At 65.1% G+C, this 110,710-nt stretch carries 108 protein-coding genes and 5 tRNA genes (1 of these 113 only partly in view); 47 read left to right on the top strand and 66 right to left on the bottom strand.

Features of this window, described 5'->3' with window-relative positions:
- Both ACXYMR_RS04200 and ACXYMR_RS04195 read right to left on the bottom strand, forming a co-directional pair.
- Positions 1–1,345, bottom strand: partial view of an SLC13 family permease gene (locus tag ACXYMR_RS04200; RefSeq protein WP_458941499.1) — the 5' portion only. 170 nt of this gene lie to the left of the window's left edge; the window shows 1,345 of its 1,515 coding nt (coding positions 1–1,345); it begins with the start codon at positions 1,343–1,345; the stop codon falls past the left edge of the window.
- A gap of 48 nt (positions 1,346–1,393) precedes the next feature.
- Positions 1,394–1,597, bottom strand: coding sequence for a zinc-finger domain-containing protein (locus ACXYMR_RS04195; RefSeq protein ID WP_458941498.1), 204 nt, complete (start codon positions 1,595–1,597; stop codon positions 1,394–1,396).
- Positions 1,598–1,687: 90 nt separating this feature from the next.
- Between ACXYMR_RS04195 and ACXYMR_RS04190 the strand changes: the two genes are divergently transcribed.
- The 4 genes from ACXYMR_RS04190 (at position 1,688) to ACXYMR_RS04175 (ending at position 6,703) form a co-directional block, all read left to right on the top strand.
- Complete coding sequence (locus ACXYMR_RS04190) at positions 1,688–2,659, top strand: ABC transporter ATP-binding protein (protein ID WP_458941497.1); 972 nt, start codon at positions 1,688–1,690, stop codon at positions 2,657–2,659.
- Between the two features lie 98 nt (positions 2,660–2,757).
- Entirely contained in the window at positions 2,758–3,126 is a 369-nt protein-coding gene (locus tag ACXYMR_RS04185; protein WP_458941496.1) for a hypothetical protein, read from the top strand.
- Positions 3,127–3,167: 41 nt separating this feature from the next.
- Positions 3,168–3,244 (top strand) — tRNA-Arg (locus ACXYMR_RS04180).
- A gap of 189 nt (positions 3,245–3,433) precedes the next feature.
- Positions 3,434–6,703 (top strand): TonB-dependent receptor domain-containing protein, encoded by a 3,270-nt coding sequence (locus tag ACXYMR_RS04175; protein WP_458941495.1) that lies wholly within the window; start codon positions 3,434–3,436, stop codon positions 6,701–6,703.
- Positions 6,704–6,718: 15 nt separating this feature from the next.
- Here ACXYMR_RS04175 and ACXYMR_RS04170 read toward each other — a convergent pair whose 3' ends face one another.
- Entirely contained in the window at positions 6,719–6,904 is a 186-nt protein-coding gene (locus ACXYMR_RS04170) for a hypothetical protein (RefSeq protein WP_458941494.1), read from the bottom strand.
- 61 nt (positions 6,905–6,965) lie between these two features.
- Between ACXYMR_RS04170 and ACXYMR_RS04165 the strand changes: the two genes are divergently transcribed.
- The 3 genes from ACXYMR_RS04165 (at position 6,966) to ACXYMR_RS04155 (ending at position 10,043) form a co-directional block, all read left to right on the top strand.
- Positions 6,966–7,874, top strand: coding sequence for a lipid II:glycine glycyltransferase FemX (locus ACXYMR_RS04165; RefSeq protein ID WP_458941493.1), 909 nt, complete (start codon positions 6,966–6,968; stop codon positions 7,872–7,874).
- A 46-nt stretch (positions 7,875–7,920) separates the two neighbouring features.
- Positions 7,921–8,478, top strand: a complete 558-nt coding sequence (locus tag ACXYMR_RS04160) for a molybdopterin-dependent oxidoreductase (RefSeq protein ID WP_458941492.1) — start codon at positions 7,921–7,923, stop codon at positions 8,476–8,478.
- Between the two features lie 89 nt (positions 8,479–8,567).
- Positions 8,568–10,043, top strand: coding sequence for an alanine/glycine:cation symporter family protein (locus ACXYMR_RS04155; RefSeq protein WP_458941921.1), 1,476 nt, complete (start codon positions 8,568–8,570; stop codon positions 10,041–10,043).
- A 48-nt stretch (positions 10,044–10,091) separates the two neighbouring features.
- Here ACXYMR_RS04155 and ACXYMR_RS04150 read toward each other — a convergent pair whose 3' ends face one another.
- Complete coding sequence (locus ACXYMR_RS04150; protein ID WP_458941491.1) at positions 10,092–10,415, bottom strand: VanZ family protein; 324 nt, start codon at positions 10,413–10,415, stop codon at positions 10,092–10,094.
- A gap of 86 nt (positions 10,416–10,501) precedes the next feature.
- On the opposite strand from ACXYMR_RS04150, the gene bioB reads away from it, so the two are divergent.
- Entirely contained in the window at positions 10,502–11,506 is a 1,005-nt protein-coding gene (gene bioB, locus ACXYMR_RS04145; RefSeq protein ID WP_458941490.1) for a biotin synthase BioB, read from the top strand.
- A 10-nt stretch (positions 11,507–11,516) separates the two neighbouring features.
- Positions 11,517–11,792 carry a 4a-hydroxytetrahydrobiopterin dehydratase gene (locus ACXYMR_RS04140; protein ID WP_458941489.1) on the top strand — a complete coding sequence of 92 codons (276 nt, stop codon included), beginning with the start codon at positions 11,517–11,519 and terminating at the stop codon, positions 11,790–11,792.
- A gap of 5 nt (positions 11,793–11,797) precedes the next feature.
- Here the strand turns inward: ACXYMR_RS04140 and ACXYMR_RS04135 are convergent, their stop codons facing one another.
- Positions 11,798–12,244, bottom strand: coding sequence for a flagellar basal body-associated FliL family protein (locus ACXYMR_RS04135; RefSeq protein ID WP_458941488.1), 447 nt, complete (start codon positions 12,242–12,244; stop codon positions 11,798–11,800).
- Between the two features lie 93 nt (positions 12,245–12,337).
- Positions 12,338–12,413, bottom strand: a tRNA-Ala gene (locus ACXYMR_RS04130).
- 262 nt (positions 12,414–12,675) lie between these two features.
- Between ACXYMR_RS04130 and ACXYMR_RS04125 the strand changes: the two genes are divergently transcribed.
- The 5 genes from ACXYMR_RS04125 to bfr all read left to right on the top strand — a co-directional run bounded on the left by ACXYMR_RS04125 (position 12,676) and on the right by bfr (position 15,281).
- Positions 12,676–13,005, top strand: coding sequence for a YggT family protein (locus ACXYMR_RS04125; protein WP_458941487.1), 330 nt, complete (start codon positions 12,676–12,678; stop codon positions 13,003–13,005).
- 61 nt (positions 13,006–13,066) lie between these two features.
- Complete coding sequence (folD, locus tag ACXYMR_RS04120; protein ID WP_458941486.1) at positions 13,067–13,963, top strand: bifunctional methylenetetrahydrofolate dehydrogenase/methenyltetrahydrofolate cyclohydrolase FolD; 897 nt, start codon at positions 13,067–13,069, stop codon at positions 13,961–13,963.
- A gap of 63 nt (positions 13,964–14,026) precedes the next feature.
- A complete protein-coding gene (locus tag ACXYMR_RS04115) occupies positions 14,027–14,440 on the top strand; it encodes a response regulator (RefSeq protein WP_458941485.1) in 414 nt (137 codons plus the stop codon).
- A 6-nt stretch (positions 14,441–14,446) separates the two neighbouring features.
- On the top strand, positions 14,447–14,716 hold the full coding sequence (locus ACXYMR_RS04110; protein WP_458941484.1) for a (2Fe-2S)-binding protein: 270 nt from the start codon (positions 14,447–14,449) through the stop codon (positions 14,714–14,716).
- 82 nt (positions 14,717–14,798) lie between these two features.
- Positions 14,799–15,281, top strand: a complete 483-nt coding sequence (bfr, locus tag ACXYMR_RS04105) for a bacterioferritin (RefSeq protein ID WP_458941483.1) — start codon at positions 14,799–14,801, stop codon at positions 15,279–15,281.
- 80 nt (positions 15,282–15,361) lie between these two features.
- Here the strand turns inward: bfr and ACXYMR_RS04100 are convergent.
- From ACXYMR_RS04100 to hemC, 6 genes are all read right to left on the bottom strand, one after another.
- A tRNA-Thr gene (locus tag ACXYMR_RS04100) sits at positions 15,362–15,437 on the bottom strand.
- Positions 15,438–15,558: 121 nt separating this feature from the next.
- Positions 15,559–16,200, bottom strand: a complete 642-nt coding sequence (gene udk / locus ACXYMR_RS04095; RefSeq protein WP_458941482.1) for a uridine kinase — start codon at positions 16,198–16,200, stop codon at positions 15,559–15,561.
- Positions 16,197–17,663 carry a heme biosynthesis HemY N-terminal domain-containing protein gene (locus tag ACXYMR_RS04090; protein ID WP_458941481.1) on the bottom strand — a complete coding sequence of 489 codons (1,467 nt, stop codon included), beginning with the start codon at positions 17,661–17,663 and terminating at the stop codon, positions 16,197–16,199. Before ACXYMR_RS04090 ends, udk begins: the two co-directional genes overlap by 4 nt.
- A complete protein-coding gene (locus ACXYMR_RS04085; RefSeq protein WP_458941480.1) occupies positions 17,660–18,922 on the bottom strand; it encodes a COG4223 family protein in 1,263 nt (420 codons plus the stop codon). Before ACXYMR_RS04085 ends, ACXYMR_RS04090 begins: the two co-directional genes overlap by 4 nt.
- A 32-nt stretch (positions 18,923–18,954) precedes the next feature.
- Positions 18,955–19,692, bottom strand: a complete 738-nt coding sequence (locus tag ACXYMR_RS04080) for a uroporphyrinogen-III synthase (RefSeq protein ID WP_458941479.1) — start codon at positions 19,690–19,692, stop codon at positions 18,955–18,957.
- The gene (gene hemC / locus ACXYMR_RS04075) at positions 19,689–20,633 is read right to left on the bottom strand and encodes a hydroxymethylbilane synthase (protein WP_458941478.1); all 945 of its coding nucleotides are present in this window, start codon (positions 20,631–20,633) and stop codon (positions 19,689–19,691) included. Before hemC ends, ACXYMR_RS04080 begins: the two co-directional genes overlap by 4 nt.
- A 58-nt stretch (positions 20,634–20,691) precedes the next feature.
- Here hemC and tsaD point away from each other — a divergent pair, with 58 nt between their 5' ends.
- From tsaD to ACXYMR_RS04045, 6 genes are all read left to right on the top strand, one after another.
- A complete protein-coding gene (tsaD, locus tag ACXYMR_RS04070; protein ID WP_458941920.1) occupies positions 20,692–21,825 on the top strand; it encodes a tRNA (adenosine(37)-N6)-threonylcarbamoyltransferase complex transferase subunit TsaD in 1,134 nt (377 codons plus the stop codon).
- The gene (locus ACXYMR_RS04065; RefSeq protein WP_458941477.1) at positions 21,822–22,823 is read left to right on the top strand and encodes an NAD(P)H-dependent glycerol-3-phosphate dehydrogenase; all 1,002 of its coding nucleotides are present in this window, start codon (positions 21,822–21,824) and stop codon (positions 22,821–22,823) included. Before tsaD ends, ACXYMR_RS04065 begins: the two co-directional genes overlap by 4 nt.
- On the top strand, positions 22,823–23,119 hold the full coding sequence (locus ACXYMR_RS04060; RefSeq protein ID WP_458941476.1) for a YciI family protein: 297 nt from the start codon (positions 22,823–22,825) through the stop codon (positions 23,117–23,119). Before ACXYMR_RS04065 ends, ACXYMR_RS04060 begins: the two co-directional genes overlap by 1 nt.
- Positions 23,120–23,139: 20 nt before the next feature.
- A complete protein-coding gene (locus ACXYMR_RS04055; protein ID WP_458941475.1) occupies positions 23,140–23,442 on the top strand; it encodes a Rieske (2Fe-2S) protein in 303 nt (100 codons plus the stop codon).
- A 111-nt stretch (positions 23,443–23,553) separates the two neighbouring features.
- A complete protein-coding gene (locus tag ACXYMR_RS04050) occupies positions 23,554–24,006 on the top strand; it encodes a host attachment family protein (protein ID WP_458941474.1) in 453 nt (150 codons plus the stop codon).
- Between the two features lie 316 nt (positions 24,007–24,322).
- Positions 24,323–25,078, top strand: coding sequence for a class I SAM-dependent methyltransferase (locus tag ACXYMR_RS04045; protein ID WP_458941473.1), 756 nt, complete (start codon positions 24,323–24,325; stop codon positions 25,076–25,078).
- A gap of 18 nt (positions 25,079–25,096) precedes the next feature.
- Here the strand turns inward: ACXYMR_RS04045 and ACXYMR_RS04040 are convergent, their stop codons facing one another.
- From ACXYMR_RS04040 to ACXYMR_RS04010, 7 genes are all read right to left on the bottom strand, one after another.
- Positions 25,097–26,554 carry a methyl-accepting chemotaxis protein gene (locus ACXYMR_RS04040; RefSeq protein ID WP_458941472.1) on the bottom strand — a complete coding sequence of 486 codons (1,458 nt, stop codon included), beginning with the start codon at positions 26,552–26,554 and terminating at the stop codon, positions 25,097–25,099.
- A gap of 33 nt (positions 26,555–26,587) precedes the next feature.
- Positions 26,588–26,902, bottom strand: coding sequence for a hypothetical protein (locus ACXYMR_RS04035; RefSeq protein ID WP_458941471.1), 315 nt, complete (start codon positions 26,900–26,902; stop codon positions 26,588–26,590).
- Positions 26,903–26,988: 86 nt separating this feature from the next.
- The gene (locus ACXYMR_RS04030) at positions 26,989–27,852 is read right to left on the bottom strand and encodes a GNAT family N-acetyltransferase (RefSeq protein WP_458941470.1); all 864 of its coding nucleotides are present in this window, start codon (positions 27,850–27,852) and stop codon (positions 26,989–26,991) included.
- 75 nt (positions 27,853–27,927) lie between these two features.
- On the bottom strand, positions 27,928–29,124 hold the full coding sequence (rlmN, locus tag ACXYMR_RS04025; protein WP_458941919.1) for a 23S rRNA (adenine(2503)-C(2))-methyltransferase RlmN: 1,197 nt from the start codon (positions 29,122–29,124) through the stop codon (positions 27,928–27,930).
- An 89-nt stretch (positions 29,125–29,213) separates the two neighbouring features.
- Complete coding sequence (locus ACXYMR_RS04020; protein WP_458941469.1) at positions 29,214–29,723, bottom strand: invasion associated locus B family protein; 510 nt, start codon at positions 29,721–29,723, stop codon at positions 29,214–29,216.
- 106 nt (positions 29,724–29,829) lie between these two features.
- On the bottom strand, positions 29,830–30,351 hold the full coding sequence (locus tag ACXYMR_RS04015) for an RNA methyltransferase (RefSeq protein WP_458941468.1): 522 nt from the start codon (positions 30,349–30,351) through the stop codon (positions 29,830–29,832).
- Between the two features lie 9 nt (positions 30,352–30,360).
- Positions 30,361–31,224, bottom strand: a complete 864-nt coding sequence (locus tag ACXYMR_RS04010; RefSeq protein ID WP_458941467.1) for an isoaspartyl peptidase/L-asparaginase family protein — start codon at positions 31,222–31,224, stop codon at positions 30,361–30,363.
- Between the two features lie 163 nt (positions 31,225–31,387).
- Between ACXYMR_RS04010 and ACXYMR_RS04005 the strand changes: the two genes are divergently transcribed.
- Positions 31,388–32,170, top strand: a complete 783-nt coding sequence (locus ACXYMR_RS04005; RefSeq protein WP_458941466.1) for an SDR family NAD(P)-dependent oxidoreductase — start codon at positions 31,388–31,390, stop codon at positions 32,168–32,170.
- Between the two features lie 71 nt (positions 32,171–32,241).
- Here the strand turns inward: ACXYMR_RS04005 and ACXYMR_RS04000 are convergent, their stop codons facing one another.
- From ACXYMR_RS04000 to dapF, 4 genes are all read right to left on the bottom strand, one after another.
- A complete protein-coding gene (locus ACXYMR_RS04000) occupies positions 32,242–32,760 on the bottom strand; it encodes a CC0125/CC1285 family lipoprotein (RefSeq protein ID WP_458941465.1) in 519 nt (172 codons plus the stop codon).
- A 97-nt stretch (positions 32,761–32,857) separates the two neighbouring features.
- Positions 32,858–33,136 (bottom strand): usg protein, encoded by a 279-nt coding sequence (locus ACXYMR_RS03995; protein WP_458941464.1) that lies wholly within the window; start codon positions 33,134–33,136, stop codon positions 32,858–32,860.
- A gap of 85 nt (positions 33,137–33,221) precedes the next feature.
- Positions 33,222–34,517, bottom strand: coding sequence for a hypothetical protein (locus ACXYMR_RS03990; protein WP_458941463.1), 1,296 nt, complete (start codon positions 34,515–34,517; stop codon positions 33,222–33,224).
- A gap of 87 nt (positions 34,518–34,604) precedes the next feature.
- Positions 34,605–35,411 (bottom strand): diaminopimelate epimerase, encoded by an 807-nt coding sequence (dapF, locus tag ACXYMR_RS03985; RefSeq protein WP_458941918.1) that lies wholly within the window; start codon positions 35,409–35,411, stop codon positions 34,605–34,607.
- On the opposite strand from dapF, the gene ACXYMR_RS03980 reads away from it, so the two are divergent.
- On the top strand, positions 35,367–37,727 hold the full coding sequence (locus ACXYMR_RS03980) for a prolyl oligopeptidase family serine peptidase (protein ID WP_458941461.1): 2,361 nt from the start codon (positions 35,367–35,369) through the stop codon (positions 37,725–37,727). The two genes, dapF and ACXYMR_RS03980, sit on opposite strands and share 45 nt — an antisense overlap.
- Before the next feature lie 69 nt (positions 37,728–37,796).
- On the opposite strand, the gene ACXYMR_RS03975 is transcribed toward ACXYMR_RS03980, so the two are convergent.
- A complete protein-coding gene (locus ACXYMR_RS03975) occupies positions 37,797–39,497 on the bottom strand; it encodes a hypothetical protein (RefSeq protein ID WP_458941460.1) in 1,701 nt (566 codons plus the stop codon).
- A gap of 167 nt (positions 39,498–39,664) precedes the next feature.
- Between ACXYMR_RS03975 and ACXYMR_RS03970 the strand changes: the two genes are divergently transcribed.
- The 4 genes from ACXYMR_RS03970 (at position 39,665) to ACXYMR_RS03955 (ending at position 42,757) form a co-directional block, all read left to right on the top strand.
- On the top strand, positions 39,665–40,378 hold the full coding sequence (locus ACXYMR_RS03970) for a response regulator transcription factor (RefSeq protein ID WP_458941459.1): 714 nt from the start codon (positions 39,665–39,667) through the stop codon (positions 40,376–40,378).
- Positions 40,350–42,011, top strand: a complete 1,662-nt coding sequence (locus ACXYMR_RS03965) for a sensor histidine kinase (protein ID WP_458941458.1) — start codon at positions 40,350–40,352, stop codon at positions 42,009–42,011. Before ACXYMR_RS03970 ends, ACXYMR_RS03965 begins: the two co-directional genes overlap by 29 nt.
- 66 nt (positions 42,012–42,077) lie before the next feature.
- A complete protein-coding gene (locus ACXYMR_RS03960; RefSeq protein WP_458941457.1) occupies positions 42,078–42,485 on the top strand; it encodes a PTS sugar transporter subunit IIA in 408 nt (135 codons plus the stop codon).
- On the top strand, positions 42,482–42,757 hold the full coding sequence (locus ACXYMR_RS03955; protein WP_458941456.1) for an HPr family phosphocarrier protein: 276 nt from the start codon (positions 42,482–42,484) through the stop codon (positions 42,755–42,757). Before ACXYMR_RS03960 ends, ACXYMR_RS03955 begins: the two co-directional genes overlap by 4 nt.
- A gap of 21 nt (positions 42,758–42,778) precedes the next feature.
- Here the strand turns inward: ACXYMR_RS03955 and ACXYMR_RS03950 are convergent, their stop codons facing one another.
- The gene (locus ACXYMR_RS03950) at positions 42,779–44,437 is read right to left on the bottom strand and encodes a hypothetical protein (protein WP_458941455.1); all 1,659 of its coding nucleotides are present in this window, start codon (positions 44,435–44,437) and stop codon (positions 42,779–42,781) included.
- 264 nt (positions 44,438–44,701) lie between these two features.
- On the opposite strand from ACXYMR_RS03950, the gene ACXYMR_RS03945 reads away from it, so the two are divergent.
- The 3 genes from ACXYMR_RS03945 (at position 44,702) to ACXYMR_RS03935 (ending at position 49,364) form a co-directional block, all read left to right on the top strand.
- Positions 44,702–45,133 (top strand): energy transducer TonB, encoded by a 432-nt coding sequence (locus ACXYMR_RS03945; protein ID WP_458941454.1) that lies wholly within the window; start codon positions 44,702–44,704, stop codon positions 45,131–45,133.
- Between the two features lie 13 nt (positions 45,134–45,146).
- A complete protein-coding gene (locus tag ACXYMR_RS03940) occupies positions 45,147–45,815 on the top strand; it encodes a pseudouridine synthase (RefSeq protein ID WP_458941453.1) in 669 nt (222 codons plus the stop codon).
- A 1,080-nt stretch (positions 45,816–46,895) separates the two neighbouring features.
- A complete protein-coding gene (locus ACXYMR_RS03935) occupies positions 46,896–49,364 on the top strand; it encodes a sensor histidine kinase (protein WP_458941452.1) in 2,469 nt (822 codons plus the stop codon).
- An 18-nt stretch (positions 49,365–49,382) separates the two neighbouring features.
- Here the strand turns inward: ACXYMR_RS03935 and ACXYMR_RS03930 are convergent, their stop codons facing one another.
- Positions 49,383–49,703 carry a 2Fe-2S iron-sulfur cluster-binding protein gene (locus tag ACXYMR_RS03930; RefSeq protein WP_458941451.1) on the bottom strand — a complete coding sequence of 107 codons (321 nt, stop codon included), beginning with the start codon at positions 49,701–49,703 and terminating at the stop codon, positions 49,383–49,385.
- A 103-nt stretch (positions 49,704–49,806) separates the two neighbouring features.
- Between ACXYMR_RS03930 and tsaE the strand changes: the two genes are divergently transcribed.
- The 6 genes from tsaE to trxA all read left to right on the top strand — a co-directional run bounded on the left by tsaE (position 49,807) and on the right by trxA (position 59,053).
- Complete coding sequence (tsaE, locus tag ACXYMR_RS03925; RefSeq protein ID WP_458941450.1) at positions 49,807–50,274, top strand: tRNA (adenosine(37)-N6)-threonylcarbamoyltransferase complex ATPase subunit type 1 TsaE; 468 nt, start codon at positions 49,807–49,809, stop codon at positions 50,272–50,274.
- On the top strand, positions 50,267–51,361 hold the full coding sequence (locus ACXYMR_RS03920) for an aminoglycoside phosphotransferase family protein (protein ID WP_458941917.1): 1,095 nt from the start codon (positions 50,267–50,269) through the stop codon (positions 51,359–51,361). The genes tsaE and ACXYMR_RS03920 overlap by 8 nt, the downstream gene beginning before the upstream one ends.
- Positions 51,358–52,071 (top strand): nucleotidyltransferase family protein, encoded by a 714-nt coding sequence (locus tag ACXYMR_RS03915; RefSeq protein ID WP_458941449.1) that lies wholly within the window; start codon positions 51,358–51,360, stop codon positions 52,069–52,071. The genes ACXYMR_RS03920 and ACXYMR_RS03915 overlap by 4 nt, the downstream gene beginning before the upstream one ends.
- Positions 52,068–55,106 (top strand): double-strand break repair protein AddB, encoded by a 3,039-nt coding sequence (gene addB, locus ACXYMR_RS03910; protein ID WP_458941448.1) that lies wholly within the window; start codon positions 52,068–52,070, stop codon positions 55,104–55,106. The genes ACXYMR_RS03915 and addB overlap by 4 nt, the downstream gene beginning before the upstream one ends.
- Positions 55,103–58,651 (top strand): double-strand break repair helicase AddA, encoded by a 3,549-nt coding sequence (addA, locus tag ACXYMR_RS03905; protein ID WP_458941447.1) that lies wholly within the window; start codon positions 55,103–55,105, stop codon positions 58,649–58,651. Before addB ends, addA begins: the two co-directional genes overlap by 4 nt.
- An 81-nt stretch (positions 58,652–58,732) precedes the next feature.
- A complete protein-coding gene (trxA, locus tag ACXYMR_RS03900; protein WP_458941446.1) occupies positions 58,733–59,053 on the top strand; it encodes a thioredoxin TrxA in 321 nt (106 codons plus the stop codon).
- Positions 59,054–59,128: 75 nt separating this feature from the next.
- Here trxA and ACXYMR_RS03895 read toward each other — a convergent pair whose 3' ends face one another.
- From ACXYMR_RS03895 to aroA, 10 genes are all read right to left on the bottom strand, one after another.
- Entirely contained in the window at positions 59,129–60,124 is a 996-nt protein-coding gene (locus ACXYMR_RS03895; protein WP_458941445.1) for a sensor histidine kinase, read from the bottom strand.
- A gap of 147 nt (positions 60,125–60,271) precedes the next feature.
- Positions 60,272–61,618: a bifunctional folylpolyglutamate synthase/dihydrofolate synthase gene (locus ACXYMR_RS03890; protein WP_458941444.1), complete on the bottom strand. Its 1,347-nt coding sequence runs from the start codon at positions 61,616–61,618 to the stop codon at positions 60,272–60,274.
- Positions 61,590–62,501 carry an acetyl-CoA carboxylase, carboxyltransferase subunit beta gene (gene accD, locus ACXYMR_RS03885; RefSeq protein ID WP_458941443.1) on the bottom strand — a complete coding sequence of 304 codons (912 nt, stop codon included), beginning with the start codon at positions 62,499–62,501 and terminating at the stop codon, positions 61,590–61,592. Before accD ends, ACXYMR_RS03890 begins: the two co-directional genes overlap by 29 nt.
- Positions 62,502–62,523: 22 nt before the next feature.
- Positions 62,524–63,321, bottom strand: a complete 798-nt coding sequence (gene trpA / locus ACXYMR_RS03880) for a tryptophan synthase subunit alpha (RefSeq protein WP_458941441.1) — start codon at positions 63,319–63,321, stop codon at positions 62,524–62,526.
- A complete protein-coding gene (gene trpB, locus ACXYMR_RS03875) occupies positions 63,322–64,554 on the bottom strand; it encodes a tryptophan synthase subunit beta (RefSeq protein ID WP_458941440.1) in 1,233 nt (410 codons plus the stop codon).
- Positions 64,551–65,207, bottom strand: a complete 657-nt coding sequence (locus ACXYMR_RS03870) for a phosphoribosylanthranilate isomerase (RefSeq protein ID WP_458941439.1) — start codon at positions 65,205–65,207, stop codon at positions 64,551–64,553. The genes trpB and ACXYMR_RS03870 overlap by 4 nt, the downstream gene beginning before the upstream one ends.
- A 920-nt stretch (positions 65,208–66,127) precedes the next feature.
- Entirely contained in the window at positions 66,128–66,433 is a 306-nt protein-coding gene (locus ACXYMR_RS03865; RefSeq protein WP_458941438.1) for an integration host factor subunit beta, read from the bottom strand.
- A gap of 141 nt (positions 66,434–66,574) precedes the next feature.
- Entirely contained in the window at positions 66,575–68,281 is a 1,707-nt protein-coding gene (rpsA, locus tag ACXYMR_RS03860) for a 30S ribosomal protein S1 (RefSeq protein WP_458941437.1), read from the bottom strand.
- A gap of 165 nt (positions 68,282–68,446) precedes the next feature.
- Positions 68,447–69,073 (bottom strand): (d)CMP kinase, encoded by a 627-nt coding sequence (gene cmk / locus ACXYMR_RS03855; RefSeq protein WP_458941436.1) that lies wholly within the window; start codon positions 69,071–69,073, stop codon positions 68,447–68,449.
- Positions 69,070–70,413, bottom strand: coding sequence for a 3-phosphoshikimate 1-carboxyvinyltransferase (gene aroA / locus ACXYMR_RS03850; protein ID WP_458941435.1), 1,344 nt, complete (start codon positions 70,411–70,413; stop codon positions 69,070–69,072). The genes cmk and aroA overlap by 4 nt, the downstream gene beginning before the upstream one ends.
- A 112-nt stretch (positions 70,414–70,525) precedes the next feature.
- Here aroA and ACXYMR_RS03845 point away from each other — a divergent pair, with 112 nt between their 5' ends.
- On the top strand, positions 70,526–70,993 hold the full coding sequence (locus tag ACXYMR_RS03845) for a TIGR02300 family protein (RefSeq protein WP_458941434.1): 468 nt from the start codon (positions 70,526–70,528) through the stop codon (positions 70,991–70,993).
- A 120-nt stretch (positions 70,994–71,113) separates the two neighbouring features.
- Positions 71,114–71,189: transfer RNA gene (locus ACXYMR_RS03840), tRNA-Ala, on the top strand.
- Between the two features lie 36 nt (positions 71,190–71,225).
- Here the strand turns inward: ACXYMR_RS03840 and ACXYMR_RS03835 are convergent.
- The 11 genes from ACXYMR_RS03835 to ACXYMR_RS03785 all read right to left on the bottom strand — a co-directional run bounded on the left by ACXYMR_RS03835 (position 71,226) and on the right by ACXYMR_RS03785 (position 81,547).
- A complete protein-coding gene (locus ACXYMR_RS03835; protein ID WP_458941433.1) occupies positions 71,226–71,831 on the bottom strand; it encodes a hypothetical protein in 606 nt (201 codons plus the stop codon).
- Positions 71,832–71,903: 72 nt separating this feature from the next.
- Entirely contained in the window at positions 71,904–72,731 is an 828-nt protein-coding gene (locus tag ACXYMR_RS03830) for a tetratricopeptide repeat protein (RefSeq protein WP_458941431.1), read from the bottom strand.
- Between the two features lie 417 nt (positions 72,732–73,148).
- A complete protein-coding gene (gene ptsN, locus ACXYMR_RS03825) occupies positions 73,149–73,613 on the bottom strand; it encodes a PTS IIA-like nitrogen regulatory protein PtsN (RefSeq protein ID WP_458941430.1) in 465 nt (154 codons plus the stop codon).
- A gap of 17 nt (positions 73,614–73,630) precedes the next feature.
- Positions 73,631–74,260, bottom strand: a complete 630-nt coding sequence (hpf, locus tag ACXYMR_RS03820; RefSeq protein WP_458941429.1) for a ribosome hibernation-promoting factor, HPF/YfiA family — start codon at positions 74,258–74,260, stop codon at positions 73,631–73,633.
- A 185-nt stretch (positions 74,261–74,445) separates the two neighbouring features.
- On the bottom strand, positions 74,446–75,960 hold the full coding sequence (gene rpoN / locus ACXYMR_RS03815; protein ID WP_458941428.1) for an RNA polymerase factor sigma-54: 1,515 nt from the start codon (positions 75,958–75,960) through the stop codon (positions 74,446–74,448).
- Between the two features lie 37 nt (positions 75,961–75,997).
- A complete protein-coding gene (gene lptB / locus ACXYMR_RS03810; RefSeq protein ID WP_458941427.1) occupies positions 75,998–76,762 on the bottom strand; it encodes an LPS export ABC transporter ATP-binding protein in 765 nt (254 codons plus the stop codon).
- Positions 76,763–76,780: 18 nt separating this feature from the next.
- Entirely contained in the window at positions 76,781–77,377 is a 597-nt protein-coding gene (locus ACXYMR_RS03805) for an LptA/OstA family protein (RefSeq protein ID WP_458941426.1), read from the bottom strand.
- Positions 77,374–78,072, bottom strand: coding sequence for an LPS export ABC transporter periplasmic protein LptC (gene lptC, locus ACXYMR_RS03800; RefSeq protein WP_458941916.1), 699 nt, complete (start codon positions 78,070–78,072; stop codon positions 77,374–77,376). The genes ACXYMR_RS03805 and lptC overlap by 4 nt, the downstream gene beginning before the upstream one ends.
- A 91-nt stretch (positions 78,073–78,163) precedes the next feature.
- Positions 78,164–78,778 (bottom strand): ribonuclease D, encoded by a 615-nt coding sequence (locus ACXYMR_RS03795; RefSeq protein ID WP_458941425.1) that lies wholly within the window; start codon positions 78,776–78,778, stop codon positions 78,164–78,166.
- A gap of 32 nt (positions 78,779–78,810) precedes the next feature.
- Positions 78,811–80,082, bottom strand: coding sequence for a hypothetical protein (locus ACXYMR_RS03790; RefSeq protein WP_458941424.1), 1,272 nt, complete (start codon positions 80,080–80,082; stop codon positions 78,811–78,813).
- A gap of 13 nt (positions 80,083–80,095) precedes the next feature.
- Positions 80,096–81,547: an MBOAT family O-acyltransferase gene (locus ACXYMR_RS03785; protein ID WP_458941423.1), complete on the bottom strand. Its 1,452-nt coding sequence runs from the start codon at positions 81,545–81,547 to the stop codon at positions 80,096–80,098.
- A 192-nt stretch (positions 81,548–81,739) separates the two neighbouring features.
- Here ACXYMR_RS03785 and ACXYMR_RS03780 point away from each other — a divergent pair, with 192 nt between their 5' ends.
- Genes ACXYMR_RS03780 through ACXYMR_RS03770 form a run of 3 tightly spaced genes read left to right on the top strand, consistent with a single transcriptional unit; the run spans position 81,740 to position 84,322 of the window.
- Positions 81,740–83,143 carry a cytochrome ubiquinol oxidase subunit I gene (locus ACXYMR_RS03780; RefSeq protein WP_458941422.1) on the top strand — a complete coding sequence of 468 codons (1,404 nt, stop codon included), beginning with the start codon at positions 81,740–81,742 and terminating at the stop codon, positions 83,141–83,143.
- Entirely contained in the window at positions 83,140–84,195 is a 1,056-nt protein-coding gene (gene cydB / locus ACXYMR_RS03775) for a cytochrome d ubiquinol oxidase subunit II (RefSeq protein WP_458941421.1), read from the top strand. Before ACXYMR_RS03780 ends, cydB begins: the two co-directional genes overlap by 4 nt.
- Positions 84,188–84,322: a hypothetical protein gene (locus tag ACXYMR_RS03770; RefSeq protein WP_458941420.1), complete on the top strand. Its 135-nt coding sequence runs from the start codon at positions 84,188–84,190 to the stop codon at positions 84,320–84,322. Before cydB ends, ACXYMR_RS03770 begins: the two co-directional genes overlap by 8 nt.
- A gap of 195 nt (positions 84,323–84,517) precedes the next feature.
- Here ACXYMR_RS03770 and ACXYMR_RS03765 read toward each other — a convergent pair whose 3' ends face one another.
- From ACXYMR_RS03765 to ACXYMR_RS03755, 3 genes are all read right to left on the bottom strand, one after another.
- Positions 84,518–84,916 (bottom strand): hypothetical protein, encoded by a 399-nt coding sequence (locus tag ACXYMR_RS03765; RefSeq protein ID WP_458941419.1) that lies wholly within the window; start codon positions 84,914–84,916, stop codon positions 84,518–84,520.
- Positions 84,917–85,044: 128 nt separating this feature from the next.
- Positions 85,045–87,030, bottom strand: a complete 1,986-nt coding sequence (locus ACXYMR_RS03760; RefSeq protein ID WP_458941418.1) for an acyltransferase family protein — start codon at positions 87,028–87,030, stop codon at positions 85,045–85,047.
- A 147-nt stretch (positions 87,031–87,177) separates the two neighbouring features.
- Positions 87,178–87,264, bottom strand: a tRNA-Leu gene (locus ACXYMR_RS03755).
- A gap of 213 nt (positions 87,265–87,477) precedes the next feature.
- Between ACXYMR_RS03755 and ACXYMR_RS03750 the strand changes: the two genes are divergently transcribed.
- Together ACXYMR_RS03750 and ACXYMR_RS03745 are read left to right on the top strand one after the other, a co-directional pair.
- Positions 87,478–88,446: a complex I NDUFA9 subunit family protein gene (locus tag ACXYMR_RS03750; protein WP_458941417.1), complete on the top strand. Its 969-nt coding sequence runs from the start codon at positions 87,478–87,480 to the stop codon at positions 88,444–88,446.
- Positions 88,447–88,492: 46 nt separating this feature from the next.
- Entirely contained in the window at positions 88,493–89,623 is a 1,131-nt protein-coding gene (locus ACXYMR_RS03745) for a THUMP domain-containing class I SAM-dependent RNA methyltransferase (protein ID WP_458941416.1), read from the top strand.
- Here the strand turns inward: ACXYMR_RS03745 and ACXYMR_RS03740 are convergent.
- The 5 genes from ACXYMR_RS03740 to ACXYMR_RS03720 all read right to left on the bottom strand — a co-directional run bounded on the left by ACXYMR_RS03740 (position 89,620) and on the right by ACXYMR_RS03720 (position 97,289).
- On the bottom strand, positions 89,620–92,010 hold the full coding sequence (locus ACXYMR_RS03740; protein WP_458941415.1) for a heavy metal translocating P-type ATPase: 2,391 nt from the start codon (positions 92,008–92,010) through the stop codon (positions 89,620–89,622). The genes ACXYMR_RS03745 and ACXYMR_RS03740 overlap by 4 nt on opposite strands.
- Before the next feature lie 65 nt (positions 92,011–92,075).
- A complete protein-coding gene (cueR, locus tag ACXYMR_RS03735; protein WP_458941414.1) occupies positions 92,076–92,477 on the bottom strand; it encodes a Cu(I)-responsive transcriptional regulator in 402 nt (133 codons plus the stop codon).
- A 65-nt stretch (positions 92,478–92,542) separates the two neighbouring features.
- On the bottom strand, positions 92,543–93,880 hold the full coding sequence (locus ACXYMR_RS03730) for an HlyD family type I secretion periplasmic adaptor subunit (RefSeq protein ID WP_458941413.1): 1,338 nt from the start codon (positions 93,878–93,880) through the stop codon (positions 92,543–92,545).
- A 2-nt stretch (positions 93,881–93,882) separates the two neighbouring features.
- Positions 93,883–95,679, bottom strand: a complete 1,797-nt coding sequence (locus tag ACXYMR_RS03725; RefSeq protein WP_458941412.1) for a type I secretion system permease/ATPase — start codon at positions 95,677–95,679, stop codon at positions 93,883–93,885.
- A 245-nt stretch (positions 95,680–95,924) separates the two neighbouring features.
- Positions 95,925–97,289, bottom strand: a complete 1,365-nt coding sequence (locus ACXYMR_RS03720) for an NAD-dependent succinate-semialdehyde dehydrogenase (RefSeq protein WP_458941411.1) — start codon at positions 97,287–97,289, stop codon at positions 95,925–95,927.
- 237 nt (positions 97,290–97,526) lie between these two features.
- Between ACXYMR_RS03720 and ACXYMR_RS03715 the strand changes: the two genes are divergently transcribed.
- A complete protein-coding gene (locus tag ACXYMR_RS03715; RefSeq protein ID WP_458941410.1) occupies positions 97,527–100,109 on the top strand; it encodes a putative bifunctional diguanylate cyclase/phosphodiesterase in 2,583 nt (860 codons plus the stop codon).
- 6 nt (positions 100,110–100,115) lie between these two features.
- Here the strand turns inward: ACXYMR_RS03715 and ACXYMR_RS03710 are convergent, their stop codons facing one another.
- Both ACXYMR_RS03710 and ACXYMR_RS03705 read right to left on the bottom strand, forming a co-directional pair.
- Positions 100,116–100,880: an SDR family NAD(P)-dependent oxidoreductase gene (locus ACXYMR_RS03710; protein ID WP_458941409.1), complete on the bottom strand. Its 765-nt coding sequence runs from the start codon at positions 100,878–100,880 to the stop codon at positions 100,116–100,118.
- 99 nt (positions 100,881–100,979) lie between these two features.
- Positions 100,980–101,330, bottom strand: a complete 351-nt coding sequence (locus ACXYMR_RS03705; protein ID WP_458941408.1) for a PRC-barrel domain-containing protein — start codon at positions 101,328–101,330, stop codon at positions 100,980–100,982.
- 153 nt (positions 101,331–101,483) lie between these two features.
- Between ACXYMR_RS03705 and ACXYMR_RS03700 the strand changes: the two genes are divergently transcribed.
- Positions 101,484–101,681 (top strand): CsbD family protein, encoded by a 198-nt coding sequence (locus ACXYMR_RS03700; RefSeq protein ID WP_458941407.1) that lies wholly within the window; start codon positions 101,484–101,486, stop codon positions 101,679–101,681.
- Positions 101,682–101,703: 22 nt separating this feature from the next.
- Here the strand turns inward: ACXYMR_RS03700 and ACXYMR_RS03695 are convergent, their stop codons facing one another.
- Positions 101,704–102,276 (bottom strand): MgtC/SapB family protein, encoded by a 573-nt coding sequence (locus tag ACXYMR_RS03695; RefSeq protein ID WP_458941406.1) that lies wholly within the window; start codon positions 102,274–102,276, stop codon positions 101,704–101,706.
- Positions 102,277–102,330: 54 nt separating this feature from the next.
- Positions 102,331–103,041: a hypothetical protein gene (locus ACXYMR_RS03690; RefSeq protein WP_458941404.1), complete on the bottom strand. Its 711-nt coding sequence runs from the start codon at positions 103,039–103,041 to the stop codon at positions 102,331–102,333.
- A 115-nt stretch (positions 103,042–103,156) separates the two neighbouring features.
- Here ACXYMR_RS03690 and ACXYMR_RS03685 point away from each other — a divergent pair, with 115 nt between their 5' ends.
- On the top strand, positions 103,157–103,552 hold the full coding sequence (locus ACXYMR_RS03685; protein ID WP_458941403.1) for a YidH family protein: 396 nt from the start codon (positions 103,157–103,159) through the stop codon (positions 103,550–103,552).
- On the opposite strand, the gene ACXYMR_RS03680 is transcribed toward ACXYMR_RS03685, so the two are convergent.
- The 5 genes from ACXYMR_RS03680 to ACXYMR_RS03660 form a co-directional block, all read right to left on the bottom strand.
- On the bottom strand, positions 103,547–103,948 hold the full coding sequence (locus tag ACXYMR_RS03680; RefSeq protein WP_458941402.1) for a hypothetical protein: 402 nt from the start codon (positions 103,946–103,948) through the stop codon (positions 103,547–103,549). The two genes, ACXYMR_RS03685 and ACXYMR_RS03680, sit on opposite strands and share 6 nt — an antisense overlap.
- A 9-nt stretch (positions 103,949–103,957) precedes the next feature.
- A complete protein-coding gene (locus ACXYMR_RS03675) occupies positions 103,958–104,242 on the bottom strand; it encodes a hypothetical protein (RefSeq protein WP_458941401.1) in 285 nt (94 codons plus the stop codon).
- Between the two features lie 51 nt (positions 104,243–104,293).
- The gene (locus ACXYMR_RS03670) at positions 104,294–104,458 is read right to left on the bottom strand and encodes a hypothetical protein (RefSeq protein ID WP_458941400.1); all 165 of its coding nucleotides are present in this window, start codon (positions 104,456–104,458) and stop codon (positions 104,294–104,296) included.
- Positions 104,459–104,492: 34 nt separating this feature from the next.
- Positions 104,493–104,816 carry a hypothetical protein gene (locus ACXYMR_RS03665; RefSeq protein ID WP_458941399.1) on the bottom strand — a complete coding sequence of 108 codons (324 nt, stop codon included), beginning with the start codon at positions 104,814–104,816 and terminating at the stop codon, positions 104,493–104,495.
- A 218-nt stretch (positions 104,817–105,034) separates the two neighbouring features.
- The gene (locus ACXYMR_RS03660) at positions 105,035–106,114 is read right to left on the bottom strand and encodes an OmpA family protein (protein WP_458941398.1); all 1,080 of its coding nucleotides are present in this window, start codon (positions 106,112–106,114) and stop codon (positions 105,035–105,037) included.
- A gap of 186 nt (positions 106,115–106,300) precedes the next feature.
- Between ACXYMR_RS03660 and ACXYMR_RS03655 the strand changes: the two genes are divergently transcribed.
- A complete protein-coding gene (locus tag ACXYMR_RS03655; RefSeq protein WP_458941397.1) occupies positions 106,301–107,407 on the top strand; it encodes an S-(hydroxymethyl)glutathione dehydrogenase/class III alcohol dehydrogenase in 1,107 nt (368 codons plus the stop codon).
- A 56-nt stretch (positions 107,408–107,463) separates the two neighbouring features.
- Here the strand turns inward: ACXYMR_RS03655 and ACXYMR_RS03650 are convergent, their stop codons facing one another.
- On the bottom strand, positions 107,464–108,630 hold the full coding sequence (locus tag ACXYMR_RS03650) for a DUF5694 domain-containing protein (protein ID WP_458941396.1): 1,167 nt from the start codon (positions 108,628–108,630) through the stop codon (positions 107,464–107,466).
- Positions 108,631–108,763: 133 nt separating this feature from the next.
- Between ACXYMR_RS03650 and fghA the strand changes: the two genes are divergently transcribed.
- The gene (gene fghA, locus ACXYMR_RS03645; protein WP_458941395.1) at positions 108,764–109,603 is read left to right on the top strand and encodes an S-formylglutathione hydrolase; all 840 of its coding nucleotides are present in this window, start codon (positions 108,764–108,766) and stop codon (positions 109,601–109,603) included.
- A 12-nt stretch (positions 109,604–109,615) separates the two neighbouring features.
- Here the strand turns inward: fghA and ACXYMR_RS03640 are convergent.
- Positions 109,616–110,710: putative bifunctional diguanylate cyclase/phosphodiesterase (locus ACXYMR_RS03640; protein WP_458941394.1), on the bottom strand; the 1,095-nt coding region annotated here is incomplete at its 5' end.

The following is a 110,710-nucleotide window of genomic DNA, read 5'->3' as shown; positions in this document are numbered from 1 at the left end:
AGGCGGCCACGGCGACCGGCACCACGAGCTGCTCCGGAGGCACCCCGGCTTCCAGCGCAATCACGCCGAGCACGGGCAGGAAGGCGGTGGTGGTGGCGACATTGGAGGTCAGCTCGGTCAGGAAGACCACGAAGCCGACCAGGGCCAGCAGCAATAGCGGGGTTGGCCAGCCGGCGAGGAATTGCATCTGCCCGCCCAGCCAGTCGGCCAGTCCCGTCGCCGACAGCGCCGCCGCCAGCGACAGCCCGCCCCCGAACAGGATCACCACATTCCACGGCAGCCGGGCCAGGTCCTCCCAGCGCATCAGCGCCTGGCGCTCGGCGGAGTCCCCGCCTGCGGGGACCAGGAAGGTCGCAAGCGCGCCAGCGACGGCGATCTGGGTATTGCCCAGCTGTAGCGTGACGGGCAGGTCCAGCGCGCCGCCGATCCATGCCAGCAGCGGGTTCCAGCCCCATTCGGTGCCCGGTTGGCCGATCAGCTCGCCCGGCAGGATGCGTCCCATCCACAACAGGGCGACGGTGCCGAACAGCGCTGCGACCCGCTTTTCCGGCGTCGTCATGCGGCCGAGGGCGGCCAGCTCGTCGATCACCAATTGCCGCGCCGCATCGCTTTCCGCCTTGGCGTCGAGCCGGAAGGCGAGACGGGTCAGCACGAACCAGGCTGCCGGGATCATCAGCAGCACGACCGGCAGGCCGAACATCATCCAGCTGGCAAAGTCGACGGAGAGACCGAACTGGTTGTCCAGATAGCCGATGCCGATGAGATTGGTCGGGGTGCCGACCGGGGTGGCCATGCCGCCGATGGAGGCCGCATAGGCGACGCCCAGCGCCAGTGCCGGGGCGAAGTATTTCGAGCTCACGCCCTCGCGCTCGACTTCCTCGGCCACCTTGAGCGCGATCGGGATCATCATCAGCGTGGTTGCGGTGTTGGAAATCCACATCGACAGCAGGGCGGAGGCCAGCATGAAGCCGAGCACCAGTCCGGCCGGCTTGCCGCCGAAGCGCAGCACTACATTGAGGGCGATGCGGCTGTGCAGGTTCCAGCGCTCGATCGACAGGGCGACGATGAAGCCGCCGAGCAGCAGCATGACGATGGGGCTGGCATAGGGCGCCGTGGCCGCCCCGGTCGAGGTGATCCCCAGGAAGGGGAAGAGCGCGATCGGGATGAGCGCCGTGGCGGCGATCGGGATGGCTTCGCTGGCCCACCAGCTGGCCATCAGCAGGGTCAGCGAGGCCAGCAGCCAGGCTTCGCGCGACAGGCCGTCCGGGACCGGCAGCAGCTGCAGGCCGGCAGCCAGGACGAGTCCGGTGACAAGACCGATGCGTTGGATACTTGCCTGTCGCAAAGATGCCTCCCCAGCCATCCCGGCGCGCCCGTCGGGCCGTGCGCCTGTCTAGGTCGGGGTGTGCGGGTCTTCCGGCGAGCCCTTGCGCACGAAGCGGCGGTCGCAATAGCCGCACTCGACGAAATCATCCTCGCCCATCTCCAGGTAGACCTTGGGATGGCCGAGTGCACCGCCACCGCCGTCACAGGCGGCGCGGTGGCCTTCGATGACGATGATTTCGGGCGGCGGAAGCGGAGTGCCGGTTACGGCCATGGATCAACCCTCATGGACACAGGACAAGACGATGCCTAGGTATGCGTCTAGTTATTGCGCTTGACCCATCCCCGTCAATTCCGAGGCGACATGTCTGACACGTCCACCCTGCCCGAATTCGCCCTCGAGGCCGCCGATCTGCGCAAGACCTATGCCGGCTCGAAGGGCTCGCCGCCGAAGGAGGCGCTGAAGGGCGTCGACCTGAAAGTCCGCCGCGGCTCGATCTTCGGCCTGCTCGGTCCCAACGGCGCCGGCAAGTCGACTTTCATCAATACCTTCGCCGGCCTGGTCAACAAGACCTCGGGCACGGCGAAGACCTGGGGCATCGATATCGACCGCGACAGCCGGGCCGCCCGCGCGGCCATCGGCGTCGTGCCGCAGGAAATCAACATGGACGTGTTCTTCACGCCCTACGAGACGCTGGAATTGATGGCCGGTTTCTACGGCGTGCCCAAGGCGGAACGCCGCACCGACGAGCTGCTCGAGGCGGTCGGCCTGTCCGACAAGCGCAATGCCTATGTGCGGCAATTGTCCGGCGGCATGAAGCGCCGCCTGCTGGTGGCCAAGGCGATGGTCCACTCGCCGCCCGTCCTGGTGCTCGACGAGCCGACCGCCGGCGTCGACATCGAACTGCGCCGCCAGCTCTGGAAATATGTCCGCGAGCTGCACGCCAACGGCACCACCATCGTGCTGACCACGCACTATCTCGAAGAGGCCCAGGAGCTCTGCGACGAGATTGCCATCATCGACCAGGGCCGGGTGATCGCCTGCGAGCCGAAGGACACCCTGCTCAAGCGGATGAACCGCAAGACTCTGGTCATCGAGCCGACCGCGCCGCTGAGCGCCGTGCCTGACACCTTCGGTGGTCTCGACAGCGAGCTGCGCGAGGACGGCTCGCTCGCCATTTCCTACAAGTTCGGCGAACAGTCCGTGGCCGACCTGATCGAGCGCTTCCACGCCACCGGCGCGCGCATCGAGGACCTGCGCACCGAGGAGGCCGATCTGGAGGACGTTTTCCTCGCCCTGACCTATCACCGCGACGGCCCGCGCGACCCGTCCTGACGGTCGGGGGAGCCGACGGCGCAGCGTCCCGCTCCGCCCGTCATGTTTCCGGCATGATTGCCGTACAGGCTGGGGGTGAAACAGTCAGGGAGGACATCATGCTCCGCTTGGGCCTGCGCAATCTCTTCGCCATCGCCGTGGTGGTGCCGCCCTTTGTTTTCCTGGCCTGGCTGTTCGGTATCTATTTCCAGCCCCAGGGCAGCGCCGGCATGACCCTGGCCTGGGTGATGATCGGGCTTTCTGCCCTGGCCGCGCTCTGGGTCCATGCCTGGCTCGCCGGCCCGCCCCGCAAGGTCCGCTTCCGCGATCGCGGGGTCGACGGTGGCGGGCAGGGCGCCAGCCTCGGCCTGCTCGGCGCCGCCGAATACCAGCGCCGCCGCCGCGACGACACCGACGGCGAGGATCCGACCCGGAGGCGGGACGATGACGCGGCCGACGAGGAACTGGATGAAGGCGGTTTCGCATGATTGCGCAGCCCGCCGCCATGGGCTAAGGGTTCGCCTCTCGCGCACCCATAGCTCAGCTGGATAGAGCGCTGCCCTCCGAAGGCAGAGGTCTCAGGTTCGAATCCTGATGGGTGCGCCACTCCCCTTCCGCCCCACGTTTCCTGCTCCCCGACGACCGGTCGCCCCACCCTCGCGGGCGCCGCGCCGCTGTGTCCGTCTCGCAACCGTGTAGCTGGATAAAACCGGTTTCCGGAGGCAACCGTCTTGGTGTTTCCAAAAAGCCGTCATATGCTCTTTGTTACAGTTCATTCAGGGTGAGGGGAATTTGATGTCCAGGTCTATTCTGTCCAATAGCGTCAGCGCCATGGCGCTGGCCGTGTCTGCTTTCTGCTTGGCGCCGACAGCGTTGGCTCAAACGACGAGCGAAGCCGACACTGAAGACACCATTGTTGTCACCGGCTCGCGCATCCAGCGTGACAGCAATCTCACTGCTCCGATCCCCGTCCAGGCCGTGTCGGACGATGACGTGACATTGTCGGGTGACGTCAACATCGTTGATGTTGTCAATGACCTGCCAGCCCTGATCGGGTCGAACTCCACGGCCGACAATTCCGGTGCCCAGGGCACGCTGGGCGCAGCCACCCTCAACCTGCGCAATCTCGGCACCGACCGCACCCTGGTCCTGGTCGATGGTCGTCGCCATGTGGCGGGCCAGGCCGGCACGGCTGCCGTGGACGTCAACACCATCCCGGCTGCCCTCGTCCAGCGCGTCGAGGTCTCAACCGGCGGCGCATCGGCGGTTTATGGCGCCGATGCTGTCAGCGGTGTCGTCAATTTCATCATGAAGGATGATTTCGAGGGCGTGGATGTGCGCACCCAGTACAACATGTCGGACGAGGGCGATGCGGCGCGAGGCCTCGTCTCGGTAACGCTGGGGCGCAATTTCGACAACGATCGGGGCAATGCCACGGTCAACTTCACCTACGAGAACTCAGACAATCTGCGCCAGGGCGACCGCAGCCACACGCGGGGTGATCGCGTCGCCAGTGACTGGCCCAACCCGCTGCGCTTCGTGCAGGCGGCCGACATTGCACAGTATGGGGTCGACCGCCTGTTGCTCGGCGAGGAGATTTCGGCGTTCTGCGGCGCCGGGGACACCACGCTGGGATCGGCCCGGGATCCGCTGTGCAGTCGTATCAATGGCATCCCTTCGCGCTCGATCCAGGAGTTCCCGCGCTTCAACCTGTCCAGCTATGGCTCGCTGATCGGCATCGACTTTTTCGGCGCCGAATTCCTTGCCTACTACCCCGCCGGCCCCGGCCTGACCGGCTTGAATCTCGGCGCGGATGGCCTCGCTTTCGATCTCAACAATAACGGTGTCGAGGATTGCCTCGAAACGGTCAATGGCACCCAGCTCCAGCGCTTTGGCGGCTTCGCCGGCTGTCACGTGACGCGGGCTCCGGGCGGACCGGCAGATGTTTTCGCTGACGGCTTGCTCGGCGGGACCCAGAACGCGTTCGGCGGCGACGGCACCAATGGCGGTCGAGATCTGATCGACATCATTCCGCGCGACGAGCGCATGACGGTGAATATCGGCTTGGGCTATGACCTCACGCCGCAGCACCGCTTTTTCATCGAAGCAAAGATCTCGCAGTCGGAAACCGTCAATGACGGGACATCCGGGGTGCAGGCCTTCTACGACTCCCACGTCATCGAATGGGACAATCCTTACATCCCGGACAATCTGCGCCAGGCGATCACCACTTTCGTCAATGACAATCCCGGCGTGTTCAATCTGGATGATGTGAACATCCTGATCGGTCGGGACCCGACAGACCTTGGACCCGCCATCATCACCTCCGATCGGACAACGGCCCGTTTCGTCACCGGGTTTGAGGGTGAGATTGGGGATACGGGGCTGATCTATGAGGTGTCAGCCAATTACGGCGAGACCATCGCCAACACGACTTCGACCGGCCAGATACTGCAGGACCGCTATTACGCCGCCGCTGATGCGGTGGTGAATCCGGCGAATGGCGAGATCGTCTGCCGTTCGGAAATCGACCCCAATACGCCGCCCATCGGGTCCTTCCTGAGCAGTGCCGGGTATTGGAACGGTTACAACACCTTCACGCCGGCGCGCGGCCTGTGCGCCCCGATGAATCTGTTCGGCGTCGGGGCTCCGAGCCAAGAAGCCATCGATTTCGTGACCACGACGACCTTCCGCTCCCGCGAGATCAAGCAGCTCGTCCTGACCGGTTTCGTAGCCGGCGATACCGAGGACTGGTTCACCCTCCCGGCCGGCCCGATCGATTATGTCGTCGGCACCGAATACCGTGAGGAGATCAGCGAGTTCACGCCGGATCCGCTGGAAACCGGGACCTCGTCCCTGATCTTCCCGGTCAATGCGCCGGTGGCGCCGGTCAATGGCCGGTTCGACGTCCGCGAAATATTCGGCGAAGTCTCGGTCCCGCTGCTGATGGACCAGCCCTTTGCCGAGGAACTCGTTGTCGATGGTGCCTTCCGCCTGTCGCAGTACTCCAACTCGGGCAGCAATGAGAGCTGGAACCTGCGGGCCACGTGGGCGCCGGTCAGTGATCTGCGCTTCCGCGGTGCGGTTTCCCAGACGGTGCGGGCGCCGAACATCTTCGAGTTGTTCTCGCCCCTTACCTCGACCACGTCGCGCCCGATCGATCCGTGCGATGCCGGGGCGATCAATAATGGCAGCGCCAACCGTGCCGCCAACTGTGCTGCGGACGGCATTCCGGTCGGGTTTACCGATCCGCTGACCGCCCGGGTTGCCGGTTTCACCGGAGGCAACCCCGATCTGGAGCCGGAGACGGCGGATACGATCACGCTGGGCTTCGTCTTCCAGCCGTCCTTCCTGGAAGGCCTGACCGTGACGCTCGATTACTATGACATCGAGATCAATGACGCGATCGACTCCGTCGGTTTCCAGGAAATCCTGGAAGCCTGCTATGACGCCTCGAGCTTCCCGAACCTGTTCTGCGATCAGTTCGAGCGTGACCGTACGCCGGGGTCGCCGACCTTCCTGGGTCTCGCGAGCTTCACCACCAGCGAGCTCAACTTCGCCAAGGTCGCCGCGTCCGGCTGGGACTATCAGGTTTCCTACATGTTCGAGTTCGGGGATATCGCGGATGGTCTAGACCGCTGGGGTGCCATGTCCCTCAGCGTCCTGGGCAATCATGTCGACTCACTGTCACGCTTTGAGGACCCGACCGACGCGTCGATCGAGAACGATCTCCTCTACGAAGCCGGCCAGCCGGCCGATGTGGCCAATTTCAACGCGCGCTGGATGATCGGTGACCTGACCGTCAACTGGCAGACCACCTATTATGGCGAGATGCTCGAAATCACGCCGCGCCTCGAGATCGAGACCGCCGATGATTTCGAGAATGCCTGGAGTGACTCCAAGATCCGCCACGACCTGTCGGCGCTGTATGAGTTCAGCGACAATGTGCAGATCTATGGCGGCATCAACAACCTGTTCGAGGAGCAGCCCCTGGCGAGTACCGTGGCCTATCCGGTCGGTGTGGTCGGACGGGAGTTCTTCATCGGCCTGAACGTGCGCCGCTAGACCCTGGGCCCGCAATTAGCGGGCCAGGCACCACACGCCGGTGCACACGCCGAACAGGACCTGCATGGCCAGGTCCAGAAGGCCGGTAATGATGAGGAGCGGGGCTGCGATATAGAGCAGCCCCAATCCCAGCGCGCCCAGTGTCGGGCGCGGCGGAGCGATCCGGCGACCCATGACGGTGGACGTTTTCCTGGGAAGCATGTCAGATCTCCGGAGGCAAAGCTGCCTCCTCGATAAACGCGAATGATCGACATTTCCAGCCATGCACCTCGAAACCGCAATAGATCGCGCCACCTGGGACGCTGCCCTGCAGGACCGGGTCGCAAGCCTGCAGCAGGACTGGGCCTATGGGCAGGCCATAGCGGGGCTGGGGGCCGGGGTAAGTCGTGTCGGCATCTACATCAACAATCAGCTCGTGGGCCTTGCCCAGTTTACCCATCGCAGGATGGTCGGCCTGGTTTCTGTAGCGGTCTGCACGCGCGGGCCGGTCTGGTTGGGTGACATCGACAGGAAGCGGAAAGCCGAGATCCATGCCGCTCTCAAGCGCGAGTTGGGTCTGGCACGGCCGCGCGCCATTCTGGTGTCTCCCGATGAAGAGGATGCCCATGGTGTTGAGCGGTTGACGCGCGTCATGACCGGGTACTCCACTGTCCTGATCGACCTGCAGCAGGAGGAAGACGAGCTGCGTCGACGCCTTGATGGCAAGTGGCGGAACCAGCTGGCCTCCGCAGAGCGCTCTTCGCTCAGCGTACAGCGCAATGGCAGCAAGCCGGCCCAGTATCGCTGGCTGCTCCAGACCGAGGACGGGCAGCGAGTATCAAAAGGATACCAGGCCACGCCGACCGAACTGATTCCGGCCTTTGTCGAAGCCAAGAACGAGCGCGACAGCCTGTTGATCCTGCGCGCCGACGAAGGCCGGGAGAAAGTCGCGGCCATGCTGTTCCTGGTGCACGGGGCCGCCGCCACCTACCATCTGGGCTGGAACAGCGCGGCCGGCCGCAAGAGCGGGGCGCATAATCTCCTGCTCTGGCACGCGATGAAGGCGTTGAAAGAGCGTGGCGTCAAAAGCCTGGACCTGGGCGGTGTCAATACGGCGCATGGTGCCGGCATCGCGCGGTTCAAGCTGGCAACCGGCGGCCGTGTCGTGACTTTAGCGGGAACCTACATGTGATCTGGCGACTTACCGTATCGCGGATGCGTTATCCTTGGAGTTGTCCATGCGTTCTCTGATCATGACTGTCCTGCTGCTGATTGGCCTCGTCGCCTGTTCGCGGGAGCCGGACGACGCCATGGTGGCGGAACCGGCAATCCTGACACTGTTCGGTGCAATCGAAGAGGCGAACCGGGGGCCTGTACTGCCCGAAACGGAGCCACTCTTTACTGCCTTGGCCATCGATTTCAGTACCGCCCTGACGCTTGGACGGTCCGACCTGACCGACCTGCCCCAGCATACCGTGATTACCGATTATCCAGCCGATGCCGGGTCACGGGTGTTTGTGGGGCCCCTGATGCGGGACGTTATCGCGCTTGCAGATCCGCAGGCCGATTTCGCGGTCATTACCGGCCTCGACGGGTATAGCCGCAAGATCGGACTGCGCCGGTTCGAGGAATTCGGCGCCATCCTCGCAGTCGAGATGGAGGGCAATGCGTTGCCGATGGGAGGCTTCGGTCCGACCATGCTGGTCTGGCCACGGCGATCCAACCCGGCACTCATCGGCATGCCCGACGACGACTGGGTGTGGGGCGTTCTGACCATCGAGATTGTCGAGCGCTAGGTGCCAGCTGCGGCACAAACGCACAAAAGCCTTTCCATCAAGGGGTCGGCCTCAATAAGCTGCGGCCGGAGAGAAAACTGGGGAATGGCATGAGTGCGAATTCTGGATCTGCCGGGGAAGTGATTTCCAACGGCATCAACATGGTCAACAGCTTCGTATGGGGCCCACCCATGCTGATCCTGTTGCTTGGCACGGGCGTCTACCTCACGGTGGGGCTGCGCTTCATGCCGCTGCGCAAGATCGGGTTTGCTTTTGGCGAGTTGATGGCGGGCCGCAAGCCGGAGGGCGAGGGTGATGTGACGCCGTTCGCCGCGCTGATGACGGCGCTGTCGTCCACCATCGGTACCGGCAATATCGCCGGTGTCGCTGTGGCTATCGCCATTGGCGGACCCGGCGCGCTGTTCTGGATGTGGATGACGGCCCTGGTGGGCATGGCGACGAAATTCTCCGAGGGTGTTCTCGCCGTCAAATACCGCGAGGTCGAGCCGGACGGCCGCCGCGTGGGCGGCCCGATGTACTACATCAAGAACGGTCTCGGCCCGAAGTTCATCTGGCTCGGCGGCATTTTCGCCTTCTTTGGCGTGATGGCCGGCCTCGGTACCGGTAATGCTATCCAGACCATGGAAGTCGTGCGTACCGTCAACGAGACCTACGGTGTCGATTATTACATAACTGGCGGCCTGATCGCCCTGTTGGCCGGTCTGGTGATCCTCGGCGGCATCAAACGTATTGCCAGTGTTGCCGAAAAGGTCATCCCGGCGATGGCTCTTGGCTACATCGCTGTCGGCTTGCTGGTGGTGGCACTCAATTACACCGAGGTGCCGACCGCCTTTGTCCGGATTTTCTCGAACGCGTTCGGTTTCGACGCGGCGGCAGGCGGGTTTACCGGTGCCATGTTGATGCTGGCCATGCAGCGTGGCGTCGCCCGAGGCATTTTCTCGAACGAGGCGGGCCAGGGTTCGGCTCCTATTGCTCACGCCGCGGCGCAGAACAATGACCCGGTCGACCAGGGCATTATCGCAATGCTCGGTACATTCATCGATACGATCATGGTGTGCACGATCACCGGTCTGGCCATTCTGACATCCGGTGTGATCCCGGCCGAGTGTAATGCCTTCCTGATTGCACAGAGTGGCGTTACGCCTGAAGTCTGTGACACCGGCGCGCGAATTACTGCGGCCGCGTTCGCCGATGCGCTGCCGGGCTTTGGCGATCACTTCGTCACCGTTGCCCTGGCCCTGTTTGCGTTCACAACCATTCTCGGCTGGTCCTACTACGGCGAGCGGTGCGCGGAATATCTCCTCGGTAGCAAGGTGATCCTGCCGTTCCGGATCGCCTGGATTGTCGTCATCCTGAGCGTCACCGTGCTTCTCTATGCCGGTGACAACGTCACCGCGCTGATGAACACGGTGTGGCTGACAACGGACACGCTGACCGGCCTGATGGCGGCGCCTAACCTGATAGCCCTGCTCGTGCTGTCGCCAATCATCTTCAAGATGACGCGGGAATATTTCGACAAGCGGGAAGCCGCGGAAAAGGCAGCCGCGGAGAATCCGGCGGAATAGACCGGGCTGTAACGGCCATGTCAAAGGCCCCGCCGAGCGGGGCCTTTTTCATGTTCGCAGTAAGCGGCGGACCAGTGCGCCAGTGAGCAGGCCGAGCCCGATACCCACCAGGTCGGCGGCCACGTCTGCCAGTGAGGCCGTGCGACCGACCTGGGGTGTGGCCTGCAACAGCTCGATACCAATTCCGTAGAGCCCAAGCAGTGGAGCGATGATCCATTCGCGTCGCCTGGGCCAGCCCTGGGACGCCAGTCCGGCGAGCAAAGCGAAGGCCCCGACATGTTCGAGTTTGTCTGATCCGAACAGCCGGGGCGGGGTGTTATATCCAGGCTGCAGCGCCAGATCGGTTATCACCAGAAGAGCGGTCACGAACATGATGCGCCCGGCCCATAGCAGTGCCGTATCTGGACGCGAGGCCCCGGTGTTTCTAGGTTCCGACGACATTCTACGGGACGCACCCAATGACTCTCAGCCTAAACGCCATCGACCAACTGACCCAGCCGCGAACCAACTGGACCCGTGAAGCCGCGGGCGAAGTCTACCGGGCACCCTTTAATGATTTGATGTTTGCAGCACAATCAGTGCACCGGCAGTGTCATCCGGCCAACCAGGTGCAGACCAGCCAGCTTCTGTCGATCAAGACGGGGGGCTGCGCCGAGGATTGCGGTTATTGCAATCAATCGGCCCATTTTGACACCGGCTTGAAAGCATCCAAGCTGATGCCTCTCGACGAGGTTATGGCGGCCGCCGAGAAGGCCAAACAGGGCGGAGCGACCCGTTTCTGCATGGGAGCCGCATGGCGTTCCCTCAAGCCGCGTGACGAGGCCAAGATCTGCGACATGATCTCGGGCGTTAAGTCGCTTGGCATGGAGACCTGCGTCACGCTCGGCATGCTGGAGGACGGACAGGCCCAGAAGCTGCGTGACGCGGGGCTGGATTACTACAACCACAACCTCGACACGGCGCCGGAAGATTATGGTCGCGTGATTTCGACCCGTACCTATCAGGACCGGCTCGATACGCTGGCCCGGGTGCGCGACGCCGGTATCCACGTGTGCACCGGCGGCATTGTCGGCATGGGCGAGGATGAAGCGGCACGGATCGGACTGCTGACGGAACTGGCCTGCATGGACCCTCACCCGGAAAGTGTCCCGATCAATCACCTCGTCGGCGTAGCCAATACGCCGCTGGGCGATAGTCAGCCTCTGGACGGGATCGATTTCGTGCGCACCATCGCCACAGCCCGTATCCTGATGCCGCGCTCCATGGTGCGCCTGTCAGCCGGCCGCGAGGGCATGAGCCGTGAGCTACAGGCGATGTGTTTCCTCGCCGGAGCGAATTCGATCTTCGTAGGCGAGGAGCTGTTAACAACGCCCAATCCGGGCGAGCGCGAGGACTTTGACCTGTTTGAGTGCCTTGGCATCGAGCCGATGGGCATGTCGACACCGGCAGCCCCGGCGGAATAGGGAGAGACCCATGGAGCGCATAGGAGCAGACAAGGCGATCGGGCAGCTGGAGGGTTGGGCGGTTGTCGAAGGCCGCGACGCTATCCAGAAAACATTCCAGTTCGACGATTTCAACGCGGCTTGGGGTTTCATGAGCCGGGTCGCATTGCGCGCGGACCAGCTCGATCATCATCCTGAGTGGTTCAACGTCTACAACAAGGTCGAGGTCACCTTGGCCACCCATGATGCTGATGGCGTGACCGAGCTGGATGTCAAGCTGGCGCGGTTTATGGACGCGATTGCCTGAGCGCGTCAGCTACCGTGAATGATGATCATGCCGATCAATATCTCGGCGCCCGGCTCGCCCAGTGCCATGTCAGTGGCTTCCTGGAGTAGAGCCGCGATTCGGTCGGCGTCCGGAACGTCACCATATTGGTAGTTCACACCGGTATAGACGCTCAGGGCGGAGACGTAGGCATTGCGCAGCCGTGGCATGTAGCGCTGCACCCGGCGGCGCAGCCGAGCGTCGTCAATTTCCAGGCCGGCTTCGATTTGAAGCAGGCCCCGCGCGTGATGATTTGCCTGAACCGTTGCCGTGAGTGGTGGCAAGGGCACATAGGTCGGAGAGGCAGTTAAAGTGCGATGCCGTGTGTCGTTTCCGGAGTGCGCACCATCCTCCGCCGCTGGCGGCGCCGCGAATGACGCGCCGGAGGTAAGGGCCAGCGCAAGTAGCCCGGCGGAGATCATCTTCGAAATCATCGCTTCGATCTAGCGCATGGCGGTAAAGGAAGCGTGTGCAAGTCAGGCCTTGTGCCCGCAATGCGCCCGCCGAATTGGCGTTTGGGTGGGAAATGGTGGAGCCGAGGGGAATCGAACCCCTGACCTCGTCATTGCGAACGACGCGCTCTCCCAACTGAGCTACGGCCCCGAGGCATCCAACGCGAAATCGGGTTTCGCATTTTTCTGCGAGCCGGGTTTTGTCACCGGATGGGTGCCGCGTCAACGGATGTGTCGCAGATCGCTCCGAAACCCTTCTGCCGTTGTGACCAGTCGCCGAAATGCAAGGGAGCACCGACCTGCCGGAAACCGCGCCGGACGGGGCAATCGGCACTGGCAACTGGACCGCGCAGGCTCAGGCGGGCTAGAAGCGGACAGCAACCCATCAAGCGTTTCACAAGGTCCAATCGCCCATGACCCTCCTCCAGGCCCTGCTTTTCTATTTTGTTCTGCCACTCCTAAATATCATCCTGATCCTTGTTTTTGTCGGCGTGATCATGAGCTGGCTGATCAATTTCAATGTGATCAATGCCAATAATCAGTTCGTTTATACGATCTGGCGCATGACGAATGCCGTCACAGAACCCTTGCTGTCACCTATTCGCCGTATACTTCCGCCCCTCGGCGGACTGGATTTCTCGCCAATCGTTCTGCTGCTTATCATCATGTTCGTGAAGGGCTATGTGGTCGGAGGAGTGCTGTGCCCGCTGTTCGGCGATGCGCGTTACTGCATGGCGATTTGAGGCGTTGAGTTCCTGACTTGAAACACGACCCGGCCGGAAGCGGCCGTTGGAGAACAGAGCCATGAATGCCAGACGAATCGACGGCAAGGCAGTCGCCGCGAACATCGATGCCCGGGCGGCGGCCCAGGCGGAGCGCATGGCCGCCGGTTTGGGGCGCATGCCCTGCCTGGCAGTGGTCCTCGTCGGCGACGATCCAGCGAGCCACGTCTATGTCCGCAACAAGGTCAAGAGGACTGAAGCTGCGGGCCTGAGGTCGATCGAGGTCCGGTTGCCGGCAGACGTCGCTGAGGGCGCTGTTATTGGCGCAGTTACCGAGCTTAATGAGGATGAGGATGTCGATGGCATCCTGGTTCAGATGCCGTTGCCCGCGCACATGTCGGCCCACCGCATTATTGATGCGATAGATCCGGACAAGGATGTCGATGGCCTGACCGAAGCCAGTGCGGGCCGGTTGCTTCTGGGTTTGCCGGGATTGCGGCCCTGCACCCCGGCGGGGTGCGTGCTTCTGGCGGAGCAAGAGCTCGGCGATTTGAGTGGCAAGTCTGTTGTCGTGGTTGGACGGTCGATCTTGGTGGGTAAGCCGGCCGCTATGCTGTTCCTCGAGAAAAACGCCACGGTGACTATCGCCCACTCCAGGACAGCTGACCTGCCTGGCCTTCTGAGGGGGGCTGACATCGTAGTGGCCGCCGTTGGACGGCCTGAAATGATCAAGGGGGACTGGATCAAGCCTGGCGCCTTGGTGCTAGACGTCGGAATCAACAAGATTCCTGCCCCCGAGCGGGGTGAGGGGCAGTCGCGGCTGGTGGGTGATGTGGATTATGCCGGGGCAGCGTCGAGGGCGCGCGCGATCACGCCTGTGCCGGGTGGTGTAGGGCCAATGACCATCGCCATGCTGTTGCGCAACACGGTTATAGCGGCGGCGCGACGTGCAGGCCTGTCCTTGCCTGACGATTTCTGACTGAAGCCCGCGCTTGCCATCCTGGTTCCTTGACGCAACCATGAGGGCCTGCGGGAGTATCCGATGAGACAGCCTCTACGCGTTTTGCACATAGAAGACGATTTCGCGGACGCCATGCTGGTCCAGCATGCGGTTTGCGAGGCCGGCGATCTTGATATCGAGTTCGAAGTTGCGCGGACCCTGAAGGATGCCAAGAAGCGCCTGGCAACCCACGAGTTCGATCTGGTGCTTTTGGACCTGCGTCTTCCGGATTCCATGCATCCCCAAGATACGCTTGAAACCGCTCAGACTTGGGTCGGTGACACGCCTGTTCTGATTCTGTCGGGCTCAATGAGTGTGGATGAACACGAGATACCGGACGATATGGATCGTCTGGACAAAAATGAGAGCTTCAAGGCGGAGCCAGGGCAAATGCCCTTGCACATTGCCCACCGCATCCGAGCGGCTGTCGACAAGTCGGATGTCCACAAGATCTAGAATGTCATGAACGCGACCTCTCTGAGGTTGACATTCATTCGCATTCGCGACAGAAGGGGATCACGCTCATGGGATCCTCTGCGAATGTATGTGTGTATCTGTAACGCCCTGAAAGACCGTCAGCTGTCGATGGCCGCAGCCGATCCGGAGGTCCGGACCGCCGCGTGTGTCTTCAAACGCTGTGACGCCCGGCCTAAATGCGGCCGATGCCTTCCGGATGTGGCGGACATGATTGCTGCCCACCGCATGGACCCGATGGCCGCCGCCGCCGAATAGGCTGTCACACCTCGGCCGGATTTGTTTCTGGTCAACGGCGCAGCTCCGCCTAGAATGGGCTCATTCAGCAGGAGAATGAGCCATGAAGGGCGACAGCAAGGTCATCGAGTATCTAAACGAAGCGCTGAAGTCTGAACTGGCTGCCATCAATCAGTACTTCCTCCATGCCCGCATGTTCAAGGACTGGGGGTTGGGACGTTTGGCCAAGGTGGAATACGACGAATCAATTGACGAGATGAAACATGCGGATGCACTGATCGACCGCATCTTGTTCCTGCAAGGCCTGCCCAACGTCCAGGATCTGGCGAAGATCTATATCGGTGAAACGGTCAAGGAGTGCCTTGAGTGCGATCTGCGCATCGAGCGCCGCGCTCATCCGATGTATGTGGAAGCGATTGCGTATTGCGAGACCGCTCAGGATTATGGCTCCCGCGCCCTGCTGACAGAGATACTCAAATCCGAAGAGGAACACATTGACTATCTGGAAACGCAGCTAGATCTGATCGCGAAAATTGGCGAAGAGCGCTACTTGCAGTCCCAGATGACGGTCGCCGAAGATAGCTAAGGTATGATGTGCCCACGACCCCTTGTTACGCGGCAGGCAGACGACAAGGTGTGCTGTAGTTCCCGGGGTCATCGCAGAAATGGTGCCGCTTGCGTGACTCGAACACGCGACCTACGCATTACGAATGCGTTGCTCTACCAGCTGAGCTAAAGCGGCTAACCAATCCACCTGACTCCGCACGGGGTCAGAGGCGGCGGAACCTAGCGATGAAAGGCTGGTCTCGCAAGTCCCGATTCTTTGCCAAACGCATCCGCCACGCACTTGCTACAGGTGGATATCAGTCGGTTTCTGCGGGCCCTTCCAGAATCGGTAGTCGAGACAGGATCGGTCTGACCAGGATCTCGAAGTTCGGCGCCCCCATATTCTCGATAACCAAGTCGGCATTTTGCTTCTGAGGCTCGACGTGAGCCACGTGCATGGGCTGCACGAGGCTATCGAATTGATCGCGAACGAACTGTGGGGTGCGGTCACGTTCGGCGATATCGCGCGCAAGGCGTCGCCGGAAACGGGTTTCCTGGCAGGCGTCGACATAGACGCTCAGATCGAACAGGGCGGCCAGCTCGGGTGTGGCGAGAAGGTGCAGGCCCTCAACTACGATTACCGGGGCTGGCGCGCATTCAATGGAGGTCGCGCAACGGCAGTGAGTGGTGAAATCATACCTTGGGGCATCCACGACCTGACCGCTTTTCAGCTGCGCCAGATGGTGCCTGAGCAGGTCGTGGTCCTTGGCTGCGGGCTCGTCAAAGTTGAACTGCAACGGGTCGAAGCCCGGCAGGTTTCCGGCGTCGACATAGTAGTCGTCTTCCTTGATGACATAGGCATCCAGCGCCGCTAGCTGACGCGCCAGGCTGTGCGCCAGACGCGTCTTGCCTGATGCCGAGCCACCCACAATCGCGATCAGTGAGGAGGAGCGGTTCATTGCGATCTCGCCTCCACATCGTCCTCTTGGACTCCTGGATCGTCCGGCGGGCGAGGTGAAGATACAAAACTGGGAGACTGACCGACCCGCGACGCGGCCGCTGTGGTGGGCCGTGGTGCTTCCAAGAGAGCGGTCTCCGGCACCGCGCCAGCATAATTCTCGAAGCGCTCATAACGCGGATGCGTCAATCGCTGCTCGTCGCCATAAACGTAGACCATGCGTTTCCAGTCACTCGACGTGTATGCGAACAGACGTCCGTCCGGATCGATGTCCGACCAGTCGGCTTCGGTCGGGGCGTGCGATGCGCGCGTCATCCAGCGCTTGGCTTCCTCATCCGCACCCTCCAACCTGGCAAGGCGCGCTGCAAGCGCACATACACGAGACGAGGGCACAGGAGCGGCGACCAGGGGAGCGATCGTGGATCGTGCAGTCGCTGCATCGGCTTGTTCAAGTGCTACCTGTAGCAGGATGAGGCGGCTTTCCCGGTGTTCGGGATTGAGTTCGGCAAAGGCTTTCAGGCGTTCGAGCCGTTTAGCCTTGCTGTCTGACTTGCGCAGGTCGCGATAGGCTTGAGCAAGCGCTGGGTGGGGTTGGGATGACCATGCAGTCTCAAGAACCTCGGCGGCCCGTTTGTGGCGCCGACCCTCGGCAAGAAGGCGCGCAGCCAGTGCGGCAGCGGGCGCGAACCCGTGAGCCAGCTTGTGGGCACTCAAGGCAAGGTCGCGCGCTCGCTCGCCGTCTTCGACCTCGATCGCAAGCGCGGCGGCGGTGAGCACCACGGCGCCGCGGCGCCGAGCCCTGTCCTGCGGAATGTGTCCTCGCTTCTCGCCCTCGCGCAGGGTCGCTGCGGCTTCCGTCCAGCGTGTATCGGCGACTTGCGCATCGAACAGGGCATCGAAGGCCCATCGCGCGTGCCGGGCCTGTTCGAAGGCATCGCGGGCGTGTTCGGCCGTGGTTGCGTGATCACCTCGTTCACGGGCGATCTGCGTAAGGCCTCGACGAGCCACGAGACGGGTGCGTGGATCTTCTAGGAGGGCGTCATAATGCGCCTGCGCGGCATCTAGATTCCCTGCTGCTTCCGAAGCGCGGGCTGCCAGCAGACGTGATAGCGCTGGGCGTTCCAGCAAGGTGTCGGCGCGGGCCGCTTGGCGTACTGCGGTTTCGCCGTCACCTGCGGCCGAGGCGATCAGGGCTTTCTCCAAGGCGTCATAGCCGTGCTCGCGCCTGCGTCTTGCAAGAAAGGCCTTCATCTTGTCTGGAGAAGTCCACAGCAGGTAGATGCCCCACCAGATCACCAGAGTGACGAAGCCAATGACAAGGATGCCTCCAGCAGCGAGCACGAAGGGCATATCCCAGCGCTGCCCGAGAAACTCAAAGGAGGCTTGGCCGGGATTGAGTGCTAGGAAAGCACCTAGTGCCGCAGTGGCAAGAGCAAGCAGGACAGCCAGAACAAGCCTGATCATGACGGGTCAGACTCCTGTTCTGCGAGGGCCCCGGTCAAGGCGGCGCGAATACGGGTCAGGATTTGCTCCAATTCCAGTCGGGCACGCGCATTGACAAGCCACGTCGCGGCCACGTCCTGCGCGGTTGGGGGCAACGCGCCCGCCAGTGTCACCGCTGCAGCCAAATCGCTCTCGGCGAGTTTCTGGTCTACGAGCCGGGCAAGCTCTCCGACAGAAGCGCCTTCGGTCCCGGGCGCAACAGGCCGGGTTTCAATCAAGCCGAAGAAGACTCGCCGGGTTGGTTCGGTGTCCAGGATTTCGGTAAGCGGGAAGCTGTCTCGAAGCTCGGCTCGGGTTGGAACACCATCAGGCGCAAAAACCGCAAGCGCGGCTAGGTCGCGGTTGTCCTGCCAATGCCGCAGCAAGGCGAGTCGTTCGGCTTCAAAGCTCTCGCCTTGCCCGGCGGCTTCGTGCAGCGCCGCAAAGGCGAGGGCCCGCGAGGCAAGATGCAAGCTGCGGTCTTGCCGAATAGCCGGGTCACCAGGAGCCACCTCGTCGCGGCTGGCATCGACCACACGGGCATCCAACACGGCAAGTTGGGCTTCAAGTCGTTCGAGGCGCGCAGTCAACTGGTTCTCAAGTGCCGTGGTGTCCGCCGGTACGACCGGGTCTACTGCCTCAAGCGCAGTGAGGCGTGCATTGATATCGGCCACCCATGCTGGATCCACCGTATTTGCGGTCACTGTGGTCACCGCATCCAGCGCCTGATCAATCAGCTGTGAGTGCCGATTCGATTCCTGTTCGAGGGCGTCGAGCCGTTGCTCGGCCGCTACCATTGTATCGGTTTCGTCGCCAGATGCGGGGCGGGGTAGATCAGCCAACGCGGATTCCGCGGCGGCGAGCCGACGGGAAAGCCGCTCAGTGCGTTCGATCCCGCTCTCGAGAACGCCTACCCGCTCCGTCATGGCCGTCAGCCTGTCTGACATATCCGATAGCGACCGGAGTGAATCTTCGAGAACTTCAACTCGGTTTGCCAGCTCATCACTTGAAGTATCCGGACTCGTTCGTTCGGCTGCGTCCTCGCTCTGCAATGTGAGCGGAACAGCATCGTTACGACTCAGAAAGAATGTCATCGCCGCGGTGGCAAGCAAGGTTATCGCAAGCACGGGTATCCAGATCGCAAGGCCGGCCGCGCGGGGCCGGCCCGATGTGTCTGAAGGCGCGGGCTCGAACTCAGCGTCTACCGGTTCAGCGTCGATACTGGCGTCGTTTTCCGTCATCGGGACCCATGATTCCTAGAGGCTGGGGCACCTTATGACGCGTCGACAGCGGACGCCAGTTCCGAACGGTCTTCCAGCAGGCCAAGGAGCGCGTCCTCATTCGGTGCTTTTGCCGCCAGGAGCCTAGCGAACCCGGCTCCTTCTAGCGGCGCCAGGGCTTTAGGAGAAATACCGTACACGCTCACCGAGCCGAGCCAGTTGTGAAGTCCGAATTTCCTCAGGAGTTCAAGCAAGGTCTTGGCGCCCCGGGCTGAATGAACAAGCACCCGGACCGGAGCCCCAGAAACAATGGCTGCTATGGCTTCTTCGCTTAAAGTGTCGACCGAGACGGCCCCATAGCCGATCGCTTCTCGTACCGTGAAGCCGGCACGGCGTAGGGAGCCAGCGAGGTCGCCGGCAACATGGATGCCCCGCACATGCAAAAGAGCGCCGCGTTCTGTAGTGCGCTTGCGTTTAATGAGCTCGATGAGTGTGTCCACATCGCCATTTGCGGAAAACACCTTCTTGAAACCGATCTGGCGAGCAGCATCGGCTGTGCTGTCGCCCACGGTAAATACGGCGAGGTCGCGTTCGGGCCGTCTGGGCCCCCAGGCCCTGACACCATTGGCGCTGGTAAAAACTAGCGCCTGCACATCCTCGAGCGACGTATCTATTTTGGCTCGGAAGTTGATATCAAGGACAGGGGACATGATGGGGTCGATGCCCCGTTCCCGCAGCGCGCTGGCGGTTTGTTCGGCACCGGGCCAGCCGCGTGTGACGAGGACCGTCATGCCGGGATATAGGCCAAGGAAAGACGGTCCCCGGCTTCCCTGCGGATGGCTTCGCCCAAGTCCCGGCCCAATCGCACCGCCATGTCCATTGTCATTGTATCCATGTCGAATCGAGTCTGATGACGCCAACGAATCTGACCATCAGGAGTCAAAACTTCGGCGGTGAAGTCCATGGATTCGATATTCACATGGGCAGCGATGGGCGTTCGACAGGAGCCGTCCAGCGAGTCCAGGCAGGCTCGCTCGGCGCAGACTGCGGTGTGGGTCCTGGGGTGGTCCAATGGGCTCAGATATCCGGCGGCTTCGTCGTCATCGCAGGCAATGGCCACGCCGACCGCGCCTTGGCCTGCTGCCGGAAGCATTTCGTGCTGATCCAGCGGTGGACTGGCGGCCTCGGGTCGCCCCAGCCGATTGAGACCTGCTCGGGCGAGAAAAGTTGCGTAGATCTCGCCCTCTGCCAGCTTGCCAAGCCGTGTGTCGACATTCCCTCTGAGGGGCACCACTCGCAAGTCAGGTCTGGCGAGAAGGACTTGCGCCTGCCGGCGCAGACTGGCTGTTCCGACCGTTATCCCAGCCGGCAAATCAACCAGCCGCTTCTCACCGCCTCGAGCCAGAAGCATGTCTCGCGGGTCTTCGCGTTCAAGCATCGCGGCCAGTGTCAGCCCGGGCGGTATTACCGTGGGGACGTCTTTCATTGAATGGACCGCGAAACGGGCGCGCCGTTTCAGAATCGCCTCGTCGATCTCCTTGGTGAAAAGGCCTTTTCCACCGGCTTCCAGAAGCGTTCGGTCCTGAATTCGGTCCCCCGTGGAGACCAGGGCAAGAACTGGGAAAGCGGCTTCGGCATCCGCCCCGGCCAGGCCGCACGTCGCACCCAGGCGTCGCTGCACATCGTGAGCTTGGGCCAGTGCGAGCGGGGAGCGCCGCGTGGCGATGGGCATGGGTTGAGACGGCGGCTTCACGTTGCAGGTTTCCAGTGTTGCGGCTAGTGGTCAGGTCATGGACTTAGCGCCCCCCGCCTCCACTACGCAAGCGCCGACGCTGACGGTGCTCGGCCTTGAGTCCAGCTGTGACGAATCAGCCGTGGCGATCCTGCGTCGGAGCGGTGACGGCGCGCCTGAAATTCTGGCCGACTTGGTGCTGGGCCAGGAAGACGCCCATGCCCCTTATGGTGGTGTGGTTCCGGAGATCGCTGCGCGGGCCCACGCCGAAGCGATGGATGGCCTAGTCCGCGCGGCCTTGAGTCGCGCCGGCTTGGCGCTTGAGGATATCGACGCCTTTGCCGCGACAGCCGGCCCTGGCTTGGTCGGCGGTGTCATGGCTGCGCTCATGACTGCCAAGGGGCTAGCCCTCGGGTGCGACAAACCGTTGATAGCGGTCAATCACCTCGAGGGGCATGCGCTTTCGCCTCGTCTCGGCGAGGCAGTGGATTTCCCCTATCTGCTCCTTCTGGTCTCAGGCGGCCACACCCAGCTTCTGATCGCCGAATCGGTCGGGCGATACCACAGGCTGGGTTCGACACTCGACGATGCCGCTGGGGAGGCGTTCGACAAGACAGCCAAGATCATGGGGCTGGGGTTTCCCGGCGGACCGGCACTGGAGCGTTGTGCGAAATCAGGCGATGCGACGCGATTTGATCTTCCGCGCCCGCTTCGCGGGCAGCCTGGCTGCGATTTCTCGTTCGCGGGCCTCAAGACGAAGGCCCGGCAGATATGGCAGGGCCTCCCCTCCCCGAGCGATCAGGACAAAGCCGATCTGGCAGCTTCGGTTCAGGCGGCGATTGCCGCTTCCCTCGCCGACCGAACTGGACGGGCCATGCATCAGTTCGCCGACCGGTTTCCGACAGAGGGTGGGCATCACCGCTTTGTCGTTGCGGGTGGTGTGGCCGCCAACGCGACCGTTCGCGCAGCCTTGGAAGGAATGGCCTCGCAGAACGATTTCGTTCTCAGGGCGCCGCCGATGCGCTGGTGTACTGACAATGCAGCCATGATTGCCCTCGTCGGGTTGGAAAAACTGATGGCCGGGGAGGTGGATGACCTTGATGCGCCGGCTCGGGCGCGCTGGCCATTGGACTCACATTCCGCCAAGCTCGCTCCGGTCATCGGCTCTGGACGAAAAGGACCGAAAGCGTGAGCGAATTTCAGACTATCGGTGTCATTGGGGCGGGGGCTTGGGGTACAGCCTTGGCGCAAACTGCCGCAACAGCTGGCCGTGATGTGTTGCTGTGGGCATTCGAAAACGATGTGGCGGACAGCATTAATCAGCGGCATGTCAACACGGTCTACCTGCCAGAGGTCACTCTTGATCCGGGTGTTGTGGCCGTCACGGGAATGGCGGAGCTGGACGCTTGCGATGCCGTGCTTGCCGTTGCCCCGGCGCAGCATCTCCGACGGGTATTGGAGAGCTTTGCGCCGTTCGCCCGACCGGGCTTACCCATTGTCTTGTGTGCCAAGGGTATTGAGCAGGGCTCTCTGAGCCTGATGACGGATGTGCTATCGGCAACCATTCCGGCGGCGATTCCCGCAGTCCTGTCCGGCCCGAGTTTCGCGATTGATACCGCGAACGGCCTCCCCACTGCGGTCACGCTAGCCTGTCAGGACGAGACTGTGGGGCGTAATCTGGCCGAGGCGCTCGGGACACCGCGTTTCCGGCCCTACCTGGCCACCGATCTGATCGGAGCGGAGATCGGCGGAGCCGTGAAAAACGTACTCGCTATCGCTTGCGGGATATCCGAGGGCAGGGGGCTGGGCAAGTCTGCCCACGCAGCGTTGATTGCCCGGGGCTTTGCTGAAATGACCCGTCTCGCACTAGCCCTTGGGGCGCACAGGGAGACGCTCGCCGGCCTGTGCGGTCTAGGCGACCTGGTTCTGACCTGCTCATCGCCCCAGTCCCGTAATATGTCCTGCGGTCTGGCCCTTGGGCGCGGTGTTTCACTCGATGATATCCTGTCATCTCGCCGGTCGGTCACGGAAGGAGTGGCGAGTGCGCCCGCCGTGCTGGAACTGGCCCGTCGGCATGATGTCGAGATGCCGATATGCGAGGCCGTTGACGCGGTACTGTCTGGTCGCCTCGGAGTGGATGATGCAATCGAGGCGTTGCTTTCACGACCATTCACTCTGGAAGTCCAGTGATGCTTTTCCTGGTTTATGCGCGGGACCGACAATGCGCGCTTCCGGTGCGCATCGCCAATCGCGATGCGCACCTTGCGTGGCTGAAAGAAGCCGGCGCGATGATCAAGGCCGCAGGGCCCTGGATGGACGACCAGGGGCAAATGGCTGGATCACTGCTGATCGTGGAGGCCTCCGAGAGAGCCGCCGTCGAGACCTGGCTGAGAACCGATCCGTACAACCGCGCCGGACTTTTCGAGCGGGTCGAGGTGTCGCCCTACAAATGGGTCGTCAATCCACCTGACGAGGTGATCTTGTGACAAACTCGGAGCTGGCTCGGGTGGAGGATCTGCCGGATGGCACTGGTAAAGCCGTGCCGGATTCCAGCGGTTCGGTTGTGCTGGTTCGCTCGGGCGGCATGATCCGGGCCTGGGTAAATCGCTGCCCGCATGCCCAGCAATGTCTGACTTTGCGAGATGGCAGGGTCTTGGTTCACGCGTCACAGGCTATCGTATGCCCTGCGCACGGCGCGAGTTTCGATGCAATCGGTGGGGCATGTGTCGGCGGACCGGCCGAAGGCATGTCACTGGAGCCTGTCGACATCATCGTCGAAGACGGACTGGTCAAGCTCGTCGGGGCGTGATCAGCGCGGAACGCATGACCTCCTGAACCCGTTGTTTCTTCGAATTGCAGACAATGCGCATCTGGCTGCAGGTGTGGCATAGTATGATTGAAGCAAGCAGGAGAGATCTCAATGAACCCGACTATCGATGCAGTGACTTGGGTGGTGGCATTGGACGGCGGCAAGCTGCTGCGTTGGAAGAACGAGGGGTTCGACGACCATCCTAATCTCAAGTTGCTCGAGGAGCGGGATCCCGACACGCCGCCGGATCGAGAGCTGGCGGCGGATAAGCCGGGTCGCATGCATGACGACGGTTCGGGCCGCTCTTCGATGGACGAGACCAATTTCCACGATCAGGAGAAAAACCGCTTCATTCGTTCCGCCATTGAGGGTCTGAACGAAGCCGCGGAGCGCAAGGAGTTTGATCGTCTGGTCCTGCTGGCACCGCCGACGGTTCTGGGTGAGGCTCGTCAGCACTATTCCGACCAGCTTTCCGAACTCTTGGTGGAGCACGGCAAGGACGTGGTCAACCAGCCCGTCAGCGAGATCGAAAAGCGCGTCAAGGATGCGCTGGGAACGCGTTAGAGCTTAGAGGGGTCCTGACCGAACCAGAGAATATTAGACTTGATCGCAGGCGCTGACCTAGGGGTTAGCGCCTGCTTTCGTGTCGATACAGCCACGCTGCCAGCGCGGACAGGCAAGCGGCGAAGGCAAGAATGAACTGCATGGCGATACCCCCTGGTGAGTGACCGATCGAGAAACACTGGCCGGACAATTGATTATTAGGACGGAGTATTCTTTCCAGCCGGTAAACCTTTGATTCACGACGTCACACGCAGTCGTGATTTTGGTCTATGCGGGAAAGTTTGCGAACATCCGCAGGTCCAATCTGGAGGGCTTAATGCGAATTCTGACATCGGCCTTTGCGGTCGCTTTGCTCGTCTCCGCCTGTTCTGGCGCCCAAGACGTAACGCAGCCTGAAACCACAGGGATTGAAGGTGCGGTCGCAGATGCGTCCCGTCCACCGGAGGATCGTCAGCTTGATGTTAGTCGGCATCCTGCCGAAGTGCTCCTGTTTGCTGGTGTAGAGCCCGGCTGGAAGGTGGCAGACCTAAGCGCGGGTGGTGGTTATTACACTCGCATCCTGTCCGCAGCGGTCGGAGAGGCCGGGCATGTTTATGCTCACAACGCCCAATGGGTAGCCGACCGTTTTCCCGATACCGATCAAGGCTTGGCCAACCTGGCGGCGGAGCGGGCCAATGTGACCCATGTCGTAGCTCCGATCGAACAGTTTGCTAGTGGGGTGGAGGAGCCGCTGGACGCTGTTTTCATGGTGCTTTTCTACCATGATACTGGATGGGATGGCACGGACCGGACCGCGATGAATGCGGCTATCTTTGACGCCCTTGAGCCGGGCGGTGTTTATCTTGTAATTGACCACCACGCGCCGAACGGAACGGGCATTGACCACGTCGAAGACTGGCACCGCATTGAAGCGGATTTGGTACGTGAGGAGATCATGGCCGCCGGTTTCGAACTCGACGCCGAGAGTGACATGCTCGCCAATACCGAAGACGGCCGCCAGATCAGCGTTTTCGATCCCGAGATCCGGCGGCAGACTGATCGGTTCGTGTTTCGGTTCCGGAAGCCGGGCTAACAGGCCCGGCGTCGCGGCTCATGCGGCATCCAGTGATTGCTTGAAGCGATTGAGTTCGGTGTCCAGCCGCTGGGCTGAATCACCAAGCTCGGCTGATGCGAGCGCGAATTTCGACGCGGCCTCGTTGGTCCGGCCCGCCGCCCCGCTGACTTCATTCATGCTTGTCGTGACGTCCGAAGTAGCGCCGGCTGCTTTCTCTGCGAGTTCGGCAATTTCGCGGGTGGCTGCATTCTGCTGCGAGAATGCGCCCTGCACGCTTTCGGTGGACTGGCGTAACTCCGAAATGATTTCGGTAATGCGGCCGAGTGCGGAGGCCGCACCGCCGGATGCTCCTCGCATCGACTCTATCTTTGACGCGATGTCGCTGGAGGCGCGGGTTGTCTGCTCCGCCAAGGCTTTGACCTCGGAGGCAACGACGGCAAAACCCTTACCAGCCTCTCCCGCGCGTGCCGCTTCGATTGTGGCGTTGAGCGCGAGCAGATTGGTTTGCTCGGCCACGTCCGCCACAAGCCGCATAATATCCTCGATTTCGCGCGCCGCCGTTTCCAGCTCGTCGATGGACCGGCCGGCGCCCTGAGCCTCCTGAGCGGCCCGAGTAGAAACGTCGTCCGAGTTCTCGAGAATGCGCGCAACCTCGCTGATGGATGCGGAGAGCTGTTGGGCTGCTGCGGCAACCGACTGCACATCTCCATTTGTCTGCTGGGCCCGCCCGGCGGCCGTCTCCGCCCCGGAACGCGTTGCCTCGGCATCCTCGTTGAGTTGACTGGCGAGTTGGTCCACCTGCTGCGCCGCCCCGGATATACCTGACGAAACCAGGCGCAAGGCAGATTCGAACTCTACTGCGAGCTGGGCAATTGATTGACGGCTCTCTTCTGCGCTGGCCAGCGTGTTGGATTGCGCCAGTTGACTAGCGGCAGCGGCCTCTTGCGCTTCCATCGCTTTGATAGAGCCGCTCTCTGCTGCCACCAGGGCCTTGGCTGCCTGGAAAGTCATCCAAACCAGTGCGCTTGATTGTCCAATCACAACGACCGCGTGGAACAGGACCCGGGCGAAATTCGCGCCATCTGGGAAAACGGCCCAAGGCAACAGGAAGTTAAGCGAGAGGTGGTGGATGGCGGTAACCGCCGAGGCCGCCACAATCACTCTCCAGTCGAGCAAGATCGCGGTCATCGCCAATGCACCAAAGAACATCATGTGCATGTCGATCTGCCAGGCGGAGCCGCTGAAGAGATACACGAACAATGCCGGCCCGATAATCACGGCAACCCCGGTTGAGACACGTGATGTCGGAGTGTTGGGCGTCAGTTTCCAGCTCGTTGCCGCTATAGCGACGGCGATAATGCTGATCACCAGCCCCGGCAGAATGCGTTGCGGCGCGACGAACCAGCCGGCCAGTGGATATATGAGGGTCATACCAACCAGAACAAGGGTCAGAGCGCCTTGCGCCTTGGTGCGGATTTGGTCGAGACCAGTCATGAAGCGACTCCTATGGTTGGCGTGATGGCGAGGTTACGAAAGGCGGCGCTGCAAGCAGCCGCCGAGTGCCCCCGGGGGCAGGATAAGCCAGGCGCCTGATCGACGAATGCGGTCGCCCGCAGCTTCATCAGGCAGCGTTATTATCGCGATGTTGTTCAATGCGCCGAGACGCACCATTTCCACGTCCGCACGGGCTGCGGCCCGTAGAATGTCGGCCGGCTGCCAACTCGGCGGGAATACTACGGCGGCTTGTTCCTCAACCGGCGATTCCGCCGCGAGGAGCGCCGGTGTGATGATCACCAATCCCGCGAGCAGGGCGGGTTGCAAGAAACGCAGTTTTCTTGACATGCGACAGGCCCAACTGATGAAGGGGCCGTTCTCGGTCAGGTTTGGTTAATGGCGGGTTTCGTGTTGTCGCGTTATGAGGCCAGATTTCATGGTTCCGCAGGCTTCGCTTGTCCGCGATCAGAGGCTATCTGGCCGTATATCAGGCTGTCTCGAACGCCTATGTGAGTGTGCCATGCTGCTCGCAGTCGACCCTCCAACTGAAAGCCGACAGCTTCCAACAAGCGAATGGAAGCAAGGTTTTCCGGATCAGAGTCTGCAAAAACGCGGCGCAATCCGCGCGGTCCGAACGCATAGTCCAGAACTTCGTTGACCGCCTCTCTTGCATGCCCTTTTCCACGCGCGGACGGGCATAAAATATAACCAAGCTCGGCGGCCCCCGGCTTCTCGTCGATCAAGGCGACCCAGCCAAGGGCAAGATCTGAGTCTTCTGAGCGGGTGATCGCCCAAGTCTGTACGCCTTTGGTGCCAATATTCCAGGCGAGATAGTGCTCAGCTTCTGCCAGGTCCTTTAGCGGACCTCGCGACCAAAAACGCATAGTCTCTTCATTCTGCAAAGCGGGCAGCAAGGACGACGCGTCAGACAGGCGCAAGGGGCGTAGGTCAAGGCGCGCACTGGAAAGTCGTGGAACGTCAAGTCTGGGTTCCCGAGGCTGGAGTTCATCTTTGCGCACGTGCAGCGGGATTTCCTCGAACCGTTCGACAACACAATCTTGCATGGTTTGGAAGCAGTCGAGACTGAACCAGTCGTTGTCCGCGAAACAGGATTTCCGTGTCTCTTCGTCAGGCCACATGGCATAGGACCAAAACAGGCCTGTCTCGCCCTCGTGAAGAGCGGCGCCATAGGATTTGCAGGCCAGGTGGATCTGCCGCGTGCCTTCTTCCCAGGCGTCAGAGAATTCCTGTTCCCTACCCGGCTTGAGTTTCCATCGGTAAAGGACCGCTACCGGCATCAGACACGATCTCCTGAACCTGAAGGCGGCGCGGCGCCGTTCGCCCCGCCTGCGGCCACCGGTGCCTGACCGAAATCAAGCGGCCGAGTTGTCACTCTCCGCGGCAGCCAAGCGTTGCTTGCGCAGCACGCTGGCTTTCACTTTCTCGCTCTCTGAGCGTAGCTGCCCACAAGCTGCAAAGATATCGCGACCGCGCGGCGTGCGGATCGGCGACGCATACCCCGCCTTGTTGACGACGTCAGCGAATGCTTCGATCTGGTCCCAGTCGGAACACTTATAGGGACTATTCGGCCATGGGTTGAACGGGATCAGGTTGATTTTTGCCGGAATGCCTTTCAGCAGTTTCACCAATTCGCGCGCTTCCGCCAGGCTGTCATTGACCCCTTTGAGCATCACGTACTCGAACGTCACACGTTTTGAATTGCCGAGGCCGGGATAGGCACGGATCGAGTCCATCAGCTCTGCCAGCGGATACTTCTTGTTCAGCGGCACCAACTCATCCCGCAGGGCGTCGTTTGTGGCATGCAGGGAAATGGCCAGCATGGTGCCGGTGCGGGCACCAAGTTCGGGAATTTTCGGAACAACACCGGACGTGGACACGGTGGTCCGGCGCCGGGAGATGGCGATGCCTTCATTATCGGAAATTATGTCGATCGCATCGCTGACATGGTCGAGATTGTATAGTGGTTCACCCATGCCCATAAAGACGATATTGGTAATCTTACGGTCTTCGTTCGACGTCGGCCATTCGCCGAGGTCGTCTCGGGCGATCATGACCTGAGCGACAATTTCGGCTGCCGTCAGGTTGCGGACGAGCGCTTGGGTGCCGGTGTGGCAGAATGTGCAGTTGAGCGTGCAGCCGACCTGGCTCGACACACAAAGGGCGCCGGACCGAGCCACATCGGGAATAAATACGGTTTCGCACTCGACGCCCGGCGACAGTTCGATCAGATATTTCCGGGTTCCATCGACAGATACAAGGCGCTCCAGAATACGCGGTCTGTGCAGGGCAAAGCGAGCGGCCATCTCGGCGCGCAAATCCTTGGAAATGTTAGTCATCTCATCGAAAGATGTAACACCGTAATGGTAAATCCAGCGCCACATCTGATCGGCGCGCATGCGAGCCTTTTTCTCGTCCACCCCGCACGCCAGCGCCGCTTCCCGCATTTGCGGACGGGTCAGGCCGGCCAAGCTGGGCAACGGAGCCGGGGTCGTCTCGTCGATGCGAGGCGCGCGAGGCTGGCTGTCGGAGATGTTCAGCGCATGGGTCATGGTCGAGTACAGCTTTGTGGGCGTCAGGAAGCCGCGCGCCATATCATAGAAGCGTGTCTCTGCCTAATCCTGCAATATGAGCCGGTGGTCTATCGGCACAGGCTTTCCACACGGTCGAGCGCAGCGGTAACACCCGAGAGGGAAAATTCGTAGGACGTGGCAACGCCGTCCGCTGTTGTTGCTGTAACCCGCATCGATGAGCCGCGTTTCATTTCACGCACCAGATCCGGCTCGTCGCCGAGATCGTCCAGAAAGCCCTCCTGGCCATCCGTGAACATGTCGTACCGGTTCGACCCGACTCGCGCCTGTGGAGGGCTGGTCGGGCGCAGATTATAGCCCACCAGCAAACTGGGCTGTTCCTCGACCGCACCGGACTGCCAGCTGGAAATCAGGAAATAGACATTGCCGTGCGCATGGGCCAACGGCGTGCTGTCGGTTGGTCGGCTTAGCGTATAACAAACCCGGCCAGCGTCCGTCGTGCGAGTGAAAACACGCCAGTCGGTGTACTCGCCTTGGAATTCAGGCTGCGTCTGGGCGGCGACCGGAGTGGCAAGTGACGCGCTGAGCGCCAGAGCTGTAAGGAAAAGTCGCGATTGCACGGGTCAGAATCCTCTATGGCAAAACGGGTCAATGCGCCAATCGGCAACCCATGGCGTGGACCCTGCCAGGTTAACGCGCCGCTAAGCGGAACGGACCTGTAGAAAGTTATCGGTGATGACCAAATTTTTTGGCCGCCAGGTTCTCCGATGCTGCCGGTCCGCCCGGCATCAGCGGGCGGTCCGGGAAGCCACCAAAACATAAGGTCCGATCATACAGTGTAACGGCGCAGGCGACTGAGACATTGACGCAGAATTTGGTCGGGATTTTGACGATGTGGTCGCAGCGGGCCTGCATGGCCTCGCTCAGTGAGCCACGCTCGCGTCCGAACACATAGGCTGCACACAAGGGGTGACGGAAGCTGGGAAGGTCGACCGCTTCGTCCGTGAGCTCGATTCCAACCAACTGGCATTGCGCGGGCAGTGCCATGTCCGACATGTCATCCCATTGATAATACGGCACGTGCGAGACCGATTTGGCGGTGTCGGCATTGTAGACATCGCGGACCCTGTGGTGCGCTCCTACCGAGAAAGTGAAACTGCCTCCAAAGGCATGGGCCGTCCGCAAGATGGCGCCTAGATTCATGGGTTTGGAAATACCTTCCGCGCCCACCGCAAAGTATCCGCGCATGTTTGGCTCCTAATCGAAATTCACGCTGATACGGCCTGTGCCATCAACCGTGGCACGCTTCATGCCTGGCGAGTTGAATGGCTGGGCAATATTGCCCAGCCGATCGACCGCGATCAGGCCCCCCTCGCCGCCCAGCCGGGCAATCTCACCCAGCGCGGCCCGGCTTGCCGCTTCCAAGCTTTCGCCTTTATACGCCATGCGCGCGCTGACCTCCCGAGCTGTCCCGCACCGCATGAAGAACTCGCCTTGACCGGTACATGAAATTGCAACTGCGTCATCGGCCCACGTCCCGGCTCCGATGATCGGGCAGTCGCCAACACGCCCCTCAAGCTTGTTGAGGGTGCCACCGGTCGAAGTGGCAGCTGCCAGGCGTCCGGCGTTGTCGAGTGCGACGCAACCCACTGTTCCGGTCGGATACTCGCGATCATCCGGAGCGGCCGCTGGCGTGTAGTAATCGTTGACACTATCGACTCGTTCCAGCCCGTTCTCATTGGCAAACTGGTCCGCTCCACGTCCAACCAGCATGACATGGGGTGTGCGGTCCATTACCGCCCGGGCCACCTGAACCGGACTAATGAAACCGGTCAAAGCAGCAACGGATCCGGCGCGGCGTTGGGAGCCATCCATGATCGCTGCATCCAGCTCATAGCGGCCCGCCTTGTTTGGTGACGCACCTTTACCGGCAACGTACAGGCCGCAAGCTTCCAGTGCCGTGACCATTTCGGTAACGACATTTACCGCCGTAATGCCGTCCTTCAGCATTGCTTTCCCGCGCTCGGCCAAGGCTTGAAGCTGCTCTCGTTCGTGCGCGTAGCCGTGGTCCGCCATAACGCCGGCTCCACCATGCAGTATCAGGGCGGTAGGTGTGGTCATGGGACGGCCTCGCGGGTTGCTCTATGTGCGTGGCTTAGCATTGCGGCTTCGTCCTGCGAAGGCGCTATTCACGCCTCCCAGACGGAATGGCACGATGCGCATTTGCATTTCCATGGGGACGCGCTATGCCGCTGTCTGACCGAACCGATACGGAGATCCCAACATGAAAATCGACTCCTCCATTGCCGCCATTGTCACCGGCGGGGCCTCCGGCCTCGGTGAAGGCACAGCGCGCCGGCTGGCCCAAGATGGCGCCAAAGTGGCCATCTTCGACATGAATGCCGAGCGCGGCGAGCAAGTCGCCAAGGAGATCGGCGGCGTTTTCTGCCAAGTTAATGTTGCGGATGAAGCGAGCGTTGACGCAGGTTTCGCCAAGGCTCGGGATGCGCATGGTCAAGAGCGCATCTTCGTGAACTGTGCCGGCATTGGCTGGGCCGAAAAAACGGCGCGTCGCTCTTCCTCGTCGGGAGAAATCAGCGCTCATACCTTCAAGGGGTTCTCAACCGTCATCTCGGTCAATCTCGTCGGCTCCTTCATGTGCGCTGCAAAGGCTGCGGCGGGCATGATGACATTGGACCCGCTGGACGGTTCCGGACGGGGCGTGATCGTCAACACCGCGTCTGTTGCCGCGCAGGACGGCCAGATCGGCCAAGTTGCTTATGCGGCCTCCAAAGGCGGCATCTACGGCATGACCTTGCCGATGGCGCGTGACCTTGCCCGCGAACAGATCCGCGTGAACACAATCCTTCCGGGGTTCTTCGAGACTCCCATTTACGAGCAGATGCCGCCGGAAGTGAAAACCTCGCTGGCTTCACACCTGCAGTTCCCGCAGCGCTTTGGCACTCCGGCCGAATACGCCGATCTCGTCGCCTTCATGGTTTCGTCGGACTACATCAATGCGGAATGCGTCCGGCTTGATGCTGGTGCCCGCATGCCCCCGAAATAGCGGCAGGCGATACATGACGTGAGGAGGCCGGGCGACGACGCCCGGCCTCTTTTGCATCCTGGGGTGCTTGATTACTGGATCGGAGGGCGCACGACGTTGGGTCCGATGTTGTCGATAACCTCGCGCGCCGTGAAGGCATAGGGGTCATTGGGCGGTTTCGGACCGGATGCCATGATGATCTCGGCGCTCGCCTCGTACTGGGTGGTTTCGCGGTAGCTGACGTCATCCCAGAATGGATCGAAGCGGGTGATCCATCCGTAGCGAGGGTGGAAGTAAGCATACCGTACGGGGAAACCGGAGTAATGCGAGGGCGTGACGCGGGTGTCCCGGTCCAGTTCCTGCCGGATCACGATGAAGTGGTCATAGCCATGTTCCAGCGTCAGCTCGGCAGCGCGGAACAGCAGATAGGTTTCTACGGTTTCTCGATCAGTCAGGGAATTACCATCGAACGAGACCCGAAAGCGGTTCTGTTCAATTCGGTATTCGGAGTAACCGCGGCCATATCCATCGGCGGCCTGATAGGGCGTGGGACTGGCGCAGGCGCCAAGGGCGGCGACGGCAGCCAGGACAGTCAGCACACGTGTTATCATCTTGTATCCTCCATCTCGTCCCGCGCTTGCGCGATTATGACCTATGAGGACAACGAGATGAAACCATTTCTGTTCCCGGCTCGGAAGCGGCGCGGGCTCAGTTCAGCCGGAGCTCTATGTCTGCATTGCGCCAGACAGCCGGACTGATCAGGCCCTTGTGAGCGATCCGGACGGAATGAATGACGGCATCAATCTCCTGGCGCCAGAAGTCCAGAAACCGAATCAGGCGCGGGTACTTGGGAGCCATATCCTGGGTTTGCCAGAGAAAGGTTTGAACGAGTGCGGGGTGGTCCGGCATGTAATAGAGGACTTCCGCCGTAGTAAGGCGGAGACCTTTCAACTGCTGCTCAAAATCGCGATCGACGTGTGTATTCATCCCTTTGGCTCCTGACGTTGGCCTCTTTGGCGGCGGCGTCCGAATCCAGATTATGAGAAGGCGATGAACGAAATCTGAGCGGACCTCAGGGAATGTCCAATTCCAGGATAACGGTCTCGGGGCGCTCTTCGACCGGAGGCGCGCCGTCGGCGGGAAACAGCGGCCAGGCAGCGTTGGCGACCAACCAGCCGCGGCCGTCCGCAATTGCGATGAGGGTCGGTTCTGTCTGAGGGCTCATCGCGGGGTGGCCGCGGAGCAAAACGTCAACATTATCGACAGCGTAACCCGCAGCATCGAGATCGATGGCCATTACCTGGTGCGGCGCGGCGCCATTTCGAACTGCGATCAGGCGGCCATCCCGGGTGTGGCGCAAGCCGTCGATCCCGATCAGGCTCTCCTCGCCTGCCCGCACGAGGCTCGCCGAGCCGTCCGCCAGGTCGACACGCCAGATGCCCAAGCTATAGTCGGCCACATAGAGCGCGCCGCGGGCAAGCGCTACGCCCTGAAGACTGACGAAGCGGGGATCTTCGGAGAGAACTCTCAGTTCGCCGCTCACGCTGTCGAGCACATAGATGCGAGGGCGCTGGCTGTCCGACGCATAAACAATCCCGTCACGAACGATGAAATCGGCAATCTGCCCAGCGCCGTCGATAGTGAACTGTCGGTACAAATCACCGGAAACCAGATCGAATGCGAACAGCGCAGTTGAGGGAGCTTCGCCTTCTTCAAGCGGCGTTTGATCAACATTGCCCGAGCCGGCCCAGAGCATTCGAGTCCTGTCGTCAACGGCAAGCCCAAACACGGATTGCAAGCCATCTCCGTGATCGGCGAAAACTTCTGCTCGAGAGCGGTTGAACGGTTCCACCAGAAGAATTTCGCGCGTTGTTACCGATGAAAGGAATAGCCGGTCAGTCTCGATGTCCATGGCGACGCCCTCAATCAAGGCATCTGGCCGTGCGATGCGAGCAGCCTGGCTGGCGGTGCCGACCGGGGCCTGCAGTGCTGACAATTGCTCCTGAAGCGCTGCCCAGCGCCCTGCGTCTGCCGCAACGAGTTCCGCTTCGACATGGCTCAGATCCGCCACTACACCAGCCGTCAGCATCCGCTCGACGCCCCGGAATGCGTCATCGTGACGATCGGCCCGGACGGCAATCGTCACGAGTGCGCGCAGGACCGCCGGGTGACCGGGCTTGATCTCGGCCGCGCTTTCCATCAGCCGGCGGGCGGTTTCGAAATCACCTGTTCCTGCGGCGTCCGACGCCGTTGCGAATAGCTCCATGGCAATGCTCTGGGGCGTCGGATCTGGCTGTGTGTCCTGAGCTAAACCCACGGGCGCGGCTGCCAGAAGTGGCACCAGAAAGACGAGACGCATGAACCGCATGTTTTGCTCCACAGCTGCCGACGGACAATGGCTGGCCAGTCTTCGACCCTATTCGAATAATGCAAGGCCCAGGCGCACGCTCTGGCTTCAGCGGCTCTGGCCCAGGACTATTTCGCCTTCATCCTCGACGGGACCGGTGAGGATCACCTGGTCGTCTATGCGCCACTCCACTTCAAGCTCTCCGCCGTCGGCCTGGATAGACGCTTGGCGCCCCACCAGCCCCCGTCGATGGGCGGCCACGAGAGCGGCGCAGGCACCAGTTCCGCAGGCCGCGGTCAAGCCGGCGCCGCGTTCCCAGACGCGAAGACGGATATGCGAGCGGTCATAGACCTGCGCGAACCCAACATTGGTGCGCTCGGGAAATAGCGGATCGAGTTCAACTTCCGGCCCCAGCCGGTCAAGCGGCATGGACTCGACATCTGGCACAAAGAACACGACGTGGGGATTGCCCATGTTGACCGCGCCGGGCGCACCGATACGGACCCCTGCAGCTATCGCAGAGTACGCCATCTCAATGGTGTCCATTTCGCGGGCCAGCGGAATCTGGCGCCATTCGAGGCGTGGTCGACCCATATTGACGCCGATCCGGAAGTCACCGACGGCATGCGCCTCAAGCAGGCCTCCCAGTGTGGCAATGTGGACCGTGTCGGCGAGACCACCTCGGATCATGTGCCAGGCCGCAGCGCGTGTGCCGTTTCCGCAGGCTCCGACTTCGTCCCCGTCTCCGTTCCATATCCTCATTCGAGCGTCCGCCCCGGCGTCCGCTTCGAGCCATAGGATCTGGTCGACAAGGTGTTCGCGCGCCAAGCGGCGTATGGCATCGGCGTTGGTTGAGAACGGCAATTCATCGTGTCTGGCGTCGAGAAGGATGAATCTATTGCCGGCACCATTCATCAATCGAGCTGTCATCCGGATCGCATACCGTTCCTGCCGCTTTACGTCCAGCATCCCTCCGGTGTTTATTGGAGATCTTGGATTCAGGGGAGTTTACCGATGAAGCTGCGTAGTAAGGTCTGGGCTCTGGGCGTGAGCTGCCTGGTGTTAACCGCCTGCGGGGAACGGACCGGCGATGAAGGAGAAGCCGTGGTTACGGATGCGACAGAACCGGCCGTCGAGCAGCAAATAGTTGAGATCGACCCCGCCAATGATCCGCGTGTCTGGTTGGAGGAGGTCGAAGGCGAGCGGGCCCTTGAATGGGTTGAAGGTCAAAACGAGCGGACTTTTGCCCGTCTCCAGGAAGATCCTCGATATCAGGGGCTGTTTGACCAGGCACTGGCGATCTACGAGAGCGAGGACCGCATCCCTGCTGGCAGTTATCGTGACGGCTATGTCTGGAATTTCTGGCAGGATGCAGAAAACACGCATGGCCTGTGGCGCCGCGCGACGCTGGAAAGCTATCTGACCGAAGCGCCCGAATGGGATGTTGTCCTCGATCTGGACGCCCTGTCCGAGGCCGAGGGCATGAACTGGGTTTGGCGTGGAGCCAATTGTCTTGGGCCGGATTACGATCGCTGCATCCTGACCCTCTCTGACGGTGGTTCGGATGCCGCAGTGCGCCGCGAGTTCTCGGTTTCGGAACGCGGCTTTGTCGAGGGTGGATTTGAGACCCCTGAAGCCAAGGGCGGCGTGAGTTGGGTTGATGCGGACACCGTTCTGGTTGGTTTGGCCAATAACGAAGCCGACACCACCGCCTCGGGTTATCCCTCAGTCGCCTATCGCTGGGAGCGGGGCACTGATCTGTCAGAAGCCGTCGAAGTCGTTCGTGGCGACGCGGAAGATGTTGGCCTGTTCACCTTTCGGACCGAAGATAGTGACGGCACTGTCTACATGATGGCGTCGGAAGCTGACACCTTCTATGAAACCACATGGTGGTACCTGCCGGAGGATGGTGAGGCCGTTGCCCTTCCGATCCCGGCCAAGTCTAGCCTTCAGGACCTTTACCGGGGCCAGCTTGTCTTCACAATTGAAGAGGCCTGGACGCCGGCGGAAGGCGGGCAGACCTACCCGCAAGGTGCGCTGCTTTCCTTCTCGATGGCAGACTTCGTCGCCGACGGAAGCCTGCCGGAAATTCACACCGTGTACGTCCCCGGCGCCAGGGAATCGTTCGGGAACATCGGCGCCACACGCTCGGCCTTGCTGGTGGCGATTGACGAGAATGTCGCTGGCGGGCTTGAGGCTTTCCAGTTTGAGAATGGGCAATGGACATCTGAAACGATTGACGTGCCGTCCAACATGACCGTCAGCCTGAGTTCGACCAACACGCATGAGGACATTGCTTTCCTGAATGCGGAAGGCTTCCTGACGCCTGACACCTACTACATGGTCAACGCTGCAGACCTGACGATCGAGCCGGTCAAGTCCGTGCCGGAGCAGTTCAATGCTGAAGGCCTGGTCGTCGAACAATTCGAGGCTGAAAGCCCGGACGGAACGATGGTGCCCTACTTTGTCGTGCGTCGCGAAGATGTGGCGCTGGACGGGACCACACCGACGCTCCTGTACGCCTATGGGGGTTTTCAGGTGTCCGTGCGGCCGAGTTATTCCGGCTCACGCGGCCAGCTGTGGCTGGAGAATGGTGGCGCCTATGTGGTTGCCAATATTCGCGGCGGCGGCGAATTCGGACCTGCCTGGCACCAGGCTGGGCTGAAAATGGATCGTCAGCGCATCTACGACGACTTGATCGCGGTGGCTGAAGACCTGACGGACCGTGGCATTACGTCGCCGCGGCATCTGGGGGTCTATGGAGGGTCCAATGGCGGTTTGTTGACCGGTGTGATGTACACACAGCGGCCGGATCTGTGGAATGCCGTCGTGTCTGCCGTGCCTCTGCTGGACATGCTGCGCTATCACACGCTGCTGGCGGGCAATTCGTGGATGGGCGAATACGGCAACCCGGAGGATCCGGACGAGGGCCAGTTCCTGCGCTCGATCTCGCCGTATCACAATGTCGACGCCAACGGCGATTATCCGGAAATCTACCTGTACACCTCGACCAAGGATGACCGGGTGCACCCGGGGCACGCTCGTAAATTCGCCCACCTCCTGTCGGAGACCGGGCACGACTATCTTTATTACGAGAACACGGCAGGCGGCCATTCGGCTGCGGCCAACCTGCGCGAGCTCGCGCGGCGGGACGCGCTGCTTTACGCCTTCCTGATGCAAAAGCTGATGGATGACACCGATCCACTGGATGCCGACTCCGACGGCAACTAGACCAGCTCTGCGAGACTATTATGAAACCCCGGATCCCAGCGGTCCGGGGTTTCGTTTGTCGATAGGGCTTTACTTGATCTGCTGATGCTCGTTACCGAGTTGCTGGAACAGGCTCTGAATGTCGCGCAGCTTGGATTTTCCGTCACTGGTGCCGGCTTCCTGCATCCCCATGGTCGATTTGAGTTGCCGCATGGCGCGGGCCTGGGCATCGGCGCTGCACTGGCCGAGCGGCAGGGCGCCGCCAGTGGCCAGTTTCAGGAGGGCTGTGGCCTTGTCCAGGGCCGGTCGGTCACCGCCTTCAACCATATTGAGGATCTTGGTCTCGTCGACGATTTTCATCCCCAGGCGGTCGAAGCTCGCGGCCAGTTCCAGTTTTTCTTCGCGCGGGTAGGCCCCCTTCAATACTCGCTTCTGCAAGGCCGCTAGGCTCGAAAGACGTGTCAGGGCGGGCTCCTTGCCCCGGACAAAGAAGCTTTCTGCACCCGCGCCCGACAGTATGGAGCGAATAAAACCGCCGAGTTTCTGCTTGTTGCTCGCCCCGACCAGGTTTTCCTCGAGACTCAGAAGGCGTTCCAATTGATCGCTGGTGTCGCGAGCATGTTTGAGGAGTTCGTCGATTGTTTCCGGTTGCAGCAAACGCGCCGAGCGGGCCGTGAAGGCCTTGGACAGCGCATCTGCCGGAAGCAAGTTGTCGGCGCACATCACGAGCTTTGCTGCCAGGTCGCGTGCCAGTCGGACTTCCTGTCGAACGCTGCTCGGCCGCAAGCGTCGCGGTAGTTCGAGGCGCTTGAGCAATGCGTTTGCTATTACCGAACGACAGGCATCGAATTCTTTCGAGCCGATCTTGCGTGCCAGCCTCCTTGCGACACCGGGGGCCATTTTCAGGGCATCGGCCGAGTGGTCGCCATCAAACAGGCAAGCCAGACGTTCCAGGGTTTCGCCCAGGTCCTTGCATTTTCCGAGCAAGGCGTCGAAGCCCGCATCAAATGAAATGACTTCCGCGATATAGGCATCGACCTCGGAGACCGCGAACGCCCGCGCGTCCTTGTCTTCCGGCAAGGTGTCGGCCATTTCCATCAGAGCGTCGAGCTTGTCCGAAAAACGTCGCTCATGACGAAGCCTGTCCGCTATGGCCGCTCGCAGAAAGTAGGCACGCTTGTCCTTGTCATGGATGGACTGGGCGACGTCGCTGAATGTCGCCTTTTTCGGATAGGTCGGCAGACGTTCGGCCCGGGCATCTTGATAGATGCGAGCGAGGGATTTCTGGACGAGCTCGTTTAGCAATTTCATATAGTTCTGAACGCTGGCATCGCTGTCCTTGGCCGATGCCACCGCAACCTTCTGCACGGCGTGCTGAAGCTCGGTGCCCGACCCTTCTAGGTTCTCGACAAGGTCGTCGCGGTGAAGCAATTCCATCGGTAGCGCTTGCACGCGTTCGAACCAGCTGGTCAGAACGCGGCGGATGGTGTCCCGTGCGTGGGGCTTGCTGAGGTCGTCGGGGGTCAGGCAGGGCAGGGTCGCGGCCGCGTTCTGCTCTTTGACTTCGCCGAACTTCTCCGCACCTTTCTCAAACACCGTGACAGATCGGAACGCCCGTTCGCCGTCGTTGAAGCGCTCCTTGGTGACCCGGACGGAGCCGCCCTTGTTCTTCGCCACTAGATTGGACGCCACACGGATTGCCGCGTCTCGATCGGCGAGCGCCTCGCACAGGCCCCAGCTGGCCTTGCTGTTCTTCTTGAAGAAGATTTCATAATGGACGTCGTTGGACATCTGCCTGCTCCCCGGGTACGCGGAGGTTGCGCGAAGAGTTTTAAAACGTCGTGAACCTTAACATTTTTCGTGCGGGAGCCTTGGCGGGGCGCGGCAACCGCCACTATTCTTGCCACAATTCGCAAGGAACACTTGGAACAGGCCAAACCGAACGACCTGGAGAGACCATGCCCACTATCGCTCTCGTCGATGACGACGAAAACATCATCACCTCCGTTTCCATGTTTCTGGAGGGGGAAGGCTATCAGGTCCGGACCTATAACGACGGTGCTTCCGCCCTGAAGGGGCTGACCGAAGACGCGCCGGACCTCGGAATTTTCGATATCAAGATGCCGCGCATGGACGGTCTGGAATTGCTGCGCCGCCTACGCCAGACGTCCAATCTTCCTGTCATCTTCCTGACCTCGAAAGATGACGAATTTGACGAGGCGCTGGGTCTCAATCTCGGTGCCGACGACTATATCTCGAAACCATTCTCGCACCGCCTGCTGGGCGAGCGGGTCAAGGCGGTCCTGCGGCGGGCCCGGTCGGCGCCCGATCCGCTATCGGCCAATCCGACACTGGAACCGGGTGACAGCAAGCCGCTCGAGAGGGGCAGCCTGTTGCTGGACCCCAATCGGCATGCCTGTGCCTGGAACGGCGAGCCGGTGAGATTGACGGTCACCGAATTCCTGATCCTGCAAGCGCTTGCGACCCGGCCCGGATATGTGAAGAGCCGGGACAATCTGATGGATGCCGCGTACGACGATCAGGTCTATGTCGACGATCGGACCATCGACAGTCATATCAAACGCATTCGCAAGAAATTCCGCCAGGTCGATCGGGAGTTCGATTCGATCGAGACGCTGTACGGTGTGGGGTATCGCTATAAGGAAGCCTGATCCGCAGCCCGGCCCTGCCTCGCAGCGAAGGGTTCGCCTGTTCCTTCGCAGCCTGGTTCCGAGTCCGTCTTCGCGTCTGGCCCAGCTGATCCTGATTGCCAACACACTGGCGCTGGGATTGCTGGTGGTCGGCATGCTGGCGCTTACCGAAACCCGTCGGGGCCTGGTCAATGCCAAGCTCGATTCCCTGCGGGCGCAGGGCGAGCTCATTGCCAATGTTCTGGCCGAGGGGGCCACGGACGGGGCGCCGACACCGCAGCTTCGCAAGGGCGATGCGCGCGCCATCCTGCGCCAGCTTTATGTCCCGGAAGAATCCCGTGTCCTCGTGTTCGGCGACGACCGGGCGATGGTCGCCGACAGCCATCTGCTGGCCGATGTTTTTGAAACCACGCCGCTGCCGCCGCCCGGCGAGCCGGGCCCCGATATCGGGCGTCGCGCCCGCTCCCTGCCGACCCAGCTTCTGGACGGGTTGGCGACCATGCTGCGCTCTCCCGAAGAACGCGCCGCCATGGAGCGCGCCCTGGTCGAAGAGGTCGATGAGGCTCTGACAGGGCGCGTTGTCGCCGGCGTGCGCCGGGACGAGGACGGAGCCCGTGTGGTCTCGGTATCCATTCCTATCCGGCCGGTTCGCTCTGTCGTCGGTGCCGTCACCATCGAATCCTACGACCTTGATGCCTTGATCGAAGCGGAGCGCCGCGCCCTGCTGCCATTTATCCTGATCGCCGGTCTGGTGACGGTCGCTTCCTCGCTGGCCCTTACGGTGTTCATCGCCCGGCCGATCCGCAGGCTGGCCCGGGCCGCCCGGGAAGCGCGCCGGGCCGGTGGTCGACGCGTGGCGATGCCTGACCTGGGCAATCGAAATGATGAGATCGGGGAATTGGGAACCGCTTTGTCGGGCATGACAGAGGCGCTGTATGACCGTCTCGATGCCATCGAAAGCTTCGCCGCGGATGTGGCGCATGAGCTGAAAAACCCGCTGACCTCGATCCGGTCTGCTGTCGAGGTCCTGCCGTTGGCCAAGGATACCGAGCGGCGGGACCGCCTGCTGGCGGTGATCTCGACTGATGTGCGGCGTCTGGACCGACTGATCACGGATATCTCCCGGGCCTCCCGCCTGGACGCAGAGCTGGCGCGCGAGGATGTCGGCCGGTTCGACTTGGCTCAGCTCTTGGCCGAGCTCGTGGACGCTTATGGGGAGCTTGAACGTGACGGTGTCCCGGTGCGTATCGAGCGGCGGGTGCGCAATGCCCATGTCATGGGGCGCGAGGGCCCGATCGGGCAGGTGTTCCGGAACCTGCTGGACAACGCCATGACCTTCAGCCCGCAGGATGGGGAGATCCGGGTCACCCTCGAGCGTGGGCAGCGTCACGGCAAGCCGGTCCTGGTCATCCTTGTGGAGGATGACGGGCCGGGAATTCCACCGGAAAATCTGGAGACAGTGTTCCAGCGTTTCTACACCGAGCGGCCACGGGGCACGGCCTTCGGTACTCATTCCGGATTGGGGCTGGCCATTGCGCGGCAGATTGTCAGTGCCCACGGCGGCACGATCCGGGCGGAAAACCGCAAGGATAACAAGGGTGATATCGGCGGAGCCCGGTTCGTGGTGGAGCTTCCGGCGGCGCCGGCTGACTGACAATAGGGTGATACCGTTGCAAAAATGCGCTTTCCCCGCCTGCCGGGCCGCGTTTAGATGGCATCCATGATCGGGGTTGTCGTCGTCAGTCATGGCCGTTTGGCCGATGAATTTGTTGCCGCCACGGAGCACGTGGTGGGGCCCATGGACGCTTTGCTGGCGGTCTGTATCGGCCCGGATGACGACATGGAGAAGCGCCGCGGTGACATCAAGCAGGCGATCGTCGACGCGGATCGGGGTGAAGGCGTTCTGGTTCTGACCGACATGTTTGGCGGGACGCCGTCCAACCTTGCCATCTCCCTGCTCGAGGAAGGCAAGGTGGAAGTGATCGCCGGGGTCAACCTGCCAATGCTGATCAAGCTGGCCGAAGCGCGCTCGCGGGCCGACCTGGACAGTCTGGCCCGCATGGGCGAGGACGCCGGCAAGAGATATATCGCCATTGCCTCCAACGTGCTGGAAGGTGCCGGCAAGTGAGTGCGGCCCAGCGTTGCGTCGAGATCTGCAATGCCCGCGGATTGCATGCCCGGGCGGCCGCCAAGTTCGTCGAGTTGGCCCAGCGCTTTGACGCTCGGGTCGAGGTCTCCCGCGATGGCGAGACGGTGAGCGCCGACTCGATCATGGAATTGCTGATGCTGGCCGCCGGCAAGGGGTCGCGGATCTCGATCCGCTCGCGCGGGCCCGAGGCCGAAGCGGCGCTCAAGAGCCTAGCCGATCTGGTCGAGGCCGGCTTTCACGAGACCGAGTGAAAGCCGGACCGGTCGCCCCGGTCAGCGGTCGTGCTCATCCGACAGCTCGAAATCACGATCCTCTTCCGGCTCCGGCACGCCCGGGGCCAGATCGCTCGCTTGCGAGGGCGGTATCATCGGGTCGTCGCCATCGGCCATGAGCGGGTCGTCGACCAGCGGCAACGGGCCTGGGTCGCGGCGCGGATCAATCGTGGCTGCCGAGGCGTTCTCGGCCTCGAGCCCGGCGTCCTCTGACGCCTCTTCCATGGCACCGGCAGCCTCGACTTCCGCCTCGGTCGAGCTGGGCATGGGCGGCGGCGCGGCGACGGGCATGGTGCGCTCGTCTTCCAGGGCTTGCGGGTCGACCGGGTCCGGCCGTTCGGTCTCGGTGGGCTCCCCGCCGAGGTCGGCCTGGACACTGTCGCCCTGCGAAGGCTCGCCCGAAGCGGTCTCTGCCGCAGTCAGCGCCGCGGCTGCGGCCACGTCTTCCAGGCTCGGCAAGTCGTCGGCTTCAGCATCGTCACCTGCATCGAGAACCGGTGCGGAGACATCCTCTGTCCCGGTCGTCAGGGCCTCGGGCGGTTGCACGGCCGTCAGCTCCGTCTCCGGAGCCATTGGCGGCGTGTCGGCGGTCGCGGGAGGCGGCAGCTCGCTTTCGGCGAGGGCCCGGACTTCCCCATTGCTGCCCTCGTCGGCAGGGCTGGCAGGAGCGGGCGTGGCGGAAGTGTCCGGAACGCTATCATCGGCGCCGGTTTCGGCAGCCGAGACTTCGCCGGAGGCGAGCGCCGCGGCGCTGGCGATGGCCGTCACGGAATGGTCCGTACGGTCCGGCGACGCGACGCTTTCCGCCGCCTTGCGGACCCCTTCCTCGGGCGGGTTGCTCAGCACGTGCTCGGCCAGGCGCTCGACCCGAGCCTCGAAGCGACCGGCATCACGGAAGCGGTTGATGGCGCCGCCCAGCATGAACAGGACGGCGGCCCCGGCCAGGACCAGCAAACCGGCGGCGACGGCGCCGAAAATGACGGCGGCGAGGACCGCGAACGCGGCATAGAGCGGCACGTAGACGAGGCGCCAGGAGCGCGCCAGATAGGCAAGCAGGGCCAGGCCAGTACCGGCCAGGGCGATGCCCCACACGGTGATCCGGTCCGCGGCCACAATGTCCAACCCGACGATGGCGTCGAGAATGCCGGCGGGCAGGGCGCCTGCGAGATCCCAGCCGACGGCACCCGGCAGGCGCGCCGCCAGTTCGGCGCGCACGTCAAAGGCCGGGACGCCGGCCATGGCCGTCAGGCCCATCTCGGCCAGGAAGGCATGCAGGTCGGGCCAGACCAGAACCAGCGCGGTTGCGATCAGGGCCAGCATGGCCAGCCACCAATTGGCAGCCCGCACCACGCCGAGCCGGGACAGAAGTGTCGTGGCTTCGTGAGACGTGCGCATCCAGGTGCGGGTGTGGTGGTCGATCACGGCTGCCGTGCGGGATTTTTGCTTGGGACCCGAGCGAACGCGCAGCATGGTCGCCGGATCGCCGGCCAGGCCGGGATCCACGCGCTGCGGCAGGCGTACATCATGGCTGGCGCCGTCATCATCGACGAGGCGCAGCTGGTGTCCTTCGGCGCGGGTGACTTCCCCCGAGACGGTAAAAAAATCGATCCGCCGACCGCCATAGGACTGGCCAGCATGCGCTGTAGGCAACAATGACATAATTGGTACGCACCTCTCACTCGGAGACCCGGTCCAATCCTCACGGTCTGGGCCCGTCCCTCTCCCCTGCGGCTGTGTTTACAAGTTTGATGCCAAGCAAGTCACGTCTTTCCGGCCTTGTTAACAAAGAGTTCACACCTGCGACGAGGGCCGCACAGCATGCATGCTGTTTCAGAACGGGACGGCACGTGCCGAAACGGGCACTGCAAGACCCTGCTGACACCGGGCTTTGAGGCGGCGCGGCGAGGCGTTAGCGTGCCGGCCATGTCGCGTTACCTTTTCCTTTCCGGCCTCCTGGCCGTGCTTTCCGCCTGCGCCAGCCCGTTCGGGGCCGAGCCGCGCGGTGCCTTCATCCCGACGGACAGTTATCCCGTGCCGCCCAATGTCGAACGGTTGATCGGGCCGGACGATTGCCAGGGCGCCACCCTGTCGGCGATCGAGGCCGGGGTGCCCGATTATCCGGGCCGGGCCTGGAATCGCGGTCGCCAAGGTTGGGCCGTGGTGCGCTTCGACGTGGCCGCCGATGGCGCCGTCGGCGATGCACGCATCGCCCGCTCCATGCCGTCTGGCGCTTTTGACCGGGCCGCCCGGCGGGCCGTGGAAGGCTGGCGCTTCGAGCCGCTCGATGGCGCCGACCGGCTGGCGAATTGTGTCGTCATGTTCGAGTTCAGGGCCGGTCATGTGCGCATCCGCTGATCGGGCGGGAGCAGTGGACCGGCCCCCGCGTCCATTTGTCTACGACCCGCCGCCGCCCGGCCCCCTGCCGGTCCTGCACGCCGACCGCCACATCCTGGTGCTCGACAAGCCGGCCGGCCTTCTCACGGTCCCGGGGCGCGCCGCCAACCACGCCGATTGCCTGGAAGCGCGGGCCAGGGCCGAGTACCCGTCCGCGCGCATCGTGCACCGCCTCGACATGGACACCTCCGGCGTCATCGTGCTGGCCCTGCGCCATGATGCGCTGGTCGATATCGGCCGACAGTTCGAGCGGCGCCTGACCGGCAAGGCCTATGTCGCCGTTGTCCAGGGCGAGATGGTGGCCACCCATGGCCGTGTCGACCAACCACTGATCACCGACTGGCCGAACCGGCCGAAACAGCATGTCGATGCCGAGAACGGGCGCGCCGCCGTGACCGATTACCGGGTGATCGAGCGTGCCGCGGGCCGGACCCGGGTGGGCCTGCTGCCTCTCACCGGCCGCTCGCATCAGCTGCGCGTCCACATGGCCTGGCTCGGCCATCCCATCCTCGGCGACAATCTCTATGCCGATGCGGCCGCGCTGGCGGCCAGCGACCGCCTGTGCCTGCATGCCGAGCGGCTGGAATTCAGCCATCCGGAGAGCGGCGCGCGCGTCTGCTTCGAAACCCCGGCACCGTTCTGAAACCGCGCGGCGGCAGGGCGTTCGAGCTGTTGCGCCAGTCCGGCTTCAGTCCCAGATCTTGGGAACATCCGTCGGCGGCACATTGCGCGCCTCGGCCGATTCCCGCATTTCGGCCGCTCTCGCCGCGTCCTGCCGGGCAAACATACGCTTGAGTTCCGCCCGCGGGTCGTCGATTCCGTCGCCACAGGTCGCTGCTGCGACCGGTTTCTGCTTGCTGTCCTCGCGACCCGCGCGAGCGCGGGGTGGAGCCGGGACAGGTCTGACTCGTGCCATGTTAATCCCTCGCCTTTCTTTTCATGTCGCTCCCGACCGGGATGCGGCATGCCGAACATCGCCACGGCGCCTCCGCCTGGCGGTATGAGGATGCGGGACGGTATCGGCGTCCTGCGAATTAAAAACTGGACGTCGACACCGTCCCGCATGCGGAGATTTGACCGGGCCTCGAAGGACCCGAGTTGGCAAGGCGGGCTGGCCTGGAACGGTCCTCCAATAGTGCCGTTCCTCGCCGCCCGCAGCCCCGCCGGGGTCGCCGGCCGACATGACCGACCGACCCGGACGAGCTCCGCTCTCCCCGTCCCCCCGGTTGTCTAGGCCGGGCCTCGAGCTGGTGCGAGGACGGGGCAAGTGTCTCACGGGCCAGAGGGGGTGGGGATGAAACGGGGCGAAAAAGTTCTATTGTGTTGTTTTCACGACGGAAAGTTTTTCAGAGACTGGGGAAAATAAATTCTATGACCTGCTCGATGCAGGTCCTCCCCCTTGATGGGGGAGGTGGATCGCCGCGTCAGCGGCGAGACGGAGCGGGTGGGAGCCGGGTGTCAGACACGGCCAGCACCGGGATTCACCCCATCCGAGCCGCATGCGCGGGCCCTTCGTCACGTCGGACAGGCCACTGGCCTGTCCTTTGGCTCCTCAGTCCCCATCAAGGGGAAGGACCTAGGTCCGGTGTGTCCGCTCCCCCGCTCACGGGGAGGGCGTGAAAATCATGGGGGGCGGCGTCGCCGGATTGCGCCGGCGCCGTTATCATGGTGATTCGCGAGGAGCGGGTTGCAACGGGTAGTCTTCGCGGGCAGGGCAACAGGTATGACCGGACAGACATTCCAGATCGTGACGCTGATCGTCACCATCGGCGCCGTCGCGTTCGCGGTGGCGATCGGGTTGTGGGCCTACCGGCTGACGGCAGGGGCGCGCTCGGCGCAGGCCCTGTGGCGGCGCCGGGTGGCCGGGCTGGAAGACAAGCTGGCGCGCGCCGACAGCGTGTTCGGTGCCCATCCGGGCCTGGTGCTGGTGTGGGACCACCCGCAGTTCGACGAGAGTGATACCGGCTGGGGCGAACCGCGCATTTTCGGCTCGTCCGTGGCGCTGGCCTCGTTGCTGCGCTTTGCGGAAGCCTCGGACGGGCCCAATCCGGCCGGCATCCTGATGGAGGGCCTGGCCGATTACGAGGCGCGGTCCGCCGGGGGCGAGGAGACGACGCTGCGGCGGCGCTTCCACGAGCTGATGCAGCAGGGCAATCCGTTCTCGCTGACCATTGTGGGGCCGAGCGGGCGTTTCCTCGAGGCGGATGGCCGCGCGGCCGGGACACAGCTGGTGGTGTGGCTGTCGGATGCGACCATTCGCGGCATCGAGGAATCCGGGGCACGCGGGCGCATGGAAGAGGCCAAGCGGCTGGTGTCCAAGGACCCGATGGCGTTTCTCGACATGCTCGGCCGTGCTCCGGTGCCGGCCTGGCGCATGAATGCGTCCGGTCGTATCGAGTGGGCCAATGCGGCCTATGCCGAGGCGGTCGAGGCCAGCGATGCGGAAGTCGTGCTGGAGCGCCAATTGCTGCTCGATCCGTCGATGAGCGAGCAGGCAGTGGAGGCGGCCTCGGCCGGGGAGCCGGTCAGCCAGATGAAGGTGATCGTCACCGGCGGGGCGCGGCGCTCGATGAATTTCCTGGTCTTCCCGGTATCCGGCGGGGCTGCGGGTCTGGCCATCGACGCTACCGAGGGCGAGGAGGCCAAGGCGGCGCTGGGACGCTTCCGCCAGGCCCATGACGCGACGCTCAACCACATGGCCGAGGCGGTGGTGGTGTTCGACCGGTCCAAGCGGCTGAGCTTCTACAACACGGCTTTTGCCCGCCTGTTCAAGCTCGACGATGCCTGGCTCAATGACCGGCCCGGACATGGCCAGTTCCTCGATCGCATGCGCGAGAAGCGGCTGCTTCCGGAACAGGCCGATTTCTCGGCCTGGAAGGCGGAGGAGCTGGCCCGATACGACCTGCCCCCGGGCGAAGAGACGCCGGACGAGCTGTGGCCGATGCCCGACGGGCGGACCCTTCGCGTGGCCCGACAGCGCCACCCGATGGGCGGCATGATGCTGATCTTCGAGGACAAGACCGACGAACTCTCGCTGCGGGCGCGCTACAACACGCTGATCAACGTGCAACGGGCAACGCTCGACAAGTTGCACGAGGCGGTGGCCGTGTTCGGGGCCAATGGCCGTCTGCAATTGCACAACAATGCCTTCGAGGACCTGTGGGGCTTCGGCGCCGACGAGCTTGACGGCCAGCCGGCCTTCGACGAGGTGGCGGAGACCTGTGCCGGCCTGTTTGCCGACGACCGGGTGTGGAACGACATCAAGGCGCGCGTCACCGATCCGGGACCGCAGGCGCGCAAGCAGGTGACCGGCGAGATGCGGCGCTCCGACGACCGGGTGCTGACCTATCTGACGCGGCCGCTGCCCGACGGTGCGACGCTGATCTGCTGGGACGATGTCACCGACAGCCGGCGCATCGAGGAAGCCCTGCGCGAGCGTGCCGAGGCGCTGGAGACGTCGGAGCGCATCAAGACCGAGTTCGTCGAGCATGTCAGCTATCAGCTGCGCACGCCGCTGACCACGATCGGTGGCTATGCGGACATGCTGGCCCAGGGCTTTGCCGGCGACCTGTCGGAGCGCCAGAAGGAGCCGATGGCGGCGATCCAGTCGGCGGCCAGCCACCTGGCCAAGCTGATCGACGACATTCTCGACGTGGCGGCCATCGATGCCGGCCAGCTCGAGCTCGACCTGGGTGACGTCAATCTGGGCGATGTGTGCCGCGAGGCGGCGGAGCTGGTGACAGCGCGGGCCGATCACCACCAGATCAAGCTGGAGGTCGAGGTGGCCGACAATGTCGGGCTGCTGCGGGCGGACCGCAATCGCATGAAGCAGGTGGCGATGAACCTCCTGTCCAACGCGCTGCGGCATGTCGATACGGGTGGCGAGGTGACCATCGGCGCGCGCCGCGCGGAGGACGAGCTGACCTTGTGGGTCGCCGATGACGGCGAAGGCATCGCGCCGGAGAAACAGGCCACGGTGTTTGACCGCTTTGCCCGCGGCGAGCGCGGCGGAGCCGGACTCGGCCTGGCGCTGGTCAAGGAGATCGCCCAGCTGCACGGCGGCTGGGTGGAGCTGCAGTCGGAACCGGGCAAGGGCACGGTGGTGGCCTGCCACCTGCCGTCGGAACCGCGCGGCGACGCCATCCCGCCGGAACTGGCGCTGACCAAGCGGCCGGCTGCCAGCCGCGCCTAGCTTGCGGGGTGTGCCGGCCTAGCCCTGGTGTTCCGGGATGCGCACGACGAGACCGTCAAGGGCATCGGTGACCTTGATCTGGCAGGACAGGCGGGAATTGTCTTCCACGCCGTCGGCGAAATCGAGCATGGATTCCTCCATCGGTTCGCGGCTGCCGGTCTTGTCGGTCCAAGCGGCGTCGACATAGACGTGGCAGGTCGCGCAGGCGCAGGCGCCGCCACAATCGGCGTCGATGCCCGGCACCAGGTTGCGCACCGCGCCTTCCATCACCGACAGGCCATTGGGCACGTCGATCGGGTGCTCGTTTCCGTTATGCTCGATATAGGTGATCTTCGGCATGCCTGACTCCTCAACGTGTTTTGGACATGAACAGCGTTCAGGCGGGAGTCAAGATTCAGCCTCACCGCTTGCCGTCCGGGCGGGGGGCGGTTAAGCGCAAAGCATGCGACTTCCCGCCCGCCTGCCGCTTGATGATCTGACTGCGACCCGCCGTTTCGGGACGCAACTTGCCGGCCTGTTGCGGCCCGGCGATGCGGTCATGCTGGAAGGCGATCTGGGGGCCGGCAAGACGACCTTGGCGCGCGCCGTGATCGCCGCCGCCTGCGGTGTCGAGGACGCGCCGAGTCCGACCTACACGCTGGTGCAGGTTTACGACACGGTGGGCGGTGACGCGTTGTGGCATGCCGATCTGTATCGCATCGAGGATCCTGAAGAACTCGACGAGTTGGGTCTCGAGGACGCGTTCGAGGAGGCGATCTGCCTGGTCGAGTGGCCGGAACGGCTGGGTGAATTCAGACCCGGCAATCGCCTGGAAATCATCCTACACTCGACCCCGAACGGGGATGAGGTGAGTCGCGAGGCGCGCTTGCGCGGGTTCGGGGGCTGGGAGGCACGAATTGAAGATGATTGATCGCGAGGCGGCGCTTGACGCTTTCCTGGCCGGTGCCGGATGGGGCGATGCGGAGCGCCAGCCGCTGGCTGGGGATGCCTCGACACGGCGCTATGTGCGGCTGGTCCGCGGCGGAGAAACGGCGATGCTGATGGACGCACCGGCCGCGGCCGAGGCGCCGTCCTGTCCGCCGGAGGCCGATGCGGCGACCCGCCGGGCGCTGGGATACAATGCGCAGGCACGGCTGGCCGGGGCCAACCTGGCGGCCTTCACCACACTGGCCTGCGCCCTGTGCGAGCGCGGCTTCTCGGCGCCGGATGTCCGGGCGGCGGATTTCGAGCACGGATACCTGCTGCTGGAGGACCTCGGCGACGACCTGGTGGCGCGGCTGCTGCCGGGGGCGGCGCACGAGGGTACGCTCTATGCCAAGGCGGTCGACACGCTGGCGGCGCTGTACCGGTCGAGCTTTCCGGGCACGCTGGAGGCGCACGGCCAGAGCTGGACGCTGCAGCGCTATGACGCGGTGGCGCTGACGGCCGAGGCCGACCTGTTTCTCGACTGGTACCTCGCCGAGCACGCCGGGGTCGAGCTGGACGATGCGGCGCGGCAGGACTGGCACGATATCTGGCGCACGGCGCTGGAGCGGCTGGACGCCTGCCCGCCGGGCTTGGTGCTGCGCGATTTCCATGCCGAGAACCTGATCTACCTGCCCGAGCGCGAGGCCGAGGCGGCGATCGGGCTGCTGGACTTCCAGGACGCGGTGATCGGTCATCCGGCCTATGACCTGGTGTCGCTGCTGGAAGACGCGCGGCGCAATGTCGACCGCAAGCTGGCGGTGCCGCTGAAGGCGCGTTTCGTGGCCCAGGCGGGGATCGAGGACGCGGCCGGGTTTGATGCGGCCTATGCCGTGCTCGGGGCCCAGCGCAACGCCAAGATCCTGGGCATTTTCGTGCGCCTGGCCAAGCGCGACGGCAAGCAGCGCTACCTCGATTACCTGCCGCGCGTGGCCCGGCATTTCGTCGGCGACTTGCAGCACCCGGCCCTGATGCCGCTGCTGATGTGGGCCAAGACGCATGCGCCGGACGTCTTCCTGGAAGCGCACAAATGACCGCGATCACGCATGCCATGGCGCTGGCGGCGGGGCTCGGCACGCGCATGCGTCCGGTCACCAATGACCGGCCCAAGGCGCTGGTCGAGGTCGGGGGACGAGCCCTGGTCGACTGGGCGCTGGACCGGTTCGCGGCCGGTGGTGTCGACCATGCCGTGGTCAATATCCACCATTTCGCCGACCAGATGCAGGCGCACCTGGCGACGCGCAGCGGTGCGCCCGCGCTGACCCTTTCCGACGAGCGCGACGAGGTGCTGGAGACCGGTGGCGGGGTGGTCAAGGCTCTCCCCCTGCTCGGCGACGGGCCCTTCCTGGTCTCCAATATCGACGCCATCTGGGTGGACGGGGCGGTCCCCGAGCTCGAGCGTTTGCGCCGGGCCTGGGATCCGGAGCGCATGGACGCGCTGCTGCTGATGGCGCCGCTGGAGCAGACGCTGGGCTTTCCGGGTGCCGGCGATGCCTTCCTGGATGCCGATGGCCGGGTACGGTTTCGCGGCGACGCGGCGCGCGCGCCCTATGCCTATGCAGGGACCATGATCCTCAAGCCGGAGGCGCTGGCCGGCCGCGAGGCGGTACGCTTCTCGATGATGGAGGTGTGGCGTGAGCTGGTGGCGCGCGGCCGCCTGCACGGGCTCGCCATGGACGAGTTCTGGATGCATGTCGGGGATCCCCAGGCGCTGGCCGAGGCGGAGGCCAGGCTGGCCCGGTGACCGGCCGGCTGTTCGATACGCCGGCCCCGCGCCTTTACACCTTGCCGCCGCAGGCGGACTTCCTGCGCGCCATCGTGCGCACGTTGCGCGCCGAGTTCGGTGCGGCGGAGGATCCGGCAGCGCTGACGGAAATCCTCGTCCTGACCCCGACCCGGCGCGCCGCCAAGGCGCTGGGTGACGTGTTCGCCGAAGAGGCCGGCGAGGGGGTGGCGCTGCTGCCATTGATCCGGCCGATCGGCGATGTCGATGTCGATGACCCGCCCTTCGAGCCGGGCGAACTGGCGGGCCTGGCCCCGCCGGCGATCAGTGCGACCCGGCGCCGCTTCGAGCTGGCGCGGCTGATCCTGGCCAAGGAGGCGGCGCTGGGGCGGCCGCTCGGCATGGGCGGGGCGCTGGCCCTGGCCGAGCCGCTGGCAGCCCTGCTGGATGATCTGGCGACCGAGGACGTCAGTGACCTTGCCCCCCTCGGCGAGGCCATGCAGGAGCATTTGCCGGCCGACCGGCGCGAGGCCGTGGAGTTCCTCGAAATCGTGCAGGCGGCATGGCCGGCACGGCTGGCCGAGCTGGGCCTGGTCGATGCGGCGGAGCGGCGCACGCGGGTACTCAAGGCGCTGGCCGAGCGCTGGCGGGTCGCCCCGCCGACCCATCCGGTGCTGGCGGTCGGCTCGACCGGGTCGATCCCGGCGGCGGCGGAGCTGATGCAGGTCATTGCCGGCCTGCCGCAGGGCGCAGTGGTGCTGCCGGGCTTTGACTGGGATGCCGATGATACCGCCTGGGCCGGCATTGATGACGACCATCCACAATGGGCGATGAAGGCGTTTGTAGAGGATCTCGGCCTGGCGCGCGGGGACGTGGCGGCGTGGCCGGATGCGGCGGAGACGCTGGAGGCCCGGCTGCGGCGGAGGGTCATCGGCGAAGCCCTGAGGCCGGCGGCGACAACCGATGAATGGCTGTCGCGCATTGCCAGGCTCAGCGAGACCTATGGCGCGGATTTCTTCGAACGCGGCGTTGACGGGCTGGCGCTGATCGAGGCGCCGGACGAGCTGGCCGAGGCGCGGGTGTGTGCGCTGATGCTGCGCGAAGTGCTGGAACAGCCGGACCGCACCGGCGTGCTGGTGACGCCGGACCGGATGCTGGCGCGGCGGGTGGCGGTGGAGATGGGCCGGTTCGGTGTCCGGCTTGACGATTCCGGCGGCGCTGCGCTGGGCGAGACGGCGGCGGGAGCATTCCTGTTGCGGCTGCTCGACTGTGCCCGACAGCCGGGCAGCGTTGTCGCGCTCTCGGCCCTGTGGAGTTCGCCGCTATTCACGGCCGGCCGGTCGCGCGGGGCGGTGCACACGGTGCTCGCCAAGTTCGAGGCCGAGGCGCTGCGCGGCGTGCGTCCGGGACCAAGCCTGGAGGCGGTACGGGGGCGGCTGGACGGCGAGCGGGTCAACCTGTTCGAGGACGACCGGGCCCTGATCATCGCGGTCCTCGACGCCATGCAGGCAGTGATGGCGCCGCTGGAGACCGGCCAACGACTGCACGCCTCCGAGTGGGCGACGCATCATGCGCGTGCGGCGGAGGCGCTGTCCGCCGGGGCCGAGCTGTGGGGCGCCGAGGGCGGCGAGGCCGCGGCGCAGCTGGTACGTGCCCTGCTGGAGGAGAGCGAGGCGTTGCCGCCGATGACGCTCACCGATTATGCCGCTGCGCTGACCGAGCTGATGGCGTCGAAACGGGTGCCACCCCGGCTTGGCGTACATCCGAGACTGCAGGTCCTGGGGCCGATGGAGGCGCGCCTGGTGCAGGCTGACCGGGTGATCCTGGCCGGGCTGAATGAAGGCGTGTGGCCGCGCGCGCCGGGAGCGGACCCGTGGCTGTCGCCGGGCATGCGCCGCGCCGTCAAGCTGGCCGCTCCGGAGCGCCGTTACGGCCTGGCGGCGCATGATTTCGCCCAGCTGGCTGCGGCGCCGGACGTGGTGATGACACGCGCCCGCAAGAGTGATGGCGCGCCGAGCGTCGCCTCGCGGTGGATCTGGCGCCTTAAGACGCTGGCGGAGGGGGCGCTGGGGGCGAAGGCGGCAGACGAGGCGCTGGCCCCGCAGACGGATTACCTGGCGCTGGTGCAGGCGCTGGACGAGCCGGGACGGGCGGTACGTCCTGCGCCGCCTCCGGAGCCGCGCCCGACGGTCGGCCGGCGACCGCGCAAGCTGTCGATTACCGAGATCAGGACCTGGGTGCGCGACCCCTATTCGATCTATGCCCGACATGTGCTGGGCCTGAAGCGCCTTGACCCGGCCGACATGCCGCCCGGACCGCGCGAACGGGGCATGGCGCTGCACGCGGCGTTGCAGGAGGTGGTGCCGGGTTGGCCGCAGGTCTTGCCGGATGATGCGGAAGCGCAGTTGGTCGAGGCGGCCGACGCATACCTGGCCGACAGCGGGTTCACGGAGGAGGAACGGGTCCTGGAGCGGGCGCGGATGCGCCGGGCGGCCCGTTTCCTGGTCGGCTGGGAGCGCCAACGGCGAAGCGAGGGCTTGCGTTTCGACCAGGCCGAGATCCTGGGCCAGATCGAACTGGCGGGACCGGCGGGGCCGTTTGTGCTGCACGGCCGCGCCGACCGCTTCGACCGGACACCGGACGGGCGGCTGGAGATCATCGATTACAAGACCGGCAGTGCGGCCTCGGCCAAGGAAGTCGGAGCCGGGTTTGACCCGCAATTGCCGCTGACCGCGACCATGGCGCAGCGCGAGGGTGGGTTCGAGGGGCTCGCGGCAGCGCCTCCGGCGGCGCTGTTGTATCTGTGCCTGAAGGGCAATGCCGAGGGCGGCAGCGTGGTCCGGGTCGACGGTAAGGCCAATCCGACGGCAGCGGAGATGGCCGAGGCGGCGTACCAGGACTTGCAGGACTGGATCGCTCGTTTCGATGACGAAACGACGCCCTATGAGAGCCAGACGCGCGCCAAATACGTCAACCAGTATGGCGATTTCGACCATCTGGCGCGGCGCGGCGAATGGGCCAGCGCGCCCGGCGGTTCCGAGGACGGCGGGGAATGAGCGATTTCGATCCCGATATCCTCGCATCGGCCACAGCCGCGCAACGCCTGGCGGCGAAAGCGACGGCCAGCGTGTTTGTCGAGGCCAATGCCGGGTCGGGCAAGACCCGCGTGCTGGTTGATCGGGTGGTCAACATCCTGCTGACCGGCGTCGAGCCGGACCGCATCCTGTGTGTGACCTACACCAAGGCCGCGGCGGCGGAGATGAAGGACAGGTTGTTCCAGCGCCTGGGCCGCTGGTCGATCGCCGGCGAGGAAGAGCTGCGCAAGGACCTCAAGGCGCTGCTCAAGCGCGAACTGCGCGGCGACGAGCTGGCACAGGCCCGTCGCCTGTTTGCCAAGGCGCTGGAAACGCCGGGCGGGCTGAAGATCCAGACCATCCACGCCTTCTGCGAAATGCTGCTGCGGCGCTTCCCGCTCGAGGCCGGGGCGCCGCCGGGGTTTGAAACACTGGATGACAGCGCGGCGCGCGAAATCGTGGCGGCGGCGCGTCGGCGGGTGCTGCGCGATGTGCCAGAGGCAGTGGTGGCGCAATTGCTGGCGACCGGTGGCCCCGATGCGCCAAGCCAGGTGATGGCCTGGGCGCGGGCCAACCGGCAGGATTTCGGAGACGCACTGGCCCGGGCGGGAAGCCCGGACGCTCTCGGCGATGCCGTGTATGCGGCGCTGGGGCTCGAGCGCGGCGAGACGGCGGGGTCGATCAAGGCGGCGGCGTGGGAGGCAGCAGACCGGGCGCGTCTGGCCGAGGTGGTGGAGGTGATGCTCAATCACGGCAAGCCGACGGATCACAAGCGGGCGCCGCTCCTCAAGGCTGCGCTGGACGAGGCCAGTGCCAGCGACGCCTGTGACCGCTATCTGGAATTCCTGTTCACGGCCAATGGCAAGTCGACCCGGGTCAAGAACCCCGTGACCGCCAGTTGCGACAAGGCCGCGCCCGGGATGTGCGACCGGCTGCGGGACGAGCAGGAACGCCTCGAGGCGGTGCGCGACCGGGTGCGGGCGGTCGATGTGGCCGAGGCTTCGGAGGCGGCGATCGCCGTGGCCAGCCGCTTCATCGAGGCCTATGAGGACGAGCTGGCGCGCCGCCGGGCGCTGGATTTCGATGATCTGGTGCGCCTGGCCGGTGATCTCTTGCGTCCCGAGAACGCGTTTTCGGGCTGGGTTGGCTACAAGCTCGACGGGCGGCTGGAGCATGCCCTGGTCGACGAAGCGCAGGACACGGCGCCGCGCCAGTGGGACATGATCCGCGGCCTGACGGCGGAATTCTTTGCCGGCGAGGGGGCCAGCGAGCAGGGGCGCACCCTGTTCATCGTCGGTGACGAGAAGCAGTCGATCTATTCCTTCCAGGGCGCCGAACCGGCGCGCTTCATGGCCGAAGGCGAGCGGCTGGGCGAGGCCGCGGGTGCGGTCGGGCTGGATTTCGAACGTCCCGGACTGGATGTCTCCTTCCGCTCGGCGCCGGAAGTGCTGGCGGCGGTCGACCAGGCGTTTGCCAGCGAAGCCGCAGCGCCGGAAGTGAAGTTCGCCGAAACCGGGCGGGTCCGGCCGTTTGCGCATTACCAGGGCCACCGGGCGGCGCGTCGCGGCACGCCGGGTTGTGTCGAGCTGTGGCCGGCCGTACCGATGCCCGACCAGCTGGTCGAGAACTCGATCTTCGAGCCGGTCGACCAGCGGCGCCGCGGCTCGTCTCGCGACGTGCTTGCGCAGTCCGTGGCCGAGGAGATACGGGCCATGCTGGAGCGCGGGGACGCGGTCTGGCACGAGGAGGCCGGGGGCTTCAGCCAGCGCCCCGTGGAGCCGCGCGACATCGCCATCCTGGTGTGGCGGCGCACGGCCGGCTTCTTCGAGGAAGTGATCCGCCAGCTCAAGCTGGCCGGGGTGCCGGTGGCCGGCGCGGACCGCATGGTGCTCAAGGACCAGACGGCGGTGAAGGACATGCTGGCGCTGGCCCGTTTCGCCGTCACTCCGGGCGATGACCTGGCCCTGGCGGAAGTGCTCAAATCACCCTTCTTCGATCCGGTTTCGGGCGCGGCCCCACTGATCGATGACGCGGTGTTGATGGAGCTGGCGGCGGCTCGCCGGTCGCGGCGACGCGGCACGCTGTGGAACGCGCTCTTCACCTCCACCGATGCGCGCTTGGCCGAGGCCCGCGAGGCGCTGGCACAGGTGCGCGACCAGGCCGACAAGGTGCGGCTCTACGACCTGTTCGCCGGTTTCCTTAATGCACGGACGCCGACCGGGGAAACGCGCTGGGCGCGCATGTTTGCCCGGCTTGGCGAGGAGGCGCGCGACCCGCTCGAGGAGTTCCTGACCCGGGCCCTGGAGCATGAAAGCCAGGGCGGCGGTTCGCTGGCGGCCTTCATCGCCGGCCTGGAGGGCGAGGACAGCCAGCTCAAGCGCGAGATGAGTCAGGACCGCAACGAGGTCCAGGTGATGACGGTGCACGCATCCAAGGGGCTGGAGCGGCCGGTCATCATCCTGCCCGACACGACGCGCTCCCCGCTGGCGACCAAGGCGGACGGGATATTGTCGCACGAGGCCGCGGGGCTGGTCTGGTCGCCGCGCAAGGAGGCGGACCCGGCGCTGGCCAAGGCCCTGCGAGAGGCCCGGGATGCCAAGGCGCTGGCCGAGCACGACCGGCTGCTCTACGTGGCCCTGACGCGGGCCCGCGACCGGCTCATCGTGTGCGGCTGGAAGCAGGGGCGGGCGCCGGGCCTGATCAAGGATGACAGCTGGTATGCGCGGCTGTCGGGCGCCTGGGGCGGCGCGGGCTGGGCCGAGTTCGAAACACCGCTGGCCAGGCGCATCGAGGATATCGGTTCCGGATTGCGGTTCGGGCCGGCGCCGCGGCCCCTGGGCGCGGCCCGGCCCCAGGCCGATGTGCGCACCGTGCTGCCCGACTGGGCCAGCACCCCGGCGGCCAGCGAGGCGGCGGCGGTGCGCGGCGTGGCGCCGTCGAGCTTCCTGTCCGACGAGACCGACACGAGCGGCGAACCGGCGGTGATCTCGCCGCTGGCCGATCCGGGCGGGCACCGCTTCCGGCGCGGCGACATCATTCACAAGCTGCTGGAGACCCTGCCCGACCTGCCGGAGGTGCGGCGCCGGGAGGCGGCCGAACGCTTCGTCGCGGCGCAGCCGGACATTGACGATGCGGCGCGCCGGGTCATCGTCGAGGAGACCCTTGGCATCCTGGCGCATCCGGACTTCGCGCCGCTGTTCGGTCCCGGCAGCCGGGCCGAGGTGTCGCTGGTCGGGCATGCGCCGGGCCTGCCCGAGGGCATCATCGTGCGCGGCCAGGTCGACCGGCTGGTGGTGACCGACACGGAAGTGCTGATCATCGACTACAAGACCAACCGGCCACCGCCGATCGAGGTGGCCGACGTGGCCCGGGTCTATCTCGGCCAGATGGCCACCTACCGGGCCCTGCTGCGCGCCGTTCACCCCGGCAAAACCGTGCGCTGCGCCCTGTTGTGGACCGATGCGGCGCGGCTGATGGAGCTGCCGGACGAGCTGCTCGACACCGTGTTCGCGCGGTCGAAAGCTTGACGTCGAGGGCAACCCTCCTTACCTGACGCTCCACCAGTTGAATTCGCGCCGGCGAGTTCGCCCCGAACAATGGAGTGTCCCATGGCGACCAAAGCGGTCAGCGATGAATCCTTCGAGAATGACGTGATCAATGCGGACGGACCGGTCCTGGTCGATTTCTGGGCCGAATGGTGCGGTCCCTGCAAGCAGATCTCCCCGGCCCTCGAGGAAATCGCGCAGGAAATGCAGGGCGAGCTGACGATTGCCAAGGTCAATATCGACGACCATCCCATGACCCCGGGCAAGTACGGCGTGCGCGGCATTCCGACCCTGATGATCTTCAAGGACGGCCAGGTCGTGTCGACCAAGATCGGCGCCATGGCCAAGGGCAAGATCACCGAGTGGGTGAAGGAAACGCTCTAGCGTGTTCCACCCGGCTTCGGCCTGACGAAGAGGGCGCCCCGACGGGCGCCCTTTTTCGTGCCCGCAAGCGGGCGCTCAGTCATTCTCGCCATTATTGGCAAGGGTCAGGGTGCAGACCACGCCCTCGGGCGGGAAGCGGAGCACGGCCTCGCCCTGGCTGCCGCGAAAGGCGGTGCCGAGCAATTGCGAGCCGAAGCCCTTGGTTTTCGGCTCGCTGACCGGCGGGCCGCCGATTTCCTGCCATACCAATTGCAGGCCAGTCTCGAGCTTGGTCACGCTGAGCCGGACCCGGCCGTCCTCATTGGACAGGGCGCCGTACTTGATGGCGTTGGTGGTCAGCTCGTGCAGCGCCAGGGAGAGCATTTCGGAAGCCTTGCCGGACACCGGCAGACCCTCGGCTCCGACAATCTCGATACGCTCGCGCAACCCGCCAAAACTGGCGAAGCGGTCGAGCAGCGCGTCGAGCGGGACGCTCTGGCTGTGCGTGTCCGGGGTCAGCTGGTAGGCGCGGGCGAGCGTGTCGAGGCGGCCCTGCAGGGCCTTCTGGAAGTCCTTGACGGTGTCGACATTGCGCCCGGTCAGGTTGACCAGGCCCTGGATCATGCCGACGACATTGCGCAGGCGGTGATTGAGCTCATTGCTGATCAGGCGCAGGCGCTCCTCGTTTTCCTTGCGCTCTGTGATGTCCATGACATGGCCGACCAGGCGGGTGCCGGTGACATCGCTTCCGGTGAAATGCTGGCCCTCGGCGGCGATCCAGCGCACGGCGCCGTCAGCGCGCCGAATGCGGCATTCGAAGGCCCAGTCCTGGCGCGTCGCCAGGGCCCGCGAATAGAGCGCGTCGACCTGCTCGCGGTCCTCTTCCAGGACATGGCTGAGGAACAGGTCATAAGTCCAGGCCGAGAGCATTTCGGGATAGCCGAAAATGGCGTCGTGGCGGGCATTGCGCCAGGCCTCGCCGGTCTCGGGATCGAGCTCCCACACGCCGACACGCCCGGACGTAAGGACGCGCTCGAAATGGGCGTTATGGGCGTCGCTGTCGGACTGTATCGGCGTCGTGGTATCGGGCATGCGTGACCTGGTGACTTCGTTGCGGCGCGTGATGACCGCAAATAGAGGCACAAATACGGAGCATTCGAGCGTGTACTGGTTTTGCAGTAAGCAGTGATTTTGCCAGTTCCGGGCAATCTTGCAAGCCTGACCGGTCCATGTCGAAGGCTAGCCGGGTGTGCGGTGCGGCGGAGCGTCGCCAAGGGCCAGGGCTTCGCCGGCCAGGTAGAGCGAGCCGCCCACCAGGATGCGCGGTGCCGGGTGCTCGCGCACGGCATTCTTCATGGCGGCGATCAGGCCGGTCTCGGCTTCGGCCTTGAGGCCGGCCGCCTTGCTGGCCGCGACCACCTCGTCGGCCGGCTGGGAGCCGCCGCGCCCGGAGGCGAACTCGACGGCGATCAGGCGCCGGGCCAGGCCGGCAAACTGGCCGCACCAGCCCTTCACGTCCTTGTTGGGCGAGAAGCCGGCGATGATCACCAGCGGACGATCCTCGCGCTCGTCCATGTCGGCCAGCGCGTGCGACAGGGCCATGGCGGCGGCGGTGTTGTGACCGCCATCGAGCCAGAGCTCGGCCCCGGCTTCGCGGGCGATCTCCCCGAGCGGGCCGCGGGTGATGTTCTGCAGGCGGGCCGGCCAGCTGGCATTGGCGATGCCCTTGGCGGCGGCCGCTTCCGGCCAGCCGAGCGCGGCGGCGCAGGCGGCGGCTGTGCCGGCATTGAGGATCTGGTGCGGGCCGAGCAGGGCCGGCGCTGGCAGGTCCCAGAGCCGGCTTTCGTCTTCATAGGTGAGCCGGCCGTGCTGCATCATGGCGTTGTAGTCGGACCCCCAGATCCAGGTCGGGGCGCCGACGCGGGAAGCTTCCGCGCGGATCGCGGCTTCAGCGGCCTGGTCCTGCGGGCCGATCACGGTGGTGACCCCGAACTTGCAGATGCCGGCCTTCTCGCGGGCGATACTGGGAAGGTCGTTGCCGAGGAATTCCTGGTGGTCGAGGCTGACCGGCGTGATCACCGACAGGACCGGCTTGGCCAGGACATTGGTGGCGTCATAGCGGCCGCCCAGACCGACTTCGAGAATGAGGCGGTCGGCCGGGTGCTCGGAGAACAGCAGGAAGGCGGCAGCGGTGGTGATCTCGAAGAATGTGATCGGCTCGCCGAAATTGGCCGCCTCGCAGCGCGCGAAGGCCTCGATCAGGACGCGGTCGTCCACCGGTGTTGAATCGATGAGGATGCGCTCGTTGAAATCCACCAGGTGGGGGGAGGTGTAGATGTGCACCTTCTCGCCATTGGCGCGCGCCATTTCCGCCAGATAGGCGCAGGTCGAGCCCTTGCCGTTGGTGCCGGCGACGTGGATGGTCGGCGGCAATTGTTCCTGCGGGTCGCCGAGCGCCTTGAGAAGGCGCTGGAGACGGCCCAGGGACAGGTCAATTTTCTTCGGATGCAGGCGTGCCAGGCGCGCCAGCGCGTCATCGAGAGCTTGACGGCGCGTGCTAATGGCTGCCCCCCTCCGCCGGCACATGATCGGGCAGCGGCGGCGTGTATGAGGCGATCGAATTGCCCGGTCGTTTCATCATCACTCTCAGGATGCGAGCCAGCGTCGCAGGAATATCGCGCCGATGGACGACCTTGTCGACCATTCCCTTTTCCAGCAGGTATTCGGCGCGCTGGAAGCCTTCCGGAAGCTTCTCGCGGATGGTCTGCTCGATGACGCGCGGACCGGCGAAACCGATCAGGGCGCCGGGCTCGGCGATATGGACGTCGCCGAGCATGGCGTAGGAGGCGGTGACGCCGCCCGTTGTCGGGTCGGTGAGCACAACGATGTAGGGCAGGCCCTCCTCGCGCAGCATGTCGATGGCCAGCGTGGTGCGCGGCATCTGCATCAGCGACAGGGCGCCTTCCTGCATGCGCGCACCGCCGGCCGCGGTGAACACGATGAGCGGCGCCTTGCGGGCAATGGCGGTCTCGGCCGCCTTGATGAAGCTCTCGCCGGCGGCCATGCCGAGCGAGCCGCCCATGAAGGCGAAGTTCTGAACCAGGACAACGCAGTCGACACCGCCGATGGCGCCGTGGGCTATGGCCATGGCGTCGTCACGTCCGGTCTTCTTGCGGGCCGCGGCCAGGCGCGAGGTGTAGGGCTTGTCATCGCGGAACTTGAGCGGATCCTTGGGGACTTCCGGCAGCGCCACTTCGGTGAACTTGTCGTCGAAGGTGAACTGGAAGCGATAGGCCGGCGCGATGCGCATGTGGTGACCCGCCGGGGTCACGAACAGGCCAGCTTCCAGGTCCTTGTGGAAGACCATCTCGCCGGACTTGGGGCATTTGACCCAGAGATTGTCCGGGGTGTCGCGCTTGGAAAAGATTTTCGACATGCCCGGAGGCGTGATCTTCGAAAGCCAGTTCATCGGGGAGTCCTGATTGCTCACTTCATGCCTCCTGGCGCCGCGCGGATCGGACGGCGCTGGACAATGTCTTTACAAGCCCGGCGGCGCCGGAAACACCCCCCTCATGCATCGCGTCGACGATCGCCGAACCGACGACCACGGCGTCGGCATGGCGGGCAATGGCTTCGGCCTGCTCCGGCGATCGTACACCGAATCCGACGGCAACCGGCAGGCCGGAGGCCTTGCGCACCCGGGCCACCGCGTCGGTCACTTCGGTAACGGCCCCGGTGCCGGCGCCGGTGACGCCAGTGGTGGAGACGTAATAGACAAAACCGGAGGTGTTGCGGACCACGGTGGGCAGGCGCCTGTCGTCGGTGGTCGGGGTGGCCAAGCGGATCAGCGCGATGCCCTGGCGCTCGAGCGCGGTGCGCAGCTCGTCATCCTCTTCCGGCGGCACGTCGACACAGATCAGCCCGTCCACACCGGCCTCGCGGGCGGCCTCGGCGAAGGTCTCCCAGCCCATGTGATGGATCGGGTTGGCGTAGCCCATCAGCACGATCGGCGTGGCATCATCGGTTTCGCGCAGCTCCGCGGCCTGGGCCAGCGTGCCCTTCAGCGTCATGCCGGCGGCCAGGGCGCGCAGGGCGCTGGCCTGGATCGAGCCGCCGTCCGCCATCGGATCGGTGAATGGCATGCCGAGCTCGATGATGTCGGCGCCGGCATCGGGCAGTGCCTTGAGCAGGGCCTGGCTGTCGCCGTCACCGGCCATCATGTAGGCGACGAAACCGGCGCGGTTCTCGGAAGCAAGCTGGTCGAAACGGGTGGTCAGGCGGTTGGTCATTTACAGCTCCACACCCAGCATGCGGGCGACCTGGGGGACGTCCTTGTCGCCGCGGCCGCACATGTTCATCAGGATGACGCCGTCGGGGCCGAGCTCCCGTGCCAGGTCGCGGACACGGGCAAGGGCATGGGCCGGCTCGAGGGCGGGGATGATGCCTTCCAGCTTCGAGCAGAGCTGGAACATCTCCATCGCCTCATCATCGGTGGCGGACACGTATTCGGCGCGGCCGGCATCGTGCAGGAAAGCGTGCTCCGGGCCGATGCCGGGATAATCGAGGCCGGCAGAGATCGAGTGGGCGTCGATGATCTGGCCGTCATCATCCTGCAGGAGATAGGTCTTGTTGCCGTGCAGGATGCCCGGCTCTCCGCCCTTGAGGCTGGCGGCATGCTTGCCGCTCTCGATGCCATGGCCGGCAGCCTCGACACCGATCAGGCGCACGCTCTCGTCCTCGATGAAGGGATGGAACAGGCCCATCGCGTTGGATCCACCGCCGATGCAGGCGACGCAGGCATCGGGAAGGCGTCCGGTGCGCTCGAGCATCTGGGCCCGGGCCTCGCGACCGATGATTGACTGGAAGTCGCGGACCATGGCCGGATAGGGGTGCGGGCCGGCGACGGTGCCGATGACGTAAAACGTGTCGGACACATTGGTCACCCAGTCGCGCAGGGCCTCGTTCATCGCATCCTTGAGGGTGCCGGTGCCGGACGTTACGGGCACCACTTCGGCACCCAGCAATTTCATGCGGAAGACGTTGGGAGCCTGGCGCTCGACATCGGTGGCGCCCATGAACACGGTGCAGGGAATGCCGAAGCGGGCGGCCACGGTGGCGGTGGCGACGCCGTGCTGGCCGGCCCCGGTTTCGGCGATGATGCGGGTCTTGCCCATGCGCCGCGCCAAGAGGACCTGACCGAGGCAATTATTGATCTTGTGGCTGCCGGTATGGTTGAGCTCGTCGCGCTTGAACCAGATCCTGGCACCGCCGAATTCCTCGGTCAGGCGTTCGGCGAAATACAGCGCCGAGGGCTTGCCGACATAGTCGCGCAGGAATTCATTCATCTCGGCGATGAAGGCGCTGTCGGACTTGGCCATCTGGTAGGCCTGCTCGAGCTCCAGAATGTTGGGCATCAATGTTTCGGCGACGAAACGACCGCCGAAATCGCCAAAGCGGCCGCGGGAATCCGGCCACTGGGAGAGGGCATTCGGGCGCGGGTCTGTGGTCGCGGTCGTGCTCATGAAATCTCTCCCGTTCGGGTCGGTCGCGCCAGGGCGGCGGCGAATTCGGCGATACGCTCGGCGTCCTTGACGCCGGGCGCGCTTTCAATGCCGGAGGAAACATCGACGGCGTGTGCGCCGGACGCCTCCACGGCCTGGCGGACATTGCTGGCATCGAGCCCGCCGGACAAGAGCCAGGGTGTGCGCAGCTGCAATTGTTTCAGCAGGGCATAGTCATAGCCGTGACCGAGGCCGCCCGGGCGCTCGGCGCCGGCCGGCGGTTTGGCGTCGAAGAGCAGCATGTCGGCAACGCCGTCATAGGCTTTCGCGGCGTCGAGGTCGGCGGCCTCGGCGACGGGGAGGGCCTTGATCACGCCGCGGCGGGCATAGGGGCGGGTCTGAATGACACGCTGCGGGCTTTCCGAGCCGTGCAGCTGGATCCAGTCGGGGCGAAGGCCGTCGCGGATGCGGGCCAGCAGGTCATCGTCCGGATCCACGGTGACGGCGACGGTCTCGCTGGTCCGCGCCAGGTGGGCCAGCTCGCCGGCCAGTTGAGGCGAGACGTGCCGGGGGCTCCTCTCGAACAGCACGAAGCCGATCCAGCGGGCCCCGGCGGCTTCGGCAACAGCGATGTCGGAGCCGGTCTTCAGGCCACAGAACTTGATCTCGGTCATGGGCAGGGAGATAGCGCCTGTGCGGCGCGGGGGAAAGCGCGTTCGGGGCGGTTGAGGCAGCTATAGCAGTTACGGGGTGATGCAGGCGCGGGTGCCGGGTTTCCGGGGCGGGATTTGGAGCGGCGTTCCAGAGAGGTTTTGCAAAAACGGGGATAACTTTTTCGATATCCCCGCTCTTTGGAGAATCTTTTGGTTTGTTTTCAGTGAGTTATGATTTTCTTGCGCCGAATAATCCGCCGGGGTCTGTCCGGTGGGAGAATGGGGCATGGTCGGGAAATGGCGGTGTGGAGATGGATGGGGATCGTGGTTTCGGGTGCGGGACGGGCGGGCCGGGTGTGGCGGGCTGGCTAGCTGAGGTCCCCCGGATCCCTGCTGGCGCAGGGACCGTGGGATGACGGTGGATTGGGGGGACGGAGCGGGCACGAGGTGCGGGATGGGGACGTTCGATGCGGCAGGCATCGGGGTGAGGGGTCCCGGACTTTCGCCCCGCCTGCGCGGGGCATGCATCCGGGATGACAATTTTTGAAGTTTGGAGGGACGCGCCAAGGTGCGGAGAGGGGCATTGATCTCTTGTAAGGCAGCGGGCCTCAGAGGGTCAAAGCTGTCAAGGGCCAATAGGGCCGCTACGCGGTTGAAACCCTTGATAGCTTTGACCCTCTGAAGCGGACTCTCGGCAAGAGATGAATGGGCCGGTACGGGCGCTGGGGGCGCCCCTGTTCCTGAACGCGCGGATGGTTGCCCCGTCCTTGAGGCGGCGCGTCTTGGCGGCCAGGTCGCCTGCTGCGTCAGTCGGCTTTGGTGGGGCAGAGGATTACAGGCAACGGCATTCGCCGGGAAAACGAAGTATGGAGCTTGCCAATGAAAACGGCGCCGCCGGGAGACCGGGGCGCCGCTTCGGGTTTTGGTCCTGACGTCAGGGTTCAGGAAATTTCCGGGTGGGTCTCGCGCGAGGCGTCGACGCGTTCGCGGAGTTCCTTGCCGGTCTTGAAGAAGGGGACGTGCTTTTCCTTGACCGCGACGCTTTCGCCGGTGCGCGGATTGCGGCCGACCCGGGCGGGGCGGCGGCGCACGGAAAAGGCGCCGAAGCCGCGCAACTCGACCCGGTTGCCCTGGGCCAGCGCGTCGGTGACGCCATCGAGAATGGTGTTGACCACGCGCTCGACATCGCGGTGGTACAGGTGGGGGTTGGCTTCCGCCAGCTTGTCGATCAACTCGGATTTGATCATGCTAACCCTCCAGTTTGAATGGCTTTAAACCATACGGCCGCTGGGGCGGGCGTCAATATCTAAAGCCCCGGATGCAAAAATAAAAACGGCCGGAGCGAGGGCTCCGGCCGTTTTCACGTGTATCAGGTGGCGACGAGCAACTTAGCTCTTGTCGTCGTCACCTTCCTTTTCACGCAGGGCCGCGCCCAGGATGTCACCCAGCGACGCGCCGGCGTCGGAGGAACCATACTGCTGGACGGCTTCACGCTCTTCGGAGATCTCCAGGGCCTTGATGGACAGGGAGACACGGCGCGAGGCCTTGTCGATGTTGGTGATGCGGGCATCGACCTTGTCACCGACGGCGAAGCGCTCCGGACGCTGTTCCGCACGATCGCGGGACAGGTCGGACTTGCGGATGAAGGCCTTCATGGCGTGCTCGTCGCCGAAGGACACCTCGATGCCGCCCGAGGTGATCTCGGTCACGGTGCAGGTGACGGTGTCGTTGCGGCTGACACCGGTGGAGTCCATCGGGTCGCCGGCCAGCTGCTTGATGCCGAGGGAGACGCGCTCCTTGTCGACGTCAACGTCCAGCACCTTGGCCTGCACGGTGTCGCCCTTCTTGAACTCCTCGATCGCCTGTTCGCCAGACTTGTCCCAGGAGATGTCGGAGAGGTGAACCATGCCGTCGATTTCGCCCTCGAGACCCACGAACAGACCGAATTCGGTGATGTTCTTGATCTCGCCGGAAATCTCGGTGCCGGCCGGGTGCGTCTCGGCAAACACTTCCCACGGATTGCGCTGGGTCTGCTTGACGCCCAGGGAGATGCGGCGCTTGTCGGCGTCGACATCGAGAACCATGACCTGGACTTCCTGCGAGGTCGACAGGATCTTGCCCGGGTGGACGTTCTTCTTGGTCCAGGACATTTCGGAGACGTGGACGAGGCCTTCAACGCCCTCTTCCAGCTCAACGAAGGCACCGTATTCGGCGATATTGGTGACACGGCCCTCGAAGACGGCGCCAACCGGGTATTTCGCCGCAACGCCTTCCCACGGATCGGACATGAGCTGCTTCATGCCGAGCGAGATGCGCTGGGTTTCCTTGTTGATCTTGATGATCTGGACTTTGACGGTCTGGCCGACCTCGACCACTTCCGACGGATGGCCGACGCGCGACCAGGACATGTCGGTGACGTGCAGCAGGCCGTCAATGCCGCCGAGGTCCACGAACGCACCGTAATCGGTGATGTTCTTGACCACGCCGTCACGGGCTTCGCCCTCGGCCAGCTGGCCGACGAGCTCGGCGCGCTGCTCGGCACGGCTCTCTTCGAGAACGGCACGACGCGACACCACGATGTTGCCGCGCGGGCGGTCCATCTTGAGGATGGCGAACGGCTGTTCCTGGTTCATCAGCGGGCCGACATCGCGGACCGGGCGGATATCGACCTGGGAGCCCGGCAGGAAGGCCGAGGCGCCGCCGAGATCGACGGTGAAGCCGCCCTTGACGCGGCCGACGATGGCGCCGTTGACCGGATCCTTCTTGTCGAAGGACTTCTCGAGGCGATCCCAGCTCTCTTCGCGGCGCGCCTTGTCGCGCGACAGGATGGCATCACCGAGCGCATTCTCGATGCGCTCCAGGTAAACTTCGACTTCATCACCCACGGCCGGCACATCGCCGCCGGGACCGGTGAATTCGCGCTGCGGGATGCGGCCTTCGGTCTTGAGACCAACATCGACCACGACGACATCATTTTCGAGCGCGGTGACGGTACCTTTGATGACCTGACCTTCGGCGAGATCACGACCAGCCAGGCTGGCCTCGAGCATCGCGGCAAAATCATCGGTCGACGGGGTGAGAGTTTCTGTAGACATGTTAAAGGGTTGCTCCGGTGCGGCGGGATATCTGAAAGTGCCGCTTGGCCAAGATTGGCCTGTTGGATGTCAAACATATGGACGGGTCATGCCGGGGAGGCGCGATTGAAACCGCGCTAAGCCCTTGATCACACGTCCGGCTTTGTCGCCTTTGCCTCGGAAGTGTCACGCCTTTTGGCGGTTTTCCACAATGCGCACGGCTTCGGCGATGGCCGCGTCTATACTCAAGGATGAGGTGTCTAGCAAGGTGGCGTCGCCGGCCGGACGCATGGGGGCGTCCTCGCGCTCGGCATCGCGGGCGTCGCGTTCGTGGGTCTGGGCCAGCATGTCGTCGAACGTGATGCCCTGTCCGGCCGCGTGCAGTTCCAGCCAGCGCCGCCGGGCCCGGGTCTCGGCATCGGCGGTAACGAAGATCTTCACGTCCGCGTCCGGACAGATCACGGTGCCGATGTCGCGGCCGTCGAGAATGGCGCCGCCGGGCTGGAAGGCGAAGTCCCGCTGCACCTCGTAGAGGGCCGCGCGCACGGCCGGCAGGGCGGCGACGCGCGAGGCCATGGCGCCGGCTTCCGCGGTGCGGATGCGGGTCTCGTCAATGCCGGCCAGGTCGAGGCGACGGGCGATGCGGGCGCAGGCGGGCTCGTCGGCCGGATCGATGCCGGCATCCATGACGGCCAGGCCGGTGGCCCGGTACAGGGTCCCGGTATCGAGGTAGGGCAGGCCGAAATGTTTCGCCAGGGCGCGGGCAATGGTGCCTTTGCCGGAGGCCAGGGGGCCGTCGACAGCGATGATCATGAGACGGGCTCCAGGCGGGCGCCGAGCCCGGTCATGTCGGCCAGGAAGCCGGGATAGGACGTGGCGATCATGGCGCCGTCATCAATCTCGACGGGCTGCTGCGAGGCCAGGCCGAGCACCAGGGCGCTCATGGCCAGGCGGTGGTCGTGCCGGGTTTCGACGCGGCCGCCGCCAGGCACGCCCGTCGGGCCGCAGCCGTGAATGGTCAGGCTGTCCTCGCCCGTCTCGACGCGCACGCCATTGGCGGCCAGCAGGTCGGCGGTGCCGGTCAGGCGGTCGCTTTCCTTGGCCTTGAGCTCGGCCAGCCCGGCCAGGTGCGTGGTGCCGTTGGCAAAGGCTGCGGCGACGGCGAGCACGGGATACTCGTCGATCATCGAGGCCGCGCGCTCGGCGGGCACGTCGATGGCGGTGAGCGGGCCGGCGGTGATGTCGAGATCGAGCGTGGCCTCGCCGGCCATGCGCGGCCCCGGGCGGGCCTCGATGCGGGCCCCCATTTCGCGCAGCGTGGTCAGCAGGCCGGTGCGGGCCGGATTGTCCATCATGCCGGTCAGGCTGACCCGCGAGCCCGGGCAGACCAGCGTGGCGACAATGGCAAAGGCGGCGGAGGACGGGTCGCCCGGCACCGCGATGTCGCAGGCGCTGAGCTGTAGCGGGCCATCCAGGGAGGCGGTGAGGCTGGTGCCGGAGCGCTCGACCTGGAGCGGGGCGCCGAACAGGGCCAGCATGGTCTCGGTATGGTCGCGGGTGGCGATCGGCTCGTGGATGCGCGTCGTGCCGACCGCGCCGAGGCCGGCCAGCAGAAGCGCCGACTTGACCTGGGCGGAGGCCACCGGCGGGGTGTAGTCGATGCCGGTCAGGGAGGACGCGGCGAGATCGACCGGCAGACGGCCGTCACAAGTGTCCAGCCGGGCGCCCATGGTGGTGAGCGGGTCGGTGACGCGGCGCATGGGCCGGGCGCTCAGGCTTTCGTCACCGATGAAGCGGGCCGCGATGCCGGCACCCGCGGCGGCGCCCATGACCAGGCGCACGCCAGTGCCGGCATTGCCGAAATCGAGCGGCGCGGACGGGTTCACAAGGGCGCCGCCGGTACCGGTCACGGACCAGGCGCCGGGTCCGGTGCGCTCGATACGGGCGCCGAGGGCGGCCATGGCGGCACCTGTGCGTTTGACATCCTCGCCTTCCAGCAGTCCAGTGATCCGCGACGTGCCGCGTGCCAGACCTGCGAGAATGAAGGCGCGGTGCGAGACCGATTTGTCACCGGGCGCAGCAAGGCGACCGGACAGCGCCGCGCCGGGACGGGCCCGCAGGGGCCCTGACGGGCTGGAAGGAGTCTCGATCATGAACGGATTGGCAAGGTTTGGGGTGACATGACGGCGATCAGGTTTTGACAGAGCGCGTTGATCGTGGCAACGGGTCGCGCCGAAATTGAAAACATGGTTGTGAAGGGATGTCATGGCCAAAGCTGACCTTGGAACGAAGCGCATCTGCCCCAGCTGCAGTGCGAAATTCTATGACCTGAATCGTCGTCCGGCGCGCTGCCCGAAGTGCGAGACGGAATTCGATCCGGAAAAGGATGATGCGCGCCTGAAGCCGAAACCGATTCCAGACACGGATGAGGATGATGCGGCGACCGAGGCCAAGGCCAAGAAGCGTCCGGACGAGGACGATGATGACGGCTATGGCGACGAGGATGACGATACCCCGGAAGTCGACGTGGTCGCCCTGACCGATGATGACGACGACGATGATGATGATGACGAGAACGCCTCGGGGCTGAGCGATGACCTGCCGGACGGGTTCAGCGACAGTGATGACGAGGATGATGATGACGACGACAGCGAGGACGCCTCGGTGTTGCTCGACGATGATGAAGACGATGATCTGGGTGATTTCCCGATCGAAAAGGACGAGGATCTCTAGGCCGCTGCGGCGGGCTGCTTTTGGTGCGGAAAAGAGGCTTGATCCCGGTGAGAACCGAGACTAGGTTCCGCGCCTCTCGCCGGGGCAACACAGCCCAGCCGTCCCGGTGACCCGAGTTTCGGGGCCATAGCTCAGTTGGGAGAGCGCTTGAATGGCATTCAAGAGGTCGGCGGTTCGATTCCGCCTGGCTCCACCATCATCAAACCCCGCCGGTCGCGCCGGCGGGGTTTTTTCATGGCGTTTCGTCCAGCCCGGTCTCGCCCTTCAGGCGATTGCGCTGGCTTTCCAGGGCGTCCGGGTAGTCCGCGGTGTCGCCATATTCGAGGAAATCCTCGTAACGGCGGTGCGTCCCCTCGACCCGTTCGGCATGTTTGATGGGACACCAGTACTGCTCGGTGCGTGACGCGATCTCCGCGGTGTAGGCGATCACGCCGTTGGCGTAGGAGCAGTACAGGCAATTGAGCTTCTGAAAGGCGTTGAGATAGGGCAGGCGGTGCCGGTCGAAGACGACGTAGCGCCGCCGCGATACGCGTTGCAGTCCGTAAACCCGGAAACAGACCGACTGATAGAGGCTGACTATGATGTCGAGCAGCCCCAGCGGTGCGACCACCGCATAGATGAAGGGCGAGGTGAGGACGGCCAGGGCGCCACTGTCCATGAGGTAGCGTCGCAGGCCGATCTTCAAGGTGGCCTGGTGCGCCCGGACGCGGCGTGAAATGACCAGGCGACCGCGATGCATGCGATAGCCGAAGGCGCGGCGCCGGTCTGTCAGACGCTCCTCCAGCTTGTCTTGCAGCGCCCGGATGCGATCGCGGATTCCGTCGGTATCGCCGGTCATGCCCGTCTCCTCGGTATGCGGAGACCGGCCGGGGCTGCCCGACTCGAGGGCAGTATGCGGTCAGTCTCCAGATTAGTGCTCGAGCCACGCCGCGGCGGCGGACTCTGCGGCGGACCTCTGGGTCGCGCTGAGCCAGGCTGAGTGCTGTGCGGCCAGTCCGGCCGCGTCCGGGTGTCCGAGACGCGCGGCGGCGGTGTAGAGGGCAACGGCCTGAACCGGGTCCGGCGCGCCGACGCGGCCTTCAAGCAGGACGTCGGCAAGGGCCAGCATTGCGTAGGGGTCGCCGGCGCGGGCGCCGGTTTGCCAATGGGTCAGGGCGGCTGCGGGGTCGGCCGCTCCGGCCAGGCCTTCCATGGCGCCGATGCCCAGGATGTAGTGGGCCTCGATGAGGCGGTCGTCCCGTGTCAGCGCGGTGCGCGCGAGGCCGATGGCCCGGGCAGCATCGCTCGGGTCTGTGCCATAGAACATCAGCGCGTCGGCGAGGCTCAAATGGGCCAGGGCGCCGACGTCCGGATCTTCGAGCAATTCTTCCAGCAAGGCTCGGGCGACGGCGGTCTCGCCGTCGAAACGGAACAGGAGGAGTTCGGCGAGATTGTAGCCCGATACGCTGTCGCCGGCCTGCCAGCCAGCTTCGAAGTGCTGACGGGCGAGAGGAAGGTTTTCGGGCGTGCCAAGGCCATCGCGATGGATCAGGCCGAGCATGTAATGCGCCGCCGGGTCGCCCGCCGTGGCGGCGCGGCCAAGCCAGTCGCGTCCGGCCGCGTAGTCGGGGTTGCCGGTCTCAGGGAAGGTCAGCTGGTAGCCGCGGTCGAAGGCGCCGGGCGCCTCGGACTGGGCACGGGCCGGTGGGCTGGCACTGGCCAGGACCATGGCGGAGGCGACAAGCAGGATGCGGATCATGCTGTCACTCTTGCAGGTTTTCCGGGTGGGGCAAGGGGAGACGGGTTTTTCCGGGCCGCTGGCGCGGCCGCCCCTCATCCCCCTTCGGGACCTTCTCCCCGGTGGGGGAGAAGGGGTGGGCGGAACCAGGCCCATACACTTCAGCGTCATCCCACGGGGTCGCGCAGCGGCATCCGGGGGACCTCGGCTATCAGGTCGGCGGGAGGAGCGCGGTCGACGCGGCGGGCGGGTTGGGTGAGGTCCCCCGGATCCCGGCTGTCGCCGGGACCGTGGGATGACGGCTCAATAGAGGTCGCGCTACCGCGCTATGCGCGGAAAGAGCCATTGAGGCGAACTCTCGGCGAGAGATGAATGGGCAGGTGTGGGCGCTGGAGCGCCGCATTTTTTTACCGGGATCGTGAGGCCGTGTGCCCGCCCCTAGGCCGCGTTGCTCGCCGGTTCGGCGGCGAAGACGGCCTGGATGGCGTCGATGTCGGGGGCGGTGCGCAGGCGTTGGCGGACATCTTCGCGGCGCAGCAGGCGGGATACCCGCGCCAGCGCCTTGAGGTGTTCCGCGCCGGCGTCTTCCGGGGCGATCAGCATGAAGACGAGATCGGCCGGGCGGCCGTCAATCGACTCGAAATCGACCGGGGTGCGCAGGCGGGCGAACACGCCCACGACCCTGTCAATGCCGGGCAGGCGGGCGTGGGGAATGGCCACGCCCTGGCCGACGCCGGTCGAACCGAGGCGTTCGCGTTGCAGGATGGCATCGAAGATGTGGCGCGCCTTGAGGCCGGTCACACTCGCTGCCATTTCAGACATCGCCTGCAGGGCCTGCTTCCGGGAGGAAGCGCCCAGCTCGATGCTCACCCCGCCCTGGGGGATCAAATCCGTTAACGCCATGGTTCGACCGTGTGCTCCTAGGCTGGCTCTGAGCGTTCGGCCCGCGCCGGATCAATCCAGCCGATATGGCCGTCCGGTCGCCGGTAAACGATATTGAGGCCGCCCGATGCGGCATTGCGGAACATCAGGAAGGGCGAATCCGCCGCCTCGAGTTCGAGCGACGCCATGCCGACGGTCAGGGTGCGGAATTCGCCGGGGCGCTCCGCGATGACAATCGGTTCCGGCGCGTCACTGCCATTGACGGCGTGGCTGTCGTCCTCCCCGTCCTCGTCGACATCGTCGAGCGGGTTCTGCATGCCCTTGAGCACTACGATGGGGAATTGCTCGGCCGGGAGTTCGGCCTTGTTGTCAGTGTGGTGGTTCTTGAGTTTCCGCTTGTAGCGGCGGAGGCGCTTCTCCAGACGCTCCATTGTACTCTCGGCTGCCTTGTAGGCATCCTCGGCTTCGCCGTGGGCCTGCAGCATGACGCCCGAGGGAAGATGTACCGAACAGTCGACGCGAAAGCCGAAGCCCTCACGACTGATCGAAACATAGGCTTCTCCGGGACGGTTGAAATATTTGGATACGCCGTCCTCGACGCGACCGAGGATCTGATCCCTCAGTGCCGCCGAAACGTCGATACCCTTGCTGACCACCTGAATTTGCATGCGCTCCTTCCCGCCGGCCATACACCGGCATGTGAGGCGTTGACGTACGGTTTCGCCCTTCTCTTGGAAAGCGGGCGGAACCTAGTCGCGGGCCCGGTGCGGAGTCAATGGAAGTCTCCTAGTGCCACCGGGCGACGCGTTCGCGACGGACGTGGATTCCGCCGGGGCGCGCAGTCATGCGATCCCTAGCCAGCGCGTTTCAGAAGTCGACGACGCTGGACCGAGGAAGGGATGTTGAGCGCCTCTCGGTATTTGGCCACAGTCCGACGTGCGATTTCAATCCCTTCATCGCGCAAATGTTCCACCAGCTTGTCGTCGGACATCACCTCTTCGAGAGTTTCGTGTCCGATCAGGGACTTGATGCGGTGGCGAACAGCCTCGGCAGAATGGGCTTCCCCGCCGCCGGCGGAGGGAATGGCCGAGGTGAAGAAATATTTCAGCTCGAACATGCCGCGGGGTGTGGAAACATACTTGTTCGAGGTCACCCGGCTGACCGTGGACTCGTGCATGCCGATGGCGTCGGCCACGGTTTTCAGGTTGAGCGGGCGCAGATAGGCCACACCGTGGGCCAGGAACATGTCCTGCTGGCGGACGATCTCGCTGGCCACCTTGAGAATGGTGCGGGCACGCTGGTCGAGGCTCTTCACCAGCCAGCTGGCATTGTTGGAGCACTCGGTGATGAAGGTCTTGTCGGCCTCCGACTTGGCCGCCGCATTGATCTCGTTGGCATAGTGATTGTTGACCAGGACGCGCGGCAGGGTGTCGGTGTTGAGTTCGACGCGCCAGCTGCCATCGGGGGCCTGGCGGATGAACACGTCCGGCTCGACGGCACGCGTGGTGTCGGAGCCGAAGGCGAGGCCGGGCTTGGGTGTCAAATCGCGCAGCTCGGCGATCATCTCGTCGAGGTCTTCCGCGTCGACGCCGCAAAGCGATTGCAGGGCCGGATAGTCGTGCTTGGCCAGCAGGGCCAGATTGTCGAGCAGGGCCGCCATGGCCGGGTCGAGACGATTCTTGTCGCGCAGCTGCAGGGCCAAGCATTCGCACAGGTCGCGGGCCATCACGCCGACCGGGTCGAAGGACTGGGTCATGTCGAGCACGGCGCTGACGTGGTCGCGGTCGAGACCGAGGCGCTGCGCGATCTCGTCGAGATCGGCGCGCATGTAGCCGTCATCATCGACCATGTCGATCAGGTGGGCACCGATCAGGCGCTCGACCGGATCGGCGGTCGCGGTGGCCAGCTGGGCGTGCAGGTGTTCGGCGAGGGAAAGCTCGCGGGTGGAGTTGGCGACGACGTCATAGTCCTCGCTGGTGCCACCACCGCCGCCACCACCGCCGGAAAACTGGCTGGCACCGGCCCCGACGGCGTCGCCGGCCGGGGCGCTTTCGACGCCGGACAGGTCCGCCTTGCTGTCTTCGGTGTGCAGCACGTCGTGATCGGCATCGATGGAATCATTGGCGTCGGAGGACGGGCTGGCAAGTTCCAGCTCGCGCGGTTCGCCTTCGCCTTCCTGACGCAGTGATTCGGTCGATGATTCGCTTTCGTCGCGTTCAAGCAGGGGATTTCGTTCCAGCTCGCTTTCGACAAAGCTCGCCAGCTCGATATTCGAGAGCTGCAACAGTTTAATGGCCTGCTGGAGCTGCGGCGTCATGACCAGGGACTGGCCCTGCCGCATATCCAGTTTTTGCATCAATCCAGCCATGAAAGCCTCTGCTTGGTACGTTTCCTGCAGAGGTTAATCAGCCAAAGCTTTCTCCGAGATAAACGCGGCGCACGTCCGGGTCGGCCCGGATCTCCGCCGGCGACCCCTCGAACAGCACTTCACCCTCATGAATGATCGTTGCACGGTCAGTGATTTCAAGGGTTTCGCGGACATTATGATCGGTGATCAGAATGCCGATTCCGCGCTCCTTGAGGAAGCGGATGAGGTCGCGGATGTCGGCGATTGCCAGCGGGTCGATGCCGGCAAAAGGCTCGTCGAGGAGCATGAAGGAGGGGCGAGTCGCCAGCGCACGGGCGATTTCGACGCGCCGCCGCTCACCGCCCGACAGGGACGGGGCCGGGGCGTCGCGCAAGTGGGAAATGCGAAGCTCTTCAAGGAGTTCGTCGACCAGAGCGTGGCGTTCCTTGCGGTCCTTCTCGACCACTTCGGCGACCGCCAGCACGTTCTGGGCCACGGTCATGCCGTGAAAGATAGACTTTTCCTGTGGCAGGTAACCAATTCCCAGCCGGGCGCGCTGATACATCGGCAGGCGGGTGATATCCTCGCCATCCAGCAGGATGCGGCCGTAATCCACCTCGACCAGGCCGGTGATCATATAAAAACACGTGGTCTTGCCGGCACCGTTCGGCCCGAGCAGGCCGGCGACCTCGCCGCGTTGCAGCGACACCGAGACGCCCTTGACGACCGGGCGCTTGCGGTACGCCTTGCCAATCTGTTCGACAGTGAGCCCGGTCGGGTGCTCGGCCGCAGCCGGAGCGAATTGGGAATCGGTCAAAGCCATGTACGGACTGTCTTCCGGTTAGCGGTTGGAGGGCTGGGCGTCTTCGTCCGACCCCTGCTCGTCGGTCGCCTCGGCGCTCCGCGGCATGATCACGGAGCGGACACGCTCACCGTCGCCACTGGAACCGAATGTCGAGTTTCCGGTCACCAGATTGGTGACGAAGCGGCTACCCGTTATGACGTTCTCGCCCTGGGTGATGACAACATCGCCGGTCAGGGTGATGGTTTCCGATTCCATTTCATACTCGCCGCGATCACCGCGGGCGCGTTGTTCGGGCGTGACGTAGAGGACGTGGCCGGTGGCGACGATGCGCTCGACATTGCCCCAGGACCCGGCCGGACCGGTTCCCGTCGTGCTGCCCGCGCCGTTGAAGAATATCTCGACGCGATCGGCTTCGAGGCTTGACGTGCCCTGGAAGATCCGGACCGGTCCGAACTCCTCCGAACCAGTATAGATGACACGCCGTTCCGAGTTGAAGGCATCGAAATGGTCAGCCCGGATATCGATCGGCAGAGTGCTGTCACCGATCTGGGCACTGGCGGGTGCGCTCGACAGCGAGATAATCGCGAACAGGGCCGCAAGCGGGCCGGCGGTGCTCAAAAACCGAAGCATCATTCGCTTCCTTCCTCCAAACTCGACGTGGTGCGATCCTGGATCAGCACCGTGCGCACACTACCATCAAAACTGATGTGGTCACCGCCCTGATTGATCTCGTAGCGGTCGGCGCGGATTGATCCCATGGGGCCGGTGCCCCGCACCGGTTCATCCCCCTCGATGCGTTCCTCTCGCAGGAAAATGCGAGCGTGCTCGCTGGCGAATGAATAGCCGCTGCGCGTGCTCAGATTGACGTCGCTATTGAGCTCGAGGATCCGGTTGGGCGCGTCGTAGCGCCCGGTTTCGGCGAGGACGCGAGAGGAGTCGGTGGTGGCATTGAGCAGATCGTAATCGACGCGCGGGTGCTGCAGTTCGGTGATGCCGTCAGGGCCGTCCTGGCGACGCACGGCAAAATCCGCGGTGACCACGTAGGGGACGAGACTGGAATCGCGACCGGTAAAGCGCGGATTGGTCATGCGGATGTCCGCGCTCACCGCCTCGGTCTGCGACTGCTCGGCGCCTCGGCTGCCGAGCCAGAGCTGCACGGCGAGCAGGAGCACGATGGCGCCGGCGGCAATGGTGAAGGCCAGGCGCAGGCCCCGCACCGTGGCGGTGCGGCGCCGCGCTGCGCTCAGCGTCAGCGCACGCCGCGGCTCCCAGCGACCATGGTGCACCGGTTGCAGGCTTTCGAGGCCGGGATTGGCATAGGCGCTCATGGACACGTCGGGACTTCTTGCGGGCGGCTGTCATACAGCCGGGATGCCAGAGAAAGACCAGCCTTTGCTGACCTTTTCAAGGCAAAGACGTTCATGAATGCGCGAAAATGTCGGTCTCGGGCCAGCCGGCCAGATCGAGCTCGGCCCGCGTTGGCAGGAAGTCGAAACACGCCTGGGCGAGCTCCATGCGGCCCTCGCGTTCCAGCATTTCCGTCAGCTTTTCCCGAAGCTTGTGCAGGTGCAGCACGTCCGACGCGGCATAGTCGAGCTGGGCCTGGCTGAGCTCGGCCGCACCCCAGTCAGAGCTTTGCTGTTGCTTGTTCAGGTCAACGCCGACGAGCTCGCGGGTGACATCCTTGAGGCCGTGGCGGTCGGTATAGGTGCGCACCAGCTTGGAGGCGATCTTGGTGCAGAAGACCGGGGCCAGGGTGACGCCGAGATACTGCTTGACCATGGCGACGTCGAAACGGGCGAAGTGGAAGATCTTGATGACTTCCGGATTGGACAGCAGGGCCTTGAGGTTGGGGCAGTCGTAGCGGGTGCGGTCGAGCTGCACAACATGGGCGTCGCCATCACCGGAGGACAGCTGGACCACACACAATTTGTCACGCAACAGGGACAGGCCGAGGGTTTCGGTGTCGACGGCCACGACAGGGCCCAGATCGATATCGGCCGGCAGGTCGCCGCGGTGATAGTGCACGCTCATCTCAAACTTCCCATTGCTTTTGCCAAGAGGTCCTAACGCCGGGCGTCGGCCGGTGCAATGCGTTCAAGCTTGTCCTCGAGGGAGCGCCAGTCGTCTCGATTGAGGAATTGCGGCGGCTGGATCTCGGCCGTGGCTCCGCCTTCAATGGTGGCCTGGATGAGGGCGGCGGCGGCCTGACCGTCTTCACCGGCCAGCCAGTCGGCGCGGCGGCGCTCGATCACGGCCTCGCTGTCGGTGGCGCTGGCGGGGGTCAGGCGAAGGCCGAGCGGATCGACATTGCCGTCCCCGGCATGGCCGCCGGAGTGGATGCGGTCGAGCAATTGCTGGCCCATGTGCGGCAGGTAGTGGGAGGGCTCGTAGAAGGACGGGTGCGCCTCTGTCGTATCGGGGGCCGGGGCGTCCTGCGTGGCCAGGGGCTGGAAGCCGGAGAAATCCCACAACACGGCGCCGCTCACGTCATCGGTGCAGGTCTCTACCGGCTGGCGTTCGGAATAGCGCTCGAACAGGTCGGCGATATCGCGGCGGAAGGCGAAATAGTCCGGGGCGCGGCCGGCCTGGAACATCGCCTCTTCGCGCCAGGCATGCAGGGGGTGGATGAAGCCGATGACCTGGACGCCACTGGCGGTGACCGCGTCGAGCACACGCTCGAAATAGGCCAGGCGTTCCGGATCGTATTGATAGCCGAGATAATAGCTGTAGATGCCCCGGGCACCGCTTTCATAGCGTTGGCGTTGCCAGCCCGGCTCGTAGGTGTCGGCCCAGGGCCGGCGCGGTTCGCTGCCGGTCAGGTTGTCGGCGATCAGCTGCACCCCGGCACCGAAGGTGGAGGGCGACAGCGACACCCGGGCCCGGGCCAGCGCCGCCTGGCCGTCGGTCAGCGCGGACAGCCAGTAGGTCGCCTTGGTCTTGCCGTGCGTGCCGAACTCGTCGAGGTCGAGGCCGATGACAACGCAGCGCAGCTCTTCGTTGCGGGCGGCCAGTGCCATGGCCTGGCCGAGCTCGAAGATGTTGGTGCCGCGCATGCCGGCATTGTACAGCCCGCCCGGCCAGTTCCCGGGTTCCCGCGGGAAGCCGTCGACGGTGCGTGACGAGCCAAGCAGGATCGAGCGGTCGCCGCCCCGCGCCAGCCGGTCGGCGACGTGGACACGGCCGCCGTCCTCGAGCAGGCGGGTGTCGCGTTCGGTCAGACCGGGAATGTCAGGGGCGCGGGTGACGCCGAACGGATCGACCAGGGCGTTGAAGCTGGCAAACAGGGCGAGGCCGCCGATCAGACCGGTCAGGAAGGTCGCGGTATAGCGTTGCATCGGATCGCCCTCCCTAGAAGGTGTAGTAGATGAATTCGGACGTCTTCCAGGCGTTCAGGACGGACAGGAAGAGGAGGGCGGCGGCGGCGGTTGCCATGCCCTGACGGAAGCGCCATCGCGGACCGGGTTTGGGGCGGATCTGGGCGTCCTTGAGGCTCTGCTCGTCGATCACGTCGGCGAAGATTTCCGGTGTGTCGGGCAGCGCCCAGACGATGCCCATGCCGAACACGATCCAGGCCACCGCGTCGAGCGTGACGCCTTCCAGGCCGAGCCCGGAGAAGCCGAACATGCCGGCCAGGATGCGACCGGCCCCGGACCAGCTCTCGGCCCGGAAGAACACCCAGGCAATGGTCGTGAAGGCGAAGGTCAGGGCCACGGCGATGACGCGCCTGCGGCCGTCAAACCAGCCCTTCGGCCCCCATTTGGCCCAGTAATGGTTGACCGTCAGCCCGAGCCCGTGCAGCCCGCCCCAGATCACGAAGGTCCAGGCCGCGCCGTGCCACAGGCCGCCGAGCAGCATGGTGGTCATCAGGTTGATCGAGCGCCGGGTTTCGCCCTTCCGGTTGCCACCGAGCGGGATGTAGAGGTGGTCGCGCAGGAAATGGCTGAGCGTGATGTGCCAACGGCGCCAGAACTCGACAACCGAGGCGGATTTGTATGGCCCGTTGAAATTGATCGGCAGGCGGTAGCCGAGGCAGCGCGCCAGGCCTAGCGCCATGTCGGAATAGCCGGAGAAGTCGAAGAAGATCTGCAGCGCATAGGCCACCGCACCGACCCAGGCGAGGACCAGGCCCGGTTCGCCGCCGCGCTCGGCCATGGCGAACAGGGAGGAGGCGACCGGCTCGATGTTCTCGGCGATCAGCACTTTCTTGGCCAGGCCGACGGAGAAAATGGTCAGCCCGATGCCGAGATTGTCCCAGATGTCGTCCTTGCGCTCCTTGTCGGCAAACTGGGCCGCGATCTGGTGGTGCTGGATCAGCGGGCCGGCAACGATGTGCGGGAAGAAGGAGACGAAGAGGGTGTGCGAGGCGAGGTGTCCCGGCATCGTCTTGCGCCGCGCGATGTCGACCAGAAAGGAGATCTGCTGGAAGGAGAAGAAGGAGATGGCCAGCGGCAGGCCGACCTGCAGGATGGGCAGGTCCAGCGGGGTTACCGCGTTGATATTGCTGGTCAGGAAGCCGGCATACTTGAAGAAGCCGAGCAGGGAGAGGTTGAAGATGATGCCGATCGCCAGCCAGGGCTGATTGCCCCATCGCACCATGGCCCTTGCGACCAGGTGGTTGACCGCCACCGAGCCGAGCAGGAGAGGCAGGTTGCGCACGTCCCACCACGCGTAGAACACCAGCGAGGCGATGTTGAGCACCAGCAAGGCGGCCAGGTGTGAGACGTAGCGCCGCGTCAGATAGTAGGCTGCCAGCACGCCGGGCAGGAACAGGAACAGGAATTCGAACGAGTTGAAAAGCATTGCGCGGCGGCCCCCCGGGGAAGCGCGACGCTAGCGGCGGCAGGCTGGGGCGGCAAGGCGGGGCTGCACGCGCAGGGGTGTTGCGGCGGGTCTCAACGGCGGCAATGGCCTGGATCCGGCCGCTGCGACAAATTGCGCCTCGCATTCTTCGCCGCCGGTGGTAGGTAAAAACCCTAATGGGGGTCCGGTTATATGGAATTCGACGCGCTTATCCTGTCACGGCTGCAGTTTGCATTCGTGATTGCCTTTCACATCATTTTTCCCGCTTTCACGATCGGTCTCGCCGCCTTTCTCGCCGTCTGCGAGGGATTGTGGCTGAAGACGCGCAAGCCCGTGTTCCGGCAGCTCTACCTGCACTGGGTCAAGATCTTCGCACTGGCCTTTGCCATGGGCGTGGTGAGTGGCGTGGTGATGAGCTACCAGTTCGGCACCAATTGGAGCGTGTTCTCAGACCTGACGGGCAATGTCCTGGGGCCCTTGCTCGGGTACGAGGTGCTGACGGCCTTCTTCCTGGAAGCCAGCTTCCTCGGCGTCATGCTGTTCGGCTGGAACCGGGTTGGCGAGAAGCTGCACTTCGTGGCCACGTGCGCGGTCGCTGTCGGGACCACGATTTCCGCCTTCTGGATCCTCTCGGCCAATAGCTGGATGCAGACGCCGGACGGCTTCATCATCGACGAGACGGGACGTTTCTTTGCCACCGACTGGTGGGCCGTGATCTTCAATCCGAGTTTCCCGAGCCGTCTCGTGCACATGTTGCTGGCGGCCTACATCACCACCGCCGCCGTGATCCTGGCGGCCGGGGCCTGGCAGACCTGGCGCCGGCATGACAGCGCGGCGACGCGCTGGCAGATGCGCATGGCGGCGGGCACGCTGCTGGTGCTGATGCCGGTGCAGATCTGGGCCGGCCACTGGTCCGGCGAGGTGGCGCACCACTATCAGCCGGCCAAGGTGGCCGCGATGGAAGGCTGGTGCGACACGGCGGACGTCCAGGGCACGGTGCTGATCGCCTGGCCGGCCAGCAATGAGTGCGGGCTCGACGGCATCACCGTGCCGGGCACGTCGCCCTACCTGTTTGCCCAGGGCGAGCCGCTGCGCGGGCTCGATGACTTTGCCGCCGAGGACCTGCCACCCCTGTGGCTGACCTTCTGGAGTTTCCGGATCATGGTGGGAGCAGGCCTGGCCCTTCTGGGACTGGGTCTGTGGGGCTGTGTGCTGTGGTGGCGCGGTCGGCTCGACCGGCGCGGCCTGTTCCACCTGCTGGCCATTCCGGGCGGTACGCTCGGCTTCATCGCGGTGATTTCGGGCTGGGTCGTGGCCGAGGTCGGACGCCAGCCCTACACGGTCTACGGCGTGCTGCGCACGGCCGACAGCCTGTCGCCGGTCAGTGCCGGACAGGTGGCCATCTCGCTGCTCGTCTTCATGATCGTCTACGCCATCATCTTCACCGCTGGCAGCGTCTACATGGTGCGCATTGCCACGCGCGGTTTCGGCGACCAGCCGACGCCGGGACCGGAGCAGGCCAAGCGGGCGCCCGGTACGCCGCTGGGGTCGGTGGGTGACCCGGCCGAGTGCCCGGACGAAGGAATGACGACATGACCGAATTCCTGCCCATCGCCTGGGCCGCCCTGATTGCCATCGGGGTGCTGCTCTACGTCGCCCTGGACGGCTTCGACCTCGGGATCGGCATGCTGTCGGCACGGGCCCGCAGCGGGGCCGAGCGGGACCTGATGACGGCCACGATCGAGCCGGTCTGGGACGGTAATGAAACCTGGCTGATCATTGGCGGCGGCGGCCTGCTGGCGGCTTTCCCGCCGGCCTACGCCATTCTCATGCCGGCCTTCTACCTGCCGCTCCTCGTCATGCTGGCGGCACTGATCTTCCGCGGCGTTGCCTTCGAGTTCCGCCACAAGGCGGTGCGCCTGACCACGCGCAAGTTCTGGAATGGCGCGTTCTTCGGTGGCTCGCTGGTGGCTGCGCTGGCGCAAGGCGCGATGCTGGGCGCCTTCGTGCAGGGCGTGGCGGTCGAGGACGGGGCGTTTGCCGGCGGCGCGATGGACTGGCTGACGCCCTTCTCGCTGCTGACCGCGATCGCGGTCGCCATCGGTTATGTCCTGCTCGGCGCCTGCTGGCTCTATCTCAAGACCGAGGGCGAATTGCAGGCCCGGGCCGCCGGCTGGGGCCGGCTGGCCCTGATCGCCCTGTCGCTGTGCTTCGCCGCGGTCAGCCTGGCCATGCTGGGTATCGAGGACATCGTGGCGACGCGCTGGGGACTGTCGCTGCAGGACGGTATCGACTGGGGCCGGCTGGCCCTGCTGGCGCCGGTGCCGATCATCGGCATGGCCCTGTGCGGGCTGCTCTACTGGCGGCTGTCGCAGCCCGCCGGGCACGGGCGCTGGGCCGACACGATGCCCTTCCTGGCCGCGGTCGGCATCTTCGTGTCCGGCTATTTCGGGCTCGCCGTGTCGCTGTTTCCCTTCATCGTGCCGTTCTCGGTGACGGTGCAGGAGGCCGCGGCGCACCCGGATTCGCAGGCTTTCCTGCTGGTCGGCGCGGTCGTCATGCTGCCGGTCATCCTGGCCTATACGGCGTATGTCTACTCGCTGTTCTGGGGCAAGGTGCGCGAAGGCGAGGGCTATGCCCATGACTGAGCCCGGTGAAACGCCACGCTCGCGGCTGTCGCAATGGGCCTGGTTCATCGGCCTGATCATGGCCTCCACGGCGGTGGTGGCCACGGTCGCCTACGCACTGCGCGGCCTATTGTTCTGGGCCGGCTGACGGGCGGTCTTCCAGCGACGATCGCGAAAAGCGGGGATAACTTTCCCGAAATCCCCGCTTTTTCGCGCGTCTATTATAATGTTTTCAAAGGCTTGTAATTTTCTTGCCGGATAAAATCCGCCGGGGTCCGGTCCGCCCGCATACTGGGCAGGCTGGAGATGGTCCGGGAGAAGGCCGGATCCCCAGCGCCGGGCCTCAGCCCTCTGCGTCGGCGGTTTCCGTGGCCGCGACGCGCAGTTTTTCCGCCTCGTCCTCGGCCCGGTCCTTGGCTTCCTTGACGTAGCGCACGTGTGCCACGGCCTTGCCGTCGAGCTGGACGGCCCAGGCCTTGCCGGAGCCCTTGGGGTCAGGGCCATGGATCAGGTCGAAGCGCTGCTGGCCGCCGATCCAGCCTTCGTGATGGCCTTTCTCGGCCACTTTCCAGGCGATGACATGGGCTTTTGGCTCACCGGCCTCGGCACTCAGTTCGTCGAGCCAGTCGATCAGCTGCTGCGCGTCTGCGGCATGGTCGCCCGACAGTGCCCGCACGCAATTCTCGCGCAGCGTGGCACGCTGCGAGGCCGTCATGTCGGCGAGTTGTTCCTGGGTAAGCATCGGCAGCCTCGTTCACCGGGGCTGGATCGCCCCGCAGAGACCCATGGTCGCATGACACGGCGAAAGAGGCAAAATGTCAGCGCGGTCGGCCCGGGAAAAAGGCTGGGCGATCAGGCTCTGGCGCGGCGTCAGGGCTGGGTCACGGCCGTGCCGGGGGACTCATTGGCGGGCGTCGCGCCGACGAGATCGCGCAACAGGTCGGGGTAACGCTCGGCGTACAGACGGCCGCTCATTTCCGCGTACTCACGCGACATGTGGTGGGAGTCGAAGGAGACCGGGACGCCGCCGGGCGTCTGGGCGAGGCAGGTCTCGGCTTGCCGGTCGCGACACAGCAGCTCGATGCGGTCGACATAATGGTCGGTGCGCCGCATGAACTCCGCGAACAGGCTGTCGTTCGCGTCGTCCGCGAAATAGGTCAGGTGGTCCGCGCTCAGGCAGTTCTGCGCCGACCCCGTTTCGATGATGATGCGCGGGCAATCAATGTCGGTCTGCATGAAGCCGCCGAACGAGATCACGGCCAGGTCCGGATTGATTGCCTGCAGGTCGTCGATCAGTTGCAGCATGGTCTGCTTGTTGGCCGCGAAGGGCCGGTGGGCCGCGTAGGCGAGGATATCCATCTCGCCCAATACGGCCGGGTCGAACAGCGCATCGAGCCGAGCCTGGCAGTTGTCCCAGCCGGATACCCAGCGACCGTTTTCGCGGGTCGGGTCACACCGGTTCAGCGTTCCGAAGGAGGTGATGTTGATGTCGTCGGAATCGCCATAGCCGGCGGCCAGGAAGTTGACCGCATCGGGTTCGTGGGAATTGCCCAGGGCGAGGATCTGGACCTCGGCCTCCCGGTTGCAGACGGGCTGGCTCAGGTAACGCTCGACCCGGCACTGGAAGCGGTCACCGGAATAGCGAGCCGTCATGCCGGCCCGGATGGTCTCCGGCGTGTAGTTCAGGCTGGGATAGCGCCAGGTCCAGCCGTCGGTGGCGTAGGCGTGTATGCTGAGCGACACCACGGTCACGGTCACCAGACCGACCAGGGCAGAGCCCAGCCGGCGGTGCGAGGACACCCCGCCGCCCCAGCCGGCGCGGCTGTGGAAGCGCCGCTCGACACCGTAATGCAGGCCTGCGGCGGCGAGCAGGGTGGCGGCGGCGAGGCCGGCCATTTCAATCGGGGTCAGATCGAGCCCGGTCTCGTAGCGATAGAAGACAATGATCGGCCAGTGGACAAGATAGATCGAGTAGGAGGCGCGTCCGAGCCAGTTGCTGACCGGGTTGGCCAGGATGGCCCGGCCGACCGGCCCGCTGCCGGAGGGTGTGGCTCCGGCGATCAGCAGGGCCGCTGCGCCGAGCGTCGGGGGTACGGCGTACCAGCCCGGGAACGGGGTGTCCGCGTCGTACATCAGGATGCAGGCCATGACGGTCACCAGGCCGGCGACCAGGATGACGTCGCGCCAGGGCCCCTGCACGAGGCGCAGGGTGAGCGGTGCCTTCAACAGCACCTGGCCGACCCAGGCGCCCAGGGCGAACTGGAAGATGCGGAAGGGAAACAGGTAGAAGGCGGCCGAGCGGTCGATCTGGGCGACAACCAGGCAGAGCACGAAACTGCCCACCAGGATGACACTCAGGCTGATGCCGAGGGAGAACCAGCGGCGCAGGGCGAACACGCCCACCATCAGGGCAGGCCAGAACAGGTAGAATTGTTCTTCGACGCCCAGCGACCAGGTGTGCAGGAGGGGTTTGAGTTCGGACAGGCGATCCCAGTACCCGGCCTCCATCCAGAAATTGATGTTGGACACCCAGGCCGTCGCCGCGAGCGCCGAGCGGGCGAAGGGTTTGAAGTCGTCCGGGGTCAGGATGAAGGCGGCGAGCAGGAAGCTGGCGGCAATGGTCACGAACATGGCCGGCATCAGGCGCCGGGCGCGGCGCCAGTAGAAATCCCGGAACGAGAATTTCCCGCGCTCGACATCGCGCGCAATCAGCGTGGTGATGAGATAACCAGACACGACGAAAAACACGTCAACGCCCAGATACCCGCCCTCGAAGGCCGACAGTGTCAGGTGAAACAACAGGACCGCGACGACGGCGATGGCGCGGATACCGTCCAGGTCGGCACGATAAGTCATATGGGGGAGCTGAACTGTCGATCTAAGAGGAGGGACGAAGCGGTCATGCCAGTTTCCCCACGCGACCAGCGACGGTCAAGGCTTCTCTGCGCTCGCCGCAACGGCGCGGTCCGGCACTGCGGTTCAGGCGTTTTCGTTGAGGGTCGATGGTGCCCAGGAGAAGACTCGAACTTCCACTCCCTTGCGGGAACTGGCACCTGAAGCCAGCGCGTCTACCAATTCCGCCACCTGGGCAGGTGTCGAGGCGCGGTAGGTAAAACGGGTGGGGGGTGGTGTCAACGGGGTTGCGCGGGGCGATGCAGTGCGCGGTGCAGCTGGGGCCCGGGCGCGGGCACGCAGGAGTGCGGCGCGGGCTGCGGCAGGCGCGGCCAAGCGCATTGTGCGATGGACAGGGGCGGCGTTTTTTGGTCTATCCGGCCCCGACCCTCTTTAATCAAGGGAAGCACCATGCTGCGAGACGAGATCATCACCGTGTTCGGCGGGTCCGGCTTTGTCGGACGCCATGTGGTTCGCGCCCTGGCGCGCGACGGCTACCGGGTCCGCGTGGCCTCGCGGCGGCCGCACCTGGCGCAGGATCTGCGCGTCATGGGCGTGGTTGGCCAGGTGCAGCTGGTACAGGCCAATATCCGGGTCGAAAGCTCGGTGGCCCGCGCCGTCGAGGGCGCGTCGGCGGTGGTCAATCTGGTCGGGGTGCTCAATGAAAGCGGCCGGCAGAGCTTCACGCGCCTGCACGAGCAGGGGGCCCGCACCGTCGCCGAGGCCGCCAAGGCAGCCGGCATCACGCGCTTCGTGCAGATGTCGGCGATCGGCGCCGATGCCGACAGTGACAGCCGCTATGCCCGGTCCAAGGCGGCCGGCGAGCAGGCAGTCCGCGATGTGCTGCCGACGGCCACCATCCTGCGCCCGTCGATCATTTTCGGCACCGATGACGAGTTCTACAACCGCTTCGCCGGCATGGCGCGCTTCGCGCCGGCCCTGCCGCTGTTCGGTGGCGGCAAGACGCGTTTCCAGCCGGTGTTCGCCGGTGATGTGGGCGAGGCCGTGCTGGCCTCGATCAAGAGCGATGCGGCGCGCGGCGAGACCTACGAACTCGGCGGGCCCGGCATCTACACCTTCGAGGAGATGATGAAATTCATCCTCGAGACCACCGACCGGCCGCGCTTCCTGGTGCCGCTGCCCTGGTTCGTCGGTGCCGCGATTGCCACGGTGTCGGAAGTCGTTGGTGCGCTGCCCATCATCGAGCCGCCCCTGACGCGCGACCAGCTGACCCAGCTCAAGCGCGACAATGTCGTTGCCGATGATGCCAAGACACTGGCCGATCTGGGTGTCGAGGCGGAGACGGTGGAGTCGATCGTGCCGGGCTATCTGGCGCGCTATCGCCGCTACGGCCAGTTCCACGAGCGTTCGGAACACTGATGCCTTCGCGCGCGCTGAGCCGCACCGGCCGTGACCGGGTGGCGGCATGAGCGCGGCGGACTTCGAGATTTTCCTGGTGACCGCGCCGGGCCTGGAAAGCGTCCTGGCCGAGGAAGTGCGCGCGCTCGGCCTGGGCGAGCCCCGGCTCGAGGCGGGCGGGGTGACGATCCGCGGCAGCTGGCCCGATGTGTGGCGGGCCAATCTGTGGTCGCGCTGCGCCACGCGGGTGCTGGCCCGTATCGCCGAGTTTCCCGCCGTGCACCTGTCACAGCTCGACAAGAAGGCACGCCAGGTCGACTGGGCGGCCGTGCTGCGACCCGACGTGCCGGTGCACGTGGAGGCGTCCAGCCGGGGCTCCAAGATCTATCACCAGGGGGCGGCGGCGGAGCGCGTCGGCAAGGCGATCACCGAGACGCTGGGGGCCCCCCTGGCAGCCGGGGTGGCCGATGCGGGCATTCGCGTGCGCCTGCGTATCGAGCGCAATCTGTGCACGCTCAGCATCGACACGTCCGGCGAGTTGCTGCACCGGCGCGGCCACAAGGCGGCGGTGGCCAAGGCGCCGCTGCGCGAGACGCTGGCGGCGAGTTTCCTGCGGGCTGCGGGTTATGACGGCTCGGCGCCGGTGGTCGACCCGATGTGCGGCTCGGGAACCTTCGTGCTGGAAGCGGCTGAGATGGCGGCCGGGCTGGCACCGGGGCGCGAGCGCGGCTTTGCCTTCGAGCAGCTGGCCACGTTCGACGCGGCCGCCTGGCGGGCCCTGAAGGAGACATTGCCGGCACCGCGCGAGGCCGGCTTCACCTGTCGCGGCTCGGACCGCGATGCCGGGGCGGTGCGCATGGCGCAGGCCAATGCCGAACGCGCCGGGCTGGCCGGGCGAACCGGCTTCGAGGTGTGCGACGTGCGCCAGCTCAAGGCGCCGGACGGACCGAAGGGCTGGGTCATGATCAACCCGCCCTATGGCGCCCGCATCGGCAACAAGAGGGCGATGTTCGGCCTTTACGGGGCCCTCGGCGACACGCTGCGCCGCGAGTTTGCCGGCTGGCGCGTCGGGCTGGTGACCACCGACGCGGCGCTGGCCAGGGCCTGCCGCCTGCCCTTCGGCGCGCCGGGCCGCCCGGTAGATCATGGCGGGCTCAAGATCCGCCTGTTCCAGACCGGTCCTCTCGACCAGGGCTAGAGGCGGACCGAGCGCAGGCGCAGGGCGTTGGCGATGACCGAGACCGAAGACAGGCTCATCGCGGCAGCCGCCAGCATGGGCGAGATCAGCCAGCCGGTGAGCGGGTACAGCACGCCGGCGGCAACCGGCACGCCGATTCCGTTGTAGACCAAGGCGAAAAACAGGTTCTGACGGATATTGCGCAGGGTCGCGGTGGCCAGGCGGCGGGCCCGGACGAGCCCGGCCAGGTCCCCGCCGACCAGGGTGATGCCGGCGCTCTCGATGGCCACGTCGGCGCCGCTGCCCATGGCGATGCCGACCTCGGCGGCGGCCAGCGCCGGCGCGTCATTGACCCCGTCACCGGCCATCGCGACGCGGGCCCCGCCCGCCTGCAGCTCGGCGACTATATCGGCCTTGTCCTGCGGCAGCACGTCGGCCCGGATGTCGTCGATACCGAGACGGGTGGCGACAGCGCGGGCAGTGCGCGCATTGTCGCCGGTGGCCATGACGATGCGCAGGCCGAGTGCCTTGAGCTCTTCGAGGGCGCCGGCGGTGCCGGCCTTGACCGGGTCGGCGACGCTGACCAGGCCGGCGAGCGTGCCGTCGACGGCGACCAGCATCACCGTTTCGCCGGCGTCCCGCCTCGCATCGGCCCGGGCGCTCACGCCACCGGCCTCGATGCCGAGCCGGGCCATCAGGGCGGGATTGCCGAGCGCCACCGCCCGGCCATCGACCCGGCCGGTGACGCCCATGCCGGTCACGGCCTGGAAGTCGGTCGTGGCGCCGAGCGCGAGGTTGCGCCCGGCGGCGCCGGCAAGGATGGCGGCGGCAAGAGGATGTTCCGAGCCGCGCTCGAGGCTGGCGGCGAGGCGCAGGAGTTCGGATTCGTCCTGCCCCTTCGCAGGCTCGACGCCGACCAGGGCCGGGCGCCCCTCGGTCAGGGTGCCGGTCTTGTCGAGGATCAGCGTGTCGACGCGTGCCAGGGCTTCCAGCGCCTCGGCATCGCGCATCAGAACGCCGGCCTGGGCGCCGCGCCCGGTGGCGGTCATGACCGACATCGGGGTGGCCAGGCCGAGCGCGCAGGGACAGGCGATGATGAGCACGGTCACGGCGACAACGAGGCCGTAGGACATGGCCGGATCGGGGCCGAGCAGGGACCAGGCGATGAAGGCCAGCGCGGCCACGGCAATGACCGCCGGGACGAAGCGGCCGGCCATTATGTCGGCCATTCTCTGGATCGGGGCGCGGCTGCGCTGGGCGCTGGCGACCATGTCGACGATCTGGCTGAGCACGGTGTCGGCGCCGATGCGTCGGGCCTCGATGACCAGGGTGCCGGTGCCGTTCAGGGTGGCCCCGGTGACGCTGTCGCCGGGCGTCTTCTCGACTGGCACAGCCTCTCCGGTGAGCATCGACTCGTCGACCGCCGAGCGTCCCTCCACGACATCGCCATCGACCGGAATCTTGTCGCCGGGGCGGACCCGAAGGCGGTCGCCGAGCTGGATGTCGGCCAGGTCGACTTCGCGATCGGTGCCGTCGGGATCGACCCGCAGGGCGGTGTCCGGGGCGAGGTCGAGCAGGGCGCGGATGGCCGAGCCGGTGCGGTCGCGTGCGGCGAGTTCGAGCAATTGGCCGAGCAGGACCAGCACGATGATCACGGCGGCGGCTTCGAAATACACGCCGACCTCGCCGCCATGATGGCGGAAGGCGTCAGGGAACAGGCCGGGGGCGAGGGTGGCGACAAGGCTGAACCCATAGGCAGCGCCGACGCCCATGGCGATCAGGGTGAACATGTTGAGATGACCGCTGACCACGGAGCGGGCACCACGCACGAAGAAGGGCCAGCCGGACCAAAGGACGACCGGCGTGGCGAGGGCGAGTTCGATCCACTGGGCGGTGCGCTCACCCAGTCCATCGCGCAGCCCGGCCCAGCCCAGCATGGGTGACATGGCGAGGATCAAGAGGGGCACGGTCAGGAGCGTGCCGAGCACGAAGCGCCGGCGGAAATCGACGAATTCGGGATTGGGGCCCTCATCACCCGCGGGCACGCCCATCGGTTCGAGGGCCATGCCGCAGATCGGGCAGTCGCCGGGGCCGTCGCGAATGACTTCGGGGTGCATCGGGCAGGTGTATGTGGTGCCGGCCGGAGCATCGGCGGCGGCCTGCCGGTGGGCGCCGGAGATATAGTGGTCCGGGTCGGTGACGAACCTGTCACGGCACGAGGATGAGCAGAAGTGCCAGGTGCGGCCGTCATGCTCGGCGCTCGGCGTGTCGGCGTCGGGGGCGACCGTCATTCCGCATACAGGGTCGGTGGTCAGGCCGTGCGCGGGCGCATCGGCGGCGGGAGGTGTGCCGGAAGGGGTGTGCGTGCGGTGGCAGCAGTTCGCTCCGGACGGGCCATGCGTTGTCATTTCGGTGCTCCTATCGACCATTCCGGGACAAGGCTGGGGCTTCCAGTCACTGGAAGGTCAAGGCCCTATTTTGCCGGTCGCGAGGGCCCGGACAGGTCGTCGACGATCGGACAGTCGGGATGCTGGTCGCCATGGCAGGCCTCGACCAGGCGGGACAGGGTTTCGCGCACCGAATACAGCTCCGCCAGCTTGCGGTCGATCTCGTCGAGATGGTTGCTGGCCAGGCGGCGGACCTCGGCACTCGTGCGCTCACGGTCGTCGTAGAGCGAGAGGAGCTGGCGGCAATCATTGAGGGAAAAGCCGAGTGACCGGGCCCGCGCGATGAAGGTCAGGCGATCGATGTGGCTGGCATCATAGTCGCGGTAGCCATTGTCCGCCCGGCCGGGGCGGACCAGGCCGATGTCCTCGTAATAGCGGAGCGTCTTGGCTGGAAGTCCGGTACGGGCGGCGGCCTGTTTCACATTCATCTTGCTATCTGCTCGTGCTTCCCGGCTGGCAGCGCCAGTCTAGCAGCTTGGTCGGGTCCTGGCGCTCAGCTTTCGCGCAGCGCGTTGCGCAGGGAATCGCGCAGGGGCTGGATGAGGTATTGCAGCAGGGTGCGCTCGCCGGTGACGACGAGGACTTCCGCGGGCATGCCGGGGAGCAGGGTCAGGTCCTCGTCGATGCGCACGGCCAGGCGGTCGAGCTCTTCCATGTCGACGCGGACGCGGATGCGGAAATAGCTCTCGCCGGAGATCTCGTCGACCAGCGCGTCGGCGGACACGTCAATGACCTCGCCGGCGATGCGCGGCAGGTTGTCCTGAGGCAGGGCGGACAGGTGGACATAGGCGGCCTGGCCGCGGCTCACCAGGTCGACATCGAGCGGCGACATGCGGGCATCGATGATCAGCGCCTCGTCCATGGGCACGATATCGAGCACCGGGTCGCCGGGCCGGATGACGCCGCCGGTCGTGGTGTAGCGCAGATTGACCACGGTGCCGTCGATCGGGGCGGTGATCTCGGTGCGGCGCAGCACATCCTCGCTGGCCAGGATTTCCTCGCTGACCTCGGCCAGGCGGGCCTGCACGTCGTTGAGCTCGGTGGAGATCTCGTCGAGGCGCTGGCTGTCCATCGACAGCATCTGCACCTCGGTTTCGCCAATGGCCTGGCGCGAGCGGGCAATGGCGGCGCGATTGCCCGCCAATTGCTCCTCGATCGAGGCTTCCTCGCGTTGCAGGGCGAGCAGGCGGGGCCGGGGCGACAGGCCGCGCTCGACCAGGGAACGGGTGTCGGCAATCTCGCTCCGGATCAGCTGCTGGCGCCGGGTCTGGCTGCGGATCTGGGCCTCCAGCCCGTCGATCTCGGCTTCCAGCTGGCCGATGCGCTGTCCGAGCACGTCGCGGCGATTGCGGTGCAGTTCGGTGCGCTGGTCGAACAGGTCACGCTGGACGGTGAGGATCTCGCGCACTTCCTCGTCGGTCTCGGCGAGGGCAACGAGGTTTTCCGGAAAGCGCGGCGTGTCGTGCTGCAGCTGTTCGCTGCGCAGGCGGGCGCGCTGGGCGGCCAGCAGGTGCTGCTGGCCGAGCAGGACCTGGAAACTGGCCCGGGCCCGGGTTTCCTCGAGCGTGACCAGGATGTCGCCGCGGGCCACGGTGTCGCCGTCCCTCACCCGCAACTCCTGGATGATGCCGCCTTCGAGGTGCTGGATGGTGCGCCGATTGCCTTCCGGGCTGATCTGGCCGGCGGCCAGGGCTCCGGCCGACAGCGGAGCCATCGAGCCCCAGCCGAAGAAGACCAGGATGAAGACGGCGAGCACGGCGCTGCCGATCAGGGCGGGGCGCGCGATGTAGGAGAGGATGCCGCGTTCCGGCGCGACGGCAGGAGCCTGCATGGTCAGTCCTCCGGGCGGCGCTGGGGCACGGACCCCGGCCCCGTGGTGGTGGAGGCGGGCGCGCTCGGCGTGCCGGGTTCGTTACCCGTGGCCGCGGCCTGGCGGCTGGCGAAGCGCTGGCGTTCGGCCATCACCTTCATGACCTCGTCGCGCGTGTCCATGACTTCGACCGCCCCGTCCCTGAGCACCAGGATCTTGTCGACATTCTGGATCGCCGAGCGGCGGTGGGCGACCATGACAATGGCGGCCCCGCGCGCCTTGAGCGTGGCGATGGTGTGCAGCAGGGCCTGTTCACCCACCTGGTCAAGGTGGGCGTTGGGCTCGTCGAGCAGGACCAGGCAGGGCGATCCGAACACCGCACGGGCCAGTCCGATGCGCTGTTTCTGACCCCCGGACAAAACGTGCCCGCCCGGGCCGATGACCGTGTCATAGCCCTTCGGCAGACCCAGGATGGTCTCGTGCACATGGGCCAGCTGGGCGGCGTCCAGCACCGCCTGCGGCTCGGCCTCCTGCATGCGCGCGATATTCTCGCGCACGGTGCCGGTGAACAGTTCGACCGATTGCGGCAGATATCCGATGGCGCGGCCGATCTGTTCGTGCGGCCATTGCGTGATGTCGGCCCCGTCGAGACGGATATTGCCCTTGAAGAGCGGCATCACACCGACGATGGCGCGGCACAGGGTCGACTTGCCGGAGGCCGACGGACCGACCACGGCCAGGGCCTCGCCCGGCTCAAGCCGGAAACCGACATTGCGCAGGATGAAGTCCTCGCTCTGCGGCGGCCTCACGAAAATGCCTTCGACGGACAGCTTGCCGACCGGGTTGGGCAATTGCATCGGGGTTTCGTCGGCTGGAAACTCGCGGGTGGTGTCCTGCAGCCGCCGGTAGGCGATGCGGGCGGCGGAGAAATTCTTCCAGGCGCCAATGCCCTGTTCAACCGGGGCCAGGGCGCGGCCGAGCAGGATCGAGCCGGCGATCATGGCGCCGGCGGACAGCTCGCCGACCAGGACGAGAAGCGCGCCCAGGCCAAGAATGCCGACCTGGACACCCATGCGGATGAAGCGTGACAGGCCGGTGATCCAGCCGCCGCGCTCGGTGGCGTCCATCATGCGGTCCTGGGCGTTCTCGCTCATCCCCGACCAGCGGGCGACCAGGGCCTGGGTCATGCCCATGGCGTGGACGGTTTCATGCTGGGCGGTAATGCGTTCGGCCTCGTTGAAGGCGCCGATCGAGGCGGCATTCGCCTGCTTGAGGTCATCGCGGGTAACCCGGTCATTGATCAGGGCGATGGTGAACAGGGTCAGGGCCGCGGCCAGTCCGAGAATGCCGATCCAGGGATGCAGGATCCACATGGCAGCAATGAAGACCGGCACCCAGGGGGCGTCGAAGAAGGGGGCGATGGCCGGGCTGGCGAGGAAGCCCTGGAGCTGTTGCAGGTCGCGGATCGGCTGGGCGCCAACCGACTGGCCGGCATTCGCGGCGGCCAGGCTGGAGCGCAGGATGGGAGCGCCGAGGCGGGCCTGCAGCCAGCCGCCGATCCGCGTCAGGACGGCGGTCCGCACGGCGTCGAGAACCCCGAACACGGCCAGCGCCACGAGGGCGATCAGGGTCAGGTAGAACAGGGTCGGGCGGCTGCCGCTGGCGAGCACGCGGTCATAGACCTGCAGCATGTAGAGCGGCGACACCAGGAAGAGCAGGTTCAGGAAGAAGGAGAACACGGCCACGGCAAGGAAGCCGCGGCGGCTGTCGCGCAGGGTCTTGTCGAGCAGGGTGGCGGGCTGACGGGCGGACACGCTCATTCGGTAGGACCCGGGCCGACGGTGCCGCAGCAGGCATCGGGGCGACCTGACGTGCGTACAGATGTGAAATTGTGCTGGGGCAAGATGACGCTATACGATCAGGGAAGCTATCGCGTGATCCGGAAACTCTTTGACGCCCACTCGTCAAAGCCGGTCATTATCAACAGGGTAACATGCCGACTCCGGCGGGGGTAGCCATTCGGGTCAGGCAGGGCGGTTTCGCCGGATCGTGCCGGACATCCTGCCTAGCGCGCCACCCACACCGTTTTCAGATTGACGAATTCGCGAATGCCCTCCTGGCCGAGTTCGCGGCCATAGCCGGAGCGCTTGATGCCGCCGAAGGGGACACGGGGGTCGGAAGCCGTGGTGGAGTTGACGAAGACGCTGCCCGCTTCGATGCGTGGAGCGATCAGGTCGGCGCGGCTGGTATCGCCGGTCCACAGATTGGCCGACAGGCCGAAACTGGTGTTGTTGGCCAGCTCGACAGCCTCGTCCTCATTGTCGACCCTGAAGATGGCGGCAGCGGGTCCGAAAGTCTCCTCGCGCGCCATCGGGCTGGCGGACGGGATGTCGGTGGCGATCGTCGGGGCGTAGAAATGGCCCTTGCCCTCCACCGCGCCCCCCGGCACGACGAGGCGGGCCCCGAGCTTGTGGGACCTGGCGACCTGATCGACCAGCGTGTCGCGCAGATCCCCGCGCGCCATCGGGCCGAGCCAGGTGTTGTCGTCTTCCGGATCGCCGGGCTGGTAGCGCCGGCTGGCCTCGATGAAGGCCTCGGTGAAGGCGTCATAGACCGGGGCCTCGACGATCATGCGCTTGGCGGCGATGCAGACCTGGCCGGCATTCTTGAAGCGCGATGCCGCTGCGGCCTCGGCGGCGGCGGAAATGTCGGCATCCGACAGGACGATGAGCGGGTCCGACCCGCCCAGTTCAAGCACCGATTTCTTGAGGGCCTTGCCGGCCGCGGAGGCCACGGCCGAGCCGGCCCCCTCCGATCCGGTCAGGGCGACGCCGGCGACCCGGTCATCGGCGATGATGTCGGCCGCCTGCTCGTTTTCCAGCGGCAGGGTCGCGAGGGCTCCGGCCGGCCCGCCGGCTTCACGGAACAGCGCAATGATGTGCTGGGCGCAGCCGATGACGTTCGAGGCCGGCTTGTTGAGCACGGTGTTGCCTGCGGCCAGGGCCGGAACGCCGGCGCGCATGATCTGCCAGAACGGGTAATTCCACGGCGTCACCGAGAACAGCACACCGAGCGGGTCACACCGCAGGCGTATGTCGGCATCATCGAATTGCTGGGTTTCCGTTGCCAGCAGGGCTTCGGCATTCTCGGCGAAGTACTCGGCCAGCCAGGCGCATTTCTCGACTTCAGCGCGTCCTTCGCGCACCGGTTTGCCCATTTCGCGAGCGGCCGCGAGGGCCAGTTGATCCGTATTGGCGCGCAGTTTCTCGGCCCATTTGATGAGGACCTGGCCGCGGCCGGTGAAGCCGCGGTGCGACCATTCGGCCTGGCCGGCCACGAGACGGTCCAGCGTGGCATCGATATCGCTGTCGCGGGTGTCGGTGAACTCGGCGATGGTCTCTTCGGTGGCGGGATTGACCGAGTGATACATGGTTAGCCTCCGGGGCTGCGGGGAGTGCGAGTTGGTGGTGCAACGCGTCGCGGCTGCAATCGTTCGCAGCGCCGGACAGTAGGCGCGCCGACACTTTGCACAAAGGCTTGGTCAAAATTTAACCTTACCCGGGGTAGTTTCCATCGCATGTGGGGAAAGTCGTTGGCCGATATCGGGGCGGCTGCCCCGCACTTGGCCCGAGATGCGGGCAGGCGAGAGGAAAGCATACGTGTGACCATGCGGCTACTCAAAGCATTCCTGATTGCCGTCCTGGTCGGGGCGGGTGGGCTGGCGATCAAACCGGCGACCGCCTTCGCTCAGACCAGCGACGCTCCGAGCGATGCGTTCTCGCAAGCCATTGCCGACGCACGGGCCAGCATGATGGGCGACCCGGTTGCTGCACTCGGCCATGCCGAGCAGGCAGAAGAACTGGCCAGCTCCGGCGGCGCCGGCGAAACCTACGCCATCGAGCTGGCGACCGCCTGGTGGCTGCAAGCCGAAGCGCTGACCCGGCTGGGCCGACCGCGCGAAGCCCATCCCATTGCCGAACGGGCGCTGGCCCAGCTGGGCGCCGATCCGACCCCGACAAAGCTATACGCCGACATCCTGCTGGCCCTTGGGCGGACCGGCAAACTCACGGGCGACCATGGCGAGGCGCTGGAACAGCTCCAGCGCGCCTATGACGTCTACCGCACCATCGGCGAGGTCCGCAGCGAGGCTATCGTCCTGCAGTCAATTGGTTCGATCTACAACGACGCCCAGCAATACCAGCGGGCGGTGGAATACTATGTCGACGCGGCTGGCCGCTACAGCGACCCCTCGCTCGACCTGGCGGCGGCGAACAATCTGGGCAATGCCTACAAGGAACTCGGGCGCTATGACGACGCGCTTGCGAGCTATCTCGACGCCCGCGAGATCGCGGCGGAGATGGGCAGCACCATGCTCGAAGCCCGCATCCTCAACAATATCGGCTCGCTGCACGCCTCATTCGGTCGCTTCAATGCGGCCGACGAGGCGGTGACGGAAGCGTTTGAAGTCACCGGTGCGGAAACCACGGCCGAATGGGCCCGTTTCCTGTGGGGCGTGCGCGCCCAGGCCGCCCACGGCCGCGGCGAGAACGCCAGCGCGGTCCGCCATATCGAGCGCACCTTTGACGGCGTCGACCTGGCCACCACCCCGCAGCATTTCGCGGAATTCCACGCCCTGGCCGCAGATATCTACGAGGACCTCGGCCAGTATCGCATGGCGACGCCGCACCTGCGGGCGTTCAAGCGCCTTGAGGATGAGGGCCAGTCGGTGGCGAGTTCCGCCAACCTGGCGCTGCTCGGCGCCCAGTTCGACTTCGCCGAACAGGAATTGCAGATCGAGGCGCTGCGCGCCGAGGGTCTGGAACAGGACCTCGAATTGTCGCGCGCCAAGGCCCGCCAGCGGCTGGCGATCGCCGGCAGCCTGATCCTGCTTTGCCTGGTCGGTGTGGTGGCGGCCTTCTGGCGTCACCGGGTCGCCCAGGAACGCAACAAGATGCTGTCCCGGGCGCTGTACGAGGACGCCGAGACCGGCCTGCCCTCGCGTCAGGCCCTGGAAGTGGAAATCGACCGCACCAGCCGCACCACCGGTCGACCGGCGACGGTGACGGCGCTGGAGATCGACCGCCACGTGCACCTGGAAGGCGTGCTCGGCTTCAACAGCTTTGCTGAACTCAAGGCGCGCATGGCACAACGGATCGTCGCGGACGGTCATGCCAGCAAGGTCATGGTGATCTCGCGCGGCGTGCTGGGCGTGGTCTCCGACGCCAAGCTCGATGATGCCCGCGCTGTCGCCGAATGCATGCGCAAGTGTTTTGTCCGGCCGATCACGCTGGACGGCCTGGCGATTGACGTCGCCGTGGTTGCCGGCATTGCGCGCGAGGCGGACGCCGAGACCAGTGTGAAGAATGCCGTGATCGCCATCGGCCAGGCCCAGGAAGACCGGGCAGGCACGGCCATTTTCGACGCCAAGCGTTACGGGGACCCGTCCAAGAACCTGTCGCTGATGAGCCGCATGCTGGCGGCCACCGAGAACGGCGAAATGCAGCTGCACTACCAGCCCAAGCTCAATCTGCGGACCGGGCGTTTCGGCGCCGCCGAGGCGCTGTGCCGGTGGAGGGATCCGCGCGAAGGCTTGTTGTCACCGAATGATTTCATCCCGCTGGCCGAGGAAACCGGTCACATCCGGGCCTTCACCGAGTGGGCGCTGGAGCGGGCCGTGACGGACCAGAAATGGCTGCGCGAGCGGGGCTTCGACCTGAATATCGCGATCAATATTTCGGGAGCGCTGATCGCCGATTCCGGATTTGCCAACCTGGCGCTCGGCATTGCCAGCGAACGCGTCGGTGCGCTGACGTTCGAGATCACTGAGACGGCGATGATGAATGACCCCGAGCGGGCCATGGACAACCTGAAGAAATGGCACAAGGCGGGAATCAAGCTGGCCATTGACGACTACGGGTCAGGCTTGTCCTCGCTGGCTTACCTCAAGACCCTGCCAAGCGACGAGCTGAAGCTGGACCGGGCCTTTGTCACCCATGTCGCCAGTTCGACGCGCGACCGGATGCTGGTCAAGTCGACGGCCGACCTGGCCCACAATCTCGGTCTCGAAATGACCGCCGAGGGCGTCGAGACCGATGAGGGCCTGGCGCTGCTCAAGCTGCTCGGCTGTGACTGGGCCCAGGGTTACGCCCTGTCCCGTGCCCTGCCGGTCGACGAGCTGGCCAAATTCCTGGCGGAAATGCAGGTCCATGCGGCCCTCGACGATGCCAGCCGCAAGCACGGGCTGAGCTGATCCGGACTAGAGCGACTGGGCCTCGTCGACATTGATGGCGGTGCCGGTCATCGAGGCCGAGCCCGGGCCGGTCAGCAGGTCGAAGGCACCGTCCAGCGCGGATATGTCCATCAAGCGTCGGCGCGGGAAGCGGGTCACCTGGCGCTGACCGGCTTCGGTGGCAAACCAGTCGGCATTGATCTCGGTTTCGATATAGCCCGGACACAGGGCGTTGACGGCGAGGCCGTGGCGCGCCCACTCCAGGGCGAGACTGCGCGTCAGCGAGACGACAGCCGCCTTGGAGGCGCAATAGACCGACAGGCCCGGCAGGGCTTTTTCGGCGGCGATCGAGGCGATGTTGAGGATGCGCGCCTGGCCGCCCTCGGCGCTGCCATTGGCAAACATGCGGCGGGCGGCCGCCTGGCAGCCGAAAAACACGGCCCGCACATTGAGGCCGAAGGTCTGGTCGAAATCGCCGGGAGTGAGCTCGAGGGCTGAACCTTCGCCGCCGCGTCCGGCATTGTTGATCATGATCGAGACGGGCCCGAGCTCGCTCTCGACCCGGTCGAGTGCCGGCTCGAGGGCGCCGGCGTCCTGCAGGTCGATTTCCACGGCCAGGGCCCTGTGGCCGTCAGCGGCCAGATCCTTGGCCAGGCTGTCCAGCCGGTCCCGGCGGCGCGCCAGCAGGGCAATCGCGGCCCCGCGGCTGGCGAGTCGGCGGGCGAAATGCGCGCCCAACCCGCTCGAGGCACCGGTAATAACGGCCGTCTGGCCCTGCAGGTCACGTGTCATCCGCAATCCCCCCAATCTCGTGGACCCGCACACAGTAAAGACCCCGGCGGTTTTCACCACCGGGGTCCCCATGCTGCGCCATGCAGTATGGCCGTCCCGTCAGGCGATGGTGCGGGTCGTGGTGTAGTACTGGTCGATGGTGGACCGGAATGTCGTGTCGGCAAAGTCCGGCCAATTGTCCTTGTCGAAGCCCGGGGCTTCTTTCAGGCGCTCTTTCTCGACATTGAGCACGATGCGCTCATTCTTGCGGTCCACGGTCATCTCGGTCAGCGGAATGGCGAACAGCTTGTCGCCCAGACCGAGGAAGCCGCCGAAGGACAGGACGGCGTATTCCACGCGCGCCGAGTTGGGATCGATCATCAGTTCCTCGATGTGGCCGAGGTCGTCGCCGTCTGTGGACACGACCTTGTCACCGGTCAGCGAGCCTGCGGAGAGAAGATAGCTTGCCATGTCTTGGAACTCCTTGCTTCGTCTTGGGGGGATGCAATCAGCTGACTGCCCCCAATCAACGCCGGGATGCCTCAGCTTGTTCCGTTTCGTCCTGGTGGAACCAGCGGGGCTGCTGTCCCGTTGCCAAGGGGCCATTCAACCGAGGAGAACGTGATGAACAAGGATGAGCTCAAAGGCCAATGGAAACAGGTCTCCGGTGAGGCCAAGAAGCAATGGGGCAAGCTCACCGACGACGACATGACCCAGGTCGACGGGCAGAAGGACAAGCTCGTCGGCAAGGTCCAGGAACGCTACGGCAAGTCCAGGGACGAGGCCGAGAAGGAAGTCGACAACTGGATGAGCTCGAACTGATCGACGGTCGGTCCGTGCGGCATCAGTGAGGGCGGCCCCCGGAGGGGCCGCCCTTCTCGTGCGCGTGAAGGGTCGTCTTGTGCAGCTCGTCAGCGGTCGCCGCCTCGTGCTTGCGTGTGCCCCGCGCCGCCAGGCCCTTCAGCATCTGCACGACGACGAGAACGATGAGCGCGGCGCCGGTGACCAGGTAGGCCAGCCAGTACAGGCCCATGCCGGTCGCCAGTCCGGCGGCGCCCGAGAGCCAGAGGCTGGCACCCGTGGTCAGGCCTCTCACATCGCCCTTGCTGATGATGATGGTGCCTGCGGCCAGGAAGGCGACACCCGAGGTCAGGGCCTCGACCACCCGCACCGGGTCGACGCCAAGCGACGGATTCCCGTCGACCGCCCGGTGCACCATTTCGAATGTGAGGATGGTGAACAGGCAGGCCGCCAGGGCGACCAGCATGTGCGTTCGCAGACCCGCCGGCCGCTCGCGCATCTCGCGGTCGACACCGATGAGGGCACCGCAGGCGAGCGCGGCAAGCAAGCGCGCCGAGGCTTCCAGCGGGGTCAGGGAAGCGGCGGAAAAACCGAGATCGACAGCGAGGTCCTGCATGCAAGTATCGGGGTCATGACGCCGTCAGGCCTGACACCGCAGGGGGTGGGCGTGTCAGATCGTGCGGGACGCGTCGCACGGGCCGGCCTGGACGGTTCGGGTCAGGGCGATGAAGCGGACGCAATCGGCCGACACGGTGCGCATCGTTTCCGGCCGGGCATAGCCCCACCAGTCTTCCTCGACCAGGCGCACCGAGACGGCATTGCCGTCGCTATCGTAATTGATCCCGGCCAGGTGGCCGATCCGGCGGTCATCCTCGGTTACCACATCGGCGCCGATCAGGCGCGCAGCGGCAATATTGGTGATCGGCTGGGGCTGAAGCGCCGGCAGGGTTTCGGGGCTGTTGGCGGCAGGAATGGCGTCCGGATTCACCACGAGATCGCCTTCGGTGCGGCTGTAGCGCACGGCGTCGGCGGGCAGGGTGGCGCGCTGGACGTCGCCAAAGGTGGCGCTGAATTCGTTACCGGCCCCGACGCGGAAGGTGATGGCAACCGGCTGGCCGTCGCGGGACAGGTGGACCTGTTCCAGGAAGGCCGGCTCGCTGCCGAAATCCACACGGGCCCGGACGATCCGGTCCACATCGACCTGATGGATCGAGTCCGCCGCGTTGAAGCGGGTCAGCGCCTGTTCGCGCGCCTCCACGGGGTCGAGGTTGGGGGTCGTGAAGGCGGCCACCATGCCGCCGATCACGGCCGCCTGGGCGGTCACGAAAAACAGGCGCTTGGCAGCGCTCTTATAGGCCGGGTTTTGAGTTGTCTGGGTCATGTCCAAGCAACGTGCGGTCCGGTGACCGGTTCCGCCCGTCCTGCGGAAAAGTGAACATTGTGCATCCCATCCTACCACAGGTAGGCTGGGCTTCCGGAATAAACGGAGGTCCGAGATGGCAGCGGAAGACCGCACGGAACTGGCGGAGCAGCGCACGAACTGGGCCGAGGACCGCACCGTGCTGGCCAATGAGCGAACCTTTGCTGGCTGGATGCGGACCGGATTTGCCAGTGTCGGCATCGGCCTTGCCATCCAGGCCATTTTCAGTCGCGTCGAACCGCTGTGGATGGCCAAGTCTGTGGCCACGGCGTTTTTCGTGGTGGCGATCGCCGTGTTCATTGCCTCCTATCTGAAGGCAAACGCTGTTCTGGAACGGCTGGACTCGCACACGGCCCGCCCTGTCAAGCGGACCGGCATGCGATTGCTGTGCGGAATGGTGACCCTGGCAACGCTGGCGCTGATCGTGTTCTTCTGGTCGTTCAGCGCCGACGCCGAGGCGGCCCGGCTATAGAGGCGGGGCCGGCCGGGTCAGAATGCGGATGATGCTGGCCACGAGGTTCGGCTTGGTAGCCAGGAGGGCACCGAAGCCGGTGAGGACGCCGAGGGTCTGCCACGGATTGGCCCGCAGCGAGGCTTCGAGAATCTCGACCGGGGCCTTGAAGGCGGCCATGCCCATGCCCGCCGTGTTGGCCGGCGGGGTTCCCGTAGCGACCGACAGCAGGGTGCGGCGCCGCACCAGAATGAAAATCGCGGCGAGCGAGGCGAGCAGCAGATAGGCAAGTGCCACGCCGAGGCTGGCGACCCACGCCGGATAGTGCAGGGCAAGCGCCGACCAGCCCGCATGGGTGCCGAATACGAGGGCAACCAGCGGGCCGGTCAGCGCGATGACGTAGAGTAAAATCGTCATGCGTCAGGATCAGCGACGCAGCAGCATGGCACCGATGAAACCGAGGCCGAGAGCCGCACCGCAGGCGTAGAGCGGGTTCTTGGAAATATAGCCGCGCAGCTCTTCCTCGTACTCCTCGGCCGCCTTGACCGTCTTGTCCGCCACCTTGCCGGTGCGCTCGACCTGGTGTTCGGCCGTCTGCTGGGCAATGGTCGCCAGATTGGCGAACAGGGCGTCGACGTCCTGGCGCAGTTCGGTAATGTCGGACTTCACGTCTTTCATGGTCACTTCCGTGGGTTGCTTGGCTTGAGCCATCTTTTCCTCCTGGGGATGATGTCAAACTGGGATTGGGGTTCGCGGGCCGGCTCAGCGCTGACGGGGCGCGTGAGCCCGGCGAGGACGCAGCAGGCTGGCGAGTCCGGTGCCGGCAATAACCAGCAGGGCGGCGGCGAACAGCGGCAGGGCCTGACCGGGCAGGGCGAGCATGCCCACCATCGCGGTCACGAGTATTGCGAAGATCAGTCCCGGCATCGGTTCACCCCTCGGCTTGCACGTGTCAGTGGACTCAACGCGCGCCACCGGCTTGGGTTCCGTCGCGATAGCGCGGGCCGGCACCGATGGTGGAGAGGATGCGGCCGAGACGCCCGGGGGCGACACGGCCAAGCGCGCTCATCGAGGCATGTACCCAGGCATGGCGCCGACGTCGCGCGCGCACGATCCGGCGCAGGCGGGCGCTGACCATGAGCAGGAGGGTCAGGCCGGAAGCGGCGACGACGAGGCCCAGGGGAATCGGGGTCGGCGTCATGGCCAGCCCGATGGCCAGCAGGGTCGTTCCGCTCAACCAGCCCATCATGCGGGCCCGGGCATAGCCGTTCAGGGGCGTGCTCATCGTCATGCATCTCCGGCAGGGCAGCCAACCGAGTGGCTGCCATCCTCCAAGCAACGACGAGAAGGAGGCGGGGTTCCCGCCCCATTCGGGGCCATTTCGGGGCAATGCGGCAATGCTCTGACGGGTCAGAGACAGGCGCGAACACAAAAAGACCCGGCGCATAACGCCGGGCCTTTCCGTTGCTTCGTACTCTACGACCTTAAAGGGTCGTCGTTCGCCTAGTCGCGAACCATCAGGACAACAGTCCGACGGTTGAGCGGCTCACGAACACCGTCCGGGGTCTCGACCGCCGGGCGGGTTTCACCGTAGGCCTCGATGCTGATCGTGCTGGCCGGAACGCCGAGGCGAACCAGTTCGTCACGAACCGCGCGGGCACGGCGCTCGGACAGGCCGACATTGTAGCTGGCCGAACCGGACCGGTCAGCGTGACCTTCCAGATTGACGCGAACCACGTCGCAGTCGCCGCTCATGCTTTCGTTGGCGGCCTGCGAAATCACCTGGCGAGCCTGGTCGGTCAGGTTCGAGCGGTCCCACTCGAAATAGACCGGGAACTCCACGTCATTGCACTCAGCCGGGGGCGGAGGCGGCGGCGGAGGAGGCGGCGGCGGAGGCGGCGGGGGCGGAGGCGGCGGAGGCGGCGGGGGCGGCGGCGGCGCTGCAAAGGCGTAGCGCAGGCCGATCCAGGCCTCGTGACCGGCCAGCGCATCCACGCTGACGTCACCGAAATCGGTGTCGGATGCCGAGAAGTAACGGTACTCGGTGTCCAGCGTCCACTGCTCGGTCAGCTCCCAGCCCACGCCGGCCATGACCTGCCACATCAGCGGATTGTCATCGTCCTGGACGAGGTAGTAGTCGGCAGGGGTCGGAGCGGGCGGCATGGTGCCGGCGCGCCAACCGGCCAGCGTGCCACCGACTTCACCGGTACCGACACCCACGCCGACATACGGGTGGTAATTGCCGTCCGGATTGAAGTCGAAGATGGCGTTCGCCATCACCGACCACATCTGGAAATCGCTGAGGCTGTCCTCGAAATTGCCGACCGCACCGGTATCGGTGTAGCGGTGGGCGAGTTCGCCTTCGAGGCGGAAACCGTTGCCGTAGTCATAGCCGAGAGACACACTCTCACGCCAATTCGACTTGCCCTGGATTTCTCCATTGAGGGCTCCGGAAACGTCAGTGTCACCCGGTGCGCCATAGCCTACGGCGCCACGGGCATACCATCCCTCCTGGGCACTGGCAGCGCCAGTGAGCGCGGTGCTGGCACACAGCGCAAGGGTCAAGGCAGTCCATCGTGTCATGATTATCCCCTGATACGAACTAGTGGGGGCTCAACGCGGGGGTTTGCGGTATGGTTCCGGCGCGGTTCCACCGGGTTGTGATTGTCTTTTCGAGTGTTGCAAAAAAGTCGCGGGCCGGGGCGGCTTTCCTTTCGCGTCCAGACCTGATTGGTTGAACGAAAGCCTTTCCGAGCAAGGAGATGAGACATGAAAACGCGCGCTGCCGTGGCTTTTGAAGCCGGACGTCCCCTCGAGATCGTCGACGTCGACCTTGAAGGGCCGCGAGCCGGCGAGGTCCTGGTCGAGATCAAGGCGACCGGGATCTGCCACACCGACGAGTTCACCCGTTCGGGCGCCGATCCGGAAGGCGCCTTCCCGGCCATTCTCGGACACGAGGGCGCGGGCGTAGTGGTCGAGGTCGGGCCGGGCGTGACGTCGCTGGCACCGGGCGACCATGTCATCCCGCTGTACACGGCCGAGTGCCGCGAGTGCGAGTACTGCCTCAATCCGAAAACCAATCTGTGCCAGAAGGTGCGCGCCACGCAGGGGCAGGGCGTCATGCCGGACGGCACGTCGCGGTTTTCCTACAAGGGCGAGAAGATCCTGCACTACATGGGCTGCTCGACCTTCTCGAACTATACCGTTCTGCCCGAGATTGCGCTCGCCAAGGTGCGCAAGGACGCGCCCTTCGACAAGATCTGCTATATCGGCTGCGGCGTGACCACCGGCATTGGTGCGGTGATGTTCACGGCCAAGGTGGAACCCAATTCCACCGCCGTCGTGTTCGGGCTCGGCGGTATCGGGCTCAACGTCATCCAGGGGCTGAAGCTGATCGGCGCGCGCCAGATCGTCGGCGTCGACATCAACCCGGCCCGCGAAGGCATGGCGCGCCAGTTCGGCATGACAGATTTCGTCAACCCGAAGGACCACAAGGACCTGGTCGGACACCTGGTCGAGCTGACCGGAGGCGGGGCGGACTACTCGTTCGAGTGTATCGGCAATGTCGAGGTCATGCGGGCGGCGCTGGAGTGCTGTCACAAGGGCTGGGGCGAGAGCGTCATCATCGGCGTCGCCCCGGCAGGCGCCGAGATCCAGACCCGTCCCTTCCAGCTGGTCACCGGCCGTGTCTGGCGCGGCTCGGCCTTCGGCGGAGCGAGGGGCCGCACCGACGTGCCGAAGATCGTCGACATGTACATGGAGGGCCGCATCGACATCGACAGCCTGATCACCCACAAGCTCAAGCTTGAGGACATCAATGAGGGCTTCGACCTGATGCACAGGGGGGAGAGCATCCGGAGCGTGGTGGAGTATTGATGTGGTCGGCGGCCGCGCCACGGGATCTGGCGGGGCCGCCGAATTGAATGCGGTCGTCAGTCGCCCAGCACGCTCTCCACTTCGACCAGGCGGATATCGTGCATCTGGTCGAGATAGGCTTCGAAGTAGGCCTTGTGGGACGCGCCGACGATGACCAGGACGCGACCGCCCGGGTCGTTGCCGGCGGCCTCGATCACATTGGCTGCCATGCGCAGGCCGCGCGCCTGCCACCAGGCCAGATAGGCCCGGGCCGCACCGTCCAGGTCCTCGGCCGCGGCGACGGCGGCAAAGTCCTTCTCGATCGAAAAGGTCTGGTAATCCTCTCCGTTGAGGAAAAGGTAGCCGTCGCGAATCCGCTCCGGGCTGCCGAGAAAGGTGGGTCGCAGGGCGTCATACTCGGCCTCGTGCGGGTGAGCCGTGGCCCAGACCCTCTGGATGACGGCACTGATCTCCTCGGGTGAGCGGATGTAGACGAAGTCAGCGGAGTGGTCGTCCATGGCGGCCAGCAGGTCATGGTCGAGGCGCCGCGCCAGTTCGACCCCGATCAGCTGGTTCTCGTTGCGCCAGGATTGCATGGCATCGAGTTCGGTGGCGAGCGCTTCGCCAACGCCATCGCCGGCCATCCTCTGATCCGCAGTCAGGTAGCTCCATTGCAGGGCGGCCGACCAGGTCTCGCCGGCGCCGTAGAGCAGGGCGGCGAAGCGCCGACGCTCGGCGGCTGTGGGCTCGTCCGGAAACGTGGCCAGCATTTCCTCGACCGCGGCGGCGGCTTCCGGCTGGGTCATGCCCAGGGTTTCCAGGGCGAGGCCCGGATCGCGGCAGTATTGTTCGGCCAGGCCGGTATAGATGTCGGCGAAGCGGCGCAGCTCGTCGCAGGTCCGTCCGCCAATCGCCTCGATGGCGATGATGTCGGGAGCAAAGTGTTCCAGCCGTTCCAGAACGAGTGACAAATGAGCCGGATCAAAGGCCTGCTCCGGCAATTGGGACAAATGCGTCGTGCCCAGCACGAGGACTTCGGTCGCTCCGCCGCCGAGCTGGCGCTGAACGCCGGCAAAGTCGATTGTCGGTCGCGGCACGTCGCGGTCGAAATCGAGCGTCTGCCCGGCTTCGGCCGACGGTGCAGTGTCCTGACGGGCTGCGGCGGGAGCCGTCATTGCGCATGCCAGGCCGAGCAGTGCTGCGGCAAGCGCGCTGTGTTGCAGCGCGGTGTGTCGAATTATCATGTTCATCCCCATTGTCGGCCCCCCGACAGGTCGCCAGACTGGCATTGCAATCGGGCGGTGGCTCCTCCAGTCGCCGGACCGACCTCGCCGGCGGCCTGCCTGATCCGGACGACACAGTATTGGAGCAATCCCCTTGACCCTCAAGCACATCTCTTCCTGGACCTCCTTCGGCGGCACCCTTTCGGTGCACGAGCATGACAGCGAGGCCTGCAAGGTGCCGATGCGGTTTGCCGTGTTCGCGCCGCCGCAGGCGCTGGGCGAGCGGGTGCCGGTGCTGTGGTATCTGTCGGGCCTGACCTGCGACTGGTCCAACGTGATGGAGAAATCCGGGCTGCAGCGCATGGCCTCGAAGCTGGGTGTGATGGTGGTGGCGCCGGACACCTCGCCGCGCGGCGAGGGCGTGGCCGATGACGAGGCCTATGATCTGGGCCAGGGCGCCGGCTTCTACCTGACCGCCACCGAGGCGCCGTGGGCCGAGCATTACGCGATGGACCGCTATATCGCCGCGGAGCTGCCGGAAGTGGTGGCCGAGCATTTCCCGGCCGACATGTCGCGGCAGGGGATTTTCGGGCATTCGATGGGCGGGCATGGCGCCCTGACACTGCATCTCAAGCATCCGGGGCGCTACAAGTCGTGCTCGGCCTTCGCACCGATCGTGGCGCCGATGCAGGTGCCGTGGGGGCAGAAGGCGTTCCAAGCCTATCTCGGACCCGACCGCGAGGCGTGGCGCGAATACGATGCCTGCGAGCTGGTCGGCCAGCGCGCCAGCGATGCCACCATCCTGATCGACCAGGGCGAGGATGACACCTTCCTGGCCGAGCAATTGCGACCGGACCTGTTCGAGGCAGCGTGCCGCAAGTCGGGACAGGCGCTCCGGGTGCGCCGGCATGCCGGCTATGACCATTCCTACTATTTCATCGCCAGCTTCATGGGCGATCATCTGCGCCATCACGCCGAGGCGCTGGGGCTCTAGGGCTTGGCCCCGTCAGGCGGCGCCCTTGAGGCGGTCGCGCAGCTCCTCGAAGCGGACCGGCCGGCCGAAATGCCAGCCCTGCAGGTATTCGTAGCCCAGAAGGCGCAGCATGTTGGCCTGGCTGGAGGTTTCCACGCCCTCGGCGACAATGTCGAGATCCAGCGCGTCGCCGAGCAGGGCGAGCGCCTGCAGCATCTTGTTGGGCCCGTCGCCCTGGCCGATGGCGGCGACAAAGCTCTTGTCGATCTTGATCTTGTTGAAGGGCAGGCTGTGCAGGTAGCCCATCGATGAGAAACCCGTGCCGAAATCGTCGAGGTTGACCCCGAATCCGGCCTCGTGGAGCTCATGCAGGCGGGCGGCCGCGCGATCGAAATCCTCGACCAGGACGGCTTCGGTGAGCTCGAGCTCGATCTGGCCCGGGCGCATGCCGTGGCGGTTCAGCGCGGCGCTGTAGCGGCGGCACAGGTCCGGGTCGTTGAGCTGGGTCGGCGACAGGTTCACCGACACGGTGAAGTCGTCCGTCGGGCCGATCTCCTTGCACACCGAGGCAATGACGAAATCCCCGAGGAGGCGGATCAGCTGCGAGCGTTCGGCGACCGGTATGAACTCGTCGGGTGGCACCTGGCCGCGCACCGGGTGGGTCCAGCGCAGCAGTGCTTCCAGGGATGACACCTTGCCATCGCGGGCCCGCGTGATCGGCTGGTAGACGACATGGAACTGACCGGCCTTGAGCCCGGCTTCCATGTCGCGCTCGAGGGCCTGCAACTCGGCCTGCTCGACGCCCAGGCTGGCGTCATAGCAGAGCGGCTCGTCAAGCTGGTTGGCCTTGGCCCGGTACATGGCCAGGTCGGCATCATGGACGAGCTGCGCGAAGGTCTTGGTCGCGCCGGGTCGTGACCAGGCGATACCGATGGCGGCGCCGATCTCGAAGTCCTGGCCTTCAAAGCCGAAGCTGGGAACCAGGCTGACCCGAAGGGTGCGGGCAATGTCGAGGGCCTTGCCGGCCTGCGCCTCGCCAATCAGAAGGCAGGCGAATTCATCGCCGCCGACGCGGGCCAGGTGGACGTCCTCGCCAATGGCCTTGCGGAAGCGTTGCGCGACGTCGCG

It is taken from the genome of Maricaulis sp. CAU 1757, from assembly GCF_054482675.1.
Note: the sequence above shows the minus strand (reverse complement) of the source record. Positions and strands in the feature narration are given on the sequence as shown.

Excerpts from the sequence above, each read along its gene's own strand:
- ACXYMR_RS04195 (WP_458941498.1), bottom strand. The coding sequence starts at position 1,597 with ATGGCCGTAACCGGCACTCCGCTTCCGCCGCCCGAAATCATCGTCATC.
- ACXYMR_RS04190 (WP_458941497.1), top strand. The coding sequence starts at position 1,688 with ATGTCTGACACGTCCACCCTGCCCGAATTCGCCCTCGAGGCCGCCGAT.
- ACXYMR_RS04185 (WP_458941496.1), top strand. The coding sequence starts at position 2,758 with ATGCTCCGCTTGGGCCTGCGCAATCTCTTCGCCATCGCCGTGGTGGTG.
- ACXYMR_RS04175 (WP_458941495.1), top strand. The coding sequence starts at position 3,434 with ATGTCCAGGTCTATTCTGTCCAATAGCGTCAGCGCCATGGCGCTGGCC.
- ACXYMR_RS04170 (WP_458941494.1), bottom strand. The coding sequence starts at position 6,904 with ATGCTTCCCAGGAAAACGTCCACCGTCATGGGTCGCCGGATCGCTCCG.
- ACXYMR_RS04165 (WP_458941493.1), top strand. The coding sequence starts at position 6,966 with ATGCACCTCGAAACCGCAATAGATCGCGCCACCTGGGACGCTGCCCTG.
- ACXYMR_RS04160 (WP_458941492.1), top strand. The coding sequence starts at position 7,921 with ATGCGTTCTCTGATCATGACTGTCCTGCTGCTGATTGGCCTCGTCGCC.
- ACXYMR_RS04155 (WP_458941921.1), top strand. The coding sequence starts at position 8,568 with ATGAGTGCGAATTCTGGATCTGCCGGGGAAGTGATTTCCAACGGCATC.
- ACXYMR_RS04150 (WP_458941491.1), bottom strand. The coding sequence starts at position 10,415 with ATGTTCGTGACCGCTCTTCTGGTGATAACCGATCTGGCGCTGCAGCCT.
- bioB (WP_458941490.1), top strand. The coding sequence starts at position 10,502 with ATGACTCTCAGCCTAAACGCCATCGACCAACTGACCCAGCCGCGAACC.
- ACXYMR_RS04140 (WP_458941489.1), top strand. The coding sequence starts at position 11,517 with ATGGAGCGCATAGGAGCAGACAAGGCGATCGGGCAGCTGGAGGGTTGG.
- ACXYMR_RS04135 (WP_458941488.1), bottom strand. The coding sequence starts at position 12,244 with ATGATTTCGAAGATGATCTCCGCCGGGCTACTTGCGCTGGCCCTTACC.
- ACXYMR_RS04125 (WP_458941487.1), top strand. The coding sequence starts at position 12,676 with ATGACCCTCCTCCAGGCCCTGCTTTTCTATTTTGTTCTGCCACTCCTA.
- folD (WP_458941486.1), top strand. The coding sequence starts at position 13,067 with ATGAATGCCAGACGAATCGACGGCAAGGCAGTCGCCGCGAACATCGAT.
- ACXYMR_RS04115 (WP_458941485.1), top strand. The coding sequence starts at position 14,027 with ATGAGACAGCCTCTACGCGTTTTGCACATAGAAGACGATTTCGCGGAC.
- ACXYMR_RS04110 (WP_458941484.1), top strand. The coding sequence starts at position 14,447 with ATGAACGCGACCTCTCTGAGGTTGACATTCATTCGCATTCGCGACAGA.
- bfr (WP_458941483.1), top strand. The coding sequence starts at position 14,799 with ATGAAGGGCGACAGCAAGGTCATCGAGTATCTAAACGAAGCGCTGAAG.
- udk (WP_458941482.1), bottom strand. The coding sequence starts at position 16,200 with ATGAACCGCTCCTCCTCACTGATCGCGATTGTGGGTGGCTCGGCATCA.
- ACXYMR_RS04090 (WP_458941481.1), bottom strand. The coding sequence starts at position 17,663 with ATGATCAGGCTTGTTCTGGCTGTCCTGCTTGCTCTTGCCACTGCGGCA.
- ACXYMR_RS04085 (WP_458941480.1), bottom strand. The coding sequence starts at position 18,922 with ATGACGGAAAACGACGCCAGTATCGACGCTGAACCGGTAGACGCTGAG.
- ACXYMR_RS04080 (WP_458941479.1), bottom strand. The coding sequence starts at position 19,692 with ATGACGGTCCTCGTCACACGCGGCTGGCCCGGTGCCGAACAAACCGCC.
- hemC (WP_458941478.1), bottom strand. The coding sequence starts at position 20,633 with ATGCCCATCGCCACGCGGCGCTCCCCGCTCGCACTGGCCCAAGCTCAC.
- tsaD (WP_458941920.1), top strand. The coding sequence starts at position 20,692 with ATGGACTTAGCGCCCCCCGCCTCCACTACGCAAGCGCCGACGCTGACG.
- ACXYMR_RS04060 (WP_458941476.1), top strand. The coding sequence starts at position 22,823 with ATGCTTTTCCTGGTTTATGCGCGGGACCGACAATGCGCGCTTCCGGTG.
- ACXYMR_RS04050 (WP_458941474.1), top strand. The coding sequence starts at position 23,554 with ATGAACCCGACTATCGATGCAGTGACTTGGGTGGTGGCATTGGACGGC.
- ACXYMR_RS04045 (WP_458941473.1), top strand. The coding sequence starts at position 24,323 with ATGCGAATTCTGACATCGGCCTTTGCGGTCGCTTTGCTCGTCTCCGCC.
- ACXYMR_RS04040 (WP_458941472.1), bottom strand. The coding sequence starts at position 26,554 with ATGACTGGTCTCGACCAAATCCGCACCAAGGCGCAAGGCGCTCTGACC.
- ACXYMR_RS04035 (WP_458941471.1), bottom strand. The coding sequence starts at position 26,902 with ATGTCAAGAAAACTGCGTTTCTTGCAACCCGCCCTGCTCGCGGGATTG.
- ACXYMR_RS04030 (WP_458941470.1), bottom strand. The coding sequence starts at position 27,852 with ATGCCGGTAGCGGTCCTTTACCGATGGAAACTCAAGCCGGGTAGGGAA.
- rlmN (WP_458941919.1), bottom strand. The coding sequence starts at position 29,124 with ATGACCCATGCGCTGAACATCTCCGACAGCCAGCCTCGCGCGCCTCGC.
- ACXYMR_RS04015 (WP_458941468.1), bottom strand. The coding sequence starts at position 30,351 with ATGCGCGGATACTTTGCGGTGGGCGCGGAAGGTATTTCCAAACCCATG.
- ACXYMR_RS04010 (WP_458941467.1), bottom strand. The coding sequence starts at position 31,224 with ATGACCACACCTACCGCCCTGATACTGCATGGTGGAGCCGGCGTTATG.
- ACXYMR_RS04005 (WP_458941466.1), top strand. The coding sequence starts at position 31,388 with ATGAAAATCGACTCCTCCATTGCCGCCATTGTCACCGGCGGGGCCTCC.
- ACXYMR_RS04000 (WP_458941465.1), bottom strand. The coding sequence starts at position 32,760 with ATGATAACACGTGTGCTGACTGTCCTGGCTGCCGTCGCCGCCCTTGGC.
- ACXYMR_RS03995 (WP_458941464.1), bottom strand. The coding sequence starts at position 33,136 with ATGAATACACACGTCGATCGCGATTTTGAGCAGCAGTTGAAAGGTCTC.
- ACXYMR_RS03990 (WP_458941463.1), bottom strand. The coding sequence starts at position 34,517 with ATGCGGTTCATGCGTCTCGTCTTTCTGGTGCCACTTCTGGCAGCCGCG.
- dapF (WP_458941918.1), bottom strand. The coding sequence starts at position 35,411 with ATGAATGGTGCCGGCAATAGATTCATCCTTCTCGACGCCAGACACGAT.
- ACXYMR_RS03975 (WP_458941460.1), bottom strand. The coding sequence starts at position 39,497 with ATGTCCAACGACGTCCATTATGAAATCTTCTTCAAGAAGAACAGCAAG.
- ACXYMR_RS03970 (WP_458941459.1), top strand. The coding sequence starts at position 39,665 with ATGCCCACTATCGCTCTCGTCGATGACGACGAAAACATCATCACCTCC.
- ACXYMR_RS03960 (WP_458941457.1), top strand. The coding sequence starts at position 42,078 with ATGATCGGGGTTGTCGTCGTCAGTCATGGCCGTTTGGCCGATGAATTT.
- ACXYMR_RS03950 (WP_458941455.1), bottom strand. The coding sequence starts at position 44,437 with ATGTCATTGTTGCCTACAGCGCATGCTGGCCAGTCCTATGGCGGTCGG.
- ACXYMR_RS03945 (WP_458941454.1), top strand. The coding sequence starts at position 44,702 with ATGTCGCGTTACCTTTTCCTTTCCGGCCTCCTGGCCGTGCTTTCCGCC.
- ACXYMR_RS03935 (WP_458941452.1), top strand. The coding sequence starts at position 46,896 with ATGACCGGACAGACATTCCAGATCGTGACGCTGATCGTCACCATCGGC.
- ACXYMR_RS03930 (WP_458941451.1), bottom strand. The coding sequence starts at position 49,703 with ATGCCGAAGATCACCTATATCGAGCATAACGGAAACGAGCACCCGATC.
- tsaE (WP_458941450.1), top strand. The coding sequence starts at position 49,807 with ATGCGACTTCCCGCCCGCCTGCCGCTTGATGATCTGACTGCGACCCGC.
- ACXYMR_RS03920 (WP_458941917.1), top strand. The coding sequence starts at position 50,267 with ATGATTGATCGCGAGGCGGCGCTTGACGCTTTCCTGGCCGGTGCCGGA.
- ACXYMR_RS03915 (WP_458941449.1), top strand. The coding sequence starts at position 51,358 with ATGACCGCGATCACGCATGCCATGGCGCTGGCGGCGGGGCTCGGCACG.
- addA (WP_458941447.1), top strand. The coding sequence starts at position 55,103 with ATGAGCGATTTCGATCCCGATATCCTCGCATCGGCCACAGCCGCGCAA.
- trxA (WP_458941446.1), top strand. The coding sequence starts at position 58,733 with ATGGCGACCAAAGCGGTCAGCGATGAATCCTTCGAGAATGACGTGATC.
- ACXYMR_RS03895 (WP_458941445.1), bottom strand. The coding sequence starts at position 60,124 with ATGCCCGATACCACGACGCCGATACAGTCCGACAGCGACGCCCATAAC.
- ACXYMR_RS03890 (WP_458941444.1), bottom strand. The coding sequence starts at position 61,618 with ATGTGCCGGCGGAGGGGGGCAGCCATTAGCACGCGCCGTCAAGCTCTC.
- accD (WP_458941443.1), bottom strand. The coding sequence starts at position 62,501 with ATGAACTGGCTTTCGAAGATCACGCCTCCGGGCATGTCGAAAATCTTT.
- trpA (WP_458941441.1), bottom strand. The coding sequence starts at position 63,321 with ATGACCAACCGCCTGACCACCCGTTTCGACCAGCTTGCTTCCGAGAAC.
- trpB (WP_458941440.1), bottom strand. The coding sequence starts at position 64,554 with ATGAGCACGACCGCGACCACAGACCCGCGCCCGAATGCCCTCTCCCAG.
- ACXYMR_RS03870 (WP_458941439.1), bottom strand. The coding sequence starts at position 65,207 with ATGACCGAGATCAAGTTCTGTGGCCTGAAGACCGGCTCCGACATCGCT.
- ACXYMR_RS03865 (WP_458941438.1), bottom strand. The coding sequence starts at position 66,433 with ATGATCAAATCCGAGTTGATCGACAAGCTGGCGGAAGCCAACCCCCAC.
- rpsA (WP_458941437.1), bottom strand. The coding sequence starts at position 68,281 with ATGTCTACAGAAACTCTCACCCCGTCGACCGATGATTTTGCCGCGATG.
- cmk (WP_458941436.1), bottom strand. The coding sequence starts at position 69,073 with ATGATCATCGCTGTCGACGGCCCCCTGGCCTCCGGCAAAGGCACCATT.
- aroA (WP_458941435.1), bottom strand. The coding sequence starts at position 70,413 with ATGATCGAGACTCCTTCCAGCCCGTCAGGGCCCCTGCGGGCCCGTCCC.
- ACXYMR_RS03845 (WP_458941434.1), top strand. The coding sequence starts at position 70,526 with ATGGCCAAAGCTGACCTTGGAACGAAGCGCATCTGCCCCAGCTGCAGT.
- ACXYMR_RS03835 (WP_458941433.1), bottom strand. The coding sequence starts at position 71,831 with ATGACCGGCGATACCGACGGAATCCGCGATCGCATCCGGGCGCTGCAA.
- ACXYMR_RS03830 (WP_458941431.1), bottom strand. The coding sequence starts at position 72,731 with ATGATCCGCATCCTGCTTGTCGCCTCCGCCATGGTCCTGGCCAGTGCC.
- ptsN (WP_458941430.1), bottom strand. The coding sequence starts at position 73,613 with ATGGCGTTAACGGATTTGATCCCCCAGGGCGGGGTGAGCATCGAGCTG.
- hpf (WP_458941429.1), bottom strand. The coding sequence starts at position 74,260 with ATGCAAATTCAGGTGGTCAGCAAGGGTATCGACGTTTCGGCGGCACTG.
- rpoN (WP_458941428.1), bottom strand. The coding sequence starts at position 75,960 with ATGGCTGGATTGATGCAAAAACTGGATATGCGGCAGGGCCAGTCCCTG.
- lptB (WP_458941427.1), bottom strand. The coding sequence starts at position 76,762 with ATGGCTTTGACCGATTCCCAATTCGCTCCGGCTGCGGCCGAGCACCCG.
- ACXYMR_RS03805 (WP_458941426.1), bottom strand. The coding sequence starts at position 77,377 with ATGATGCTTCGGTTTTTGAGCACCGCCGGCCCGCTTGCGGCCCTGTTC.
- lptC (WP_458941916.1), bottom strand. The coding sequence starts at position 78,072 with ATGAGCGCCTATGCCAATCCCGGCCTCGAAAGCCTGCAACCGGTGCAC.
- ACXYMR_RS03795 (WP_458941425.1), bottom strand. The coding sequence starts at position 78,778 with ATGAGCGTGCACTATCACCGCGGCGACCTGCCGGCCGATATCGATCTG.
- ACXYMR_RS03790 (WP_458941424.1), bottom strand. The coding sequence starts at position 80,082 with ATGCAACGCTATACCGCGACCTTCCTGACCGGTCTGATCGGCGGCCTC.
- ACXYMR_RS03785 (WP_458941423.1), bottom strand. The coding sequence starts at position 81,547 with ATGCTTTTCAACTCGTTCGAATTCCTGTTCCTGTTCCTGCCCGGCGTG.
- ACXYMR_RS03780 (WP_458941422.1), top strand. The coding sequence starts at position 81,740 with ATGGAATTCGACGCGCTTATCCTGTCACGGCTGCAGTTTGCATTCGTG.
- cydB (WP_458941421.1), top strand. The coding sequence starts at position 83,140 with ATGACCGAATTCCTGCCCATCGCCTGGGCCGCCCTGATTGCCATCGGG.
- ACXYMR_RS03770 (WP_458941420.1), top strand. The coding sequence starts at position 84,188 with ATGACTGAGCCCGGTGAAACGCCACGCTCGCGGCTGTCGCAATGGGCC.
- ACXYMR_RS03765 (WP_458941419.1), bottom strand. The coding sequence starts at position 84,916 with ATGCTTACCCAGGAACAACTCGCCGACATGACGGCCTCGCAGCGTGCC.
- ACXYMR_RS03760 (WP_458941418.1), bottom strand. The coding sequence starts at position 87,030 with ATGACTTATCGTGCCGACCTGGACGGTATCCGCGCCATCGCCGTCGTC.
- ACXYMR_RS03750 (WP_458941417.1), top strand. The coding sequence starts at position 87,478 with ATGCTGCGAGACGAGATCATCACCGTGTTCGGCGGGTCCGGCTTTGTC.
- ACXYMR_RS03745 (WP_458941416.1), top strand. The coding sequence starts at position 88,493 with ATGAGCGCGGCGGACTTCGAGATTTTCCTGGTGACCGCGCCGGGCCTG.
- ACXYMR_RS03740 (WP_458941415.1), bottom strand. The coding sequence starts at position 92,010 with ATGACAACGCATGGCCCGTCCGGAGCGAACTGCTGCCACCGCACGCAC.
- cueR (WP_458941414.1), bottom strand. The coding sequence starts at position 92,477 with ATGAATGTGAAACAGGCCGCCGCCCGTACCGGACTTCCAGCCAAGACG.
- ACXYMR_RS03730 (WP_458941413.1), bottom strand. The coding sequence starts at position 93,880 with ATGCAGGCTCCTGCCGTCGCGCCGGAACGCGGCATCCTCTCCTACATC.
- ACXYMR_RS03725 (WP_458941412.1), bottom strand. The coding sequence starts at position 95,679 with ATGAGCGTGTCCGCCCGTCAGCCCGCCACCCTGCTCGACAAGACCCTG.
- ACXYMR_RS03720 (WP_458941411.1), bottom strand. The coding sequence starts at position 97,289 with ATGTATCACTCGGTCAATCCCGCCACCGAAGAGACCATCGCCGAGTTC.
- ACXYMR_RS03715 (WP_458941410.1), top strand. The coding sequence starts at position 97,527 with ATGCGGCTACTCAAAGCATTCCTGATTGCCGTCCTGGTCGGGGCGGGT.
- ACXYMR_RS03710 (WP_458941409.1), bottom strand. The coding sequence starts at position 100,880 with ATGACACGTGACCTGCAGGGCCAGACGGCCGTTATTACCGGTGCCTCG.
- ACXYMR_RS03705 (WP_458941408.1), bottom strand. The coding sequence starts at position 101,330 with ATGGCAAGCTATCTTCTCTCCGCAGGCTCGCTGACCGGTGACAAGGTC.
- ACXYMR_RS03700 (WP_458941407.1), top strand. The coding sequence starts at position 101,484 with ATGAACAAGGATGAGCTCAAAGGCCAATGGAAACAGGTCTCCGGTGAG.
- ACXYMR_RS03695 (WP_458941406.1), bottom strand. The coding sequence starts at position 102,276 with ATGCAGGACCTCGCTGTCGATCTCGGTTTTTCCGCCGCTTCCCTGACC.
- ACXYMR_RS03690 (WP_458941404.1), bottom strand. The coding sequence starts at position 103,041 with ATGACCCAGACAACTCAAAACCCGGCCTATAAGAGCGCTGCCAAGCGC.
- ACXYMR_RS03685 (WP_458941403.1), top strand. The coding sequence starts at position 103,157 with ATGGCAGCGGAAGACCGCACGGAACTGGCGGAGCAGCGCACGAACTGG.
- ACXYMR_RS03680 (WP_458941402.1), bottom strand. The coding sequence starts at position 103,948 with ATGACGATTTTACTCTACGTCATCGCGCTGACCGGCCCGCTGGTTGCC.
- ACXYMR_RS03675 (WP_458941401.1), bottom strand. The coding sequence starts at position 104,242 with ATGGCTCAAGCCAAGCAACCCACGGAAGTGACCATGAAAGACGTGAAG.
- ACXYMR_RS03670 (WP_458941400.1), bottom strand. The coding sequence starts at position 104,458 with ATGCCGGGACTGATCTTCGCAATACTCGTGACCGCGATGGTGGGCATG.
- ACXYMR_RS03665 (WP_458941399.1), bottom strand. The coding sequence starts at position 104,816 with ATGAGCACGCCCCTGAACGGCTATGCCCGGGCCCGCATGATGGGCTGG.
- ACXYMR_RS03660 (WP_458941398.1), bottom strand. The coding sequence starts at position 106,114 with ATGACACGATGGACTGCCTTGACCCTTGCGCTGTGTGCCAGCACCGCG.
- ACXYMR_RS03655 (WP_458941397.1), top strand. The coding sequence starts at position 106,301 with ATGAAAACGCGCGCTGCCGTGGCTTTTGAAGCCGGACGTCCCCTCGAG.
- ACXYMR_RS03650 (WP_458941396.1), bottom strand. The coding sequence starts at position 108,630 with ATGATAATTCGACACACCGCGCTGCAACACAGCGCGCTTGCCGCAGCA.